Annotated in this window: 90 protein-coding genes, 2 tRNA genes, 1 other RNA gene and 16 pseudogenes (2 of these 109 cut by a window edge); 41 read left to right on the top strand and 68 right to left on the bottom strand. The window is 34.3% G+C overall.

Features of this window, described 5'->3' with window-relative positions; genetic code table 11:
* From JKF54_RS06080 to secA, 4 genes and pseudogenes are all read right to left on the bottom strand, one after another.
* Positions 1 to 844: the 5' portion of a WD_0033/WD_0034 family tandem repeat-containing protein gene (locus JKF54_RS06080; RefSeq protein ID WP_211908053.1), read on the bottom strand. 59 nt of this gene lie to the left of the window's left edge; 844 of the gene's 903 nt are visible here — the first part of the coding sequence; its start codon is at positions 842 to 844; its stop codon lies beyond the left edge, outside the window.
* Between the two features lie 34 nt (positions 845 to 878).
* Positions 879 to 1960, bottom strand: a pseudogene (locus JKF54_RS06075) (IS481 family transposase).
* Between the two features lie 223 nt (positions 1961 to 2183).
* Positions 2184 to 2711 (bottom strand): IS4/Tn5 family transposase DNA-binding protein, encoded by a 528-nt coding sequence (locus JKF54_RS06070; protein ID WP_211908052.1) that lies wholly within the window; start codon positions 2709 to 2711, stop codon positions 2184 to 2186.
* Positions 2712 to 2931: 220 nt separating this feature from the next.
* Positions 2932 to 5505: a preprotein translocase subunit SecA gene (secA, locus tag JKF54_RS06065; protein WP_211908771.1), complete on the bottom strand. Its 2574-nt coding sequence runs from the start codon at positions 5503 to 5505 to the stop codon at positions 2932 to 2934.
* Positions 5506 to 5961: 456 nt separating this feature from the next.
* Here secA and JKF54_RS06060 point away from each other — a divergent pair.
* A pseudogene (locus tag JKF54_RS06060) lies at positions 5962 to 7067 on the top strand (IS481 family transposase).
* Here the strand turns inward: JKF54_RS06060 and ltrA (JKF54_RS06055) are convergent.
* The 3 genes and pseudogenes from ltrA (JKF54_RS06055) to JKF54_RS06045 form a co-directional block, all read right to left on the bottom strand.
* Positions 7028 to 7978, bottom strand: a pseudogene (gene ltrA / locus JKF54_RS06055) (group II intron reverse transcriptase/maturase). The pseudogenes JKF54_RS06060 and ltrA (JKF54_RS06055) overlap by 40 nt on opposite strands.
* Before the next feature lie 232 nt (positions 7979 to 8210).
* On the bottom strand, positions 8211 to 8597 hold the full coding sequence (locus JKF54_RS06635) for a hypothetical protein (RefSeq protein WP_246433168.1): 387 nt from the start codon (positions 8595 to 8597) through the stop codon (positions 8211 to 8213).
* A gap of 296 nt (positions 8598 to 8893) precedes the next feature.
* Complete coding sequence (locus tag JKF54_RS06045; protein ID WP_063630452.1) at positions 8894 to 9670, bottom strand: enoyl-ACP reductase FabI; 777 nt, start codon at positions 9668 to 9670, stop codon at positions 8894 to 8896.
* Between the two features lie 623 nt (positions 9671 to 10293).
* Here JKF54_RS06045 and JKF54_RS06040 point away from each other — a divergent pair.
* A pseudogene (locus JKF54_RS06040) lies at positions 10294 to 11324 on the top strand (IS481 family transposase); the annotation flags it as partial.
* A 54-nt stretch (positions 11325 to 11378) separates the two neighbouring features.
* Here JKF54_RS06040 and JKF54_RS06035 read toward each other — a convergent pair.
* The 5 genes from JKF54_RS06035 to gap all read right to left on the bottom strand — a co-directional run bounded on the left by JKF54_RS06035 (position 11379) and on the right by gap (position 15809).
* The gene (locus tag JKF54_RS06035; RefSeq protein WP_246433167.1) at positions 11379 to 11873 is read right to left on the bottom strand and encodes a hypothetical protein; all 495 of its coding nucleotides are present in this window, start codon (positions 11871 to 11873) and stop codon (positions 11379 to 11381) included.
* Between the two features lie 166 nt (positions 11874 to 12039).
* Positions 12040 to 13353: a group II intron reverse transcriptase/maturase gene (gene ltrA, locus JKF54_RS06030; RefSeq protein ID WP_211907771.1), complete on the bottom strand. Its 1314-nt coding sequence runs from the start codon at positions 13351 to 13353 to the stop codon at positions 12040 to 12042.
* A 459-nt stretch (positions 13354 to 13812) separates the two neighbouring features.
* On the bottom strand, positions 13813 to 13941 hold the full coding sequence (locus tag JKF54_RS06810) for a nucleotide-binding protein (RefSeq protein ID WP_211908051.1): 129 nt from the start codon (positions 13939 to 13941) through the stop codon (positions 13813 to 13815).
* 134 nt (positions 13942 to 14075) lie between these two features.
* On the bottom strand, positions 14076 to 14834 hold the full coding sequence (tatC, locus tag JKF54_RS06020) for a twin-arginine translocase subunit TatC (protein WP_211908050.1): 759 nt from the start codon (positions 14832 to 14834) through the stop codon (positions 14076 to 14078).
* A 3-nt stretch (positions 14835 to 14837) separates the two neighbouring features.
* Positions 14838 to 15809: a type I glyceraldehyde-3-phosphate dehydrogenase gene (gene gap, locus JKF54_RS06015; protein WP_211908049.1), complete on the bottom strand. Its 972-nt coding sequence runs from the start codon at positions 15807 to 15809 to the stop codon at positions 14838 to 14840.
* A 159-nt stretch (positions 15810 to 15968) separates the two neighbouring features.
* On the opposite strand from gap, the gene JKF54_RS06010 reads away from it, so the two are divergent.
* From JKF54_RS06010 to JKF54_RS06625, 7 genes and pseudogenes are all read left to right on the top strand, one after another.
* Complete coding sequence (locus tag JKF54_RS06010; RefSeq protein WP_211908048.1) at positions 15969 to 16328, top strand: hypothetical protein; 360 nt, start codon at positions 15969 to 15971, stop codon at positions 16326 to 16328.
* Positions 16329 to 16569: 241 nt separating this feature from the next.
* A complete protein-coding gene (locus JKF54_RS06005) occupies positions 16570 to 17418 on the top strand; it encodes a hypothetical protein (protein ID WP_211908046.1) in 849 nt (282 codons plus the stop codon).
* A 264-nt stretch (positions 17419 to 17682) separates the two neighbouring features.
* Entirely contained in the window at positions 17683 to 17811 is a 129-nt protein-coding gene (locus JKF54_RS06695) for a hypothetical protein (protein WP_256438227.1), read from the top strand.
* A 43-nt stretch (positions 17812 to 17854) separates the two neighbouring features.
* A complete protein-coding gene (locus JKF54_RS06000; RefSeq protein WP_246433166.1) occupies positions 17855 to 18004 on the top strand; it encodes a hypothetical protein in 150 nt (49 codons plus the stop codon).
* A gap of 175 nt (positions 18005 to 18179) precedes the next feature.
* Positions 18180 to 18712: pseudogene (locus JKF54_RS06805) on the top strand (HK97 family phage prohead protease).
* A gap of 101 nt (positions 18713 to 18813) precedes the next feature.
* Positions 18814 to 20211 (top strand): coiled-coil domain-containing protein, encoded by a 1398-nt coding sequence (locus JKF54_RS06630; RefSeq protein ID WP_246433165.1) that lies wholly within the window; start codon positions 18814 to 18816, stop codon positions 20209 to 20211.
* Positions 20208 to 21095, top strand: a complete 888-nt coding sequence (locus JKF54_RS06625; protein ID WP_246433164.1) for a hypothetical protein — start codon at positions 20208 to 20210, stop codon at positions 21093 to 21095. The genes JKF54_RS06630 and JKF54_RS06625 overlap by 4 nt, the downstream gene beginning before the upstream one ends.
* On the opposite strand, the gene JKF54_RS05985 is transcribed toward JKF54_RS06625, so the two are convergent.
* Positions 21088 to 22314: a CCA tRNA nucleotidyltransferase gene (locus JKF54_RS05985; protein ID WP_211908042.1), complete on the bottom strand. Its 1227-nt coding sequence runs from the start codon at positions 22312 to 22314 to the stop codon at positions 21088 to 21090. The two genes, JKF54_RS06625 and JKF54_RS05985, sit on opposite strands and share 8 nt — an antisense overlap.
* Positions 22315 to 22654: 340 nt before the next feature.
* A complete protein-coding gene (gene typA, locus JKF54_RS05980) occupies positions 22655 to 24484 on the bottom strand; it encodes a translational GTPase TypA (protein ID WP_211908041.1) in 1830 nt (609 codons plus the stop codon).
* A gap of 220 nt (positions 24485 to 24704) precedes the next feature.
* On the opposite strand from typA, the gene gltX reads away from it, so the two are divergent.
* Positions 24705 to 26054, top strand: a complete 1350-nt coding sequence (gltX, locus tag JKF54_RS05975) for a glutamate--tRNA ligase (protein ID WP_211908040.1) — start codon at positions 24705 to 24707, stop codon at positions 26052 to 26054.
* 207 nt (positions 26055 to 26261) lie between these two features.
* Here the strand turns inward: gltX and holA are convergent, their stop codons facing one another.
* The 5 genes from holA to JKF54_RS05950 form a co-directional block, all read right to left on the bottom strand.
* Entirely contained in the window at positions 26262 to 27281 is a 1020-nt protein-coding gene (gene holA, locus JKF54_RS05970) for a DNA polymerase III subunit delta (RefSeq protein ID WP_211908039.1), read from the bottom strand.
* Positions 27282 to 27286: 5 nt separating this feature from the next.
* On the bottom strand, positions 27287 to 27469 hold the full coding sequence (locus JKF54_RS05965; RefSeq protein ID WP_015588477.1) for a hypothetical protein: 183 nt from the start codon (positions 27467 to 27469) through the stop codon (positions 27287 to 27289).
* A 114-nt stretch (positions 27470 to 27583) separates the two neighbouring features.
* Positions 27584 to 28393, bottom strand: a complete 810-nt coding sequence (locus JKF54_RS05960; RefSeq protein ID WP_211908038.1) for a metal ABC transporter permease — start codon at positions 28391 to 28393, stop codon at positions 27584 to 27586.
* Positions 28387 to 28734, bottom strand: a complete 348-nt coding sequence (locus JKF54_RS05955) for an Mth938-like domain-containing protein (protein ID WP_211908037.1) — start codon at positions 28732 to 28734, stop codon at positions 28387 to 28389. Before JKF54_RS05955 ends, JKF54_RS05960 begins: the two co-directional genes overlap by 7 nt.
* 3 nt (positions 28735 to 28737) lie before the next feature.
* Positions 28738 to 29604, bottom strand: coding sequence for a 4-(cytidine 5'-diphospho)-2-C-methyl-D-erythritol kinase (locus tag JKF54_RS05950; protein WP_211908036.1), 867 nt, complete (start codon positions 29602 to 29604; stop codon positions 28738 to 28740).
* 74 nt (positions 29605 to 29678) lie between these two features.
* On the opposite strand from JKF54_RS05950, the gene JKF54_RS05945 reads away from it, so the two are divergent.
* Positions 29679 to 32948, top strand: coding sequence for a UvrD-helicase domain-containing protein (locus JKF54_RS05945; RefSeq protein ID WP_211908034.1), 3270 nt, complete (start codon positions 29679 to 29681; stop codon positions 32946 to 32948).
* Between the two features lie 59 nt (positions 32949 to 33007).
* Here JKF54_RS05945 and JKF54_RS05940 read toward each other — a convergent pair whose 3' ends face one another.
* The 5 genes from JKF54_RS05940 to dnaG form a co-directional block, all read right to left on the bottom strand.
* The gene (locus JKF54_RS05940) at positions 33008 to 33409 is read right to left on the bottom strand and encodes a cytochrome c-type biogenesis protein (protein WP_010401557.1); all 402 of its coding nucleotides are present in this window, start codon (positions 33407 to 33409) and stop codon (positions 33008 to 33010) included.
* Positions 33393 to 34406 (bottom strand): hypothetical protein, encoded by a 1014-nt coding sequence (locus JKF54_RS05935; RefSeq protein ID WP_007302682.1) that lies wholly within the window; start codon positions 34404 to 34406, stop codon positions 33393 to 33395. Before JKF54_RS05935 ends, JKF54_RS05940 begins: the two co-directional genes overlap by 17 nt.
* A 7-nt stretch (positions 34407 to 34413) precedes the next feature.
* Positions 34414 to 34761, bottom strand: coding sequence for a ferredoxin family 2Fe-2S iron-sulfur cluster binding protein (locus JKF54_RS05930; RefSeq protein ID WP_211908032.1), 348 nt, complete (start codon positions 34759 to 34761; stop codon positions 34414 to 34416).
* A gap of 362 nt (positions 34762 to 35123) precedes the next feature.
* Complete coding sequence (locus tag JKF54_RS05925; protein WP_211908031.1) at positions 35124 to 36422, bottom strand: Na+/H+ antiporter NhaC family protein; 1299 nt, start codon at positions 36420 to 36422, stop codon at positions 35124 to 35126.
* 98 nt (positions 36423 to 36520) lie between these two features.
* The gene (gene dnaG, locus JKF54_RS05920) at positions 36521 to 38254 is read right to left on the bottom strand and encodes a DNA primase (protein ID WP_211908030.1); all 1734 of its coding nucleotides are present in this window, start codon (positions 38252 to 38254) and stop codon (positions 36521 to 36523) included.
* Between the two features lie 145 nt (positions 38255 to 38399).
* Between dnaG and ubiG the strand changes: the two genes are divergently transcribed.
* From ubiG to tsaB, 3 genes are all read left to right on the top strand, one after another.
* Entirely contained in the window at positions 38400 to 39566 is a 1167-nt protein-coding gene (ubiG, locus tag JKF54_RS05915) for a bifunctional 2-polyprenyl-6-hydroxyphenol methylase/3-demethylubiquinol 3-O-methyltransferase UbiG (protein WP_211908029.1), read from the top strand.
* Between the two features lie 107 nt (positions 39567 to 39673).
* Positions 39674 to 40804 carry a cation:dicarboxylate symporter family transporter gene (locus JKF54_RS05910; protein ID WP_211908028.1) on the top strand — a complete coding sequence of 377 codons (1131 nt, stop codon included), beginning with the start codon at positions 39674 to 39676 and terminating at the stop codon, positions 40802 to 40804.
* Positions 40804 to 41409 (top strand): tRNA (adenosine(37)-N6)-threonylcarbamoyltransferase complex dimerization subunit type 1 TsaB, encoded by a 606-nt coding sequence (tsaB, locus tag JKF54_RS05905; RefSeq protein WP_211908027.1) that lies wholly within the window; start codon positions 40804 to 40806, stop codon positions 41407 to 41409. The genes JKF54_RS05910 and tsaB overlap by 1 nt, the downstream gene beginning before the upstream one ends.
* Here the strand turns inward: tsaB and JKF54_RS05900 are convergent.
* Positions 41379 to 41963 (bottom strand): annotated as a pseudogene (locus tag JKF54_RS05900) (adenylate kinase family protein). The gene tsaB and the pseudogene JKF54_RS05900 sit on opposite strands and share 31 nt — an antisense overlap.
* A gap of 222 nt (positions 41964 to 42185) precedes the next feature.
* Between JKF54_RS05900 and JKF54_RS05895 the strand changes: the two are divergent.
* A complete protein-coding gene (locus tag JKF54_RS05895; protein WP_211908026.1) occupies positions 42186 to 42896 on the top strand; it encodes a class II aldolase/adducin family protein in 711 nt (236 codons plus the stop codon).
* Positions 42897 to 43072: 176 nt separating this feature from the next.
* On the opposite strand, the gene JKF54_RS05890 is transcribed toward JKF54_RS05895, so the two are convergent.
* A complete protein-coding gene (locus JKF54_RS05890) occupies positions 43073 to 43720 on the bottom strand; it encodes a heme exporter protein CcmB (RefSeq protein ID WP_211908024.1) in 648 nt (215 codons plus the stop codon).
* Positions 43721 to 43828: 108 nt separating this feature from the next.
* Here JKF54_RS05890 and JKF54_RS05885 point away from each other — a divergent pair, with 108 nt between their 5' ends.
* Positions 43829 to 44206 (top strand): TraR/DksA family transcriptional regulator, encoded by a 378-nt coding sequence (locus JKF54_RS05885; protein WP_007302671.1) that lies wholly within the window; start codon positions 43829 to 43831, stop codon positions 44204 to 44206.
* A 6-nt stretch (positions 44207 to 44212) separates the two neighbouring features.
* Here JKF54_RS05885 and JKF54_RS05880 read toward each other — a convergent pair.
* The 18 genes and pseudogenes from JKF54_RS05880 to JKF54_RS05795 form a co-directional block, all read right to left on the bottom strand.
* Positions 44213 to 44539 (bottom strand): annotated as a pseudogene (locus tag JKF54_RS05880) (IS5-like element ISWpi1 family transposase); the annotation flags it as partial.
* 269 nt (positions 44540 to 44808) lie between these two features.
* Positions 44809 to 45759 carry an ankyrin repeat domain-containing protein gene (locus tag JKF54_RS05875; protein ID WP_369800744.1) on the bottom strand — a complete coding sequence of 317 codons (951 nt, stop codon included), beginning with the start codon at positions 45757 to 45759 and terminating at the stop codon, positions 44809 to 44811.
* A gap of 349 nt (positions 45760 to 46108) precedes the next feature.
* Complete coding sequence (ispG, locus tag JKF54_RS05870; protein WP_211908022.1) at positions 46109 to 47389, bottom strand: flavodoxin-dependent (E)-4-hydroxy-3-methylbut-2-enyl-diphosphate synthase; 1281 nt, start codon at positions 47387 to 47389, stop codon at positions 46109 to 46111.
* A gap of 16 nt (positions 47390 to 47405) precedes the next feature.
* On the bottom strand, positions 47406 to 48032 hold the full coding sequence (locus JKF54_RS05865) for a TRP75-related protein (RefSeq protein WP_211908020.1): 627 nt from the start codon (positions 48030 to 48032) through the stop codon (positions 47406 to 47408).
* A 176-nt stretch (positions 48033 to 48208) separates the two neighbouring features.
* A complete protein-coding gene (locus JKF54_RS05860) occupies positions 48209 to 48694 on the bottom strand; it encodes a hypothetical protein (RefSeq protein WP_211908018.1) in 486 nt (161 codons plus the stop codon).
* Between the two features lie 119 nt (positions 48695 to 48813).
* Positions 48814 to 50922 (bottom strand): FtsK/SpoIIIE family DNA translocase, encoded by a 2109-nt coding sequence (locus JKF54_RS05855; protein WP_211908016.1) that lies wholly within the window; start codon positions 50920 to 50922, stop codon positions 48814 to 48816.
* Complete coding sequence (locus JKF54_RS05850; protein WP_211908014.1) at positions 50923 to 51201, bottom strand: YggT family protein; 279 nt, start codon at positions 51199 to 51201, stop codon at positions 50923 to 50925.
* Positions 51202 to 51249: 48 nt separating this feature from the next.
* Positions 51250 to 52449, bottom strand: coding sequence for a hypothetical protein (locus JKF54_RS05845; protein WP_211908012.1), 1200 nt, complete (start codon positions 52447 to 52449; stop codon positions 51250 to 51252).
* Positions 52450 to 52941: 492 nt separating this feature from the next.
* Positions 52942 to 53370 (bottom strand): ClpXP protease specificity-enhancing factor SspB, encoded by a 429-nt coding sequence (locus JKF54_RS05840; RefSeq protein WP_211908010.1) that lies wholly within the window; start codon positions 53368 to 53370, stop codon positions 52942 to 52944.
* Positions 53371 to 53386: 16 nt separating this feature from the next.
* Positions 53387 to 53722, bottom strand: a transfer-messenger RNA (tmRNA) gene (gene ssrA / locus JKF54_RS05835).
* 448 nt (positions 53723 to 54170) lie between these two features.
* Positions 54171 to 55184: an Obg family GTPase CgtA gene (cgtA, locus tag JKF54_RS05830; RefSeq protein WP_211908008.1), complete on the bottom strand. Its 1014-nt coding sequence runs from the start codon at positions 55182 to 55184 to the stop codon at positions 54171 to 54173.
* Entirely contained in the window at positions 55172 to 56446 is a 1275-nt protein-coding gene (gene eno / locus JKF54_RS05825) for a phosphopyruvate hydratase (protein WP_211908007.1), read from the bottom strand. The genes cgtA and eno overlap by 13 nt, the downstream gene beginning before the upstream one ends.
* Before the next feature lie 66 nt (positions 56447 to 56512).
* Positions 56513 to 56664 (bottom strand): annotated as a pseudogene (locus JKF54_RS06915) (WPE palindromic element domain-containing protein); the annotation flags it as partial.
* Between the two features lie 117 nt (positions 56665 to 56781).
* Positions 56782 to 57780 carry a glutamate ligase domain-containing protein gene (locus JKF54_RS05815; protein WP_211908005.1) on the bottom strand — a complete coding sequence of 333 codons (999 nt, stop codon included), beginning with the start codon at positions 57778 to 57780 and terminating at the stop codon, positions 56782 to 56784.
* A gap of 9 nt (positions 57781 to 57789) precedes the next feature.
* Positions 57790 to 58401 (bottom strand): SURF1 family protein, encoded by a 612-nt coding sequence (locus JKF54_RS05810; RefSeq protein WP_052264983.1) that lies wholly within the window; start codon positions 58399 to 58401, stop codon positions 57790 to 57792.
* 1 nt (position 58402) lies between these two features.
* Positions 58403 to 58879, bottom strand: coding sequence for a bacterioferritin (gene bfr / locus JKF54_RS05805; RefSeq protein WP_010406741.1), 477 nt, complete (start codon positions 58877 to 58879; stop codon positions 58403 to 58405).
* Between the two features lie 53 nt (positions 58880 to 58932).
* Positions 58933 to 59406, bottom strand: a complete 474-nt coding sequence (locus JKF54_RS05800) for an RDD family protein (protein WP_064085312.1) — start codon at positions 59404 to 59406, stop codon at positions 58933 to 58935.
* Entirely contained in the window at positions 59406 to 60047 is a 642-nt protein-coding gene (locus JKF54_RS05795) for an HAD family hydrolase (protein WP_211908004.1), read from the bottom strand. Before JKF54_RS05795 ends, JKF54_RS05800 begins: the two co-directional genes overlap by 1 nt.
* 234 nt (positions 60048 to 60281) lie before the next feature.
* Here JKF54_RS05795 and JKF54_RS05790 point away from each other — a divergent pair, with 234 nt between their 5' ends.
* The 3 genes from JKF54_RS05790 (at position 60282) to JKF54_RS06615 (ending at position 63068) form a co-directional block, all read left to right on the top strand.
* Positions 60282 to 61373, top strand: a complete 1092-nt coding sequence (locus tag JKF54_RS05790; protein ID WP_246433162.1) for a hypothetical protein — start codon at positions 60282 to 60284, stop codon at positions 61371 to 61373.
* A 454-nt stretch (positions 61374 to 61827) separates the two neighbouring features.
* Positions 61828 to 62406, top strand: a complete 579-nt coding sequence (locus JKF54_RS06620) for a hypothetical protein (protein ID WP_246433161.1) — start codon at positions 61828 to 61830, stop codon at positions 62404 to 62406.
* A 32-nt stretch (positions 62407 to 62438) separates the two neighbouring features.
* A complete protein-coding gene (locus tag JKF54_RS06615) occupies positions 62439 to 63068 on the top strand; it encodes a hypothetical protein (RefSeq protein ID WP_246433160.1) in 630 nt (209 codons plus the stop codon).
* Between the two features lie 20 nt (positions 63069 to 63088).
* Here JKF54_RS06615 and fumC read toward each other — a convergent pair whose 3' ends face one another.
* The 3 genes from fumC to JKF54_RS05770 all read right to left on the bottom strand — a co-directional run bounded on the left by fumC (position 63089) and on the right by JKF54_RS05770 (position 69211).
* A complete protein-coding gene (gene fumC / locus JKF54_RS05780) occupies positions 63089 to 64477 on the bottom strand; it encodes a class II fumarate hydratase (RefSeq protein ID WP_211908003.1) in 1389 nt (462 codons plus the stop codon).
* Positions 64478 to 64668: 191 nt separating this feature from the next.
* Positions 64669 to 66078 (bottom strand): ankyrin repeat domain-containing protein, encoded by a 1410-nt coding sequence (locus tag JKF54_RS05775; RefSeq protein ID WP_211908002.1) that lies wholly within the window; start codon positions 66076 to 66078, stop codon positions 64669 to 64671.
* Positions 66079 to 66292: 214 nt separating this feature from the next.
* Positions 66293 to 69211: a PD-(D/E)XK nuclease family protein gene (locus JKF54_RS05770; RefSeq protein WP_211908000.1), complete on the bottom strand. Its 2919-nt coding sequence runs from the start codon at positions 69209 to 69211 to the stop codon at positions 66293 to 66295.
* 108 nt (positions 69212 to 69319) lie between these two features.
* Between JKF54_RS05770 and JKF54_RS05765 the strand changes: the two genes are divergently transcribed.
* The 6 genes from JKF54_RS05765 to JKF54_RS05740 all read left to right on the top strand — a co-directional run bounded on the left by JKF54_RS05765 (position 69320) and on the right by JKF54_RS05740 (position 78044).
* Positions 69320 to 72406, top strand: a complete 3087-nt coding sequence (locus JKF54_RS05765) for a phosphoribosylformylglycinamidine synthase subunit PurL (RefSeq protein ID WP_211907998.1) — start codon at positions 69320 to 69322, stop codon at positions 72404 to 72406.
* A 77-nt stretch (positions 72407 to 72483) separates the two neighbouring features.
* Complete coding sequence (locus JKF54_RS05760; protein ID WP_211907997.1) at positions 72484 to 72996, top strand: hypothetical protein; 513 nt, start codon at positions 72484 to 72486, stop codon at positions 72994 to 72996.
* Positions 72997 to 73258: 262 nt separating this feature from the next.
* Positions 73259 to 73336, top strand: a tRNA-Arg gene (locus JKF54_RS05755).
* A gap of 82 nt (positions 73337 to 73418) precedes the next feature.
* Entirely contained in the window at positions 73419 to 74537 is a 1119-nt protein-coding gene (gene dnaJ, locus JKF54_RS05750; RefSeq protein WP_211907996.1) for a molecular chaperone DnaJ, read from the top strand.
* Positions 74538 to 74706: 169 nt separating this feature from the next.
* Positions 74707 to 76341: a ribonuclease J gene (locus tag JKF54_RS05745; protein WP_211907995.1), complete on the top strand. Its 1635-nt coding sequence runs from the start codon at positions 74707 to 74709 to the stop codon at positions 76339 to 76341.
* Positions 76342 to 76787: 446 nt separating this feature from the next.
* Positions 76788 to 78044 (top strand): Tol-Pal system protein TolB, encoded by a 1257-nt coding sequence (locus tag JKF54_RS05740; protein ID WP_211908769.1) that lies wholly within the window; start codon positions 76788 to 76790, stop codon positions 78042 to 78044.
* A gap of 38 nt (positions 78045 to 78082) precedes the next feature.
* On the opposite strand, the gene gatC is transcribed toward JKF54_RS05740, so the two are convergent.
* Both gatC and JKF54_RS05730 read right to left on the bottom strand, forming a co-directional pair.
* Positions 78083 to 78436, bottom strand: coding sequence for an Asp-tRNA(Asn)/Glu-tRNA(Gln) amidotransferase subunit GatC (gene gatC / locus JKF54_RS05735; protein ID WP_211907994.1), 354 nt, complete (start codon positions 78434 to 78436; stop codon positions 78083 to 78085).
* Positions 78426 to 79346 carry a ribose-phosphate diphosphokinase gene (locus tag JKF54_RS05730; RefSeq protein ID WP_211907993.1) on the bottom strand — a complete coding sequence of 307 codons (921 nt, stop codon included), beginning with the start codon at positions 79344 to 79346 and terminating at the stop codon, positions 78426 to 78428. The genes gatC and JKF54_RS05730 overlap by 11 nt, the downstream gene beginning before the upstream one ends.
* Before the next feature lie 286 nt (positions 79347 to 79632).
* Between JKF54_RS05730 and JKF54_RS06610 the strand changes: the two genes are divergently transcribed.
* The 4 genes and pseudogenes from JKF54_RS06610 to JKF54_RS05715 form a co-directional block, all read left to right on the top strand.
* Entirely contained in the window at positions 79633 to 79827 is a 195-nt protein-coding gene (locus tag JKF54_RS06610) for a leucine-rich repeat domain-containing protein (protein WP_246433159.1), read from the top strand.
* A gap of 2 nt (positions 79828 to 79829) precedes the next feature.
* Positions 79830 to 80675 carry an ATP-binding protein gene (locus JKF54_RS05725; protein WP_246433158.1) on the top strand — a complete coding sequence of 282 codons (846 nt, stop codon included), beginning with the start codon at positions 79830 to 79832 and terminating at the stop codon, positions 80673 to 80675.
* Positions 80676 to 80873: 198 nt separating this feature from the next.
* Positions 80874 to 81822: pseudogene (locus JKF54_RS05720) on the top strand (IS110 family RNA-guided transposase).
* A 200-nt stretch (positions 81823 to 82022) separates the two neighbouring features.
* Positions 82023 to 82868: pseudogene (locus JKF54_RS05715) on the top strand (TomO hydrophobic C-terminal domain-containing protein); the annotation flags it as partial.
* A gap of 354 nt (positions 82869 to 83222) precedes the next feature.
* On the opposite strand, the gene tkt reads toward JKF54_RS05715, so the two are convergent.
* Complete coding sequence (gene tkt / locus JKF54_RS05710) at positions 83223 to 85187, bottom strand: transketolase (RefSeq protein ID WP_211907992.1); 1965 nt, start codon at positions 85185 to 85187, stop codon at positions 83223 to 83225.
* Between the two features lie 113 nt (positions 85188 to 85300).
* Between tkt and rpsD the strand changes: the two genes are divergently transcribed.
* From rpsD to lipA, 6 genes are all read left to right on the top strand, one after another.
* Positions 85301 to 85915 carry a 30S ribosomal protein S4 gene (gene rpsD / locus JKF54_RS05705; protein WP_006012690.1) on the top strand — a complete coding sequence of 205 codons (615 nt, stop codon included), beginning with the start codon at positions 85301 to 85303 and terminating at the stop codon, positions 85913 to 85915.
* Positions 85916 to 85920: 5 nt separating this feature from the next.
* Positions 85921 to 86007 (top strand) — tRNA-Leu (locus JKF54_RS05700).
* Between the two features lie 20 nt (positions 86008 to 86027).
* Complete coding sequence (gene iscX / locus JKF54_RS05695; protein ID WP_211907990.1) at positions 86028 to 86222, top strand: Fe-S cluster assembly protein IscX; 195 nt, start codon at positions 86028 to 86030, stop codon at positions 86220 to 86222.
* 267 nt (positions 86223 to 86489) lie between these two features.
* The gene (locus JKF54_RS05690; RefSeq protein WP_211907988.1) at positions 86490 to 86813 is read left to right on the top strand and encodes a DUF721 domain-containing protein; all 324 of its coding nucleotides are present in this window, start codon (positions 86490 to 86492) and stop codon (positions 86811 to 86813) included.
* A gap of 54 nt (positions 86814 to 86867) precedes the next feature.
* On the top strand, positions 86868 to 87182 hold the full coding sequence (gene rpmB / locus JKF54_RS05685) for a 50S ribosomal protein L28 (protein WP_015588578.1): 315 nt from the start codon (positions 86868 to 86870) through the stop codon (positions 87180 to 87182).
* Positions 87175 to 88047: a lipoyl synthase gene (lipA, locus tag JKF54_RS05680; RefSeq protein WP_211907987.1), complete on the top strand. Its 873-nt coding sequence runs from the start codon at positions 87175 to 87177 to the stop codon at positions 88045 to 88047. Before rpmB ends, lipA begins: the two co-directional genes overlap by 8 nt.
* A 258-nt stretch (positions 88048 to 88305) precedes the next feature.
* Here lipA and JKF54_RS05675 read toward each other — a convergent pair whose 3' ends face one another.
* The 4 genes and pseudogenes from JKF54_RS05675 to JKF54_RS06790 all read right to left on the bottom strand — a co-directional run.
* A complete protein-coding gene (locus JKF54_RS05675) occupies positions 88306 to 89124 on the bottom strand; it encodes a hypothetical protein (protein ID WP_211907986.1) in 819 nt (272 codons plus the stop codon).
* Between the two features lie 120 nt (positions 89125 to 89244).
* A pseudogene (locus tag JKF54_RS06800) lies at positions 89245 to 90041 on the bottom strand (hypothetical protein).
* 119 nt (positions 90042 to 90160) lie between these two features.
* Positions 90161 to 91303 (bottom strand): annotated as a pseudogene (locus JKF54_RS06795) (hypothetical protein).
* A 76-nt stretch (positions 91304 to 91379) separates the two neighbouring features.
* Positions 91380 to 94081, bottom strand: a pseudogene (locus tag JKF54_RS06790) (glycoside hydrolase/phage tail family protein); the annotation flags it as partial.
* 97 nt (positions 94082 to 94178) lie between these two features.
* Here JKF54_RS06790 and JKF54_RS05655 point away from each other — a divergent pair.
* Positions 94179 to 95050: pseudogene (locus JKF54_RS05655) on the top strand (IS982 family transposase).
* Between the two features lie 264 nt (positions 95051 to 95314).
* On the opposite strand, the gene JKF54_RS06565 reads toward JKF54_RS05655, so the two are convergent.
* The 5 genes and pseudogenes from JKF54_RS06565 to JKF54_RS05625 form a co-directional block, all read right to left on the bottom strand.
* Positions 95315 to 95572 (bottom strand): hypothetical protein, encoded by a 258-nt coding sequence (locus JKF54_RS06565; protein ID WP_246433150.1) that lies wholly within the window; start codon positions 95570 to 95572, stop codon positions 95315 to 95317.
* A 285-nt stretch (positions 95573 to 95857) separates the two neighbouring features.
* Positions 95858 to 96001 carry a hypothetical protein gene (locus JKF54_RS05645; protein ID WP_211907985.1) on the bottom strand — a complete coding sequence of 48 codons (144 nt, stop codon included), beginning with the start codon at positions 95999 to 96001 and terminating at the stop codon, positions 95858 to 95860.
* Positions 95998 to 96946: pseudogene (locus JKF54_RS06910) on the bottom strand (IS5 family transposase). Before JKF54_RS06910 ends, JKF54_RS05645 begins: the two are co-directional and overlap by 4 nt.
* A gap of 170 nt (positions 96947 to 97116) precedes the next feature.
* Positions 97117 to 98424 carry an AAA family ATPase gene (locus tag JKF54_RS05630; protein ID WP_211907984.1) on the bottom strand — a complete coding sequence of 436 codons (1308 nt, stop codon included), beginning with the start codon at positions 98422 to 98424 and terminating at the stop codon, positions 97117 to 97119.
* A gap of 317 nt (positions 98425 to 98741) precedes the next feature.
* A complete protein-coding gene (locus JKF54_RS05625) occupies positions 98742 to 99800 on the bottom strand; it encodes an ankyrin repeat domain-containing protein (RefSeq protein ID WP_211907983.1) in 1059 nt (352 codons plus the stop codon).
* A gap of 483 nt (positions 99801 to 100283) precedes the next feature.
* Between JKF54_RS05625 and JKF54_RS06560 the strand changes: the two are divergent.
* Positions 100284 to 100515, top strand: a pseudogene (locus JKF54_RS06560) (transposase); the annotation flags it as partial.
* 165 nt (positions 100516 to 100680) lie between these two features.
* Here JKF54_RS06560 and JKF54_RS05620 read toward each other — a convergent pair.
* Both JKF54_RS05620 and uvrA read right to left on the bottom strand, forming a co-directional pair.
* Positions 100681 to 101385: a ComF family protein gene (locus tag JKF54_RS05620; protein WP_211907982.1), complete on the bottom strand. Its 705-nt coding sequence runs from the start codon at positions 101383 to 101385 to the stop codon at positions 100681 to 100683.
* A 51-nt stretch (positions 101386 to 101436) separates the two neighbouring features.
* Positions 101437 to 104250 carry an excinuclease ABC subunit UvrA gene (uvrA, locus tag JKF54_RS05615; protein WP_211907979.1) on the bottom strand — a complete coding sequence of 938 codons (2814 nt, stop codon included), beginning with the start codon at positions 104248 to 104250 and terminating at the stop codon, positions 101437 to 101439.
* Positions 104251 to 104575: 325 nt separating this feature from the next.
* On the opposite strand from uvrA, the gene JKF54_RS05610 reads away from it, so the two are divergent.
* The gene (locus tag JKF54_RS05610; RefSeq protein ID WP_211907977.1) at positions 104576 to 105913 is read left to right on the top strand and encodes an ankyrin repeat domain-containing protein; all 1338 of its coding nucleotides are present in this window, start codon (positions 104576 to 104578) and stop codon (positions 105911 to 105913) included.
* A 60-nt stretch (positions 105914 to 105973) separates the two neighbouring features.
* Positions 105974 to 106972, top strand: coding sequence for a pyruvate dehydrogenase complex E1 component subunit beta (locus JKF54_RS05605; RefSeq protein WP_211907975.1), 999 nt, complete (start codon positions 105974 to 105976; stop codon positions 106970 to 106972).
* A gap of 2 nt (positions 106973 to 106974) precedes the next feature.
* On the opposite strand, the gene JKF54_RS05600 is transcribed toward JKF54_RS05605, so the two are convergent.
* Entirely contained in the window at positions 106975 to 107331 is a 357-nt protein-coding gene (locus tag JKF54_RS05600; RefSeq protein WP_007302624.1) for a TrbC/VirB2 family protein, read from the bottom strand.
* A gap of 198 nt (positions 107332 to 107529) precedes the next feature.
* Here JKF54_RS05600 and lepB point away from each other — a divergent pair, with 198 nt between their 5' ends.
* Positions 107530 to 108315 carry a signal peptidase I gene (lepB, locus tag JKF54_RS05595; RefSeq protein WP_211907973.1) on the top strand — a complete coding sequence of 262 codons (786 nt, stop codon included), beginning with the start codon at positions 107530 to 107532 and terminating at the stop codon, positions 108313 to 108315.
* Positions 108316 to 108318: 3 nt separating this feature from the next.
* Here lepB and JKF54_RS05590 read toward each other — a convergent pair whose 3' ends face one another.
* From JKF54_RS05590 to iscU, 4 genes are read right to left on the bottom strand one after another with little or no spacing between them, the layout of a single operon-like run.
* On the bottom strand, positions 108319 to 110220 hold the full coding sequence (locus JKF54_RS05590) for an Hsp70 family protein (protein ID WP_211907971.1): 1902 nt from the start codon (positions 110218 to 110220) through the stop codon (positions 108319 to 108321).
* The gene (locus tag JKF54_RS05585; protein ID WP_211907969.1) at positions 110198 to 110656 is read right to left on the bottom strand and encodes an iron-sulfur cluster co-chaperone HscB C-terminal domain-containing protein; all 459 of its coding nucleotides are present in this window, start codon (positions 110654 to 110656) and stop codon (positions 110198 to 110200) included. Before JKF54_RS05585 ends, JKF54_RS05590 begins: the two co-directional genes overlap by 23 nt.
* Positions 110649 to 111035: a HesB/IscA family protein gene (locus JKF54_RS05580; protein ID WP_006012614.1), complete on the bottom strand. Its 387-nt coding sequence runs from the start codon at positions 111033 to 111035 to the stop codon at positions 110649 to 110651. The genes JKF54_RS05585 and JKF54_RS05580 overlap by 8 nt, the downstream gene beginning before the upstream one ends.
* 5 nt (positions 111036 to 111040) lie before the next feature.
* Positions 111041 to 111424: a Fe-S cluster assembly scaffold IscU gene (iscU, locus tag JKF54_RS05575; protein ID WP_007302620.1), complete on the bottom strand. Its 384-nt coding sequence runs from the start codon at positions 111422 to 111424 to the stop codon at positions 111041 to 111043.
* 176 nt (positions 111425 to 111600) lie between these two features.
* Between iscU and ftsY the strand changes: the two genes are divergently transcribed.
* Entirely contained in the window at positions 111601 to 112512 is a 912-nt protein-coding gene (gene ftsY / locus JKF54_RS05570) for a signal recognition particle-docking protein FtsY (protein WP_211907967.1), read from the top strand.
* A gap of 1079 nt (positions 112513 to 113591) precedes the next feature.
* Here the strand turns inward: ftsY and radA are convergent.
* Complete coding sequence (gene radA / locus JKF54_RS05565; protein ID WP_211907965.1) at positions 113592 to 114935, bottom strand: DNA repair protein RadA; 1344 nt, start codon at positions 114933 to 114935, stop codon at positions 113592 to 113594.
* A gap of 66 nt (positions 114936 to 115001) precedes the next feature.
* On the bottom strand, positions 115002 to 115343 hold the 3' portion of the coding sequence (locus tag JKF54_RS05560) for an MFS transporter (RefSeq protein ID WP_211907963.1). It continues 930 nt past the right edge of the window; the window shows 342 of its 1272 coding nt (coding positions 931-1272); its start codon lies off the right edge, out of view — the gene reads right to left on this strand; it ends in the stop codon at positions 115002 to 115004.

Below are 115343 nucleotides of genomic sequence, written 5' to 3'. Positions count from 1 at the left end.
TTTCAAGCCTGGTATTAGGCTCTAAATTACTACACAATCCAAAACTTACGCAAGCTAACCCAGCAATTCCAATAACTATCCCTAGTATATGTATTTCCATAATATAAAACACAATACCACTTACTAATAACACTGCACCAATAACTCCAGCTAAAATTGGTTGATTTGATGATTTTCCATCTTTAGTAATGCCATATCCAATATTAAAATATGGTTCAGCTTGAAATGACCTATTTGGTTCTTGCATATTAGTTTGCGTAAAAGTATTTTGGTCTTTCTTATTGATTTTACAGATGGGTTGATTTGTATGACGATTTTCTCTGTGCCACTCAGTGTTATTTTCTGCATCTTTCTCAAATATATTAACGATTTCTTCTTGCTCATCAGTAATAAAATTTAAAGAATTTTCTTCGTCTTTGTTTTCCTCTTTTACACTGGTTTCACATGTGGGCTTAATATCTTTGCTTCCTGTTGAAATATTTTGGGTTTTTTCACTATTTGCAAACATAGTTTCGTGTATTTCAAGATCTCTACAGTCTTTATTGATACCCTCACATCTAGTTTCAACATTACTACTTGCAGCTTCAACTTCTATATTCAGAACTTCCTCAAACTCCTTCAGAATAAATGCAATTTCTTTACAATTTTGTTTATTAGTATAATCAATCAGTGTATAGCTTATCTCTTGACCTTCTGCTTTCTTTACTTTCACTTTTTGGTTGAGAATTTCTTTCAAAATACCATTCTTTTTAGAAGCTTCTAGAACTCCTCTAACAGCTTTACTATTTTTCTCTAATATACAGGATACCAGTGCCGTGTAAGTTATTGTTAGACCATTTGGCAATGTAATAGTTTAGACTTGATCTGACAGGCATGAATTATCTGACAGAAGAATTGACAAAGTCAAAACCGATATCAGCATCCTGTTTAATGCTATCAATATTTTTCTGATAAGCAATATGCATACTATCAAAAAAGGTTTGCATAGGCATAGCAATATTTACCTGAATGTGGTCTAGATCTATTGTAAGAATGCACCCAATGGTCTACGTCTAACTGAAGTTCTGCCAAAGAGGTGTAAATTTTCTTTCTAAAGATAATATTGTAACATTCATCTTGCATAGTTCTATGGAACCTTTCACATATGCCATTAGTCTGTGGAGAACGAGCTTTGGTTCGAGAATGATCAATATTTTCTACCCCTAAATATAGCTGGTAAACGTGATTTTCAGGTCTGCCACAATACTCTGTACCACGATCCGTCAAAACACGTAGCAATGATACTTTCTGTTCATCAAAGAACGGTACTACCCTATCATTAAGAAGATCTGCAGCTGTGATAGCAGTCCTTTCTGTGTAAAGCTTAGCAAAAGCAACTCTGGAATAGGTATCAACAAAGGTTTGCTGGTAAATTCGTCCAATACCTTTGATATTACCAACATAATAACTGTCTTGGCTACCTAAGTATCCTGGATGCTCTGTTTCAATTTCTCCATGGGCCTCTTTATTCTTCCTTAGCCTTTTCTAGAGCTGTTATCTGTTCTTCTGTTAAAATGATACCATCCTGAGCTACTTTTGCTTCTAATGCCTTTAACCTCTTTTTAAAATTTTCAAGATCGTTTCTTTGCCACACTGATCTTATTCCACTTGCAGAGATGAGAATTCCTCTCTTTTTCAGTTCGTTTGCTGCTCTTTCTTGTCCGTATGCTGGAAACTCTATTGCTATTTCAACTACTGCTTTTTCTATATCCTCCGACACTCTATTTGCATACAATGGCTTGCTTTTGCTTATCTCGTGTAAAGCCTCTTCTCCTCCTGTTTCATACAGTTCTTTGAAGCGGTAAAATGTATCCCTTGAATATCCCATTACTTTACACGCCTGTGATACATTTCCTAATTGCTTTGCAAGTTCTAGCAATCCCAACTTTGGTTTTAGTATTTTTTCTTGTGTTGTATTCATATCTGACACTCCTTTAAAACTTGTTTATATTTTTATCTTACTTTGTTTGCTTGTCAGATCAAGTCTAAACTATTACACAAAAAACTACCTAATGTCTCAGTGATCCATAAAAATTTGAAGATATCTGCCTCTCTATCACCAAGGGTAACAAGTTGTACATTTGCAGGAAGGTTGTTTATGCTTTCTTTGAGAGCTGTTATCCACTTATAACTTTCTTTTTCTTCTATGGAGGTACGGTATTTCCTGTTTGCTTTTTCTTGTGCCGTTTCTTTTTCCCTAATAGAACGTGCCCAACATTGTTGAGAGATAGACCTAAAGGTAATCCGTCTTTGCTGACTATTAAGGCACTGTGCAACAGTAAACCCATTTTATGCTTCGTATAAGCTTTAGAAATACTACCTAGCCTCTTGGTTTTTATATGAGAGTCAAAATCCAAATAACTTGTATCTTGAACTGAAAAAACAAACTGATTTCCTTTCATTCTCTCCATAGTTTCTTTGTAATGGGAAGAATAAATTTCCTTATCCTTAAGCTTTTCATTGCTAAATAATCTGTATGCACCCTTAGCTTCTTTCCATCCACTACAGCTTTGATTAATTGATCCAGACGCCTTACCCTCTATACAATAGCCTGTTTTAATAAGTCTCTTATTAAGTCTTGTATCTCCTAAATTAACGTGTTTTAACTCTCTTTCCAGCCATTTATCCCCTAAGCCATCAGTATATTGCACATTTGTACTTACTTCACTCATTTTAATCCCAAATTTATTTGGTATCCATTTTACTCACTTTTTTATTTGTGGGTAAAAGTGAGATTTAAATCCGATTGAGAAGTTCTGATCAAGCACGCCATAAGAAAGCCTCTACAAACCTTTTGGCCCAATATTAATTCGGCTATTGATTTTGTCTTTCAGAGTGCTCGAGCAGATCTTACTTCGGTTAGCTATAGCAGCTATAATGTGCTTGCAACAACTAATTCACTACGGCAACTGAACCGTGACAGTGTTTGTATTTTTTTCCAGAGTTACAAGGGCACTTGTCATTTCTTGAAACTTTTGGAAGTCTGCTATTTTTAGTAGAGCGTGACCTATTGCCTATTTCTTGATTGTCTAGCAACTTAAAGTGCGCTAGGCGGTGAATGGTAAGCTCCCTCCACTTTTCAAGCATCGACTCAAACATTAAGAAAGCTTCGCATTTAAATTCATTCAGTGGGTCTTTTTGCCCCATGGCACGCAAATTTATGCTTTGTCTTAGGCTCTCTAAGACCGAAAGGTTCTCCCTCCATAAATGATCAAGTGTCATGATCATCACTTGTTTCACTATCGTATTCCACAAATCTGTAGTTTGTTGACTATTGAAATATTTTTCTTTCTCAGTAAAAAATTCTTGTATCTTGTCATTTATATAATCCAAGGCTTCTTGTTTATTCAAAAACTCTGCTAGATTAAGCGTTATCCCGTATCTTATGTGGAATTCTTTTGCAATATCTTCAACATAATCTTCGTAATAACCACTTTGTACTATACCTTCTATTATATCCTCATTTACTTCACTATATACTTCAACTAAATCATTGATTTCATTGTTTAAAATATGATTTCTCTGCTTAAAAATAACTTTACGTTGATTGTTGATTACATCATCAAACTTTAGCAAAGACTTCCGCACATCATAATTTCTAACTTCAACTTTCTTCTGTGCTTTTTCAAGTGCTTTATTAATCCATGGATGATGAATAGCCTCGTTGTTCTTTAGTCCCACTTTTTGCAAAAAATTCCTCATTCTATCAGAACCAAATATCCTCATTAAATCATCTTCAAGTGATAGAAAGAACTTAGAAAGTCCAGGGTCACCTTGGCGGCCAGAACGTCCACGTAATTGATCATCTATTCTCCTGCTTTCATGCCTTTCGGTTCCAATAACACATAAGCCACCAGCTTTTATAGCAATTTCCTTATCTTTTTTTACTCTTTCGACTATTTCTTGATATTTTTTTTCTCTTTCATCAGCATTTTTTATTTTCTCGAGCTCTATTTTTGCAATCATTTCAACATTTCCACCAAGCTGAATATCAGTTCCACGTCCTGCCATGTTTGTTGCTATAGTAATGCTGCCTGGTATTCCAGCTTGCGCTATTATATACGCTTCTTGTTCATGATAACGAGCATTCAATACTGAATGCTTAAGGGAATGGCTTTTCAAAAGATCGGAAAGTTTTTCAGAATTTTCAATACTCACAGTGCCAACAAGCACTGGTTGAAGACGTTTGTGACATTCCGCTATAAACTTCAATACAGCACTAAATTTTTCTTTTTCTGTGCCATAAATTTCATCATCAACATCTATTCTTTTAACAGGCACATTAGTTGGAATTTTTACTACATTTAATCTATATATATCACGAAATTCTTCTGCCTCTGTTGCTGCTGTTCCTGTCATACCAGAAAGTTTGTTGTACATACGAAAGTAGTTCTGAAATGTGACTGATGCTAAAGTTTGACTTTCATGCTGAATTTCAAGATTCTCCTTTGCCTCCAGTGCCTGGTGAAGACCATCAGAATATCTCCTACCTTCCATCATGCGCCCAGTAAACTCATCAATAATTACCACCTTACCGTTTTTCACTATATAATCTTTATCAGCAGTAAACAGCTTATGTGCACGAAGTGCTTGATCTATATAATGAGTCAGTATAATATTGCTAGTATCATAGAGCGAGGAATTTCCAGGAATGAGGTTATACGATTTTAGTAATTCCTCCACTCGTGAAATGCCATTTTCAGTGAGGAACACTGCTCTACTCTTTTCATCGACTTCATAGTCAGAATCAACTAATTTGATTACTATTTTATTGATATGCTTATATATCTGATTATTTTCCTCAAGTGGGCCAGAAATAATGAGCGGAGTACGCGCTTCATCAATCAGTATGGAGTCTACTTCGTCTACTATTGCATAATTGAATCCTCTCTGAACCATATCTTCTTGAGAAAATTTCATATTATCTCGTAGATAATCAAAGGCAAGTTCATTATTTGTTGAGTATACTATATCTGCGCTATAAGCCTTTTTTCTCTCGTCGTCTTTCAAATTATTTGTAATAAATGCAACAGAAACTCCAAGAGAATTATATAATTTACTCATCCACTCTGTATCTCGTTTTGCAAGATAATCGTTAACAGTTACGACGTGCACACCTTTTCCTTCTAAAGAATTTAGGTATGCAGCTAAAGTTGCGACTAGTGTCTTTCCTTCTCCTGTTTTCATTTCTGATATCATGCCATTATGGAGAACCATGCCACCAATTAGCTGAACGTCGAAATGCCTCATGTTAAGGAATCTTCGTGATGCTTCTCGTACAACCGCAAATGCAGGTACGAGAAGGTCATTTAGTGTTTTTCCATTTTTCAGTTCTTGTTTTAATTCCGCAGTTTTACTAGCAAGATCCTCATCAGATAAGCTCTGCATTTCTTGCTCTAGCGCATTAATCTGCTGAGCAATTTTTCTGAAAGATTTTATTATCTTCTTGTTCGTTGATCCAAATATCCTTTTTTATAAAAAAGTGACAACGTAAAGATGAAGAATGTAAGAATAGTTGTTAAAACTAACGTAGAGTCTGGCATAAACTTAGGTAAAGTTTTATTTAATATGAGATTATATTACTAAACGTAACCTGCGGCAATTAGATTCAGAAAATCTTTATTTACAAACTAAGGAAAAGATTCTTGCAGATGAAATGTAAAAGAGTCTATTTATTTTATTAAATATTATAATTAATAATTAAACTTTCTTAATAAGTTATTAAAATAGTGTTAAGCTACATGTATAAAACGGTTAGTGGAGTTACAATGTTAAGCAATATTATAAAAGTAAAATTAGAGAAAAATAGTTGTCCTTTTGAAGAATTAGAAGAATTTTTTGCTTCTGTAATAGTTTAGACTTGATCTGACAAGCAAACAAAGTAAGATAAAAATATAAACAAGTTTTAAAGGAGTGTCAGATATGAATACAACACAAGAAAAAATACTAAAACCAAAGTTGGGATTGCTAGAACTTGCAAAGCAATTAGGAAATGTATCACAGGCGTGTAAAGTAATGGGATATTCAAGGGATACATTTTACCGCTTCAAAGAACTGTATGAAACAGGAGGAGAAGAGGCTTTACACGAGATAAGCAAAAGCAAGCCATTGTATGCAAATAGAGTGTCGGAGGATATAGAAAAAGCAGTAGTTGAAATAGCAATAGAGTTTCCAGCATACGGACAAGAAAGAGCAGCAAACGAACTGAAAAAGAGAGGAATTCTCATCTCTGCAAGTGGAATAAGATCAGTGTGGCAAAGAAACGATCTTGAAAATTTTAAAAAGAGGTTAAAGGCATTAGAAGCAAAAGTAGCTCAGGATGGTATCATTTTAACAGAAGAACAGATAACAGCTCTAGAAAAGGCTAAGGAAGAATAAAGAGGCCCATGGAGAAATTGAAACAGAGCATCCAGGATACTTAGGTAGCCAAGACAGTTATTATGTTGGTAATATCAAAGGTATTGGACGAATTTACCAGCAAACCTTTGTTGATACCTATTCCAGAGTTGCTTTTGCTAAGCTTTACACAGAAAGGACTGCTATCACAGCTGCAGATCTTCTTAATGATAGGGTAGTACCGTTCTTTGATGAACAGAAAGTATCATTGCTACGTGTTTTGACGGATCGTGGTACAGAGTATTGTGGCAGACCTGAAAATCACGTTTACCAGCTATATTTAGGGGTAGAAAATATTGATCATTCTCGAACCAAAGCTCGTTCTCCACAGACTAATGGCATATGTGAAAGGTTCCATAGAACTATGCAAGATGAATGTTACAATATTATCTTTAGAAAGAAAATTTACACCTCTTTGGCAGAACTTCAGTTAGACGTAGACCATTGGGTGCATTCTTACAATAGATCTAGACCACATTCAGGTAAATATTGCTATGCCTATGCAAACCTTTTTTGATAGTATGCATATTGCTTATCAGAAAAATATTAGTAACATTAAACAAAAGACTGATATTAGTTTTCAATTCTTCTGTCAGATCAAGTCTAAACTATTACAGCTAATACCAAAGTAGTTGTAGTGTCCTGTTAATTTAGCCTTCAGTACTTGCCACCAATCTTTAAGTCGAATACTTCCGCGGACTATTTTCAACCACTCCTTGATTTCTTTTAGTTTTCTGGCTAGATTTAACTTTGAGGTTTTATGTCCCATTATTAATCTACCACGACGACTTTTTGCACCATAGTGCGTAAACCCCAGAAAATTGAAACTTTCCGTCCTTCGTTTCTCTCTTATCGCTTGTTGCCACTCCCTCTTGCAAAACTTTACTACTCTGGTCTTGTTTTCAGATACTTCCAACCCAAATTTATTTAGCCTTTGTTTCAGTAATTCCAGAAATTCTTCCGCGTCTACCTTACTTTCGCAACAAACCACAAAATCGTCGCAAAACCTTATTAGTTGTATATATCCTCTGGATCTTGGTTAAAATTTCTTTTCTCTCCATAAATCCAACACATAATGTAAGTATATATTTGCTAATACAGGACTTACTATACCACCTTGGGGTCTATCTTGTTTTGTTGCTTCATAATTTCCAGCTTCGACTATCCCTGCCTTGAGAAACCGCTTTACTAACCACCGCAAATTTGGGTCAGTTATTCGTTCCCTTAGACATCTCATTAGCCATTTATGCTGTATATTATCGTAGAACTTCTTGATATCCACTTCTACAATGTAGTTTATTGGCTTGTACATAACTGCTTTATCTAGTGCATTTACCGCTTGATGACAGTTTCTTCCAGGTCGAAATCCATATGAGCTGTCCAGAAAGTTTGCCTCGTAAATATTTTCTAGTATCTTCTTCAGCATAATCTGTACTAATTTATCCTCGGTCGATGGTATTCCGAGTCCGCGTTTCTCTTTACTGCCAGCTTTCGGTATATATACCCTCTTTACTGGTTGTGGTTGATATTGCTTCCTCTTCATACTTTCTACTAGCACTTCAAGTTTCTCATTCAGATTTTCTCCGTATGATTCCACTGTTATCTGGTCTACTCCACAAGCCTTGTTACGCTTCAGTTCTTTATAACATCTCGCAAGATTCTCTGTATTTATCAGATGGACTAACGATGTGAATTTAGTCGCTTATCTTGCTTTGCTCTTACTGCTATCTGGTTTAGTTTATTTTGCATGTTATTCCAACCTCCGTTGTATTGGCCTAGCAATCCCTATTCCAGTTACTATATTGCTGATCGCTTCCCCTTGTACGTGGCTTTCCCACATTCTGAGTACTATCAATCAGTCCGACTTCCCCTGCATCTTCCGCTAGTTCTTGCCTTTGTTGACTTGTTCCAGCGTACCTTTGTAGGAATGCATAGGATCTCCCAAGTTCACTTGAAGTCCATTTCAATACATGGCACGGTCTCAGATCCCGATAGAGTGAGTGATAACTTGCCTTTACGTTATCCTTCATGCTGTCTTCCATGGCCATGAAAATGTCGACCTCTATGTCTTCAGGTATTTCGGAACTCAATCCCTTCACTTTCGTTGTACCCTGCATTGTCCATCCCACTAGCTCTATTACACTCGTTACCTCATGCAACATAGTGGTCTGTTCCAAACTGTTGGCTAGACTTTGTTTGTGTTGGATTTTTACCAACTGTTCTCCAAGCACTTCTTGGCGCACCAAGAGCAACCCTCACGCACAATCTCTTAACCCAAATGGAAGAAGTAAAAATAGAAGATCAGCGGCAATAAATACTTTTAAAATAATAACTCTATGGTTAATATGCGAAGATTTAAGTAAAAAATGTTGTCATTCTAGTAGCTGATACTGGGCTCCAATGTCAATTACTCGGATAACAAAAAAACACAGGCTTCACATGCATCTGCAGTACTGTATTAGTCTACTATCTTCATTCCCACAACATTATACCCTGAATCAACATGTAAAATTTCTCCAGTTGTACCACTACTCAGGTCGCTTAATAAGTATAGTGCTGCCTTGCCAACATCTTCTATTGTAACATTGCGTCTAAGTGGAGAATTACTTCTATTCCATTCCGATATGGAGTGAAAGTCACTTATTCCAGAAGATGCCAAAGTTCTGATTGGACCAGCAGAAATTGCATTTACTCTGATGTTCTGTGGTCCGAGATCACATGCTATATATTTTACACTTGCTTCAAGTGCTGCTTTACATAAACCCATCACATTATAATTTGGCATAACTTTTTCAGCACCATAGTAAGATAAAGTAAGTAAACTACCGCCATTTAACATCATTTTTTCCGCTCTTTGCGCTAAAGCAGTAAAAGAATAGCACGATATATGCATTGCATTAATAAAGTTGTTTAGTGAAGTATTGACATATTTACCATTTAGCTCATTTTTATCGGAGAATGCTATTGCATGTACCAAAAAATCAATAGCACCCCACTTCTCCTTTATTTCCTTAAAAGCATTATCTATAGTTTCCTCATTTGAAACATTACAGTGCAATATTAACTCTACATTTAATTCACTTGCTATTGGTAATAATTTCTCTTTTATTGTTTCATTTTGATAAGTGATTGCAAGCTCAGCTCCATGTTCTGAGAGGGTCTTTGCTATACCATATGCTATTGACCTCTTATTTATTATTCCGGTTATTAACCCTTTTTTGCCCTGCAATATCATAGAAATTATTTGCCTTTTTTATAATTTGAAATATTAACTAGGCAAAGTCAATTATGTTTTAACTGTAGCTAACGTATAAAAATTACTTCCGCATATTTCCAACCTCATTATAATTACAATTAGAGATATTTTAAGAGCTCAAAATCTATCTTTAGTCTGCAGATTTTTTAATCAAACTTATTAAAAAATATATTCTTCAGTGTATATCTGTCGTATATGCACCGCATTTTTTTCTAACTTTTTTTACACAGGAGGATTTTATGTCCAGAATTCCAGATACTTGACCTTTACTTTAAAACCAACTGGCGCCTATGGTTTTTATAAAAAGATTACAGGAAATAAAAACACTCTAGAGAACATGAAATAAGGATACTGAAATATAAGCTGCCTACATTTGCAAGCAGCTCATAAAGTCTTCTTATTTACTTACTCCTTGAGCAGAAGAAAGTTGTTTTGATATAGTCACACTTTCCATACTTGTTGAAGGATTCTGTGAAACTTTTACTATTTCAGAACCTTCTTTACGTAAGTAGGATAGTACATCTATGTAATAGTTTAGACTTGATCTGACAAGCAAACAAAGTAAGATAAAAATATAAACAAGTTTTAAAGGAGTGTCAGATATGAATACAACACAAGAAAAAATACTAAAACCAAAGTTGGGATTGCTAGAACTTGCAAAGCAATTAGGAAATGTATCACAGGCGTGTAAAGTAATGGGATATTCAAGGGATACATTTTACCGCTTCAAAGAACTGTATGAAACAGGAGGAGAAGAGGCTTTACACGAGATAAGCAAAAGCAAGCCATTGTATGCAAATAGAGTGTCGGAGGATATAGAAAAAGCAGTAGTTGAAATAGCAATAGAGTTTCCAGCATACGGACAAGAAAGAGCAGCAAACGAACTGAAAAAGAGAGGAATTCTCATCTCTGCAAGTGGAATAAGATCAGTGTGGCAAAGAAACGATCTTGAAAATTTTAAAAAGAGGTTAAAGGCATTAGAAGCAAAAGTAGCTCAGGATGGTATCATTTTAACAGAAGAACAGATAACAGCTCTAGAAAAGGCTAAGGAAGAATAAAGAGGCCCATGGAGAAATTGAAACAGAGCATCCAGGATACTTAGGTAGCCAAGACAGTTATTATGTTGGTAATATCAAAGGTATTGGACGAATTTACCAGCAAACCTTTGTTGATACCTATTCCAGAGTTGCTTTTGCTAAGCTTTACACAGAAAGGACTGCTATCACAGCTGCAGATCTTCTTAATGATAGGGTAGTACCGTTCTTTGATGAACAGAAAGTATCATTGCTACGTGTTTTGACGGATCGTGGTACAGAGTATTGTGGCAGACCTGAAAATCACGTTTACCAGCTATATTTAGGGGTAGAAAATATTGATCATTCTCGAACCAAAGCTCGTTCTCCACAGACTAATGGCATATGTGAAAGGTTCCATAGAACTATGCAAGATGAATGTTACAATATTATCTTTAGAAAGAAAATTTACACCTCTTTGGCAGAACTTCAGTTAGACGTAGACCATTGGGTGCATTCTTACAATAGATCTAGACCACATTCAGGTAAATATTGCTATGCCTATGCAAACCTTTTTTGATAGTATGCATATTGCTTATCAGAAAAATATTAGTAACATTAAACAAAAGACTGATATTAGTTTTCAATTCTTCTGTCAGATCAAGTCTAAACTATTACAAGCCATTAGCTACTTCATAAATTCTTACTCCATGCTCATCAACTCGTCCACGCATTCCTCTTTTTTCATCTCCAGGTAGCAACAATGTAACCGCCGTTATCCTATTGCTTTCAAAAAAATCATTAGTTAAAATATTACTAATGTTTATTTTTCCTTTATTATCATTCAGCACAATTCTTGCAGTCAACATAGTTCTAATTGGACTTCTCACTCTAAGCTGTACAGATTCTACATCACTGTTTTCTATGTGTTGAGCAATTTCTTGCTTAGTTTCATCAATAATCTTGCCTTTTAGATATTTACCGTGATTTTCATTTTCTGAATTATAAGAAGAGCTATCAGCAAGAATTCGCCTTTTTGACTCTTCATCATCACAATCTAAATATTCAATTTTGCGGTCATGCTTGGTACCTAAAAATGGATGATCATCTGCTCTCACCCTATTATTCGGAGGAAAATTGAAAGTCCTATTCCATTTATCACTTGACACTGGTCCAGGTATTCCTTGAACAACCTCAGAGTTTTTTTCTTTAGAAGAATTACTTAGTCTGGTAGAGACTTATGACCTTGAAATCAGCGATTTGGTCTCATAACCATAGTCTCCCCAAAAGAACCGTGCTTGCGGATTTCCCGCACACGGCTCCACAATACAGCGTTCACACTAGTGCTCCTGTGTATAAAGAAACATATACCTTTGGTTTTGGTAATGGATTTACTTTTAAATAGTGTATAAATTGTTCCCAATCGATACTTTTCTTTTGACTACGTCGGTTTATCCACTTAAATGCTAACTTTGTTGCCAGTCGATTGAATTGAATCAAACACCGATAATTTCCGCTAACTCCGAAGTAGCTATAGTGTCCTGTTAGTTTGGCTTTAAGTTTCTGCCACCAATCTTTGAGGCAGATACGACTTCGTACCATCTTCAACCACTCTTTGATTTCTTTAATCTTTCTAGCTAGGCTTATTTTTGAAGTTTTCTGCTTCATCATAAGTTTACCATTACGACTTTTTCCACAATAATGTGTAAATCCTAGAAAGTTGAAGCTAGCCGTCCTACGTTTCTCTCTTTCTGCTTGATACCATTCTTTCTTACCAAACTTTACTATTTTTGTTTTATTTTCAGCTATTTCCAATCCAAATTTACTTAGTCTTTGTTTCAGTAATTCTAGAAATTCTTTTGCGTCTTCTTCCCTCTCGCAGCCAACTACAAAATCGTCGCAAAACCTTATTAGCTGTATATATCCTCTGGCTTTTGGCTTAAATTTCTTTTCAAACCATAAGTCCAGCACATAGTGTAAGTATATATTAGCTAATACAGGGCTTACTATACCACCTTGTGGTGTGCCTTGATCGGTTGCTTTATAACATCCAACTTCGACTATTCCTGCCTTTAGAAATCGTTTTATTAACCACAATAAATTTGGGTCAGCTATTCGTTCCCTTAGACAATTCATTAGCCATTTATGTTGAACATTATCAAAGAACTTCTTGATATCCACTTCTACAATATAGTTAATTGGTTTGTGCATAACTGCTTTATCTAGAACGTTTATCGCCTGATGACAATTTCTTCCTGGTCGAAATCCATACGAGCTGTCCATAAAGTTTGCTTCATAAATATTTTCTAATATCTTCTTTAGCATTACCTGTACCAACTTTTCTTCTGTTGATGGTATTCCGAGACCGCGTTTTTCCTTGCTTCCAATTTTGGGTATGTATACCCTTTTCACTGGTTGCGGTCGGTATTGCTTTCTCTTCATACTATCCACTAGCATTCTAAGTTTCTCTTCTAGATTTTCTCCATAAGCTTCCACTGTCACACGATCTATACCGCAAGCCTTGTTGCGTTTTAGTTCCTTGTAACACTCTGCAAGATTCTCTTCATTAATCAAATGAACTAGCGATGTAAATTTTACTCGCTTATCTTGCTTAGCCCTTACTGCTATCTGGTTTAGTTTTCCTTGCATACTCCTCCAATCTCTGTTGTATTGGTATAGCAATCCCTATACCAGTCACTATATTGCTAACCGCTTCCCCTTGTATGTGGCTTTCCCACACTCCGAGTACTATCAGTTAGTCCGACTTCCTTTGCATCTTCCTCCAGTCCTTGCCTTTATTGACTTGTTCCAGAGTACCCTTACAGGAATACAAAGGATCTCCCAAGTTCACGTAAGGTCCATCTCAACACATGACGCGGCCTTCGATCCCGATGGGGTGAGTAATATCTTTCCTTAGCGTTATTACCCATGTTGCCTTCCACCAAATGTAAAGTGTCGGCCCCCATGACGCGTGAATTACGGGACTCAATACCTTCACTTTCGTTGCACCCTATGTTGTCCATTCCATTAGCTTTACTACGCTCGTTACCTTACGCAGCATAATGGTTTGTTCCAGGTTGCTGGCTAAGCTTTACCCGTGTTGGATTTTCACCAACTGTTCCTTACGCACTTCTTGGCGCACACATTTCTACCTTCCCTAGCACGCATCACCGCTATATTTGTGGCTATGGTCGTTTTACCAGTACCACCTTTTTGACCACCAACAACTATTATCATAACACACCTCGTAATATTTTAATTCACTTGGCGTCTACTAAAAAATCAATAAGGGCAGTTTACATAATCCCACTTCAATGTTCAAGAAAAAGTGCTCCGGTGCTCATTCTTTGTTTATAAATAATATTCTTGATTCAATCCTTTGCTTTCTTCTCAATATATCTACATATCAGGATAGAGAGCTCATATAATACCAACATTGGAATTGCAAGCCCTACTTGGCTTAGTACATCAGGTGGAGTTAAGATTGCAGCAATAATGAAAATTACCACTATCGCAATTCTCCGTTTATTTGACAAACTTTGTGCAGTGATTAGCCCTACTCTTACCATTAAGGTGAGTATAACTGGAATTTGAAATGCAGTGCCAAATGCAAACATAAATTGAAGAACAAGGTCTAAATATTCACTAACTGATGGCATAAACTCTATTGGTATACCGAAAGATTTACCGCTATGTTCAAAAGCAATAAAAAATTTCCAGGCTAAGGGAAATATGTAGTAGTAAACTACAGCGGCTCCCGTTACAAACAAAACCGGTGTTGCAATTAAGTATGGCAATAACACTGCCCTTTCTCTTTTATATAAGCCAGGTGCTAGAAATATGTAGAATTGCCATGCAAACACAGGAAAAGAAAACAACAGTGCACTCATTATTGCAACCCTGAGATATACAAAAAACGCTTCTGTTAAGTCTGTATAGATTAGAGAAAAATCATTGCTATCTTTTGTAACTTCTATTAAAGGTGCAAGTAAAAAGCGGTATATATTTTCTTTAAAGTAGTAACAAAACCCGAAGGTAACACAAAAAAATAGAAAGCAAAAAATAACCCTTTTTCTAAGTTCCGCAAAGTGCTCATAAAATGAAGCATATTTTTGTGAGTTTTCGTTCATACTTTACAATAACGCTATGTCTAACATTCTCAGTGAAAAAGCCCATTCATTATCGTACCACGCTGCAACTCTACAGATATCACCTGTGACATATGTACCAGCTAAATCCACAATTGCACTATAAGGGTTATGGACAAAGTCTATTGAAACTAAAGGCTCGTTACATACGGAAAGCACATGATTTGCTGAATTCTTAAATATTTCGTTTATTTCCTTAGTTGTTGCTCTCTTATCAGCTAAAAATTTAAAATCAACCATAGAAACGTTGCTAACCGGAACTCTAATAGCAGTACCATCTAGCTTACCCTTTAACTGAGGAATGACAGAACCAATTGTTTTTGCTGCTCCAGTTGTAGTTGGCACCATAGAAAGGCCACAAGCTCTTGCCCTACGTAAGTCTCTATGGTTGCCATCAAGAATATTTTGATCATTCGTATAGGCATGTATAGTGGTCATAAAACCGCTTTTTATGCCTAAATTGGAGTGTAAAACGTGTACAATCGGAGCCAGACAGTTTGTAGTACAAGAACCTGCTGAGATCACTTTATGCTCCTTTTTTAGCATATCATTATTTACGCCGTAAACTACAGTTACATCAGCATCTGAAACTGGAGCAGAGACAATTACTCTCTCTGCATTATGCTTTGCTGCTTCCGCACGCTTGTTGAATGCACCAGTGCATTCAAGCACTACATCAACATTCCAAGGAATATTTTCAGGGCTACGTTCTCTATATAAAGAAAATTTCCTGCCATTTATAGATAGCCAATTTTCAGACTCGTTAAAATCAATATCGCCGTTAAATTTGCCATGAACAGAGTCATATTTAATCAAATGTGCATGCTGCTCAGCACTGAGCGACCCATTTACCGCCACAACTTCTATTTGCTCGCTATAGTTTTCTACTTCAAAAATAGCACGCAATACACTTCTGCCTATTCTACCAAGACCATTAATTCCTACACGAATTGTCATTTTTCCATCTTAAAAGTTTAATTATAGAGGATATTGCCTGATATTTCATTCTATTCTTTTGGTTGTTAATCCTAATGTTATAATATATTGATGCTTATCTTGACTAAAGAAACTGTATCACTTAATTAATAATATCTAAATTTTAACTTGAAGTAGGTTATGCATGGATTACCAATGACAAATTCAGATAATCAGTATCAGCAAAGAAAAATAGAAGCATTGCAAAAAGAAAATAAAGGACTGTCAGAAAAAGTGAAAACACTACAGAAAATGTCAGTGCTGCACAATGAAATGCTAGTAATGCTACAGTGGAAATCAATAACAGAGAAACTGCGCACAGAAATATTAAAAAAACTGCTAGAAACACCTCAAGAAGCAGCAGCATTTCAATTAGAAGAAAAAGATGAAGATCAGCAAGTAATAGAAGACATACTGGATATGCAAGAAGAATTTGAATCTTTACAAAATTTGGAAAGTACTACTATTGAACAAACAAATATTCAAGGACAGAGCATATAGCTCTTTCCTACTCTTCAGAGTTAGCTAAATAGCTGACTCTGAAAAGTAGATAACATTCTTTTACCTTTTTTATTTAGTAAATTCCTTAATATTTCTAATTATAAAGAACCCGTCAGTTATTTTTGTATTTTACGGCTAAGGATATTACTCTTTGGTATCTTATGCTTTAATATCTTAATAATTAAATTGATTAAGTAACTATAGTACCATATTATTTAACTCAATATTAATGATAATTATTATGGATTTAAAAAACTTACAACAAGAGTTGCTTGGAATAATTTTTCTCATACTTGCACCAATTAATGCAGAAGAAGAAAAAGATATGAAAGAGCGAGCATTAAAGATTATCGATGAATTAAAAGATCATATTAATGATGATATAGAAATGAGTGATCTGAGAATGACAATTTTAGACTACATTATCCTTTGTGATAGTCAAGATAACGTAAGGTTAAATAACAGATCATTGTTAGACTTAGAAGATGCCGTCAAAAGTATTGGAGGGAAAACTTCACAAGAGTTAGGGCGAGTAAATCAGATTCCACAGCAACCAAATAGTATTGGGTTAGCGTTAGCAGAAGCTACAATACAATATGAGGCGCATGTGAGAGAAATGGAAGAGAGAAATCTAAGGATTATCACCTCAATTGGAGTATTAGGTATAACAGCCTTAGGAGTTAATCTTGGAAAATCAAAAGTGAGTGAAATTATTGGTACAACACTTGGAGGACTATTATCCATTCCAATAATGGTCATATTACCAATATCAATAGCAGTAGCGTTAAAAAACAGGAATTCAGGGCTTAGAGAAGTAGTACAATATTCTCTTGATGCAACAAGTAAACCGTCAAGGATTCGGTTAGTAGCAGCCTTAGGAGCAGGCGCGATAATGTTAACTAACAATATAACTAGCAGCAGCACTGAAACAAATATGGAATTATTAGGCCCTGGTTTTATAGCTGCAATTGGAGCTGGAATTGGTGCTACATTGTCAACGGCTTTAGCGAGAAGGATGTTTGCTCCTATCTCTACAAATTTGGAAGATGCTACCACTGAACAACAAAATATTCAAGGACAGAGCATATAAACTTGTAATAGTTTTAAACTATTACATATAACTTTCTCTACTTCCTTCTTTATCGTTACCCCGGGTGTTGTGAAACTGGGGTAACACCTTCCGCTACGCAAATCACCTACAAAACACAATCTTTTTATTCCCCTAAACAATTAGTTGTGAATTTAAGCAATCATATTAATATAGTAAATATTTACTTAATATACTAGTATTTACCTTGACTAAACAATTATAGTGCTGTATGATTTGTACTTAAGCTTTAATAGTGAGGTGTTGATGGACGCACAAGAATTAGAAAACTTACAGAAAAGTTCATCAACAAAATCCCAAGATGCTGGGGAGAAAACATCAGAAGAGTTGGAAAGAAATTTAAACCCGAGTGAAGCTAATAATGATATATTCTAAAATCTATCAAGAATACGAGGGAGAAACATGGACAGAGTCATTAATGAATGGTTTTATAGCCGCTGTTTCTTTGGGATTTGGCTTCCTTCTAGGAAAAATAATTACTCCTACAAACGAAGCTGTTTCTACAAATCTAGAAAACGCTGCTGTTGAACAACCCAATGTGCAACAAACCCTACCCTTATGTATATAAAATGACAAATTTTATAACTAAAAAAGTACTTCCCCATTTTCAAAGCACTGCATACAATAGAATTATATTGTAGTGCCTTATACTCATCCTGAGATATAGGAAAACAATCTATACAACATTTTAAGCTGGCTCAGAGCGCTGGCAAACCCAATACCATAATTTACAAGGAGGACTTATGAATAAGAAATTTCTCTATTCACCATTGTCAATAAAAAGCATAGAAGAAAACGGAGTATTTTCTGGCTATGCGAGCGTTTTTAATATAGTTGATAAGCAAAATGATCTGATATTACCAGGAGCATTGAAGAACAACTTAAATAAAAGTCAGATAAAACTTCTTTGGCAGCACAACCCAAGTGAGCCTATAGGTAATATTCAGATATTTGCGAAAATGATATTGGCCTATATATAACTGCACATTTGCTTTTTGGTATTCAAAAAGCAGAGGAAGCATATTTAATGCTAAAAACTGGAACTATTAACGGGCTTTCGATTGGCTATATACCAATAGAGTATGATGTTGATCATGAAAGCGGAGCTCGAGTGTTAAAACAAGTGGAACTATGGGAAGTTAGTTTAGTCACTTTTCCTGCAAATTTGTCAGCTCAGGTAATCAATGTGAAGAATCATTACAATGAACAAGAAATGTTAGCAAGAGCAATAGAAAAAGCAAATTCTGTGCTTACGCACATGTGTATTTCTACTTAAAATCTATAAAAATTTTCATACAATTTAACATTTATATTATTATTTATTTAATAATTATATTAATATATATAACTTCAATACTTTGAAAATTAGGTAATTTTATGCTGAATGCTAACAATAAGGTTAATTACGAACCTAGTATTAAACAAAAGGAAAAAAAATACAGCTTATCCACTGTGCTTGCTTGGCTATATCTAAAAACAATTGGACGAATGTTGCCAGAAAAGTGGAATCAATGGGCAAAGAGTATCCTACATTACAATATTGCAGATAATGTGGTTCAGACTGATGATCTTTTAAATTCTAACAGAGAAAAGGAATTGAAGGATGAAAATGAGAGATTAAAAGAAAAGTTGAAAGAAGGTAGTAAGAAGGAGGAAAATCAGTCAAATTTAAATCAGGAATTAACTAAAAAAGAGAAAGAAATTACTAAACTTAAAGAACAAGTAAAATCATTAGGAGAGGAAAAAGAAATATTTGCTAAATTTTTTGCAGCACAAGCACAGCAGATTGAAGACTTAGAATTAGAAAATGAAGAGTTAAAGTCTAAACTTGCAGGACTTAAAAAGAACTATAGTGAATTGGTAGAAATTGCACAAAAAAGAGGAGAAGAATTTTTAGCACAGTTCAAGGAAAAGTCTGAGGAGATATTACATTTGAATAAAGAATTAATTAACCTCAGCACAAAATTTGCGAATGAAAAAGAAAGGCTTTTATTAGACGTAGAAGAAAAAGACTCAAAAATTAATAACTTAATGCAGTTAAATGAAATATTAGATCAATCTAAGAAAGCAATGGAGATTGAAAAGAACGAACAACAGCAAACTATATTTACAAAAGACCAAAAAATAAAAGAACAAGAGGATTTAATAAAGTCATTTCATGAAAATAAAGATATAAATAAAACTGTGAGGAAAGAGAATGAAAACCTACGAGTGCAAAAAACAGAACTTGAGAATGAAGTTAGTAAGTTAAAAAACGAATCTGATACTCAAATAAAGCAATTAGAAAATCAACTTAAGCAACAACAAGCAGAATTAAAACAAGCTGAGGAAAAAAATGCTGAATTTAGAAAAAAATTGGAAAGTACTCAGCAACAATTAGAGCAAGAAAAGACTAATCTAAATACCATTGAAAAAAAGAAACAAGATTTAGAAAGTGAAATTAATGAATTGAAAGAACAAGCTAGGGGAAAAGATGCTGAAGTAGAGAATCTTAAACAACAATTAGAGAAAGAAAAGACTAATCTAAATACCATTGAAAAAGAGAAAAAAGAATTAGAAAGTGAAATTAACGAATTGAAAGAAAAAGTACAGAAATTAAAAGAAAGTAACGTTGAAATAAAGAAACAAAAGGCAGATTTGGAGGGAAAATTAAAATCTTCACAAGGGGAAAATAAAAAGCTACAAAAACAAGTTGAACATCCAAGTGCAAAAAAACAGAAAATATTACAACATTTTCTACTAGAAATAATAAAGAAATACCTAATCAAAGTTTGACATCAAAAGATAAACAAACTGAAGTTTCAAGACCTGAAAGTGGACAACAAAAGTTAAAAAATGAGCAAAAAGATGCTGGTAAAAAGTCAGAAGGTATGAATAAAAAAACTAAAGCACAAGTAAAAACTAAAGAGTTAGATGCAATTAGTATAGTATCTACTGCAAAATCAACCACTTCAAAATTTTTGAAGCATTCCAAGAATCTTTTTGTGAATAAGAATAAGAGTCTCAAAGATTTTTTATCTGATCAAAATGCAAAGTTGAAAGAAGGTTTTCCTGAACTTGAAGGAAAACACTTTTGCCATAAAGTGCTTGAGGAAACTATAAAATCTCTATCACATCAAAATGGTTATAAATTTAAAAGTGATCAGTTACTTGAGTTGTTGGAAAGTAATTTGACAAGATCCGCAAGGGATATCATAGAAGCTGAAGTTAAAGGAGTTGTCAAAAAATATTGTAATATTGGAAATATAGATAAGGAGTTACGTGATGGTGTGTTAAAAGACAAGCTGTTACTTTCTATTAAAAAATGCATGAAAAATTTAAGTTGGGATGAGGAAGCTGCTAATGCAATTACAGATTCTGTCTTGAACAACTTTCATAGCAAAGATAATAGCAATCTCCAAGAAATTGTTTCGGAGGAGTTAATAAAAGGTAGAATGAAATGTTTTTCAGATAAGATTCAAGAATTACAACTAGCATCAAGTATAAGAGATAAATTTTTATCCCCAGATCAGGGAATGTGTAATCAGACTCAAGGAGGAGTAAACGAGTATCAATTAACAGAAAAAGCTAAAAAAGAATACAAATTAACACCTAATTCTTCCATGAGTCACACTAATAGCACTCCGGTAAGTGTGAAGCAAGAAGCAACGTCTAGATAAAACTTTTAGCATAAAGTATCAGCTCCTCCTTTGTTAAAGTGTAGGAGCTGTCTTCCCAATGTTGTCGTAGCAATTCCAAGTTTCTACCTAAATTTGTTCCTGGTTGATGACCTATAATTATTAAATCATTCCCAGATAAAGGAAATTTTGGAATGTTAAACATCTTAGCAAATGAAATATACTCATCAACATTTATTCCAGACTCAATACCACAAATCTTCATTAAGTCACAATATAATTCCTTACCAAATAAAGATATGTATTTCTTTTGCTCTTTTTCTGAAAGCTCTGTTTTGATATTGTTTGATAATAAAAATAATATTTTTTTCTTTTGCTTATTTGAAAGACGTAAAAACTTGCTCACTTCTTCCCCAAGACTAACTCTATCTTCAGCAGTCCTAATAAGCAACGCTAATTTTGTTAGTGCATCGATTGTGGGATCTAGGAAAGGCGTATGGACATACGCTGAGGATTTTGTCAGAGGTTTAGTGTTGATAAGAAGTGGTGAAGATAAAATTTCACATTTTACTTCTTTTGGAATGATTTTTTGTAAAACATCAGATTTTTGCATGCTCTTAAATGTCGGAGCAGGATTATCACATTCCAGCAATTTAAATATTTCTTCTCTTATTCTCTCTCCAGAGAGGTTTTGAATCATGTGCGAATGCTTTTTGCACACATCCAATATTTCATCACTTAAATCTCCTATGCATATTTTAGCGTGAAAACGAAACGCTCTTAAAATACGTAGATAGTCTTCCTTAATCCTATCTTCAGCGTTACCTATAAAGTTTAACTTTCGTGCTTTTAAGTCCTGAATGCCACCAAAGTAGTCGTATATATGGCCATGCTTGTCTGCATAAAGAGCATTAAACGTAAAGTCGCGCCTTGAAGCATCAGCTTGCCAATCATTAGTAAACTCTACCTTCGCATGTCTACCGTCACACTTTACATCATGCCTTAGCGTTGTAATCTCAAAGGACCTCTTGTGTAAAATTGCAGTGATAGTTCCATGTTTCAGGCCAGTTGGAATACTCTTTATATTGCAAAGCTTGAGCGCTTTAATTGTTTGATTAGGCAGAAGATTAGTAGCAAGATCAATATCGTGAATTTCACGCTGCAAAATTGAATCTCTAACACACCCACCAACAAGCCTTGCCTCACCACCAAATTTCTCTATTGCCTCAATAATTACACTAGTTTCGTGATCAATTTGCATTTAGGTTACACATACTGAAAATCATGTTACAAAAAATGCGAAACTTTTGCAAAAAGCCTCATATAAAAATATATAGGCAGGAGAGTGGTAAAATAAGAGGGTAAAGTGATAGAGTAAATAGTAAGTCTACAACAAATCCAGTGCCTAGAAACTTATAAGTATAAAAGTAATGTTAAAATACAATGTTTTCGATGATTATAAAAAATCTGGATGAGCTACTTGCATGACACCTTTGTAGCCTTCTCTTGTCATCCCAGTACCTGCTCAAGTAACTGACACTGGTTCCCTTTATGATGGTGTTATCCGAGTAGCTCATCCAGATTTTTATCAGGAACGTTGATTACTCTTTATTCTTCGCCCTTCCTGCACGTTTACGTTCATTTGGATCGAGGAACTTCTTACGCAAACGTATAGATTTTGGAGTTACTTCTACCAATTCATCATCGTCTATATATGCTATCATATCCTCCAGTGTCATTATTTTTGGTGGAGTAAGCTTTATAGCTTCATCGCTACCTGAAGCTCTTACGTTTGTTAATTGCTTACCTTTAAGTACATTTATTTCTAAATCATTGTCACGACTATGCTGACCGACGATCATGCCACAATATACTTTATCCTGTGGCTTAATAAACATAATTCCCCTATCTTGCAGATTGAAAATTGCATACGCTACCGCTTCACCTTTGTCTGTTGAAATTAAAACCCCATTACGCCTTCCGGAAATTGAACCTTTATGTGGAGCATAACTGTGAAATAAACGGTTGATTATACCAGTGCCGCGAGAATCAGTTAAAAATTCTCCTTGATAGCCAATTAATCCCCTTGATGGCACTAAAAATGTCAACCTAGTTCTGCCACTACCAGAAGGTCTCATGTCAGTTACTTCACCTTTTCGAAAGCTAAGTTTTTCCATGATGATTCCACTATACTCATCATCTACATCAATTACTACTTCCTCTATAGGTTCAAGTTTTTTGCCATCTTCTTCTTTAAACAGCACTCGAGGCCGTGAAACTGAAAGTTCAAAACCTTCCCTTCTCATATTTTCAATCAGTACCCCAAGCTGCAACTCACCACGTCCACCTACTTCAAATGCTTCACCACTTGGAGCCAAAGTTACAGTAATTGCAACGTTTGTTTCTGCTTCTGCATATAAACGATCTTTTATAACAGTTGAGGTAAGTTTTGTTCCCTCTTGACCAGCAAAAGGTGAGTCATTAACGCTTATAGTAATCGCCATTGTTGGCGGGTCAACTGGAGTTGAGCTGATCGCAGTTGTAACTTCTGGTGCTGCTATAGTGTCTGAAACTGAAGCTTTCTCAAGTCCTGCAATGGCAATGATATCACCAGCTACAGCTTGCTCTACTGGAACGCGTTTTAAGCCAGAAAATGAGAGTAACTTAGTTAATCTCCCTCGCTCAACCACTTGACCATCAAGATCAATTACCTTAAGATCTGAGTTAACTTGCGCGATTCCTTGGTAGATCTTTCCTGTCAATATTCTGCCAAGAAATTTATCAGATTCAAGTAAAGTAACTAGCATAGCAAAAGGTGCATTTTGATCATAAACGGAAGGTTTTATGTAATCTATCACCGTTGAAAATAATGGGCTTAAATCTTTTCTCTCATCAGATAGCTCCTTAGCACACCAACCATTTCTACCTGAAGCATAGAGTACTGGAAAATCTAGTTGCTCGTTGGTTGCATCAAGGTTAAAAAATAACTCATATATTTCATTTAGTACTTCATCAATTCTGCTGTCTGGTCGATCAACCTTATTGATTATCACAATCGGTTTTAAATTTGCCTTTAGTGCTTTTGACAACACAAACTTAGTCTGTGGCATTGGACCTTCTGCAGCATCAACCAGTAGTAATACACCATCTGCCATGCAGAGCACCCTTTCCACTTCTCCACCAAAATCCGCATGTCCTGGTGTATCAATGATATTGATTTTCTCATCACCCCACATTATTGACGTACATTTTGCAAGTATTGTAATCCCACGTTCACGTTCTTGATCACCACTATCCATCACTCGTTCTTGAACTTCTTGATTCTCACGAAACGTGCCACTTTGTTTTAACATGTTATCAAGTAAAGTAGTTTTTCCGTGGTCAACGTGTGCAATTATTGCAATATTGCGGATTGATTTAAATTCACTCATTTCTTATCATTTCAAATTTAATTTAATAACAAGTATACGTATAATATATTTAGAGTAAATAACTAAAGCCGTGCTTTCAGAGTATTTTAGGCAGATCATGGAACTCTAACAAAAAGGTTTCATGTTCGCTGTACTTTGTAGCAACCAACACCAAGACAAAGAAGAATCTTGCTTTAGCAGTACATTTATATAAAATTAAAAAACTAAAGTAATCATTTAAATGCTAACAAGATTCGCTCCAAGCCCAACTGGCTACCTACATGTAGGAAACATACGCACTGCACTCATTTGTTGGATGTACACACGTAATCAAAATGGAAAATTTTTACTACGTTTTGATGATACTGATCTTGAGCGTTCAGATATCAAATATGTAGATAATATCATAGAAGACCTAAAATGGATTGGCATAAATTGGAATTCAAGTTTTAAGCAATCAGAGCGTTTTGAGCGCTATAACGAGGTGTTCTTACAGTTAATGAAAGAAGGTCATATTTATGCATGTTATGAAACAAGAGAAGAATTAGACACTAAACGAAAATTGCAATTAAAACAAGGTCTTCCCCCTATTTACAATAAAGGTGCGTTGCTTTTAACTGAGCAAGAGAAAATTCGTTATGAGCAAGAAGGGCGAAAACCACATTTCAGATTTAAATTGGATAGAAATAAAACTGTAAAATGGAATGATGAAGTTAAAGGCGAAATAAATATTGCAACAATTCATATCAGCGATCCTGTAGTAAAAAGAGAAGATGGAATTTATACGTACATGCTACCTTCTGTTATTGATGACATTGACTTTAATGTAACCCATGTTGTACGTGGGGAAGATCATGTAACTAATACCGCAGTTCAGATTCAAATGATTCAAGCATTAAAAGCGAAAATTCCTATCTTTGCCCACCTTCCCCTACTACACTTTGATGATAGCAAAATATCGAAACGGAAAGGCGGGCTGGATGTCAAGTCCATAAGAGAAGATGAGATTGAACCAATGGCGCTAATTAGCTATTTAGCAAAACTTGGAACATCTGATCCAATAGAAGCTCATGTTGATATGCAGCCTTTAATTGACTCATTTGATATCAAAAAATTTAGCTCAGCATCTTTACAATTCAGCTTGAGTGAAATGTATAAGCTAAATAGCAAAGTGCTGCAACAAATGCCATTTGAAATGGTGCAAGATCGTTTAAGTCAAATTGGTTCAGAGTTTTGGTATTTTATAAGAAACAACATAAACAGGTTTTCTGAGGTGGCCAAATGGTGGCAAGTATGTAAATCCAATATAGAGCCTGTGGTTATTAATAAAGAATTTATAAAAATAGCGCTAAGTACATTACCTCAAGGTGATTGTAATGAAAACACATTATCAGAGTGGGTTAAAAATATTCGACAGACAGTTGATATAAAGGCAAAAGATCTATTTATGCAGTTGCGCCTCGCTTTAACAGGAACAGAAACAGGTCCAAAACTCGCTAAATTATTAATTTTTATCGGTAGAGAGAGCATCGTTGCAAGGTTAGAAGAAAATCATACAAAAGGTTTAAATGCACCGAATGTATTTGAATGACACCAATAAGTATTGTTCAGGAAACGTGCAAATATTAGATTTCTTGTCATTCCAGTTTCTGCTCCTGTCATTCCAGTGCTTGACACTGGAATCCATAATCTCGCCAAAACGTTGTATTTTAAAATAACTTCTATACATATCCCATATTTCTGGATCCCAGTGTCAGCTACTTTCATGACAACATTTAGTTGTTTTTTCTCGTCTACCTTATTTTACTACTCTGCTGAACGAATAACACCAATAGTTAATCTCATGCTGAAAGATCATTTTATGGTCCAAGTCAGTTCTTTTACAGGTCACTTCCAAGCTCATCAAATTTTCTAAGATCTTCTTAAGTTCTGAAAGTTGCAAACTTTTCAAATGAGATTTAAAACTCTGCAATTGTTTGAAGAACAATGGAGGACTCAGCTGGTCAATTGCAGCTTGTTCATTCATTCCATTTTGTATTAACAGCAAAACGCTTTCTAGCCGTAGAAAATAATTTGATATAATACGGATTAATGCTATCGGTGAAAAATTCTCTTGTAATATCAATACATCGGAAATTTTGATGAATTGTCCCATGTCTTTACTCACTATTGCAGAGCACAGATTATCAAGTGTAACATAATCATTGCCGGAGGTTGAAAAGCATAGATCTATATCAGCAAGTTTAAGATCTTTTCTTTTTCCTAGATATAAAACTAATTTTTCAAGCTCTGAATATATAGGCAGTTTGCTATGATTAAAATAAGACTGCAAGTGGTAGATTATCTCACTTGTGCACTCTATATCATTTTGTTTCAAGTAACTTGATATAATATCACAAAGATTACTACCGCTGTCCTTATAGCAGGTAATGACACCGAAAATTTTTGAGCTTTCCATATAACTTTTAGTTGTAGAACTATATGGAAGATCATTTGCTATCATTACTATATAATGATCGCCTATATTATTATCCAATATGTTTCTTAACTCTTTAGATATACTTCCACTGACATTTATCAGCTTAACTAACCTTTTTTTAGTAAACATCGAAATGTTTGCCAACTCGGAAAATAACAAGCCAGGCGACTTATTCACTACTGCAAAATCCATCACCTGAACTGAATACTCATTCAAGTTGGCAATTATTTCCTGTACAAAAATATCGACCTTACTATTGTCACTCCCATGAATTAATACACCACTTAAAGTATCGGGTTTCTCAAGGAATTTTTTAACTTTAGATGGCGTGATTCTCATGCCATCTATATTATATTATCACTACTTGGTGGTACATCATTTGATTGCACATCAGTTTCCAACAATTCTGAGCTTTCTTGATTTGCTGTATTCTGCATATCATCAGACACTTCTTTCTTTCCCGTAACATAATTATAAAAATTTTTTATAGGCTGTCCTATATATCTAGAAAAAAATCCTTCGGCCATATCTTTCACTCCACAAATTAACAATTAGCACATAAAAACAACGTAGCAAAAACTACTTTACGCTCAGATAGTTACACTCATTTGTTAATGAATTATGAACTTCCGAGACCAAAATTAAGTCGATCTACTTAACACCAATCTTATAAAATAAGCAATGATTAAATACACAGCTGCGATAAGTATAATTGCAGGTCCAGTTAATAAGTCAAAACTTGCAGATAATATCAAACCTGATACTCCAGAAATCACAGAAAAAACTGTTGCAACAATAATCATTTGCATTGGAGTTTTTGAAATGAGTCTTGCTGATGCAGCAGGTATTAACAAAAATGCAGCAATGAGTAATATTCCTATTAATTGAGCAGAAATTGCAATAAAGATAGCGAGTATAATCAAAAATTCTAGCCTAACAAAATTAACATTTACTTTCTCAACTGTTGCCAAATCTTGATTAATCGAAATCATCAGCCAATAGCGCCATCTAAATATTAATATCAAAGTAACTATTACGGAGGTTAGAAAAATTGATATTATATTACTTTGGTCAATCATTAATATGTCACCAAAAAGTGAGCTAATAATACTATTATTACCTGATGGAAGAAAAGACATAAGTATTAAACTCGATGATAAAACTACATTGGTAACTATGTTCAATATCGTATCAGCAGAGTATAATTTATTAAAATTAAGAGAAAGTAGTATAGCAAACATAATTGCAATGAGCATTATACTTACTGATGGGCTGATATTAAAGATCAAAGCAAGTGCAATACCAAGCAATGAAGAATGGGACAAACTATCACCCAAATACGATAACCTTTGCCATATCATAAATGACCCTAGAGCTCCTGTGACTAGGCTAATCATAATTACCACAATTAGACTGTTTATAAAAAAACTCTGTGTAAATATCTCTAACATGCTATCAGATAACTGACAACAAATCTATCTTCAGATATTAAAACGTTATGGGTTCTGCATGCAGAACCCGTCGTCATAAATTCAAAATTTAAATTCTTTTGCTCCATAAGATAAGACTTCATTGAACAATCGCGTATCTTACCAGTACCTATTATCAAAATCTCTATTTCCTCTGTCAAAAAAGATTTAAAATACTCCTTGTTATTTATATCACTTTCTTTCAATTCAATCACCTTTTCAGGAAAAATTATAATTGAGCTATGATATTCTTGATTATTTACCCAAAATCTTTCTTCCCTGTAACCATCTATAAGATTTTTCTTCTTGGAAATTAAGGGCATAAATCAAACTATTAATTCCGTGTCGCACACCCACCATTCTGGATATTCCTTTTTGATATTTGCCGCTGCAGCTTTTGCACTTTCTTCACTATCAAACATTCCAAAACACGCTACACCACTACCTGACATACGAGAAAGTATAGAGCCTTCTTGTGACTCTAGTGTTGATATTACATTCTGAATTTCAGGTACAAGACTTATTGCTGCTTCTTGCAGGTCATTTTTTGTCTCTTTAAGAAGCTCTAACAAATTCTCCTCAGTGTTATCACTCCACTTAATTGGCTGAGAGAAATCCTCTTTATACTTGGAAAATACTTCTGATGTATTCAAAAACTTTTTTTTCGGTTTCACAAGTACCAGACTTGTGGGTAAAGAGCATTGTTTAATGGGGCATAATTCCTCACCAACACCTCTGACAAAAACTGGCTTACTATCTATACTTGCAGGCACATCAGCACCAACGCTTAAAGCTATATCATTTAAAATTTGCCTATCAATGTTCCAAAGCTCTCCTAGCATGCGTATCACAGCTCCAGCATCTGAGGAACCACTACCAAATCCCGCAGCAATTGGTACATTTTTTACAACCTTCACAGTGACTTTAGTGCGTACAGGAGCATGCCTAAGCAGTAGAATCACTGCTTTCGTTATAGTATTATATCGATAATTTATTCTAAACTCAGAATTTACAAATTCAACTGTAGAGTTATCATATCTAAAGTTTTTTTCTCCTACTTTTATCTCTAAAAAATTAGAAAGTTTAGCAAAGACAACCAAACTTTCAATTAAATGATACCCTCTTTCTTCTCTATTTATAATATGTAAAAAAAGATTGATCTTTGCAGGAGCCTTTACACAAAAACTTTCCATCTGTATATCTTCAATAACACTATCTTATTTACTATACTTGAAATGCCACTTCAGTCAAACCTTATACACTCCTAATGAGATCAAATGCCATAAATCCTAACTTCTCTGTATGGGTAAGTGCATCAGCTGGTACAGGTAAAACAAAGATCTTAATAGACAGAGTATTAAGACTTCTATTAGAGAATAAGAGAAATATTCTCTGCTTAACATTTACCAATGCTGCAGCAAATGAAATGGAGGATCGCATTTACAGTACACTTAGTAAGTGGGCAATATGTCCAGAGGGTATATTGGTCGCAGATTTAGAACAATTAGCCCAGTGTGTGACCAGAGAAAATAAAGATTATTTAACAAGAGCAAGAAGGCTTTTTTCTGAACTGGAAAATCTTGGTCTTAATATTCAAACTATACACGCCTTTTGTTACAAATTAATCTCCAGCTTTCCTACAGAAGCTGGTATCGCTCCAAATTGTACGTTGAGCGAATGTAAAGAATTGCATTCCATCGTATTTGAAAAAACGCTTCATAATGAAACTGTGCAGGACGATATAAATATCATTGCAGCTGAAATTGATGAAAACAAGCTGAGTGATTTGCTCTATACCTTATGTATAAAGAGATCAGCTCTAGAAAATAATTTAGGGTATATCAAAGATAAACTAAGTGCCCCAGATAAGATTCACGATTTACAGAGTGAAACGATTGAGCAGATAAAAAGATTAGCTAAAATATTAAGTGAGGGCAGCAAAAGAGATCAGAGTTACAGTGCGATACTTTATGATTGGTGTAATAGCACAAAATCGTCCGTACCAAATGTTGTCATCCCAGTGCTTGACACTGGGATCCAGAAAAAAAGAAATATGGATCCCAGTGTCAAGCACTGGGATGACAACAAGATAGAGAACTTAGCTAAAGTATTTCTCAAATCAGAATCGTACGAAAAAAAGAGCATATCATCCATTATAACAAAGGGTGCTTTGGAAAAATTTGAAGACGTAGAGCAAATGATAGAAAGCATTCAAAATGCATTGTTTACCCATGTAAAGGATATAAATTCTTATCAAATATTCGCAAGAACCAGTAGTTTACTTAGTATATTTAAAGTATATGTTGATCTATATAATAGTGAAAAATCAAAGAATGCACTGCTTGATTATGATGATATCATCAATTTAGCAACAAATCTCCTTAGCAATCCAGGCTATAAAGATTGGATATTGTTTAATCTAGATCAAAAAATAGACCACATTCTTGTTGACGAGGCACAAGACAATAGTATCAGTCAATGGAAAATTATAACAAATCTCTGCAATGAATTTTTTACCGGTGGTGACGAAAAGAGAACTTTATTCGTTGTTGGCGATGTAAAACAATCAATTTACAGATTTCAAGGAGCAAATCCCCATCTATTTAATTACATGCAGCAATATTTTCACACGAAAACCGGTGGCAGAGATTGGGTATCATGTCAACTTGAAAAGTCATTTCGCTCAACTCCAGAAGTTTTGATGCTTGTAGACAGAATATTTAACAATTTTCGTGAAGAAATATCTTTCAATGATAACAAGATAAAACATATTCCATATAGAGAAAACGATCAAGGATACATTGAAATTTGGCCGTTATTGCCAGGATATGAAGAGGAAGAGCAGCAAGCCTTACAAATTCATTTAACACAGAGGAAAGATTATGTAGTAAAGGATCGATTACTTGCTCAGGCAATAGCCCAAAGAATTCACAATTGGTTAAACGAAGGGCGGATTTTAGTCGCCAAAGATCGCCATATAGAACCAAGGGACATTATGATTTTGGTACGGCAACGAAATGCGCTAGTTGACTACATAATAAGTGAACTAAAAAAAGTAAATGTACCAGTTATAGGCCGAGATTATTTTAGAATTATGGATTACATAGCTGTGCAAGACTTAATAGCTTTAGCTGAATTTTTGCTCCTCCAGGCAAATGATCTTGCTCTTGCAAATGTTTTAAAATCACCGCTATTTAACTTCACTGAGGATGATTTATTCAATATTGCATACGATCGTAAAGAACAGTCGTTGTGGGAAAAACTTCAAGATTATCAGGAGATTATCTCTAATGAATTAAACTATCTAATTAATTTATCTCAGACAGAATCCCCCCTTACACTATTCACGCATATATTGCGCACAGGCAAGAAGAAATTTGCTGCAAGGCTAGGTCTTGAGTGCTTCGAGATTCTAGACGAATTTATGAACCTCATATTGCAATTTGAGCACCCATCTCTTCAAGCATTTGTTCAGTGGATCAAAGAAAATAATCCTGAGATTAAAAACGATATGCAATCAGAACTCAATGCTGTACGAATAATGACAATTCATAAATCAAAAGGTCTACAAGCTCCAATAGTGTTTTTAGTTGACACAAATACAGTACCAAGAAACAGCGAAAATATTTTGTTTGATGCAACGGAAGCACCTTTTTGGTGTGGCAAAAATAGTAATGCTTATTGTAATCAAGTAAAAAGAGAGAAAAAACTAGAGGATTATAACGAATATTTGCGTTTGCTGTACGTGGCACTTACGCGTGCTGAAGATGAGTTATACATTTTAGGCAAAGAGCCAGTGCAAAAGGGCTCTTGGTATGATCTAGTTATTCAATATGGAGCATTATATGAGAGGAAAAAACTATACTTACAGCCGATATTTAAAGAAAAAGTTGAAGTGCTATGCATGAATGCAAACTACCCTTCTATTTATAAAAAACGTGATTATTTTGATGTTCCAGTGATTTCACCTCCATCAAACCTATCAATTTCATTGCAGCACGTGACTCTGGAACCTGGAGAAAAAAAGCCATTGTCAAGCACTGGGATGACAGATGAGAATGCTGGAATGACAAAAAGGAGCATTGGGATGACAGACAGCTATGCAAGAGGCTTAATAATTCACAGTATATTGCAATATATGCCCCAGATAGAGAAAGACAGGAGAAAAAATTGGGTCAGGAAATATCTTGATAGCATAAACACTAGTGAAGATAAGGATGAAATTTACAGCAAAATATTAACCTTTAATGAAAAATATGATTACCTGTTCGACTTGGAGGGCAAATCAGAAATTCTACTTAGTGGAACAATTGACGGAAAACCAGTATTAGTGCGGCTAGACAGACTGTGCATAACAGAAGACAAAGCAATCATAATTGACTATAAATCACACCATAATGTTTCTATTTCCTCATCAAATGAAATAAAAAAGCAAATGTTGATCTATAAAACCTTAGTGCAAGAAGTCTACCCAGATAAGCAGGTAGAGTGTGTGGTTATTTTGATGGAAGATTTAACCTTACAATCTTTGATCTAAACTCAAATGTTCGTATAGTAGCTACTTGCATTTGTTGTAAACTCACTTTTACTCTATAGTTATCTTTTTACTACCTTATCTATTTTCTGAACTGATTTTCGTATTAGAAAACATCCAATAAGAAGAATTATAAAAGGAATAAACCATAAAATGTAGGTACTAGATTTTACAGGTGGTACAATGATAATTGAATCTCCATAAGAATTTTTTAACTCTGAAACTATTTGCTCGTTAGTATATCCATCACTGATCTTCTTGCGAATTGTCTTACGCATACCATATGCAACTTGAGACTCAGATTCGGATAATAATTCACCAGAGCATACTGGACACTTTATTACTGCAAATAAGCTACTTGCTCGCTCTTCCATGCTTTCGTCTCTTAGTTTATCATCCAAAGTAAAAGCATTTATGCTTAAATGGAATATCAATGTAAAAAGTAAGCTAATTACTATTCTCATTCTTGGTGAATTGAGTGATAAAATCAGTAGTGGATAATTTTCCAATAAAGCCTGAACCTACATTATTGTCGTACTTTATTGAAAATTGAATGTCGTTATTAGTGATTTTTTCTGATAAGGAAGATATTGATTTTTCCAATTTATCTGCAGTCTTTGAATCATTAGTCACAAACGAAATTAATTCTTTATAATTTGATATGGCTACATTGATTTTATCTTCAAATGAAGATGTAACTAAATTGTAATTACTTACCCCACCATTTGCAGCAATAGAAAAGTTATTACTCTCAATCAAAAATTTTTCTATGTTGAAATTAATCTTAGAAGCTGAAATATGGTTTACAAATTCATAATCTAATTTAGCGTCGACACTAAGGTAATTTTCAGGACTTGCAGTATGTTTATAACGGTAAGTATAAAAATCAAATTCTAGTTTAGTATTTTCATTCAGTTCTTTATCAAAGTGAAATTGAATGTAATTACTTTTATCATTCACTTCAGTTATAACACTTTGCTGATTTTCTAAAACATCACATTTTAATCCATAATCTTCGTAACGAAATGTATCTATATAGTCTATTACAGTGCTATTTCTGTTGAATTTTAATGAAGATAGTAAATCATTTAGTTTAACAACAAAGTGGCTACTCACGTGTGTGTGACACTTTATATTCTTTTTCTCATCACTACGGACAGCAATGTTTACTTTATTGCTTGGTATATAGATATATACTGACTTATCAAATAATCTGTTTTTTATCATTAAAGCTTCAGATGAAACAGTTAATTGCTCATTAGAAAATTTTGGATTCGTTACACGAAAAACTAGGTTAAAAGGAAACCCCTTAAAATCATGGGAAATATCAACTTTTTCGTCATTAATGTAATCAGTTAAAAGACTTTTTACCTTAAATGCAGAAAAATACCAAAAACCACTATACGCTAGAGGAATAAACAAAGGTAAGGAGATGAGAATATAGATAAAAATTTTACGCATTATCCTCTTATTTATCTAATGATATATTTCTTGTACCCCTGGGCACGGTTATGCACAAACCGTCAATATCTTTTGTGATTTTTATTTGGCATCCAAGCCTCGATGTCTCTGTTAAACCGAAAGCTAGATCCAGCATGTCATTCTCCTCATCAGATATAGGATTATGTGTTTCTACAACATCATAAAATTTTGGATCAACAATCACATGGCATGTAGAGCAAGCAAGAGAACCTTCACATGCACCTTCAAGCAGATCTGGATCACTTCTATGGGCTAAATTAAGAAGAGTTTCTCCCTCTGTAGCTTCATAACTTTTCTTACTTCCATCAGGTAAAATAAAAGTAATGGATGGCATACTATTAAAATCTCTACTAATTTCTCTATATTCTACAAATAATAACTAATATTTGCAAACTCTTTGTAATTCCATTGCCTATCTCTTGTAATCTGTATTCCTATTAGGACCTATATTTACTATCATATCTCATATAGTATTTCCTATTGCATTTATAATAAATAACAAGTTCGTAAAGATCATTTGGTAGAGCAAAAAAACTCAAAACCCTTTATGAATTTATATGTTCCCAGTATTCCTGAATTATTAATACCAAATCCCTATAATGATACTCTCAAACCATATGTCTGTTAGTACTATGCAAGAAAGCCATCCATGGTTAGCATAACTTACACAAAGCTACAGAAAGAGTTGTGGTATATTTATGATAGTTGAGAAGCTAAAACCGCATGACGTCTGCCGTTAATAACTATTTCACTTATTGCAACTGCTGCAAAAACAAAACAATAATATACTTTTGTCAGTACAGCAATAGGTGAAAGAGAGGCAATGCTGCTTGCTAGCAATATTTGAGAACCATAAGGTAAGATACTTTTTGTGATCGCAGTAAATATTTCTAATAAATACGCACTACGGTGTGGTGCAATGTTATATCTTTGTGCAAGTCTTTTCGCAATATTACTAGTTAATAAAATAGCAACAACATTGCTGGAAACTAAAATAGTAAACATACATGATATTCCTGCAATCATAAGTTCAGCTTGACTTCTTGTGAGATTCACCTCATCGGTGAATTTATCTATCTTTTTCTGACTGTATTCGTACATTAAGTGGCTTAATCCACTACTGAAAAGAATAAATATCATTACCTCATTCATCTTATTAAAACCCCTACATATATCATGAGAATAATCAATAATAGAATAATCAAAAAAAGCTATTCCTAATATTCCAGCAACAACCATATTAACAGCTAATGTTACCAGTGTGTTTATTTCAAATAAACCCATAATTATTAAAGATATATAAGGGATAATTTTGACTATGGATAAATAATTCAGACTTGAGATAGAAACAACTTCTGTACTATTTGAAATTATTACTAGATAAATAAGTATTATAAGACCTGTAACAGATCCTGTCTTGAAAGTGAGTTTTATTTTATCCTTTACTGAAGCTCCTTGTGAAGAAGTAGCAGCAATAGTGGTGTCAGATATCATTGAAAGGTTGCTGCCAAACATAGACCCACCTATCACAGCTCCAACGCCCACCGCACAATCAAAAGCTCCATTTTGTGCTAGATTCACAGCTATTGGTGTTATAAGTGCAATAACTCCGATTGATGTGCCTATTGCACTTGCAATAAACGCAGAAATTAAAAACGTTCCAGGAAGTAATAATTGTGCTGGAAGAAAGCAAATAGTTAAGCTAGCAATAACATTTATACTACCAAGCGATTGAGTAACAGTAGAAAATGCCCCAGCAAGGAGAAAAATCAAACACACGGTAAGAGTAGTTTTATTCCCCATACCTTTTATAAGAGTATCAACGCTATGCTGAATTTTGTTTTTATTGAATAGAATAGCAAAAAATAATGCTGGTAATAAGCAAACTAACGGTGAAATTTGATGAAGAGGATTGTCAAGTCCTATAAAGGAAAAATAAGTACCACTACCAAGATATAAGGTTAAAAAAATAATGAGAGGGAGAAATGCAAACACTTGTCGTAATTAAATAAATTGAAAATATACTAGAATAAGCTATTTTAAGCAACTACTAATACAGTGTTTTTCTAATAATTTTGAACATCTTAAGCCATCTACTTTTGAATAAATTCCATTTGCATTTCTTGTATACTATCCTCTATTTGCTTTATTTGTTCTATTAGCCTTTCCTCTAAGTCAAAATTACCGCCCAGCCTTGCTTTAATTTTTTCTTCTTGTAATACATTTAATTCTTTCCGTAATACTATGTTATTCCAGACAGTTTCTGCCGATCTCTTCTCACTTAATTGACTATTTAGTACGCTAGTTTTTTCAAATATAAACTTTATAACACTAGACTCCTGTAGCAGAATTTCTTTATTAAAGTTGCTCTCATTAGTTACCATATTAATTACGCACTGTTGTAATTTTTTCATCTCATTAGTAAATTCGAAATGAGAAAATTGCTCAAAAAATATAGGACGGTTCAAGATTTCAGGAAATTCTACGGCTATACGCAAAATTATGGCCTGATTTTGCTCTGCTTCAATTAGCTCTGGAGATTTATTGTAAAGATACTCACCTTTTGTTGCTTTGCTATTAAAAATCAGCTTTTTAAAGTTTCTTCTTAATTCACTGACCTTATTGTAAAAATAATCTCTATAATACCTTCTAATACTGCTGTTACCGATAGCATTGACATATTTCATGAATTTGTGCTCAAGAATTGAATATTTTTCCGGAGCAAATTTTTCATAATTTTGCAAATTGCTACCAATTATGTGATGCCATAAATATTCAGAGTGCAGTTCTGTTGAGCGGTTAAAAGCGGATAGTACATCTTCCGTCTTATATTCTAGTTCATTGCATATATCGTATGGGTCCTTGTTGCTTGGCAAAGTCACGAACTTCAATGTGTATCCAGGCTCCAGTATCGGTAGAACAAGTTCTGCAATTCGAATAGCAGCATGACATCCAGGACTATCGCCATCCATACAGATAGAAATTTCTTTAGCAAATCTCCATAGATTTTTTATCTGCTCTGCAGAAATTGCGGTACCAAGCGGAGCAACTGTATTGCTAATTCCCGCTTGATGTAGTGCTATTACATCCATATATCCTTCAACAACAAATAGATGCTGTTTTTTGCGTATTTCACTCAAAGCAAAGTTTAATCCATATAAATTTTCTCTTTTCTTAAAGAGCTGACTCTCTGGGCTATTTAAATATTTTGGTTGTTGATCAGAACTCAACGCACGTCCACCAAAGCCAATAACTTTTCCTGCAATGTTCTTTATAGGAAACATGAGTCGATCATAGAAATAATCACGAGAATTTCTATTTATCAACCCAACATTAGCCAAAATTTTGTCTTCAATACCTGAAGAGTTCAAATATTCTCTCAAACCAGAGCTTGGTGCATAACCTATTCTAAATTTATCTATGATTTTGAGTGAAATCTTGCGTTGCTTTAAATAACCTACAACTCCCTGATTTTTTTGTGTAAACCAATTTGCAGCTAAATTCAGTGCTGAAAACAGTTTGTCATTTTCTTTAGCAAAGCTGAGGTTTGTGGGTAACTCAACACCTGCAACAGATGCCAATTTTTCCAACGCTTCCTTAAAACTTAAGCCCTCAGTTTGTGAAATAAATTCAAACGCATCACCATGAGCTGAGCAACCGAAACAGTAATATAAGCCCTTAACATTGCTGACCGAAAAAGATGGAGTTTTTTCGTTATGAAATGGGCAGAGTCCAACAAAACTATCTCCTCTTTTTATTAACCTAACTTTTTTTCCTACTATGTCGGACAACAATAATTTTGACTTTATAATATCTATATGATCCATTTTACCGAATTAGTAGTGGTAGGATAAAAATTATATAGAATTTATGCATATCTGACTCGAAATTTATTCAGAAAGATCAGGAGAGCTTGACAAAAAGCTCAAAATAAATTACCCATATAAATACCCTTAAGTTGCAATTTCTTATATGTCAGATGTGATATCAGTTGCTTCAGACCACGCAGGTTATGAACTAAAATCAGAAATAAAGGCTTACTTGGAAACTTTAGATTATACAGTGATAGACCGTGGATGCACTGCTGAACAAAAGAGTGTAGACTACCCTGACTATGCTGCTGAAGTTGTAGAAGATATAACAAACAAAAAAGCAAATTATGGAATATTAATTTGCGGTACAGGTTTGGGCATGAGTACTGTGGCAAATCGTTTTGAAGGAATCTATGCTGCTTTATGTAATAGTGTTGAGATCGCAAAATTAGCTCGCGAGCATGGCAACGCGAATATACTTTGTCTTGGTGCAGGGTTTACTGCGAGTGGATTAGCAAAAGACATAGTCAAACAATTCCTCGAAACAGAATTTTCAAAAGAAAGTAGACATAAAGAACGCCTTGATAAACTTAGCAATATTAGCAAGAAAAAAAACACAAAAACTTATAACGAAGATGAAATATCAAAATTCGCTAAAATAGCAGGTGAATGGTGGAATGAGAATGGCAAATTCAAGCCATTGCACATGATGAATCCTGTGAGAGTATCATACATCGTTGAGAAAATAAAAGAATTAAAAAAATGCGATTTAAAAGAACTATCATTGCTCGATGTTGGTTGTGGTGGTGGCATTTTGTCAGAGTCAATGGCGCGTATTGGTATTAGCGTTGCGGGAATAGATGTATGTGAGGAAAACATAAAAGTGGCACAGTCGCATGCGAAGAAAGTAGGGTTAAATATAGAATACACACACACTAGCATTGAAGAGCTAAGCAATGACAAGAAGTATGACGTGGTTTTGTTGATGGAAGTGGTTGAACATGTCGATAATTTAGAGTTTTTCATGAAAAAAGCAATAGAGCTGTTGAAGCCAGAAGGGCTAATTTTTATATCGACGATAAATAGAACTATTAAATCCTTCTGTCTTGCAATAGTCGGCGCAGAGTACATATTAAACTGGCTGCCAAAAGGCACACATAATTGGAATAAATTTCTCAAGCCATCAGAAATTGCAAATCATCTAAGGGAAAACAATGTAACACTACAAGATATGACTGGTATGGAATATAATGTAATAAAGCGTGAATGGAACTTGACCAAAGGTGTGGATGTTAATTATATACTTTGTGGAAACGTTGTAATTTGAAATCTCATTCAAGTACTAGAAGGTAATGCAAATATTTTAGGCAGTTTTACTTTACTTAGCAGCTAATTTATCATATGTATTTCCATAGGATATCGCTATATTAGAATATGTTACAATTACTAACCTTACTTGCTGTTATCACTTCGATTGTATTTTTTGGTCATCTAGTTCCAATGGAAGTGAAAGCCTTCTTGTATTCAATAAGCCTTAGTATAAAAGAGATCTTACTATTTATAATGCCTTTTATTGTTTTTGCATTAATCTTTAGTAGTGTTAACAATCTTAAGCAGTCGGCTATAAAGTTTATATTGTTACTTATTATAACGATTTTCTTGTCGAATCTAGCTTCAAGTTTAATAGCTTATTCTGTTGGGCATTTCATCACACAAAACACTTATTCAATACAAGATATAACATATGAAGAAACAATTGTTCCTTTATGGTCATTTAGGATACCTGCATTGCTTTCTAATTTTTATGCCCTTGCTTGTGGATTTGTGTTAAGCATATTAGTATCCACAATATTACCAAAAAAAAGCAAAGAGCTCTCGAACAAAATGTCAGATTTAACTCTCTTTATTTTGAAGACATTTTTGATGCCAATTATTCCAATGTTTGTACTTGGTCTTGCTTTAAAAATGGAACATGATCAGGTTTTACCCATAATATTTAAGGATTACTCAATAATTTTTATTATTATATCATCTGCAACCTACCTTTATGTTTTTCTCTTATATGGAGCAGCAAATTCATTTAAGATCACAAGTTGGATAGCTAGTATAGGCAATATGATACCTTCATTTATTACTTCAATGAGCACAATGTCTAGTAATATAGCTATGCCGCTTACTCTTGAAGGAAGCAAAAAAAATGTAAAGCAGCATGATATAGCATCGTCTGTTGTGCCAATAACTGCTAGCTTTCATTTAGTAGGTGATTGCTTTTTTATTATAATACTATCAATGATAATGACTTTTGGTGGTGCATTGTCTGCAACAGACTATGTGACTTTCCTTCTCTACTTTCTGTTATTTAAATTTGCTATTGTTGCAGTTCCAGCGGGAGGGATTATGGTAATGTTGCCTGTTCTTGAGAAGTATCTTAAATTCTCCCCAGAGATGCTTTCATTAATTACAGCATTGTATATAGTGTTTGACCCAGTAATAACTTCAGCAAATGTTATGGGTAACGGTGCGTTCACTATGATGTTTACAAAGCTCTATGATAAGCTTAAGTGATGTCCATTCTAGCAATTAATACTGTAGGTGCTGGTAGTTCAATAGCAGTAATTGATTACGATGGTAATTGTTTTGTAGAACGCAATTCTGCAAACAACAGTCATGCAGAATCATTTTTTCAAATACTCAATACTTTGTTTGATAAGCATAATTACAGCTACGATAAAATAGACCATTTAGCAGTGATAGTTGGACCAGGAAGTTTTACTGGAATCAGAGTTGGTATATCAACTGCACAAGGTATAAATCTTGCTACAAATAAGCCGTTATATGGGGTTAGTGCGCTGGAAGCTCAAGCATATGCAATATCGCTACTTTGTACAAATAGCAAAAAAAATATTAAAGCTATAATCGAAGATGATCAAAAGTTTTATACGCAGTTATTTGATTTCAATTTGTTACCGCTATCAAATCCTGCTTTAGTAAGTGAACTCCAGCCTGAAACGCACTGCATTACATATATGGATTGCAGTTTACCAAAGTTGGATGCTAGCCATGCAGGGCTATTAGTCCGTTATAGACTAAAAAATAAACAAAAATTAAATGGAGTTGAGGCTCTATATTTAAATGAGCCTCAGTATATGAAATCGTTGCCTATTGCGTAAACACTATTAATTTGGCCAAGTTTGTACATCTGACTTACTATTTCTTCTGCTACTTCTTTTATACTCATATTTGAATTTTCTACCTCTATAGCATTTTGTGGTACAAATAAATCTTCCTCCCTAAATTTAATACTATTTATATTAGTAACCTTCCTATTTTTTCTTTGCTTTTTTGATATAGTACGCTCTTGTAATATCAATGGATTGCACCTAAGTACTATAGGGAGGATTTTTGTGCTCATTTTTTTACTAAGTTCTACTACTGAGTTATATATTCTTATGTTGTAATCATTATTTTTAATTAATTCATCAACAAATATATAATTTTTTGAGTCAATAGGATAGGCTTCTATTGCCTAAAACATAACATGTGTAGTGTTATATATTCTATCTCGAGCTTCTTTGGAAGTTTGATTATATTCAAGTCCACTTACAATTACTGCATTTATCATACTAGATAATACTATTGCTGTAGAAAGTTTACCACTTCCTGGAAGACCAGTGATATATATGAAAAATTTTGTTAGCTGTTTTTTTATGTCAACGTTTATCATATTATTTTTAATATTAAAACCTACAATTATAATAACATAAAAACAAGGCTTTAAAACATATGAAATATTACATAAAAAGTCGTTTTTATAGTTAAAATACTATGTAATCTAGAAATGTAAACTCTAATCACCTAAGGCAAGTTATTTTAACGTAGGTTCACCTTTTAGTTTGTAATAAACTTTTTTTACGTATAAATCTTTAGAAAATTTTAGTCAAGAGCTATGTTATTAACAAATAGTGAGTTGAAAAGAGACCTAGTTAACGCCTATCAAATTTTATCTTATCTTAAATTAGATGATCATACGTATACTCATCTCTCTGTACGTTCTGAAGATAAAAAATCATTTTATGTTTATCCTTTTGGTATACGTTTTTATGAAGTAGATGAAAGTTCATTGATGAAAGTATCGTTTGATGGGAATATAATTGAAGGCAAAGAATATCAATATAATAAAACTGGCTATGTAATCCATGGCTTCATTTATCAAGCAAGGAAAGATATTCAAGCAATTTTTCATCTACATACACCTTCTATTGTAGCAGTTTCTTCTCTCAAGGATGGATTACTCCCAATAAGTCAGTGGGCGCTGCACTTTTATAATAAGTTATCTTACCATGATTATAATTCCCTGGCACTTGATGATACAGAAGGAAAAAGATTAATAGCTGATTTGAAAGAAAATTTTGTGATGTTAATGCACAATCATGGATCTATAACATGTGGTCAGACTATACAAGAAGCAATGTTTTATATGTATCACTTAGAACAAGCTTGTAAAACTCAATGCCTGACGCTAGCAATGAATAGGGAGTTGTCAATTCCAAGTGAAGAAATTTGCTCAAAAGCCGTAAAGGATCTTCTGTCTTTCGAAAGCAATCTTGGTGAGAGAGATTGGCACGCATGGGTTAGGTTGATTAAAGGTAAGTTATAAAAGTTTCTGACTCTTCGATAGATATTAGATTTCTTGCATAACCAGCCAGTCTGAAATCCAATAATGGTTTCACACGCTGTAACTCTTCAATTCATGTAAGAAGTTTAATGTCTCCATCTCTACTTAAGTTAACACCCTTAACTAAGCAGATACAAGTAAATAACTAGTAAGTTTTTTCAATCCTGCTCCACAGCAAATTTTAATGCTATGTGAGTAGTTATAGTGCTGTTAACAATTAAAATGACAAAAATTAAGATGGTGATTAGTAGTGTATAAATATTCAAGGATAAATTTTCAAATTGAGTTAGCAATTTGAAATATACAAAAGTTGGCATTATCATTGGCAAAACAAGAATTTGCGACACTCCTGATGCTAAGTTATTTCGACCAATCATCAATGCATTTCCAGTAGCTGAAATATTAATGATTATCAGCGTATTAAATAATAAAGACACTCCAACTGCTATTGAATGTTCAATATTATTGCCTAGAATTGCAAAGCTGAACATGAAAGAAATCACTGAAATCGGTAACCCAAATAACAACCAGTGAGCGAAGATTTTATAAGCAACTATCAGCCTAGAAGAGAGTGGCTGTAAAAAGATTTGCTCTAATATTCCATCATGATAATCAGATGTAAATAAATTATTTGTAGAGATCTGCAAAACAAATGTAGCACATATCCATGTTAATGTTAATATGATTTCTTGTTTACTGTTGTTTTCAAGTGTATATGAAGATAAACTTAACATTATAATAAAAATACATACTATATAAGTAAGATTATTATCATTTATTACTAATTTTTTTACCAAACTAATCATACCAGAATTTTAAATGTTTATTATAAATTATAGTGTTTACTTTGAGGGTAGTATAATTTTTTGTGTTTACAAGTTATATAAGTTTTAATATATTTTATTGATAATGCTATGGAAAAATTAATAAAAATAAAGTTACCGGAAGATTACGTTCCTTCAGAAAATGAAGAATATATGAACGTAAAACAACTGGAATACTTTAGCTTAAAGTTACAATCAATACTCTCTGAACTGGAGAAACAAGATCTAGAAGATAGTAGTATTTATTCTGATAGTGAAAATGGAGAATTAATTAAGCGCCGAAAAGATAGAAAAGAAAAAATTAAGGAGGCGTTGGAAAAAATAAAATTAGGCATTTATGGTTACTGCGATGGAACGGGAGAAGAAATAGGAGTCGAAAGACTTAAAGCTAATCCGCTTGCTATGTATTGTATTGAAGAACAAGAGAGAATAGAAAAAGAAAAGAACGTGTATAACATTAATGATTAGAACTTGTCAGGGAATTGATAAACTCAAGCATATTTCTCTCCTTAACATAACTCTACTCATAGCCAGATATATGAAATTTTCAGTGAGTAAATCTTATTCTTTCGATAGTCTTCTATTCCTAAAGCAAAAGTCCTTTCTACAACCCACCTTCTTGGCTGTACTTTAAATCCCTCATTGGTAGTAGCTAAGGCGGTGTGTCTTTGTTGACTTAGAACCTACATGAAGGCCTTTTGACAATCTCAATATCCATACCATATTCTTCCTTTATATGATTTTTTAAATCTTCTCCTTGGTATCCCATCACATTTTTTTAACTATAGTATATTTTTTTCTTACTTTCCTGTATGATACTCTGGAATAGCTTTCTATTCTTGTCCATTCCCTTTGACTTAGGTCTGCTGGATGCTTTTTTCTCATCTTTACCCAGTACTAAAACTTTAGGTATTATAGCCTTTTACTAATCCCTGGACAAGCCTCTAGCTTCGGTAAACTCAGTAGAAGGTTCTTTTGCAAAAAATGCAGCATGTACAGCATTTTTAATAAAAAAACATGCAGCAAGTGCAAATATTGCTGTCGGTACATAGCGCAAAGGAGAAGCTATACTAAAAAGTAGCAGAAGCGACGATTAAGCAACAACAAGTCAGTATTGCTTGATCACGTAGATAACGTCTATCAACTCCACCGTATTCAGCCATCAACCCTTTAACTTTATCATTGCTACCGTATGGCAGAGTAAGCGTTTTAATCAAATTCATTACACCATTATTAGTGAAATATGGAGCACACTCTATAACTCTGGAGCCATTAACCTTCTGATTAGGATCTGCACCATACTTTAAAAGCAACTCTAAATATTTTTCGCGTTTATCGTTGTCACAATTGATTGCTTGATATAATGGACCTCGACCATTTTCATCTAACATATTAGGATTAGCACCATATTTCAAAAGTATTTCCATAGTATGATCATCATCACACAAAAACGCTTCAAACAACGGATTTTTACCATTTCTATCTACCATATTAGGGTCAGCACCATATTGTAACAATAACTCTACAATTCTGCTGTCGTTGAGAACCATATAATAGCATAACGAAGCTTCATTATTATTGAGTAGCCTTATGTTAGGGTCAGCAACATTTTCTAAAAGAAGTCTCAAAATACTATAATCTCTTGAATTTTTGGCTTGCATTAAATCAATAGATAATGGAAAGTAAATACAAATAAGTTCTTCATTGATGTAATCACCAAATCTTCCATCTTTACTGCTTTTGAATTTGGAAAAAAGCTTTTCAAGAAATTTTATATCCTGATTATATAGAGCTCTATATAAGTAAAACCTCAAATCTCCAGGTGAATTAATTTCATTTAAATTTTCGTCAGTTAGATTTTTAACCCCTTCTATATTTTCCTTAGTGAGAAATTCATATGCAGTACCTAGCTTTTTAAATTTCTCCTCATTTTGTTTCTTTACAGCTTCTGAATGTTTATCAGGATGATATTTCAAGGCTAATTTTCTATACGCTGATTTAATTTCTTGTTCACTGGGCACATCGCTTGATTCAAAACCTAATATTTTTAAAGCTTCCTTTCTACTTACAATAAATTCCCCACTGAAATATGTTAAATTAAACGTAACCCAAAATTTCAAAAAGTAAAGCCTTTATGTCAAATTGCATCTATTTCATAACTGTACAAATATTGTAGATCAGGAAACTTCAGTCCTTGATACTGGAATAACATCTCTATACTACTCCGGGCCAATCTAAATATTAAGAAATTTACCATATAAAAAAAAGGCAGAAGAAACCCTATTATCTATTTTTTAAATTTACGTTCTTTATTGTCTCATTTGACGTTCACTAAACAGAATGTAGTCTAAGTACAAACTTGTGAAAGGCTTATGTGTAATGCTTCTCCACATAATCACTAATAATTTCCTTAAATTCTTCAAAAATATTATCACCTTGTAAAGTTTTGAAATATTTGCCGTCTTTGTAGACTGCTGAAACAGGTTTTTCTCCATACCCAGGCAGGCTGATCCCCAGATTTGCATGTTTGCTCTCTCCAGGACCATTTACTATGCATCCCATAACAGCAACTTTCATATACTCTACACCAGGATTATTTTTCTTCCATACCGGCATATGAGTTTTTATGTAGCCATTTACTTCCTTAGTTAATATACGAAAACGATCGCTACTTGTGCGTCCACAACCAGGACATGAACTCACCTGAGGGTTAAAGTAGCGCAAACCTATAGACTGCAGTATTTCCTGACATACTACCACCTCATTAGTGCGTGATTCACCAGGGCGCTGAGTTAAAGAAGCCCGGATAGTGTCTCCAATACCATTTTGCAATAAATAAGTAAGCCCTGCTGTGGTATTTACTACGCCTTTGTTACCCATACCAGCTTCGGTTAAACCCAAATGCAGCGCATAATTGGAAGATTTTGCAAGTGCCGTATAAACTAAAATTAAATCCTGCACTCTACTGACTTTACATGAAATGATTATTTTCTCTGCATTAAGGCCAATCTTTTCAGCTTTTTTTGCACTACCAAGAGCAGACATTACAAGCGTCTTACGTAATATAACATCAGAAGTTTTTGGATTACTAGACAAGGAGTTTTCATCCATTAATTTTTGTGAAAGGTACTTATCAAGACTACCCCAATTTACTCCAATTCTGACAGGAAGATCATGCGTTATTGCATACTCTATAATTTTTTCAAATTTTTCATCACGTTTATCACCAAAGCCTATATTACCTGGATTTATCCTAATTTTACCCAGAATTTTAATGTTGTCTGGATAATCCTGAATCAGCCTGTAGAGCTCATATTGTCCACAGCCTACTAATATCTTACCATCAAAGCCTTCTTTATTTATTTCCTCTACTATATAAGGTATTGTTTTTGCTACTTCCTCTGAGTTCAAAGCAATTCGCACCAACTCTGAACCTGCATGCGCTAGTTCTATTACTTCTTTTGCATATTTCTGAGCACTGCTTTTTATGTTGTCAGAATCTATATGTGTACCAAGTGCCATGGATTGAACAACTATAGGATTATTTCCACCTATCTTCACTTGTCCAACTTTTACAGCATGAGTTTTATGCCTGGAAACCGGCGATGACTCATATGCATCATCACTCAATGTCAGGTCTCTATCTAGCATATTATTAATCGTGACACTATTTTACTGTGTCAACTACACTGCCAAATGAACTTGAACCATTTAAACTATGCTGTGGTGTTCTATTTAGGTCAGTAATAGAATCATGAGAGCACGTTCTTCTTGATGGACTTTCTTTTATAGTAACATTTATAGGGGAAACTTTTTTTTCTCGTGTTGAAGTAACATTTTTCCCTTTTTGTTGTTCACTTTTATGCTGCTTACTTTCATACTGAGAAACTGGCTCTTGATCTATAAATACAGCACCCTTTAAACGTGCAAGATTAATACCATGCTGATTGATCATAGCATCCTCTTCATCTTCAACTATGCAAGCTCCCACGTTGTTTGGCTCATTATCAAGGCTAGCAATTTTTTTTTCTTTTAATTTTTTGATTAGATCTTCTTTATTTATGTTAGCATTAATTTGACCTTGTAACTTTTTTTTCTTAAGGAGCGCCCTACGCTTTTCGTATAATTTATACGACTCAGCAAAATCCTCATCTACATGAAAATTTGCACCACCAGGGTTACCAGGAGGTATGTACCTTTTACTGAGCTTCACTTTAGACTTAGCTTCAGCGTTATGTATAGCAAAGAACCCAAAAATTAATATAAATAAAATCTTAGAAAAGAACTTGAACATACTATAATGAATATCGTACCTTAGAAGATAACAATTAACGAGCTTTAAGTAAATCAGAATCTCTACCAACTTTATAATACAAACATCTTTCTAAAAAATTTACTACCAAAACCTACATAATCTAAAGGAAATTTAAGGTGTTACAAATTTTACGTAACACCCTTTCAAAAAGAGCATTACACTCTTCCTTGCTGTAAGTTATTCTTCAGTTTTTCGGTATCATTCACATTATTAAACTTTCCGCTTGGCATATCTTGAGACAAGTCGTTTTTCTTCTCTTTATCAAGCTTAACTCCCTGATAGATACAGAATGCAACAAAACTAGTTACAGCTATTGCAGCAACAGCACTGACTATGGCACAAGTTAATATTGCTTGTTCTTGTCCCCCTACCATGTCTGCAAATGTTTCTACTTTTTCTTCTAAGCCTGTAAATTTTTCTTGCAAGCCGCTTAAGTGCTCTTGCATAGCTTGAAACTGCTCAGTACCAATCTTGTCTTCTAATGCACCAAAAACTTTTTCAAACTGCTCAACATCTATCTTTTGAGCTTCTTGCCATTTTTTTAATTCACCAAAAACTTTTTCAAACTTCTCAGCATCTATCTTTTGACTTTCTTGCAATTCTGTTATACCTAACCAATTGCGGAAAATTCCTTTTACCATTTTAACCCCCTAGCTAATTAATATATTATAATTTTACATTCCCAATGTTTAAATTATTATTAAATTAACTATCATTATACATTGATCTTAAAATAACTTTCCTTGGTTTAAGTTAGCAATTATTCTACCAATATCTCTCTCTTTCCTGAGTAACTCGGAGCACTGACAATACCTTCTTTCTCCATTCTTTCAACAATATTTGCAGCTCTGTTATAGCCTATTCTAAGTTGCCTTTGAATGTAACTAGTTGAAACCTTTTGATCTCTCTGAATGATGGCCACTGCTTGCTTGTATAGATCGTTCTCTTCATCTTCTGTTTCACCTTCTGATTCCGCGAAAGAATTTTCATCTTCTTGAGTGATTTCCTCCATGTAGTTTGGCTCACCTTGCGTTTTTAGATGATCAGCTATATTTTGCACCTCATCATCACTTACAAATGGACCGTGAACTCGAATAATCTTACCACCAGAGGCCATATAAAGCATATCACCCATACCGAGCAATTGTTCAGCCCCTTGTTCACCAAGTATTGTACGGCTATCTATCTTAGAAGTAACAGCAAAACTAATTCTCGTTGGAAAGTTTGCTTTTATCACACCTGTTATCACATCTACAGATGGGCGTTGTGTTGCCATTATGATGTGTATCCCTGCAGCACGAGCCATCTGAGCTAAACGTTGAATAGAGCATTCTATATCTTTGCCAGCAACAAGCATTAAATCTGCCATTTCATCTACAATCACCACAATATACGGAAATGTCTCCATTTTAATCGGTATTTTTTCAAACAAAGGTTTACCAGTTGTTGAGTTAAAGCCAATCTGTACAACACGTTCCAATTCTATTCCGCTATTCATCGCTTCTGTAATTTTTTGATTATAGTTTATTACATTCCGCACATTTAAATATGACATCATACGATAGCGATTTTCCATCTCTTTCACGCTCCACTTAAGAGCAATAACAGCTTTTTTTGGCTCTGTTACCACTGGTGTTATTAGATGCGGTATTGCATCATATATTGAAAGCTCAAGCATTTTTGGATCGATCATTATCATCTTGCATTCATCAGGACTTAGTCGATAAACAAGCGACAGAATCATCGTGTTAATTGCAACCGACTTACCTGACCCTGTAGTTCCGGCAACAAGCAAGTGGGGCATTTTAGTCAGATCTGCAATAACTGGTTTTCCGCTTATTTCCTTGCCAAGCGCAATTGGAAGATTTAAGTTTGCATTTTGGTATTCTGGCGATTCAAGTAAATCACGCAGCATCACAATCTCTCGCTCCTTGTTTGGCAATTCTATTCCCATGGCATTTTGTCCACGAATTATTGAAATACGTGCAGAAAGTGCACTCATTGAACGTGCAATATCATCTGCAAGACCAATCACTCTTGCAGATTTTGTACCTGCTTGTGGTTCAAGTTTGTATAAAGTCACAACCGGTCCATAACATACACTTATAATTTTTCCTTGCACGCCAAAATCACTCAGCACCTGTTCGAGCAGAGATAAATTCTTATTGCTCTCTAATGCATTCAACTGTTTTCTCTGCATAGATTCTTCCACTTTAGAAAGTAAGTGAATGCTTGGAAACTCAAACTCGCTAGAAGGTGGTTTAAAAATCTCTTCGGTAGCTTTCTTCTGTCTTTCTTTTGGTTGTTGTCTAATGATTCTATATTTTCCCTCTATTACTAATGGTGCTATTGAATAATCAGTAGTTTTACGTAACCTGAAAAACAGAACCTTTGTAAAAAGGGAAAATATTTTTTTACATAGGAAAAGCAAAGAATAAACCGTTCTCTTCCAACCAATCAATCCTACAATACCTATTGATACTACTACTGTGAATATGTAAAACGGGCAGTGGCTAATTAGAGTATTGCCGACTATTCCACTGTGCATGTACCTAGTAGTGATACCGAGCGAAAGTTGCTCTAATGTAGCACATATTCCTAAATTGATTAATATTAAATAGAGAATTTTCAGCAGCCTTTTTGATATCAAAAAGTAAACTATGGTTGTAGCTATTGTAATACTAGCGAGTCCAAAAAATTGAACTAATATATCAGCTAAATATGAACCTACTATTCCACCTAAATTTGTTACTTCTTCATTTGTAGATGTATTTAAGGATGGATCTTTATAATTATAGCTAAAAACCGATATATATATATACATTAAGAATAACAGGTATATCGCTGATTTTAGCTGTTTTTTTAACATCTACTTAAAGTAATAAGTAATTGTATATTTTACAAAGTGAATTGCTATTATCAATATCATCACGGATAAATCTAATCCATTGAATGGTTGTATATACCTTCTGATAACCTTTAGTGGAGGATAAGTGAGTCTGTTTAAAGTTTGCATTATGCTGCTTACAATCTCATTATACATGTTAACCACATTCAATTTAACCAACAAATCGAAAACAACTGAGCATATTAGAATGAAGCTGTAAAGATCTAGTAGCAGGTTAAGTAAGTATATGATTGGATGCATATTACTAATTTATACTAAAACCTATTATGTGTAGTGATAGATATAAAATCAAGCCCCACAATAATAAATAGGTGCAAACAATAACTGATTAGTCTGTTTATCAACAGAGATGTCCACTATTTGCTGCCTTGGATTCCCTCTACTGTAAAATTCTTCAACTTCCTGCAGCGCCAATGTTACATCTCGAAGCAAAATTAATGTGTCACAGCTATGTGGAACTTGCTCTCTAAAATATCCACTGGCTGAATAATACCAGATGGCAAGGTTTATCAAATCAAGCACATCATTTAGTTCTAATTGCGCAATGCCTGTTTTAGAACAAAAACCAACCACTCCAATATTAGCGTCAAAAAATATGTACCTACTATTTTCTCCCTTATATATTAGCATAGCATGCCCATCTTTACTGAGCTTTTCATCTTTATAATAATAACTGCGGCGGCAGCTAAACATTATATAATGCTCTGATTTTGTGTTATCTAATGCATGCTCAAGTTGCTCTTGAGAAATGGAAGCTTGTTTTTTTGTTTTAGGATCAAAGAAAAATTTTTGTTTATTTAGCAAGATGTTGTCAGAGAAAACAAATTTTTTACTCTTTTTAGCATCATAAAAACACAAAATAGGTAAGCACTCCGATAGAACTAGTATCAAATGTAACTGCCGTTCTTTTTCTTCCTTGCCATTAAGGTAATCTATAATATCTTGCTCGGTTATTTCGTTATTTAGTCTATTAAAAAAGCTTAAAAAGTCTTCTCTACTTTCTAGCTTCATAGAAACAATTAAGTTACTTAATGGGTTACATAATCCGTTTCTAGGATTAAAGCCTAGAATTTTTTTATACCATCCACTCAATGTTGGCATATTCCCTATGGCTGTGGAAATATGTCGATTTAATTTGAACATGATACCATCTTCTCTCTTAAATTTTTGTGTATACTCTTCATAAGCCAACTTTACCTGAGTATATGATATTATTTCTGTGTAGTGATATTTCCCTTTGCTGTCTTTATAAATTCCTTTTATATTACAAGCAATGCTATTCTCTATATCTTGCGTGATAACAAAGTCTTCAGTTTCAATAGTTTGGTTTAAAAATTCTGCAATATCTCTTTTTGAGAAAGTTCGATCAAAAGTTTTTCCATTATCATTTTTGAAAAAGACTCTGACCTTGTCTTCCTTAAGAAGATGAATTTTTGATATTTGCGATCCACAAATATCGTTGACGTACTCTTTTATATATGTTGACATTACTGCTACCTAATATTTTAATAATATACTAAGTATGACATAAAATATTAAAATTTAACAAGATATTGTAATCTTTGATTCCACGTGGATAAAAAACTTATTGATAAGTTAACGGAGAGATGTATACAATATAAGTATCTGTTCAGCAGAGTGGCAAAATAAGATAGATAAGACAATCACAGAAATAGACGTTATCATGCCAGTGCTTGATACCTTTGTGTTTGAGGCAAAACCTGCTATAATATTTAACACACTGCTTTCACAAACGAATGTTCATACAATTCTGTGTCTGAGCACTGAGATAACGCCATTACAAAGGAACCAGCATCAGCTACTTGCATAACAAGAAAGAAAGCACTGGTTTAAATATTTGCACATTAGCCATACACCTGAATGGATATCTATATGACAAGATAAGTATTCAGAACCATTTTCCTTATTTTAATTACCCATTACTTAATGAGATCACTTCTTTTAATTGATATTATAAAACTACTTATCGTAAAGTTGATCTATAGATATAATACTACCATTTGATGACTTTTCAGCACATTTCTCACTTTCATATTCTTTATCAGAATCAACGCTAAATACTAAAGTATCTCCTGAAATTTTATCATGAAACTCACTAATAGCAAAAAACGGTACAGTGACTTGTTCTTGTTTTCCAAGAAAGCTCAAACTGACACTAAACTTATCCTCAAAAACTTTTAGACTATAAAATTGGTGCTGTAATATAATAAGCATTTGAGTAGGATATGATTCTTTCAAGTAGTCTGGTATGGCAACACCATTAAATCGAGTAAAAAACAGTATCTCTAAGTGAGGAGTAAAAACATTATCTAATATAGTATCTAGAGCCTTTTTGATAACTTGAAATTTAGCATGACTAAGCGACTTCTGATAATCTGTTTTATCCATATAACCCTTACATGTTTGGGGAAACTTCTGTTACCCGGCGTTCCCTAAACCGTGCTTATAGCAATGAAGTTATAGTGCCTAAATTAAGCAGCTAATGCAACATTGTCTTCAGCAGCAAAGTTATCGTTTGCATCTAAATTGTGAACTCTTAGCGGTGGTATCTAACCGAGCAAAGCTACCATCTTTACTATGCATGTCGATCCTTACTCGCCCCCGTATCAATCAAAAAATATGGTGGAGGCGCCGAGTACTGCCCTCGGGTCCAATACACCTATTACAAGGTAATTTTATTGCCATAGTACAAAAAATGCACATCTTTATTATACAGTAGTATTGAATAAATGTCAAGTTGTTGAACGTAAAATCGGTTGTAAGCTAAAAAATTAATATAAAAATTACTTCGCCTATTTATCTAATCTTAGTATAATCAAAGTAGAGGTATTTTTAGAGCTCAAAATCTATCTTCGTCTGCAGACTTTTTTATCAAATAATCAAACTCAGTAAAGAATGTAGCGTATCTTCTTCAGCGCAAATGGGTGCACACATATGCTTAATCTCTGTCGTATGTGCGTTACATTTTTTCTGTTCTTTATTAATAAATATGGGGGATTCTATGCCTAATTCTTAACAAAAAACTACTCAAATGCTTTTGTAGCTATTGAATTTCTGAATTCAAGAAAGCAAGAGACAGTGTGAGAAATGGCACAAGCCGAAAAAAAGATAAGTTGTGGAACAAAAAATGCAGACAACTGTGGAAAATTACCCACTGGAACCCAGACTTTGATTGTCAAATAAAAAATTCACATCTTAAAAGGATCATATACATCAATTTCCTTAGTTTTCACTTTCTCGTTTAATAATCTCAAGATGGGCTGTAAATCATCGTCGATTGATAAGCACAGTACTTCTCTATCAAGAAAACCGGCTAGGTGATTCCTTTTCTCAAGGATTTCTGTTTCTTCCAATAAGTCACATTTATTTAACACTACAATTTCCTCTTTTTCAATAAGATCGCTATTGTAAAGCTTCAGTTCATTATGTGTACAATTATAAGCTGAAATAATGTCATCGCGCGTTACATCAATTAAATGCAGTAAAATTTTGCACCTTTCTATGTGCCTTAAAAATTTGTGTCCGAGCCCAACTCCAAGATGAGCATCAGCGATTATTCCAGGAATATCTGCTATCACAATTTCGCTATAATCCACTTTTGCTACACCTAAATGTGGTCTTATAGTAGTAAATTCATAATCGCCTACTTTCGTATCAGAATTCGAGCAGCGGGTTAAAAATTTAGATTTACCTACATTTGGCATACCAATAATGCCAACATCAGATAAAACTTTTAGCTTCAATATTATATTTCTTTCTTCGCCGGGCTGACCATGGGTAAAATGTCTTGGTGCCCTATTAGTAGCAGATTTAAAGTTAGTATTTCCAAGCCCACCTTTTCCACCTTTCACTACTTGAAATTCCATGTCAGGTTTATCAAGATCTACTATTATTTCCTCACTTTCTTCATCGATTATTTGTGTACCAACTGGAACTTTAAGTATAATATCTTTTCCTGCTGTGCCAGATTTATCTCTACTCGTACCACTTTTTCCACTACTCGCTTTAATATGTCTTCGACAACGAAAATTAAGCAAAGTGTTGAGATTTGCATCACTGATGAAAATTATGTCTCCTCCCCTGCCCCCATTACCACCGTTTGGGCCACCAAATTCAACGAATTTTTCTCGACGAAAACTAGCACAGCCATCGCCACCATCACCTGCTTTTAAATATAATTTAACTTCATCTATGAAATCCATGCCAACCCGCGATAATATTTAGCATTTTCTCCTAATGAACTTTCTATTCTCATTAATTCATTATACTTTGCAAGCCTATCAGAACGCGACAGCGAGCCAGTCTTTATCTGCCCACAATTCGACGCAACTGATATGTGGGATATCGTTGTATCTTCTGTTTCACCTGAGCGGTGAGAAATAATAGCCCTGTAGCCATTTAATTTTGCCATTTCAATAGCAGCAAAAGTTTCCGTAAGTGTTCCTATCTGGTTTGGCTTGATTAGTACAGCATTTGCCATTTTCTCCTCTATTCCTTTACTTATTAGTTCACAATTTGTAACAAATAAATCATCTCCAACCAATTGAACTTTATTCCCAAGTTTTACAGTAAGTAATTTCCAACCTTCATAGTCGTCTTCATTCATTGCATCTTCTATAGAAATTATTGGATATTTGCCTACAAGGTCAAAATAATACTGAACCAATTCCTCTGAAGTGAGTTCTCTGTTTTCAAATTTATAAACTCCATCTTCATAAAAAGTAGATGCAGCAACATCAAGACCCAGTGCAAAGTGATTTTTCATCGAATAACCGGCAGATTCAACAGCCTGAATTATCAAATTAAGAGCTTCTTCAGTGCTTCCAATGTTTGGTGCAAAACCACCTTCATCTCCTACGTTTGTGCTATAACCTTTTTTCTTAAGAATGCTGCGCAAGTTATGAAATACCTCTGCAGATATTCTGATTGCTTCACTGAAAGTTTCAGCACCAACCGGAAGAATCATAAATTCTTGAAAATCGAGTTTATTATCTGCATGTACTCCACCATTAATGACGTTAATTAGCGGAACTGGCATCTGCTCTTCCCCTACTCCCAAATACTTATATAACGGCATTTTAAAGCTGTTTGCTGCTGCTTTTGCAACAGCAAGAGACACACCCAAAGTTGTATTTGCTCCAAGTTTAGATTTATTTTTTGTTCCATCTAGTTCAATTAAAACTTTATCAATTGCACTCTGGTTTGCTGCATCCATGCCAATGATTTTATTTGCTATCACTCCACTTACAGATTGAACAGCTTTCAGCACTCCTTTACCACAATACCTTTTTTCATCTTGATCTCTCAGCTCCAATGCTTCTAGTTTACCGGTCGAAGCCCCAGAAGGGACAGCGGCTCTACCTGTTGCTCCATCACATAGTTCTATTTCTACCTCAATTGTTGGGTAACCCCTGCTATCTAAAATTTCTCTTGCAAATACACTGCTGATCGTCTTTTTCATCATGCTAAACCTCCACTAGATTCACAATTGTGTTCACGTTCGGGAAATGTCACCCCAGCACTGTAACATTTCAGTGTACGAACATTGTAACCTACAGATAAACAGATAATTTGAGTAACAGATGGTGTCATTCCAGTGCTTGACACTGGAATCCAGTTTTTATTATACAGCCACTTATTTAAAGTTAAGTCTTCTGGATCCCAGTGTCTGGGCACTGGGATGACACCATTCTTAATGGAAGCTATCCCCATATCGCAATGTCTGTACAGTTGTTTGCCTAGACACTGGAATCCAGTTTTACTACACAATTTTATCATATAAATCACCAATGCTTAAGTTTATTTTACTAGCAGCAGCTTTGCAGTTTCTTTCGCTAGTTTAGCTATATTACTACCAGCACCAATAAATAATACTACATCTCCTGAACTTGTCGAATTACTAATAAAATGTGAAATGAGTAAAGCATCATTCATCATCTTCACATCATTAAACCCATTACTGATCAAGGCTTTTTGTATATCATCAATTCCACAGCCAGGAATAGGCTTATCTTCTGGAGGATGGACAGGAGTGAGAATTACATAATCAAACATCATGAAAATTCGTACGAACTCATCAAAAAAATTACGAATACGAGCAAAACGAAGCGGCTCGATAATTCCTGTTACCTTTCCTTTAGTGGTCAAACGTGCTGCTGCCAGGGTTGCTTGTATTTCATTTGGATGATGAGCATAGTCCTCAATTAACTTAACACCTTTAATATCGGCAATTAAAGAAAATCTCCTTGCTACTCCTTTAAATTCCAAAAGACCTTTTTTAATCTCTTCATCACTAATTCCAAGTTTCACTGCAACTGATATTGCAGCCAGGGCATTGCTAACTTTATGCATTCCTATTGCATTTGATAGCACTACATTCTTTATAATTCTGGTACAAGGTTGAATATCTTCTTTTTGTCTTTCGAGAGCGAGTTCTTTTAATCGAAACACCATATGTACATTATCATCATCAATTTCAATACGCTGAACTAACTTTCTAATTATATTAAATTTAGTCTCCCAATCTACCTCTGATAAATCACACTTTTCCTTCGTTATATGCCCTCTTAACATCTTCACTTCTTCCCATACTACCCCTTCTAGTATATCTGCGAGTATTGATTTGCTGTTACATTCACCAAAACGTTTTCCAGGACAACGATAGTAACTTCTTCCTCCCTTAGCATTACTCATTCCATAATAAACGGATTTGCAACACTGACATATCACTAACCCTTGTAATAAGTATTTTCTTCCACTTTGTTGCATTTTTTCTATTTGTAGCTTTTCTTTTTCCACACTGTATCTCTACGACTTATATATATTTTGCCTATAGTAAAATACGCACATAATGAGCCAAATCAAGGAAAGTGCAAACCAAGTAATTGCGTATTCAAGATGCTTTATTGGCTGTATAGTCAATTTGCCACCAAAATTATCTTGCCACAATATACATTTCTCTAGCTTAATACCTAGATCATTGGAGATTTCTTCTGTACTTAGGGTAAACCATGTATTTGAAGCAATATCATTTTTGATAAACCAATTTTTGCTACCATCACAATACAAAACGCCATCAGCAGCTACTTTTTCAATTTTTGCTTTTTCTTCTTTTTTTTCTCTGACTATTCCTTTATTTATTAACATGTAATGTCCATTGATAAGCAACATAGGAGACAGCACATGATAGCCACGTTGACCTGCGAAAACATATAGTTCTATATCACTTAAAATTCCGTCGATTTTAACGTTTCTGTAGTTAAACTTTGAAAGATTATCACTAGGCAGTAGATGAATAACTGGAAGATCCATATTTTTGATAATATTATTCTTCCAGCTCAATCTAAATAACTGCCATAACCCGAGTGAAAAAAGAAGTAAAAAAGGTATAATGAAAATAAATACTGTTTTTCTTAACACTCTATATTTGTGTTCTCAAGTAATTTTCAATACCCATAAGCTCAATAAGGTCAATCTGTTCTTTGATCCAATGTAAGTGCTCTTCCTCATTTTTCAGTAGTCCTTCTAATAACATTACACTCACGAAATCCTTTTCTTTTTCAGCAACGGAAATTGCCTCTTTGATTCCCTTGATACCTTCTTCTTCTAAGTTAGAATTATCTTCTAAGATTTTCTGCATTGTATCTTTTGTGAACTTTCCTTCATACTTTGAGATTTTATTTGTATCTTGAAAATTTGGCATGCCCTTAAGCAGTAAAATTCTTTCTGCCAGCCTATTTGCATGCTCAAGTTCTTCATTAAGCTCCTTTCTCATCTTTTCTGCAAGTTTATTGATTCCGCTATTTTTAAGAATCGCAGAATGCAAAAGATACTGGCGTACAGAAGTCAGCTCATTTGTAAGTAATTTATTTAAATGTTCTACTATTTCTTTATTCATAACCTTTCTTTAGCTAATATACCAATGTAATCTACATAACAATCAAGGCAACATCAATTCATTTTTCTCACAACAATCGTATCAAATAGCACATCATGAAATGCCTGTTTCCTCTGAGAGAAGCAAGCAACTAAATACCAACTGAAGGTAAGCATCACTATAATCACTTCTAGTGTACTTAAAGCATTTACTGATGTTTGAAAAAGTTTGATAAAGGTGATAATTGAATTATTTAGCATAGGAAGGAAAAACTGAGAGATAGTGCGATCAAATGCTAAGCTCAAACCTATTTTAGAACTATCTAAAGTGATAGTATATATATTCATTAACTGTTGACCAGGAGTTGCTTGAGCTGTTGAAGATATAAAATATGTAAAGTAGCCACAATTTATACACATGTATGACAGGTGCAAAATTAATGGAAAATCCCCTAATGACAACACAATTAGTAAGGTTGGAATTAATAAAATTGCTACATCTATTAAATATGCGCAAAAGCGCCTGTGTACACTAGCGATCTCTGTCATTACCACCTATCTTTCAAATACTTTACTATGAATTCTGTAAGTTTATTAAAATGTTGAAAATATAACAAATCTTCATAACCTCTTATTGATTGTCCGTATACAATAGGTAAGCAATTTGCATTTTGTGCACATAGAATGTCTGTGATGCTGTCACCAACAAAAAACACATTTTCTCTATTTACAGGTAGCGTACTCTCCTCCAGTGCAAACAGCAGTGGAGTTGCAGATGGTTTATCTTCTGCAGTATCACATGAGCCAACTACTCTTTCAAAGTAAGAATCTAGTTTAAAATAGGCAACTTCTTGACGTAAATTAGTATTTTTCTTATTGCTAACTATCGCTAGGTAAATATTGTGGCTTTTCAGTGTCTGCAGCATTTTCTCTACTCCTTCATTCAGAGTAATATTTTGTAACAATGCATTATCTAGGTATTTTTGATATATCTGGTTCGCTTTTTTCCACTGATCACCAAACAAATTGACCATGTAGCTCTTTCTTGATTCATGAGAATTTCTATCAACAACTTTACTGCCAGATCCCATCAAATCTAAAGTATGCTTAATGGCATTAGAAATATTATCTTGAGTATCAACTAAGGTATTATCCCAATCGAATACTACCGCTAATGGGCTATTTTTCATTTTTATATTGTTACGTATTTTAAGCTAATAAGTAAATGATATTTTGATGAAAAAAGCATAAATGAGGTGCTCCTTGTGTCTTAACCATTTTTACATAATTAACTAATATACTGATTTTAGTATAAGCTTTTATTTAGTAGGTATGACACAGCTTAAAGATACACCAGATATTGAGAAGAAATTCAAGGATGTCTTTGCTGGTGCTTTTCCAGAAGGTCGTCGCTGGAAGATAAAGTGAAGATTATCAATGAGTTCCGCCAGGAACTTAAAGCTCACAAAAGGCAAGTAACCAAAGAAAATCTCGAGAAAAGGTTAAAAGATATTTCTGCAGCAGATAATTTTTCACTAGAAGATAAAATCAAGACTATTGCAAAATTAAATCGTAGTCTTAGAGATCGAATGAACCGTGCAGCTAAAAAAGTAGCTAAAGATTTTGAAAAGATCGTCGAATTGAATCGGGAACTTAAAGATGTTTTTCCAGAAAATTCTTCATTGGAAGATAAAGTAAAAATTATTTTTGAATTGCACCGAGAGCTTAAAGCTCAAAAAGGGCGTAAAGATGAAGTGAAGATTATTAAAAAATTGATTCATAATCTTGAAGGTCGAATGGATCGTGCAGCAAAAAAAATAGCTGAAGATTTTAAAAAGATTGCTGGATTTAAACAGAAATTCGAAGGAAAAGACGTTTTTACAAGTAAAAAAGTTGCAGAGTTTGAAAGTAATAAAAAATCTCAAACTACATTAGAAGGCAAAATTTCTGATCAAAATAAACAAGAAAAGACCTCTGTACAAAAAGACAAAATTCGTGACTCAGTTAGTGAGGCAGATACTTCTGAAAAAGTTGCTTCAGAAAATAAAAACTTTGAACAAAAAAAGATTTCTTTTCAAACAGATACAGTAACTAAGTTACAACCTTCAGTAAGCAAAGATCCTATAAAAGATAAACCTAGCGACAAAAAGCCTGAAATTTCGTTAAAACAAGTCTCAGTGGATAGGAATGCTACAGAAAAAAAATCTAATAATAAAAAATCTCAGTTGAGTGAAAAGAAAAATATATCTCAACCGAAAGAAAATCAAAAAGAAGAAGGCTTTTTGGTACGTTTTCTGCAGAAAATATTCAAAAAACTTTTTGGTGAAGATAAAAAGAGTGTAGAGGATATAAAAGGAACTACTCAAAAAAGTACGCCAAATGATGAAGGGCAACAACAAAATAAGCTCCTTTCAAATCAAGACCAAAGCGCAAGTGAAAGTTTAAAGCAAATTGATAATCCATTGTTAACTCCTGTCACGAAAGTAGAAAAAACAAATACAGACCATAAAAGATAATTCGCCTTAGATTTCTTGCATAGTCTGGGGTCCAATTTGTCATCCTATGGCTTGACCATAGCTAAAAATCTAGATTCCAACGTCACACGCTAACTTAAATTATTCATAAAATTTGTTTCGGTAAACCTAATTTGGGTTAGCTATAGAAGGCAAAACAGACACAAATCAGGAAAATAAAAAAAATTATAGATTTTCTATTTTTATTATAAAAATAATTAATTTTTAAATACTTTATATTGATTTTGTCATCAAAGTTCATATAATATTAATATATTAACTTTGATGGTGGTAAAGAAATGCATGGTAGTATAAGCGACGAAGTGGTGAAAAATTTAGACAAGTTCACTTCTTATAGATAAGTAAATAAATTTAAAAAGATATTCAATAATCTTACCACTAACCATAAAATGAATATATAGAGTATGTTAAAGCAAAGCCTCAAGGCTCTAAAGCTATGTACGGCATACTAAATGCACTAGACAAGGAAGAAGCACTTTTAATCTTTAATCAGTTGCTTCAAGAGAATGAAAAGTTTGCTTTCAATACACTCGATTGTATTCATCCCAAATATACTTTATTTAAAATTCTATTTAATCAACTGAATCCCCAGCAAAAAGAAGATTATAAAGTAAATTTAGAGACAAAATCAACTGTCAAAGCTAAGCTTGTCCTAAAGAATTTTTACTTAAGCAATAAAGAGAGTTCAAGCAACTTAAGCACTGAAAACTCCAATGAACCGTTAGTACAAAACAGAGATGATTTGCCAGCAGCACATTTCTCTCTTATATCTCTTCCATCAGAGGAAACAGTTGTTGAACATCCATTTGATACTAGACTAGAACTTTCTTCTGACAAAAAGGATCAATCATGTAGCCAAACAGTAATTCCATTTCTGGGTTTTGCTGAATTCGATAATCAATTCTGCAATACTGTAACAGAAAATTCGACAGTTAGTAGTAGTTTAACGTCGAATTATAATATATCAGATAGCCTAGAAGGTGAGCAATTATCCCCAGAGTATTTAACTATTTGATAAATGGAGTAACTAGTCTGCAATCCTCAATTGTGGATGATTTGCCAGAGTTAAATTTATCTCCTATAACTCCTGAATTCGAGGAAACAGTTGTTGAACATACATTTGATAGTAGACCAGACTTTTCTTATGAAAATGAACCGTTAGTAAACAAAAGAAAAAGAGCTGAAGAGAATCAATTATATAGCCAAATAATTCGTTCAATAACTGGAAAACAGCGATCACAAGACTTGTGTTTTACAGCGTATAATAGTCTTACAGAATGTGAATTAGAAGAAATATGCACAGTGGAGCCACCAGCAAAGCGCCAATGCATATCAGTACCTTCATTTGAGGGTTTTGCTGAATTCGATAATCAATTCTGCAATATAGTACCAGAAGATTCAATAGTTAATGATAGTGCAGTGCCAGAAGAACATACTAGCCTGGAAGGTAAGCTAACTTTCCTAGACTCTCAAATAAATGGCGGAGAGCCATTAACTAGTCTGCAATCCTCAAATGTGAATCCATTGCCAGAGTTCAGTTTCTCTCTAAGCTCTGTTACACTAGATGAAATGGTTAAGAGATATGGCTTTAATCACAATGACCACGCTCTAAGTGATTTAGAAGAGGTATATGTAAAGCAACCAGCAAAGTTCCATACATATTACCACAATAACTAGGGACAAAAAAAGGTGGTAGTTTAACCTACCATCTCCTCTGGTTTCACTATCCTTTCAAACTCCTCCTCAGTGAGCAGTTGAAGTTTTGCTGCTGCTTCTTTTAGAGTGATATTTTCTTTATAAGCAAGCTTCGCTATTTTTGCTGCATTGTCATATCCTATATGCGTATTTAATATAGTAACTAGCATTAACGACTGATTTAGTAAATCCTTTATTCTTTCTTCGTTTGCTCTAATATCAACTACGCATTTCTCTGCAAAATTTAAACTTGCATCAGCTAAAAGTCTTATAGACTGCAAAACATTGTAAATTATCACCGGCTTAAACACGTTCAATTCAAAGTGACCATTTGAGCCACCAATTGTCACGGCAACATGATTTCCCATAACTTGAGCACATACCATAGTCACCGCTTCGCATTGAGTTGGATTCACCTTACCCGGCATGATTGAAGAGCCAGGCTCATTTTCTGGTAACATTATTTCTCCAATTCCGCATCTTGGACCAGAACCAAGTAGCCTTATATCATTTGCAATTTTCATCAAGCTTACTGCTACTGTATTGAGTGCTCCACTGAGCTCAACTAAAGCATCATTTGCTGCTAGTGCTTCAAACTTATTTTTTGCTGAAATAAATGGAAAATTAGTGATTTTTGCCACTTCTTTAGCAAAATCCTCAGCAAAACCCTTTTTAGTATTGATTCCCGTGCCAACCGCGGTGCCACCTTGTGCAAGTTCATATACATTGATCAGAGTTGACTTTACTCTCTCTATTCCCTTTTTAATCTGAACTGCATAGCCAGAAAATTCCTGCCCAAGTGTTAGAGGAGTTGCATCTTGCAGATGAGTACGCCCTACTTTTATTATATCTTTAAATTCATGAACCTTATTATTTAGCGCTTTATATAATTCTTCAAGATTGGGAATAAGCAAGCGGTTTATTTGCTCTGTTACTGCTATATGCATTGCTGTTGGAAAAGTGTCATTTGATGACTGACCACAGTTTACATGATCATTTGGATGCACTGGAGACTTACTACCTAAATCACCGCCCAAAATTTCTATTGCACGATTGCTGATCACTTCATTCATATTCATGTTAGTCTGAGTTCCAGACCCGGTTTGCCAAACAACAAGTGGAAATTGATTATTAAATTTACCGTCTATTATTTCCTTTGCAGCTGAGCAGATTGCATCCCCTACTCTATTATCTATGCTACCCTGCTTCATGTTAACACGTGCTGCTGCAAGTTTTACTATTGCTAGCGCTTTAATCAGAAACTCTGGCATTTTCTCTGTACCAATTTTGAAATTTTCCAAAGAACGCTGAGTCTGCGCTCCCCAGTAATGTTCACTTGGTACTTTTACTTCTCCTAAGCTATCTGATTCTATTCTAACTTTTTTATCCATATTTCCTCATTCTAGTGTTTGACATTACCTACATATATGATTAGTTAAATCAAATTGTATTTCAGTGTCAAGTTGAGACATTTTTAGTGAAGACCTTAGAAAACTTTCAAGCCATATCTTTTGCTTCTATTATTTTTTTATTGTTATTAAGGCAATCATGCAACCTTAATCAATAAACCTACTTTCACTCTCTATAAGGCTATTCTACTTAGAGCTTGAATAGTGAAAACATCTTTAAGCGCAGAAGCTATACCTTTGTTTGCTTTCTCTTTTTTTACTTCTACAATCATATAATCCAACATTGCACCTAACGCTAGACTAACGGTCGCTGATGCTGCACAAACTGTAATCACTGCTCCCGCAGAATATGATATTGTCATACCGGCAACATAACCTATTGCACCACTCACGCCAATGCAGACGTATTTCTTCCGCAGTTCTTTTTGTATGTAACCTTTCAGATATTCTTTTACATCTAAATGCCCGTTTCTAGTAGCATAATTCAGAGCAGTGTTTTCATAGCCATCTTTCACATTAACATTTGCTTTTGCTGTTTCTATCAGGTACTTTACTACCTCTAAATAGCCACTTCCAGCAGCCCACATTAGAGCAGTTCTTCCATAGTGATCTGTTGAATTAATATCTTCTTTCTGTTTTTCTATCAGGTATCTTACTGTTTCTAATTGACCATTTTTGGCAGCTGAAAATAATCCTGCATGATTGTTAATCATTTGTGCAAATGATAATGTTTTTAGTTTAGGGGATTGTAACTCTTGAGTATTAAAGTTTAATTGTGCTGGAACAATTTCTACTTCAAGCTCTACATGTTCTCTTGTGAAACGATCAAGTAGGCTTTTTACCTGATCAATTGTTTGAATTCTTACCTTATAATACCGCAATAAAGAATTGATTATTTCCCTGTTGTTAAGAAAAAATATCACTAATTCTATTTTACCTGTTAAATCTTTAGCATAAATTGAGTATTCTATATTTAATCTATCTTGTGAAATATTTTGTATTGTCTCACTCCCTGTCCAAATTCTTACCTGGTCATCAATGCCCTTACTTACAAGAAAATTATATAATTCACTATCTTCTTCCTTCATTTTATTGAGCTCATCCTTACAGTTATACCAATAAGATGATAACTCTGGTATACAAGTAGGAAGAGGCAAGCGAGGTATTGACATATCAAGATTAGCTATTAAATGATATCTAGTTAGAAGCTTTGCTACCTCCTTATGGCCATTTACAATAGCATATGTTAGGGCAGAGAATTGACCTTTACGTTTTTTCACATTTAAATCAGCTCCATTTGCTATTAGAAGTTGTACTACCTCAAGATGACCATGGGCAGCAGCATGAATTAGAGCAGTTATGTTTCCCGGAGATTCTGCATTAACATTTGCTCCCTCTTCTATCAAGTATTGTAATATCTCTAGTTGACCATTTTCAGCAGCCCATATTAAAGCAGTTCTCCCATAATCATCATCTATTGTATTAATAATTGCTCCACCCTGTATAGCTTGCTGAACAAAATCTAGCTGTCCTTTTTTAGCAGCATCAATTAGCTGCGCATTTAGCTGTTTTTGTGATGGCATATACCCCTCCTAAAAAAATATACAATTTAAAGCTATTTTAGCCACTATTCAAGTTTTAATGGCTAAAATTGATTGAATCACTTTTTAGTGTTTTTTTATGGTTGTTTGAATCTAGCAAAGATGAGTCTATATCACAATCTAGTAATTCTCCTACTGCACTTAGTAAACCAGCTGTACAACCAGCTATTTTGATCTGGATGAGAGGAGATATAATTTATAACCACTCCCCTATCCTTTCTAGTTGTTTGTAGCTGTTAAATCTCAGGAATTTATCAAAATAAGGAGAGGCAATGAAGGGAGTAGTATCTCTTAAATAATTAGATAAGAAATCTGGTAGAATATTCTGAAATTCATGCATTTTTTGTCTATAATCTTTCAAAGCAATAACCTTTATTTTATCATAATCAAGTTTCCAATAAGCAAGCTCCGAGACTTCTTTTTTTGTTGTGTATTCCACTGCTAAAGCTTGTAAAATTAATTGCGGGAAAAATCCTGACATAACTTCCTCATTGGAAGGTGGTGAACCAAGTTTATAGTCTATAATTGCTACTTGCCCACCTGGTAGATACTCAACTCTATCACATCTTGCTGTCAGTGAAATTTCTTCTGTCATTCGAGTATCTGACCAGCTCTTATTACACAATTGTCTGGTGTGTTCATTTGCAATCAAATTTTCTGGATCCAAGTAGTCAAGCACTGGGATGACACCCTTCTTCTTAGTGGAAGTTGTACAGCATCCGCGCAGTTGTGTGTCACGCGCTGGAATATGAAATATCGGATAGGAAAAGCTCTTCTCCAACTCAACTTGATTGTTTCCAGTCCTATCAAACTCAACAAAAGATTGAATTATCCTCTGCAACCTTACCCACCACATATTTGAAAAGTGGAATCGATTAGACGAGAATATTTCTCGTGTAATACTCATCAGCGACTTTTCGTTGCGTAAATATCTTGCAAAAATATTGTGTACCATAGTGCCAAACTCCAATATCGATGGCTTAAAATTTAAGTCTTTCAACTGTCTAAGGTTCAGTATGTATTCAACATAAAATGAATAAGGGTTACGAATCAGTTTTTCTACCGCACTGCAAGACATCACTTGCATTTTTTCTTCTCTGACTTTGGCTTGAGGTTTTGGCATAGGCTGAGTACATGGAACAATGCACTCAGGTGTATTTAATATTCTTAGCCAATTGCGATAAGGATATTTTGGTTCTTGTAACAGAACCTCCAAACGGCGCAATAGAATTGATTTTCTATCACTCACTAGCCTCGTAATATAAACCTTGCCGGCACCAAATAAATTGCGCAAAGTATACAAAAAGTACCCTTGCTCTTCTTGCACAGAAGGAAGGTTAAATTTTTCTCTATTCAGTGCACTCAAAAACGGATTCTGAAAATTTGGTATATCATTAAATCCAGCAAGTATTACAACTTTATTTTGATATAAGCTAAATTTATCAAAGTTATTTTCTGGAGAAAAAAACTTCCTTTTTAAAAATAATATCAGGATTTGACTATATAACTCTAAGGAACACTCAATTGCTATACCGTCACATGCATTTAAGAAATCACGAGTAAAATTACCTATTTCACCATTTAGCTCTAGAAAATTCACATTAGAAAGCACATTAACACACTGTAAATGAGCTGCTGCTATATCAGAAATAGGATAATTTATAAGATTAAGTAAAAGATTAAATATAGTTTCTAATCTACTGATAATAATTAATATATCTTCTTTATATCTTAGCTTTTTACAAGTACTAATAGCGTTGATAATATCCTTAAGACCACTTATATCAAAGCTACGCAATACTTCTATCTCAAACTCAGATAAAATACGAGTGTACTTTTCTTGAGCGTAACCAAAAGTCACTAGCCTATGTTTAAGAAGAGAAAGCAATGCTACACCGTTCCATTTTGAGTTCAAAATCTCAATACTATAAAGCAGAAGCGTCACATAAGAATAGTTTTTCGATATGGAGCACACCATACGAACTGCAAGTAATTTATCAAAAACAAACAAAGAAACGTTTTCATAACCTTCATTCTCCATAATTAGTGACGTCACCTGTGCTTCTTCCTCTCTGGAATCACAAGTGATGACTTCAATATTGCCAATATATCCATTACTAACTTTACTTAGATCGGCAGTTGTATCAAAGACATAATCTAGTTCAGGACTGCCTGTCATCCCAGCCCTCTGATTTTTAGTGTACGAACATTGTAATTTGCAGGTAATTTGAGTAGTAGATGATGTCATTCCAGTGCTTGACACTGGAATCCAGTTTCTATTGTACAGCCACCTGGTGCACTCATTTAAAGTTAAGTTTTCTGGATCCGAGTGTCTGGGTACTGGAATGACATCAGAACACGCTTCTGGCAGAAAACTTACATCCTCTCTGCCTATACTTAAATAATCGAGCAGATCTTTCAGGCAATATTGATAATGTTTTTTATCAAGTGATTGCCAATCTTTCTCTTTAATTTTCAAATTCAGATTAGGTAAAATTATCTTTCCAAATGGCAGGTCGTATACAGCTTTAATCAACAACTTATAAATCTCCTCCTTTCCAATTCCAATAAAGATCATATGCTGATCTTTCTTCAGGGAGGCTATCATATTGTTTATGTAGTCACTCTTATGCTTTAGTATATCTACTACTCCTAAATTTTTTAAAGTATTACTCCAAGTTTTGATAAGTAAGTTTATGAAATTCTCCATTTTCTTCGAATGCTCATCAAGCTGATAACAATCCGCTATTTGGGTATATTGAAGTAATGACGGCAAACTGTAAACTAGATCGATTGGAAAACTATCATTGTGTTTTTTATTCCACTCCAATATAAATTGAATGAGTAGCAGCGTTCTCTTTGTCGGGTTAATAACTTTAACTCTATCAAGATTTAATATTAAATCTTCTTCATCAATGTTTTCTAGTGAAACTATCTCTGGCAAAATTATAGTTCTGTAATTCTTGAATGCACTCAGCAATGCTATCACATCCCTCTTGCAGGGAAGTATGATCTTTATCTCGGGAATTTTTTCTCTTTCATATTCAGAAAATATGTGCTGAACCAGAACATCAAAAAGGGACTCATTCACATTAACAGTAAAAACTCTTCCCACTAACAGTAACAATTAATACAACACTTTTATTGTATAGAAATTATTTAAAATATAAATGTGCTCGCAGTTTCTTATGCTATGATATATTAAAGTCTTTTACAATATTACATGGCAAACATCAGAATAGAAGTTTTTAATAAATGTGAACAAGTTGGCCGCAGAAGGGTAGTTAATGTTTACTTGATTTACATAAGCAAAGAATTACCATCAAAATTACATGAAGAAATTTGTGGGCTATTTTATAATAAAGTCATACAAGACTGCCGTTATTATTCCTACAATGAAAACCTTGAAAAAGTTCAATATAACTTCATAGAATCACAAGCAAAATGGGGCTTGGAGATAAGCTTTTTACCTGGCATGACCGATAACGTAGGAAACACGGCAAAACAAATTGTTAGAGAATATCTAATGAGCAAAGGCCACATTGATGAAAGTGTTTCTATCAAGGCAAGAAGTTCAAAATTGATTCTAAGTCAAGGAGGTTTTCCAACCGAAGATGACATAAAACAGGAATTCAATCCTATTACTGAATATTGCACACTTGTCTATAAAGAAAACGGCAATTGCCATTGGAAGTATTACAGTAAACCAAATACCCCACCTGGTGTCATTACAGCGCGTGACCAGGAAAAAAAAGAATGGATTCCAGTGTCAAGCACTGGGATGACACCAGGTAATAATGGAGCAAAATCTGTCAAACTCAATGTAAGTGACCAAGAGCTTGAAAAAATCAGCAGAGATGGAATCGATGGTAATGGCACGTTAGGACTCTCGCTGGCAGCAATGAAAGCTATAAAGGATTACTTTGAAAAACTCGGTAGAAATCCATATGATATTGAACTTGAGTCTCTGGCACAGACTTGGTCTGAACATTGTAAACACAATATTTTTTGCTCCCCTATTGATGAAATAAAAGATGGTCTATATGCTCATTATATTAAGCGTGCAACGCGTGAGATAAATTCTAACATATGCGTGTCAGTTTTCTCCGACAACGCAGGAGGAATAATTTTTGATGACGATTACTTGATTGTAGATAAAGTTGAAACTCACAATAGTCCTTCAGCTCTCGATCCGTTCGGTGGAGCAATGACTGGAGTGCTTGGAGTTAATCGAGATATAGTCGGTTTTGGCAAAGGTGCAGAACCTATAATGAATACTTATTACTTTTGCTTTGCCAAAGAATCAAAAGGCAAACTTTATAGAGATAAAGAGCGTACTGATAAAATCTTACCACCAAAATATATAATGAAAGAAGTGATTCACGGTGTTAATGTTGCTGGTAATTGCTCCGGTATTCCAACGCAACTTGGATCGGTATACTTTGACGATAGATTCTGTGGAAAGCCATTAGTTTTTGTTGGAAGCATCGGAATTATTCCACGGAATATAAATAATGCACCTTCACACATAAAAGAACCCAAAAACGGTGATAAAATCGTAATTATTGGTGGAAGAGTTGGAAGGGACGGAATTCACGGTGCAACTTTTTCTTCAGAGGCATTGTCGGGAAATAGCCCTTCAACAATTGTGCAAATTGGTGATCCTATAACACAAAAAAAATTATCCAACGCCGTCGTAAAAGCAAGAGATCTTGGTCTTTATAATGCAATAACGGATAATGGAGCAGGCGGTCTATCATCGTCCATTGGTGAAATGGGAAAAGACGGATTTGAAGTTGATTTGAGCAAGGTTCTCCTTAAAAACGATGGTATGGCTCCTTGGGAAATATGGATATCAGAATCACAAGAGAGAATGACCTTAGCAGTGCCAGAAGAAAATCTTCCTGCGTTTAAGCAAATCATGAAAACACATGATGTGGAGGTCTGTGTAATTGGAGAATTCAACAAAAGTGGCAAAGCCGTTGTTAAATGTCCCCCAGGGGCAGTAATAATGGACATCGAAACTGAATTTCTGCATGATGGTAATCCTAAAATGCATTTACAGACAAATCCATGGTCTGGAAAATCTAACCCATACGCTGTCATTCCAGAATTCTCTCCTGTTATCCCAGTGCTTGACACTGGAACCCAGCAGGCTTTTTCTGCAAATAAATCTAAAACTTTATGTAAAAATACGTGCGATGGCAGAGTTGAGCTTGAGATAGATTCCAGTGTCAAGCACTGGAATGACACCTTTGCACTAAAAGAAATGCTAAGCAGACCAAACATACGCAGCAAAGAGTTTATAGTGGTGCAATATGACCATGAGGTTCAAGGATCGTCAATACTGAAACCACTGCAAGGTAAGGGAAGAGTGTGCAGTGAAGCTGTTGTCTCGAGGCCAGTCCTTTCTTCAAACAAAGGTGTTGTAAAATCGCAGGGATTTGGCTCAAGTTATGGAGAAATTGACACTTATCACATGGCAGCATGTGCGATTGACACTGCAATACGTAACTACGTAGCTGCAGGAGGAAATATAAATCATCTAGCGTTGCTCGACAATTTTTGCTGGTGTGATGCTTATAATCCAGAAAGGCTGTGGCAACTAAAGAGAGCTGCAGAGGCTTGTTACAACTTTGCAACTGCATTTAAAACGCCATTTATATCCGGAAAAGATAGTATGTTTAACGACTTTAAGGGATATGATGAAAATGGCGAGAAAGTGATGATATCTGCACCACCTTCACTACTCATTTCAGCAATTGGAGTTATAGACAATATTGAAAATGCGGTATCGCTTGATGTGAAAATGCCAGGGGACTTGATATATGTGCTTGGTACAACCCACGATGAGCTTGGTAAATCTGAATATCAGTTATATAGTGGAATAGATAATAACAACGTGCCAAAAGTTAATGCAAAGAGCGCTAGGAAGTTGTATGAACGTTACAACCAGGCAATAAAAGATGGCATAATTGTCTCTGCAATTGCACCAAACTTAGGCGGCTTAATTATTGCTCTGGCAAAATCGCTAATTGCAGGAGACCTTGGTGCTGAAATTGATCTTTCACTAGTACCAATAGGAAAAACACAAAATACAGACATAATAAACAAGATAATAATGTTTTCTGAATCGCAAAGTAGAATATTAGTAACCATTGCCCCGCAAAATCAGCGGAAGTTTGAAGAATTGTTTAAAGGTATAGTTTTTTCATGTATTGGAAAAGTGACAAAGGAGAAAGCTCTCAATATAAAGGATATTATAAGAATAGATTTGAAAGACTTAGGTACTAGTTTAAATAACTTTTGATTACGCTAGACAAATTTTTCATTATGTGTAATGTCTGATTAAAGTAAATGCATGTTATTAAATTTGGGTAGGTGATTATGTCCATTTTATCAATACTCTTGCTTATCAGTCTTTCTTTACTTAACACTTCAAATAAATTAATGATATGTGCTACCTTATTTGTGGGAGCTACTTTAGTTGTAAACTCAATGGTTGAGTTTCATGGTAGAAGCAAAGCTACTTACAGCTTAATAGTGTGTACAGTGATATGCTGTCTTTTTAAATTGCAAAATTTTAGTTTTATGATACTGGTTCTATATACTGCAATTTTAATCTCTCTTCTCTCAAGCATAGTTGTTTTTGAAGAACTAAAGTCGAAATTGAATTTTCATATGGCAAATTTCATCACTTTAATTATAGCATCGGTCATTGATAGTACGATTATTTGTGTTGGACTACTATACAAAATTTCTGCAGGTAAATGCTTATCAATATATATTAAAGATTTAATTTTCAAGTTTTCCTATGCATCGATATTGAGTATCTGCTTGTTTATAGGAATGTATTTATTCTCCTTGGCAAGCAAGAAGTATTTTAAGGTTTCTGCATAACCCGTTTTCTGATATAGCCAAAATAGTTTAGATTTAACTATAACCGTCATTCCGCTATTTGTTAGCAGTTTGGCAGTATAATGTGAAAAGCTCTTATTCGGATAGCGGTTCTAAAATCAAAGTAATTGGAAACTGTTAACTTAAGTTATCCTTTAAGAGAGCTAGTACAATTTCTTACAGGTTTCATACATGATAAGAGTTTTATTTTTAGCTAAACCAATTGAAATAAGCTATAAAATCTGTTAAAGTCAACTTTGTGCAAGCACCCTTAGCTCAGTTGGATTAGAGCATTTGACTACGGATCAAAAGGTCGGGCGTTCAAGTCGCTCAGGGTGCACCATATTTTATAGGAAATAGAGGTCATGCTTGAAATTCATATGTGTAATACCTATCTTTAAAGGTAAAATACTGAGCTATTATATATGAACAAAAAAAACTATTATGATCTGCTAGAAGTGAGCAGAAATGCTAGTACTGACGAGATAAAAAAAGCATATAAAAAACTAGCATTAAAATATCATCCTGACAGAAATCCTGGTAATAAGGAAGCAGAGGAAAAATTTAAAGAAGTAACAGCTGCATATGAAGTTCTATCTGACTCTGAAAAAAGAGCAGGTTATGATCGTTATGGTCACGATGGTGCTTCTGGTGGATTTGATTTCAGCCAAGCTGGAGGGGATTTTAGCGATATATTTAACGATTTTTTTGGTGGAGGATTTGGCGGCAGTACAAGTAGGTCAAGAACAAAAAGAAGTACAACAGGAGTATCTGGATCAGATCTGCGCTACGATCTTAAAATTACCTTAGAAGATGCATTTAAAGGAATACAAGCACCTATACATTATGTGACAAATATAAAATGTAATACATGCCAAGGCACAGGTAGCGAAGGAGCAATCAAACCAGTTCAGTGCAACACATGCCAGGGAAGCGGTAGAATTAGAACTCAACAGGGCTTTTTTACCATTGAAAGAACGTGTACTACATGCTATGGGGAAGGAGAAATAATACAAAATAAATGTAAGAAATGCGGTGGAAGTGGGCGTAAAAGAGATGAAGTAAATATCTCCGTTTCAATTCCAAAAGGCATAGAAGAAGGAGCTAAGGTAAGGGTCAGTGGTAAAGGAGAAGCTGGAGCAAGAGGTGGAAAAAGCGGAGATTTATACGTATGTGTGAAAATAGCTACTCATCAGATCTTCACTCGCAATAGAGCAGATTTACACTGTAAAGTGCCTATAAGAATGACACTAGCAGTACTTGGTGGTGAAATCGATATTCAATCAATTGATGGAGCTAAAATAAAAGTAAAGGTCCCTGAAGGCACTCAAACTGGTACCAAACTACGTTGTAGGGAAAAGGGTATGCCATATATGAACTCACATGCTCGTGGTGATTTATACGTACAGGTAATAGTTGAGACTTTAAATCCAAAGAATTTAACCCAAAAGCAGATTGAGCTATTAAAAGCGCTTGAGGAAGAGGAACATGAAAGTGTAGAGCAGAAATCTGAAGGATTCTTTGGAAAAGTAAAAAAAAAATGAGAAATTTGCTAAATGATATAAAGAGGTAGCTGTCTACACTTAATTCTTTTTACCAATTTGAAAGCCTTCTCTTTTAGTGAAAAGATTTTTTAAAGTTATGCAAAAGTGATAAATTCCTTTATTTAAGGTCGAAGTTTTGTTATCCTCGCATTTTAATAATTTAAAATTAATGAACATAAACAAAAATGAGTTTTTATTTCTTCCTCTTGGAGGAGTAGGAAGAATTGGGATGAACGTTAGCCTATATCATTATCAAGGCAAGTGGATTATGATCGACCTTGGTATCGGTTTTGCAGATGAAACTATGCCAGGTGTTGAGCTACTCATTGCTGATGTAGATTTTATTGCTCAAAGAAAAAAAGATTTGCTTGGAATAATAATTACACATGCACATGAAGATCACTGTGGTGCAGTGCCTCATCTGTGGGAAGATTTGCAATGTCCCATATATACAACAAAGTTTACAGTTAATTTTCTCAAGGAGAAACTAAAGGAGTTTCGATTGGAAGGTGTGGTACCTGTGAAAGAGGTAGACATAAATGGCAGCATAAATTTGGGTCCTTTTACCGTTGAGTTTATAAATGTAACTCACTCAATTCCTGAGGCAAATTCAATATTAATTAGCACTGAAGCAGGTAGTGCACTTCATACTGGGGACTGGAAATTTGATCCAAAACCTGTTGTTGGATTAATTTCTAATATAGAGCGTTTAAAAGAAATTGGCGATAAAGGTGATCTACTTGCAGCAATTTGTGATTCAACAAACATACTGAGCAAACACGACCCTGAATCAGAAAGTGAAATTTATGATAATATTTACAATATAATAAAGCGGTCTAAAAAATTGATTGCTGTATCGCTATTTGCCTCAAATGTGGCGCGAATTGAGACTATCGCTAAAGCTGCACAAGCACTAAATAGAAAAGTGGTTTTACTTGGCAGATCTTTATGGAGAATAGTGAAAGTTGCTCAGGATAGTGGTTATTTAACTGATTCTCCTGAGTTTCTAGAAGCAAAGGAGGCAGTAAATTTTCCAAGGGAAAAGCTGGTGCTACTTTGCACAGGTTGTCAAGGTGAGCCACTGGCAGCAACCTCAAGGCTTGCTAATAAGAGTCATCAAGCATTTAAAATGCAGCAAGGTGATACCATAATCTTTTCATCAAAAATCATTCCTGGCAATGAAACTCGTGCACATAACATGCTCAATGCCTTTATTGAGATGGGAGTGGAAGTTATTACTGAAAAAACAGAGAATGTTCATGCTTCCGGACATCCAGTAAAAGCAGAGCTAAGGGAAATGTATTCTTTGATAAAACCTAAGATAGCTATTCCAGTTCATGGTGAGTATATTCATACGGATGCACATGTAAAGTTCGCTAAAGAGTGCGGTGTGAAAAAAGCAATAATGATTGCACCAGGTGATATTGTTAATTTGGAGAATGGAGAAAAAGTTAGTTCAATTGATGTTGACTACTTTGGTATTGATGGTACGTTGCTACGCCATCCAGAATGCAGCGTTATAAAGATGCGTGAGAGAATGAGAGATGCTGGGGTTATTGTAGTAACAGCAATTGTGAATAAGAAAAACAAATTGCTCGCTAAGCCAAAAATATTTGCACCTGGTGTTTTCGAAGCGCAAGAAGATGCAGCCATTATGCAAAAGATCATAGAGAAGGTTGAGTCAGCATTTAGTCCACAACCGATAAAAAAAATAAGAAATAAGATTGAAAGTTCAATATTTAGTATCTTAAAGGAATATTTACTAAAAAGACCTATAGTTGAAGTCCAAATAGAACAGGTATAGAAATATACCTCTTTTTATTAACCATTATTTGAGTAAGAAGTTAACAATGTATTCTTTGATGTTATTTCAGCATGCAATACTGGAATCCGTAAAAAAAAATCAGTGTCAGATCACACAACTATACAAACATTGTGATTTGAATCTACCAGAAGGGTGCCATCTCAACGCCCAGGCAAACATTGTAGTTTTAGAGCAATCTCCACCAGTAGAGTGTCATCCCAGTGCTCTGACACTGGAATCCATTTTTTCATGCAACCTTGTCAAAGACGTTTATTTTAGAATAAAACAGCTACTTTTATGCTTGCCACCTCAGTGCACTTACTTGCAGTCAAATTTCTGGATTCCAGTGTCAAGTACTGCAGAAATTGATTTACTCTACTGTCATGCAGTTTAACTTCAAAAGTAAGCTATTTGCTGAGATGACAGGAGGTAATGCAAGAAATCTAATGAAGCTATTCGTTCAACTGGTGTTATTTATTTCGTTATTTATTCCTTATTCCACAAAAGCTGTTTTATATGTTGATATAAAAAAAAGCAATATTGGTAATATTGATCTTGTTGTATCTAAATGTGCATGCAAGACAGAAGTGGAAAGTGAGCTAAGTGAAAGCATCACAAAAGTAATTGAAACAAATCTATCTAATTGTGGCTTATTTAATGTGAAACGTAACACGAAAGTTGAGTCTTGGAAAAGCGATACTGTAGTCACAGTAAGTTTAAGTGAAGTATCAAACAGAAATTTAGAGCTATCTTTTCGTTTATCTGACAGCTTTACAAACAGAGAATTACTTACTCAGTCGGTTGTTTTTCTAGTAAAAGACTGGAGGAAAATTAGTCATCTTGTTTCAGATGTGATACACGATAGATTAATTGGTGAGAAAGGGCATTTCAATACAAAAATTACATATATCGCTGAAGAAAAAGATAGCAATTACAAATCCGTCCGTAAAATTGCTGTGATGAATCAAGATGGCAGTAATATAAAGTACTTAACAAATGGTGAGGAATTTGTGTCAACACCAAGATTTTCACCAAATGGAAAGGGTATTGTTTATATCTCATACACAAATGGTAAAAGTTATATAATATTAAAAAATTTAAAAGATAACACTGAATCAATAATCAGCGCATTTGAAGGAGTTATTTCTGCACCAAGATTTTCTCCTGATGGTAAATCTCTTTTTATTTCCCACTCATTGAGTGGTGAAACAAATATATTATCTCTAGACTTAAGCAGTAAACGAACAAAAAAAATTACTAAAGGTTCAGCTATAAGTACTTCTCCCTCTTTGTCTCCAGATCAAAAGTACATGGTTTTTAGTTCTGATATAAGTGGAAGTCAGCAACTATATATCATAGATTTCACTAAAAAAAGCAAAAAACCCAAGAGAATTAGTTTTGGAAATGGAAGATATGCTACACCTGTTTGGTCGCCAAAAGGAGATCTGATAGCTTTTACAAAAATTCAGTCAGGAAAATTTTACATAGGAGTTATGAAGCCAGATGGCAAAGAAGAGCGCTTGCTTTCAGAGGGACATAAAATTGAATCTCCGGCATGGCTACCAAATGGCAGAGAAATTATCTTTACTAACGCAGAATCACCAAGCAACTCTAAATTATATTTAGTAGATTTAGTAAAGAAAAATCAAAAAATGGTTTTTACTCCAACGAATGCTTCTTTACCAGATTGGTCTTATTTTTGAAAGTAGATCTATAAAATCGGTATAAATCTTGCTTTATCTTAATCGTTTATAACCTTCGGTACTACGAAATACCCATGCTCCGATTTTGTATTGGATAATATTTCTTCTTTAATGTTTTGAGAATTTATAATACCATCGCGTACATGGACATCCTTATCTATAGTTCCATAACGCATAGGAGAAACACCTTCAGTATTAACTTTCAACAAAGTATCATGTATCCAATCCAGCATTGTCAGTTCTTTTGAGTAGTATTGAATCTCATCATCGGATAACTTAATCCTCACAAGCTGTGCAGTTTTAAGCATTTCTTCCTTAGTAATTGTTATTTTTCTCTTATTTGCAAATTCTATTAACGAAGTGATAACATCTTCTGTTGATCTAGCTGGCACTTTTACCTCCTTGCATAAAGCAAATTAAAATATTTGCAATTGAAACAACCTCTATCTTATCATTTTTTTCAAATTTGTGAAATACGGTGTCCGTAATTACTAATTTATCCAGAGAAGAGGAAGAGATTTTCTCAACTGCATTTCCTGAAAGTATTCCATGTGTAATGCACGAAACTACAGACTTTGCTCCTCGGTTTTTTAAAGCAAGAGCTGCATTACATAATGTTCCGCCAGAGTCAACTATATCATCAACAATGACGCAATTTTTGTTTGCAACTTCTCCGATTACATTCATTACCTCAGATGTACCTGCTTTTTCTCTATATTTATCTACTACAACAATATCATTATCCAACTTGTGTTTTTCCTCTAAAATCTTTGCAAAAGCACGAGCTCTGCCAATTGCTCCAACATCAGGCGCAACTATTGCCAAGTTTTCCTTGTATATAGAGTTAACAAATACTTCAAAACAGCTTAGATTAGTAACTGGTATATCAAAAAAACCTTCAATTTGACTTGAATGCAAATCAATAGCAGCAACACTGTTTGCACCAGCTGTTTGAATAAGATTTGCAGTTAATTTAGCACTTAAAGCAGATTGCATATTATTGTTTTTAATAACCCTATCCTGCCTACTGTATCCGTAATAAGGAATAATAGCTGTTATTCTCTTGGCTCCAGATCTCTTTGCTGCATCAATTGTAAGCAGAAGCTCCATAAGGTTATCATTTACAGGGGAAGAAATAGATTGTACTACGTATACTTCTTGATCACGTAGATCATTTGCTACTTCTACATTTACCTCACCATCGGCAAATCTTGACACCTGATTGGGGAATAGCTGAGCATTTAGCCCACTTGCTATTGAATCTCCTAATCGTTTACTAGCGCTACCTATTATTACCTTCATATATACCAATTAAGTTTTGAAAATTATACAGAAACCATGGAACGATTAAAACTTTATTCTTGCCGCCAAGTGGATCATAGAAACGAAAAAGTTACTCGAAACATTTCACCAGCTTTCTTATCATGCAACTCGTTTTCACAAAGGTACGTACTATTTTTCTACTTAAAAATAAAGTAAATTTTTTGTGATGCTAAGCATTTTCTATAATTTTTCATTGGATTTATTAAAAATTTGACAATTATTAAAATATAGGCTAAAATATCTATATATTTAATGGAGAAATGAAATGGATTTTAGTCAATTTGTTCAAGACGACTTTCTTGATTTGTACTCGAAAACAATAAACATAAGTGAATTAGTAAGCTTTTTACAGAGCAATCTTAGTATTACAAAGCTTAGTTTAAAAAGCTGTTATATTGGTGATGAAGGAGCAAAAGCTTTAGCTAATGGTAATCTTACAACCTTACTTCACTTTATGTAACTTTGAACAACATTGGTGATAAAGGAGCAAAAGCTTTAGCTGATCTTAAAAAAATTAATGTTAAAGGTATAGAAAATTTTAGAATAATAGATAGTTTTATAAATAGATTCACACAAAGTAACTCTTCAATAGAAATTTTTGATCCAGCTAAATCGGAAAGTAAAACAACACTTGATGATATTATAATTCCAGAAAGCTTTAAAAAGGAGCTAAACAAGATTCTTGGTATTATTCCAGAAAGAAATAAAGCATTACTTCAAAAGACAGGTTACAAACCAGAAAAAGGCTATCTTTTTTATGGTCCACCCGGAAATGGTAAAACCAAAATTGCTCGTGCAATTGCATGTCAAGCTAATGCAAAGTTTATTAGTGTTTCTGCATCTGAATTTCTGAAATCGTATGTTGGTGAAGGTGAAAAGTACGTAAGAGAAATTTTTAAAAAGGCAAGAGCAAATGCTCCTTGTATAATTTTTATAGATGAAATTGATTGTATTGCTACAAAACGTGGTAGCGGTGGTAGTTCTGGTCATGCTCAATCATGCGACAGCCTTGTGAATCAGTTTTTAACCGAGCTCGATGGTTTCAACCCACTAAAAGGTGTAACAGTAATTGCTGCAACTAATCGTAGAGATGTTTTAGACAAAGCGTTTATTAGGCCAGGCCGTCTCTATAATCATATTGAAATTCCTTTACCAGATAAGGCCCAGCGTAAGGATATATTGGACTTATATATAAAAACATTTAAAGATATTGAAGAGTTGGAAGTTAAAGTAAATACTGAAAAACTTGCAGATAAAACTGATGGTTTCTCGGGAGCTGAGTTAGAATATTGTAAGTTGAAAATGTGATATAAAAGAGGATAAGATAGCCCTACTCACTATAGGAATAGGACTATCATGGGCGTGTGCGACCGGAAGAATATTGGTACTACAACCGTTTAAATCAAGGTACACTAGCCCATCTCTCGATACGTTTGAATAGTTGCTTGGGACATATATATGCACCCGTTTACAATCTTAAATTAACTAAAACTATCGAGGTTTGTTATGGTTACATCTTATCAAAATTTTATTGGCATTGATATCGGAAAATTTAAAAATGTCGTTGCAATTCACAAACAGAAGAACGCTGTCAAATTTGACAATGATTCTGATGTTTGGCAACAATTATTTCAAAAGTTTTCAGATATTCTACCTAATTCTTTAGTAACTTTGGAAAACACAGGAAAATATGAGCTTGGTTTGTCACATTTTCTTATTGACAAGAATATTGCAGTACATCGAGCTAATACTCGTAAAGTAAAAAGCTTTATCTTGTCTCACGGAACTGTAGCAAAGTCTGATAAATCAGATGCGAGGGCTCTTGCTCAATATGGATTTGAACGCCATAGAACTCTCTCTCTATTTGTACCTACAATCAAAAGAACAATCAACCCTGGTTGCACTTTGTCAACGTCGTGATGACATTACGCAAATGAGAGCTCAGGAAAAGTGTAGACTGGAAGCTCCTGAAAATGACCATATAAAGGAAAGTTGCCAGAAGACCATTGAATTTTTCAATAATCAAATAAACGAACTCAATGACACTATACAAAAAATTATTGATGAAAGCCATGAGCTACAACAACGTCAAAAAATCCTTAAAACAGTTCCTGGAATAGGCAAAAAGTTATCACAAGATTTTTTGTGTTTAATGCCAGAGCTTGGCTACTTAAGTAGAAAAGAAGTAGCAAGTCTTGCCGGAGTAGCACCTCATCCTAGGGAAAGTGGTAAAACTGTTGGTTACCGAAGGATTATAGGAGGTAGAAGTAATGTTCGTTCAAAGCTCTTTACATCTGCCATGTCTGCTGCAAGGTCCAAATCTGCACTTGGCACCTTTTATTCTAAGCTTGTTGAAAGTGGTAAGAAGAAGATGGTAGCTATAACAGCTCTAATGCGTAAAATTATAGTAATTGCTAATGCAAGGCTTAAAGAGGCAATTAATTTGAATGTTTAAAATTTACATAGCAGTAATTGAAATGAATATTGTGCGTCCACACAAACTTAAAGTGCTTGTTCACATATTCATTGGCTTAAGCAGGCAATAGCTGTTTGATATAGAATTCTGTTTCTATGACAAACGGGTTTTTATTATCTATATGGTTGGGTAAAGTTGCAAAATTATACAAATGAAAAATTAAAAAAAACATAGTTGATTTAATAAATAACACAGCATGGGATATTATATATTCTTCTAAAATTGAAGGAAAAATCACTATTAACACGAATCACTTCATTAAGGCAATTAAGAAGAAGAAATCTCAAGGGCCTGAAAGTGAGCAAGTTAATGGTGGTCTAGAATTACTTAATAGTCCTAAACCCAATTGTAGCAGTGATGTTAATATTGATAATGCAGATAATGTAGAAAGTCATAGCTCTGCAAATAGTAGTTCAGATGTTGTAGTTACTCAACAGTTGGCTAAAGTGACTAAATTACTTAATGGTATACAAACTAAAATTAATGCGCTACAGAAAGAACGTGAGGAAAGATTTGAAGAACTTGACTCTAGGAACAGTGACTTAGAACAGGGCCTAGATTCTGTAAGGAAAGACTTAATTAAAGTAACTCAATGTACTAAAGAATACACTCAATTAAAGGATAATCTAAAGACTATCAATGAAAAAAGTACTCAACTACAGAGTGAATTAGAGAGTATGGTAACAACCGAACTCAAGAAATATGAAAGCACATTAGAGAATCGTGTTAAAGATCTACAAAAACAATTTGAAGGTAAAAATAAAGAGCTAAATAGTAAATATGAAAAATTCTTAGGAGCAAGCAACAATAGTAAAAGGCAAGGTAGTTACGCCTCTATTTCTTTTGTATTGTCTGGAGCATCTGCTGTTGGTGCAAGTTTGACAATGTTTCATTTAGCAATGTGTCTTTCATTCACTGTAGCCGCATTAATTTTTCTTGCAGCAGGATGTTACTGTTTGTATAAGGCAAATACAACACTTAGTAATGTTGAAATTGATCAAACTCAAACTATACTGAGTTTTTAACTGCTTAAATGTTTTTTAAGGTTTTAAATCTGTACCTGTTTGGCAAGTTAAAAAGTCCTTGCTGGTGCTGTAGCTTAAATTGAAGAAAATGGCGGAAGTGTAGAGTGAGGTAGTTTTTGATCAAAAATTTAAGATATTTTTAAAAAAACCACCTTTCTTGACGCGTATGAACACTCCCAAAATTTTTATAGGTTTGACTTCACCTGATTTACAAATAGAAATTGGTTGAGTGTTTGCCATTTATTCTTATAAACAGCATTTTGCTTTTTTTAGCACGTAGTAATTCTTGAATTCTATGATATTATTTTTGTAACATTGTTATATATATCATAATAACGGCACTGGCTGAGTGCATTAAGTAACTTTATGCGCAGTGGAATGATAAAAAGCGTTTTCACAAACACATTTTACTACATAATCAGCGCTAATATTAAAATGCTTATAAAGAGCTTCATAAGGTGCTGATTCTCCAAAATTTTTCATGCCAATAAATATACCGTTTGAACCTATATATTTATGCCAACCCACTTCACTTCCAGCTTCAATTGCAACTTTAATACTGTCATTATTTAATACTACCCCTTTATATTCATCACTTTGCTCGTCAAAAAGCCTCCAACACGGCATAGAAATGACCCTTGTACCTACACCTTTTTCCTGTAATTTTTCTCTTGCCCCAACTGCAATTTCAACTTCAGATCCGGTAGCAAATATCGTCACTTCTAGCTTCCCTGAATATTCGCATAGTATATATGCACCAAATTTTGATAGGTTGGCCAATTGGTCAGTATAAGAGTGCATGTAATTAATATTTTGCCTTGAAAGCGCAAATAGTGCAGGTGACTCTTTTTTTTCAAGTGCAATGCTAATGCACTCTAAAGTTTCAATTGCATCAGCTGGCCTAAAAACATATAGATTTGGTATAACTCGCAAAGAGGCTAAATGCTCTACTGGCTGGTGAGTTGGACCATCTTCTCCTACTCCAATTGAGTCATGAGTCATTACATATATAACCTGCTGTTTCATCAAGGCTGAAAGACGTATAGCAGGGCGGCAGTAGTCGGAAAATACTAAAAAAGTTCCACCATAAGGAATAATCCCACCATGAAGAGCCATACCATTCATACAAGCTGCCATAGCGTGCTCTCTCACTCCATAGTGTACATAAGAGCCACTATAATTATTACTATCTATTGCCTGCATGTGCTTATATTTAGTACAATTTGAACCGGTAAGATCAGCAGAGCCACCAATTAGTTCTGGCATAGACTTAGTTAATAGTTCCATTACTCTGCCGAAAGAAGATCGAGTAGTTTCGTTTGGCATGAGCTCACATATTTGTTTCCTCAGGTTAGCCAAATCACTCTCGATGTTATTCGGCAAACGTTTCTCAAGTCTTCTTTGTAGTTCTTCATTGATCAAGGATGTATAGTTTTGTTTTGCCCTCTTAACTGTTTCCATCCAAGCGTTTTTCACATCTTCTGGTACATAAAATGGTTCATAGTTCCAATTCAATTTTTCTCTCATCTGTTTTACATCTTCCTCTGTAAAGGCACCACTATGAGCAGAAGATGTGCCAGCACGGCTTGAAAATTTTCCGATAATAGTTTTGCAACAGATTAGTGTAGGTTTATCAGACTTTTGCGCCTGCTCTATTGCAAGGGATATAGCATCAAAGTCATGCCCATCGATTTTGTCAACATTCCATCCATACGCTGAAAAACGCTTTTCTACATCATCAGAGCAAGAGAGGCTAGTAGAGCCGTCTATAGAGATGTCATTGTCGTCAAAAAGTGCTATCAGCTTATTTAATTTAAGATGCCCAGCAAGGGACGCTGCTTCATGGCTTATACCTTCCATAAGACAACCATCTCCTAGCATTACGTAAGTGTAGTGACTGATTTCAAACTGCTTTGCAAGAATCGATTCAGCAAGTACCATGCCAACAGCAGTGGCAAATCCCTGACCAAGCGGGCCTGTTGTTGCTTCTATACCAAAAGTTAAGCCAAATTCTGGGTGACCTGGAGTTTTTGATGTAAGTTGCCTGAAGTTTTTTAGTTCATCTATACTAATGTAGCCTGTCAGATATAATATAGAGTATTGCAACATTGAACCGTGACCATTTGATAGGACGAAACGATCTCTACTGATCCATTGAGAATCATCAGGGTTATGGTTTAGATATTTAGCAAATAATACAGTGGCAACATCTGCCATGCCAAGTGGCATACCTGGATGTCCAGAATTTGCTTTTTGTACTGCATCAATTGATAAAAAGCGGACAGCATTTGCCATGGATTTTAATAGTAGATGATTCATGTATTAATAGGAAAACTTAAAAGTGAAGTATACTATATCATAGTGGCAAAAACAAGTTGACACTTAATGTTAAAATCATTAATAATTTATAGTTAGATTATGAGAATTTTTGTATGACAACTGTTATCAATAGAAAGTATAGAATCAGTCGCAGGCTTGGTGTAAACTTATGGGGTAGAGCAAAAGATTCGGTCAATAAAAGAAAATACCCTCCAGGTCAGCATGGTATTCTTGGATTTAAGAAGTTATCTGACTTTGGTAAGCAGTTTGCTGCACATAAAAAATTTAAGTTCTACTATGCAATTTCAAGCAAACAGCTTAGACGTACATTTTTAGATGCTTACAAAAGAAAAGGTTATACGGCTGATAATTTTATTGGTGCCTTAGAATCAAGGTTAAGTTCTGTTTTATATCACTCTGGTTTTGTGCCAACAATTTACTCGGCAAAACAGCTTATATCTCATAAGCATGTTACAGTTAATGATAAGGTGGTTAACATATCAAGTTATAGAGTGAAGCCTGGTGATATAGTAAAAATAAGGGAAAGAGCAGCAAAAATTCCTATATTAATAGAGGCTGAACAAAAACAAGAACGTAAGGCTCCAGATTATTTAGAGGCAGATAGCAAAGCACTTTCAGTGAAGTATTTGAGAGCGCCTCAATATTCCGAAGTCCCATATTCAGCAGACATGGAAGTCAATTTAGTAGTAGAATTTTACTCTAGATAAATAAAGCCCGTGTGGCGGAATCGGTAGACGCAGCGGACTTAAAATCCGTGGGTTTTGCGACCTTGGGAGTTCAAGTCTCCCCATGGGCACCAGTTTAATTTATTAAAAAAGTATGAAATGGCTTGATATAGAAGATATTGCAGAAGCTCTAGAAGAGAAATTTCCAAATGAAGATATAATTAGTATTAGATTCACTGAACTTAAAAGAAAAGTCTTGGATTTAGAAGAGTTTGATGATGATGAAAAGTATTGTAATGAAAAAATATTAGAGGCCATTCAAGCAGCTTCGATTGCAGAAAGATCTTAAAAAACAGATAGCTATAAGAAAATTACGGCATACAGTAAAAAGATAATCTTCTTGGAAATACTATACTTTACTCGAATTTTACTTAGCTTCATAATAATTTAACAAATTAAAATTAAAAATGATTACAAGGTAGGAAACACAAAATTCTGGCAAATGCTAGATATACAAATACTGCTTTTTATGTGTGAGGCCGAGGGTCATGAAAACAATAAGTTAGTTTTTTGTATAAGAAAGTTGTAACATAATTTAATTTTAAGCACTGGAAAGATGTTTAAATATAGCGGGCCAAAGAAATTAAAATCTATAATAGAAAACTATGCATTAAAATGCATGAAAAATAAGATCAGCAAAAATGAAATACGTCTTATTTTAAACTGGAAAAGTATAGTTGGAGAGGAATTAGCAGAATGTACAAAACCACAAAAGATCTCATACGCACAAAACGTAAACTCTGGTGTGCTGTATCTGTTAGTAACAAATAGCAGTAAAGCATTAGAAATGCAGCATATGGTTTCTCTTGTAATAGAAAAAATTACAGTGTTTTTTGGCTATAAGGCAGTATATGGTATAAAAATCAAGCAAGGGAGTTGACTATTTAACTATATCAGGTTAACCTAGTTACATAGGATAAATTGGTATATTGAAGTGAGTAGAATTTGTGAGTTAACAAATAGAAAAAAGTCTTTTGGTAATAAGGTATCGCATTCAAATCGTAAAACAAAGCGTACCTTTCTCTTAAATTTACATAAAGTTACATTGACGAGTAATATATTAGACAAAAAGTTTAGCTTTCGTATAGCAACAAGAACTTTAAGAACTATAGACTATAAAGGTGATCTTGATGCTTTCTTGCTCAATACAAAAACAATTAAACTAAGTAAAGAAGCACAAAAGATAAAAAGAAGATTAAAGAAAGTTTTAGCAAAACAAGAGGTAGAATTAGCTGTTTCAGATGCATAGTAAGCCTATATGGCTCAGAGCAAAAGCTCCAGCTGGTAAAATATTCAATGAAACCTTAAACACTGTTAAGCTACATAACTTACATACAGTATGCGAGGAAGCTGCGTGTCCAAATATTGGTGAATGTTGGAATAAACGTCATGCTACTGTGATGATTCTCGGTTCTGTTTGTACTCGTGCTTGTGCGTTTTGCAACGTTGCAACTGGCATTCCTGATAAGCTCGATCCTCATGAACCAGAAAATTTAGCAAAAGCAATAAAAAAGTTAAATTTAAAGCACGTTGTCATTACCTCTGTTGACCGTGACGATTTACCAGATGGTGGTGCAAATCAGTTTATAAGGTGTATAGAAGAAATTAGAAAGATAACTTCGGAAACAACAATAGAGATCCTCACTCCTGATTTTTTAAATAAGAAAGGAGCGTTTGAAGCAATAGCTATTGCATCACCTGATGTTTATAACCACAACATCGAAACAGTACCAAGGCTGTATGCAAAAATAAGACCAAGAGCTCGTTATTTTCATTCACTATATTTGCTAAAGATGGTGAAACAGATTAATCCTAAACTTTTTACGAAGTCAGGGCTTATGGTTGGTCTTGGAGAAACAAAAGAAGAAATCTTTCAGGTTATGGATGATTTACGTAGAGCCGAAGTTGACTTCATTACAATTGGTCAATATTTGCAACCAACTCCAAAGCATGTAAAGGTTGATAGATATGTTACCCCAGAAGAGTTTGAGCATTATAAATATATTGCTTATTCCAAAGGCTTTTTGGTAGTTGCATCAAGCCCATTAACGCGGTCATCGTACCACGCTGAAGAAGATTTTAACAGACTTGCTGCTGCTAAAACTTCAACCTAATTTAACCTATCTGTTCAAGGAAATGTGCAAGCCATTGCTCCCTTTCTTTTCATTCAAGTAGCCTCTTATCCTTCCAGTAGCCCATCGGTGTTATTTCAGTAACACCTGTTATTCGAGTAGCCTAACACTGAAATCAAGAGGACTGACCAGGCAATCAGAACTGGTCACGCGCTGGAATGACATCATTGTTTTTTGCATGAAAAGACTGAATGATAGCTACTTTCATGATACCCACTTATTAGTTTCGTCTAATTTATTTTACCACTCTGCTGAACGGATACATTCTAACTGAGAGCAAAGCACACTTACATCATTTAATACCTTCAGTGGCTCCCCTAGACTATGTTCCACTTTTATCTCAAATTTAAATCCCAAATTTCCAAAAAATTCTTGAAAATACTCAATAGTAATGTCACACAAACTTCTACCACTTGCTTTATGATTTTTCAGCTCTTTCGGAATATTAATAAGCACTTTACCATCTTCATATGTTACATTTCTACCCTTACAGTTCAGTTTAAATTCTACTGAACTGTAAAAACTTGGTGTTTTGATATCATTAGCAAGATCACTGCTAAGTACCCTTATACATTCCATGCTAAAACTGAGTTTTAGACAATTGGAACTATGACAATCCATACTATAAGTTATTATTATATCAGAATCTAACACAAGCAAGCCAAGTGGAAAAAGAGCCTTTAATAAATGCAGAAACAAAAAATGATTATATCCTTCTTGATGATAACTAGTTATCAATTCTTCTATAATAGGGTCATTTGGAACTGTTGCACCAACACGTATAAACATTTCCATAAAGACTACTTTAAGAAACAAACAATAGTTTCTTTTTCCTTTTTCATTCCCTAAAATGAGATCTTTATGTTTTGAATATAGCTCCTCGATAAGCTCATTAGGCACTTCTTTCTCATTAATAGTAAGGTTGTGTGATCTACCAAGGTCAATATATGTTTTGTAACTAAAGTTCCAATTATCTGATTTTATTGACATAGACTTTAAATCAGCATATTTGAGCTTTTTTACTTCAGATTTTAATGCATTAACTATTTTTTTTGACATATCACAATCTTATATTATATACGTATTACGTACTTTTCATCATAAGTAAAGGTTTTCTGTAAAACTTGATTTACTTTTTATTATACTCACCTTATTAAAAAAAGCAGAGATTTCAATATCTTATTTTAAATTCTTCAAGTTTAGATTCTTATCTTGGAATGTATTTATATCACTTAATGCTCCAAGTGGCTTATCCAGACTATGCTCAAATTTTTCCTCACAAAAGTGAAATCCAAATTTTTCGCAAAATTTCTGAAAATACTCAATAATAACATCAAACAAATTCTTATCATTTGCTTTGTAGTTTTTCAGCTCCTTAGGAATATAGTAAGAGACACCTTACCTTCTTCATACTTCACATTTTAGTTTAAACTCCACTGAGTTTTGTAAATCACATACTAAAATTTTATTATCGTTATATATGCCATCATTTACGCTAAAACTGAACTTCAGACAATTTCGATCTTCACAACTTATATAGGTCCTTTCTCTGTAAGAAGGAACTAAATAGTGGAATGAATACATGCACAATCCAAAAGAATGAAGTGCTTGACTTTGAGAAGAAAAGAATTGCTTGTACCCAGACCTGTTATAATAAGTTATCACTTCTTCCATAATAGAGTCATTTGGAACTGCTGCACCGGCGTGTTCCGTGAAGATTTGCTTAAGAAACAGACGATAACTCCCTTTTTTGTCCTTTGTAATGAGATTTTCATGTTTTAAATATAAATTTTAATGAAATCATTAGTTATTGCCTTCCCATTAATAACAAGGTCACAAACAAATTCATATTCACTATTGAAGTCCATATCCAAATCCTTATATGTTCTATAATCAGAACTTTCTGTAGACTTCAAATCAGCATATCTCCTCTCCCTCTCCTTATCTTTCAGTGCATTAACTATTTTTTTTGACATATTATTCCCTCTATCACATAGATTAATACTAGTATTATATTTTATTGACTGTCAATTATTTAGAACCTTTGCTTTAAAGGACTTTCTATTTTCAATATAGAAAAGTCCTTTAATAACTGTTATGTAAGCGATAGCTTTTCCATTGCTACCCTGTCTACTTCTGCTCCTTCCAGCTTGTTATCTACTCGTTCACGGTATAGATCTTTTCCTTTCATCCAGGATAAATCACTTTCTGCTAGAGTCATTCTATAGTTACCATTGTTCTCTCCAAAAGCAAATGACTTCCATTTGCTTTCTTCTTGACCAATTAATTTATCATGCACTATCCTCACAACATTTCGTTGACCTAAATTTGCTCCAAATTGGGTAAGGAAGGGAAAAAAAGCTTGTTCATATAACGTCGCTATTCTACCATTGCTTAAATCTTCTACACACCTTTCTGAATACTCTTTCTGATTCTTCACTTCTTTGATAATCCTTTTTATTTCATCTTTCTCTTCTTCCTTTTTCATCTCTTCCTCTTTTTCAAGCATACTGATGCAATCACCTAGTTTAATTATAGCTGAAGGTAAATACTCTACTAATTTACCGCACATTTCTTTTTGACTTAGTATTTCACTTTTATACTTAGATAAGATATCAACTGCTATGCTTAAATCATTTATCGCAATTAAGTCATTATTTAACTGTGTATAAACGATTTTTCCACTATCGTTAATACCTACAACAATCGGTCCCAACAATATCCCCTCAGAAATTGTTATATCCTTCCCTATATGAGTGGGAATGGGTTTTAAAGAATCAAAGTCTATATATTGCACCTTTCTCTCCTGTCATTTTTTCTGAAAGAGCAAGAGCAATTAATCTAAAAGTATCTATTTCAATAGCAAAATACATCCTTTGCTCCTCCGACATATTATACATATTTTTGAAGAAATCCTTTATGCTAATGTCTTTACCATCTATTTTCCATCCTGTATCTATTTCGCTCCAGTCCATTGATGCAAGTCTATAACATGTACTCCTTCAATTCCTTTCAGCTCATGTTTTAAACTATCTATTTGATTTTCTTCAAATCCAGGACCATTTATAACCAGATATATGTCTCTCTCCTCTTTATTTGTTAATTTATGATTTTTAATTATTTCTAAATAATTCAGGGTACTATTTTTACCATTCGGTAAAGATGCACCATGCACTCTTGGCACCCATGTTAGTATTATTGGTGCTTTATTTGATAATTTTTTTACATTACCGATCATTATTTTACCTTACTATATTGCTATATTAATATTATAGTGGATTTTTTAATAAAGTGTAAATCAATATACCTGTTGGTTAGCTGAAGTTCTTGATCAATAGTTTCGCTTTCGTATTATCCAATGAGTCACCGTAGGTGACTGCTTTGAGATAAAACTTTTTACCCCTTTGTACTTTGAAAGAAATTATTGAATGATCAAGCAGAACGAATTTTTCACCTGCAGTGTGTTCATATTTCTTAGTGCCTTTTTGACCTCTAATTAGGTCTCTCAATTTGTATTTATTCTTATCTATAAGCTTTGCACTTTGTAATTTTATTACCTCTTTGCCAATCAGTGCTAACGCAGTTGCATCTAGCTCACCAAAACGCAGCACTACTGTAATCTCCTCATTGCTAGATTCCATAACATATCCGTAAGTAGATTGTGTATTTGCGCTTGCGATAGGCTTATAATCTTTATCATCATACGAAATAAAGAGCGTTGCTCCTTTCCAACTTTCCTCTTCACTAATTAAAGTAAAGATTGAGATATTATCTTTAATATACGGTAAATCTATCATTTCTACGATAGATTTACTGATGTGAGAAGGAGGGTATTCTTTAAGCATAAGTGATCTTGTTGAAGGAAAGGAGAGCTTGTATATAGAGGGATCATAACTAACTCCCATTACTTGAATGGACATGCTTTCAAACTTTGTTTTTATAATTCTCATCGTATGTCTTTTCTCGCCATCTGAAATTGCTATGACATCACTTGGTAAAAGCCATGCATATTTTATCGGGAGCTTAAAGTTGTATACATTTCTCTCTTACCACGAAGAATAAAGTAAAACTTCAGCTATATTTTGCGCCTCCCCTTCCTCCATAATGAGAGGTATTTCAACTGTTGCAGCATTGCCCTGCTTTGGCAGTTCAGCATATTTCACATCAATTGGATAGCCAAAATTGCGGTTAAAATAGACAACATTGACTTTACTATTTAAATCTAGCTGACTAATATTAACAAGTTTTGCAACGTTATTGGTAACCATCTCGCCAATTGGTATTTCAGTTGTCACTCCCCTGCCCTTTTGAATAAATTTCAGTTTTGAGTTCTGTTCAACCACATCAAAAAAATAGCACCTTCGCAGCATTTTAATAATTGAGCGTACGGGTTGCTGATCATTTATTACATACCCAGATAGTAATCCTTTAACATCACTTGTATCAAACTGATCGTCTTTGAGACCTACCTTTTGCAACAGATCAGACAAAACATCGGAAACATTAAGTTGTGAAATTTTTCCCTGAATCCAGTGCCCGGTCTGCCAGTTATGGCAGTCAGCCCACATATCACACAAGTTGGGAAAATAAGGAAATGGCCTTGCATCCCACGCCCAGAGGAACATTTTCTCCACCATTTCTGAGCTTTGCCACTTTTTTAATGTTCCTTCGATTGCAGTTTTCTGCGAAAGAAAGCTCACCTCTCCGTTTGAGTATCGTGGATATTTACTCTCTATACTACCTTTATCAACAAACACATTGGGCTCATTAGTGCAGCCGTTCATACTGGGAAATCCATATTCGGTAAACTATATTTTCTTCATTTTTGGTTGCCATTTTGTTTTACTACCACCTGGATTTACATGAACTTCACTCCACCATTTCTCGATATTTTTCCACGCATATTTGCTGTTATTATACTTTATTTTCTCAGGATCACTTTTTGAGTAATCGTAAAAATAATCATACCCTACCCCACTGCTCCAACCACCCGTTACATCTTTCGCAGAATAGCCAAAAGGAGGTTCTTCGCCATCGGTGAGTGGAAAATAAGCATCTATGCCAATAACATCGATGAACTGTGAAGACCATAGTTCATCCATATTATACCAACCATCATATGAATGATACTCACTCCAATCGGCAGCGTAAGTTACGTTTACTTCTTTTCCAAGCTGAAATTTTACTTGCTTTGCAACTTTAACTAGCTCTGCTACTGCAGGATAGTGACCCTCTACATCTTTCACTCTGGTGAGCTGCGCAAATTCAGACCCGATTATAAACCCTTCCACTTTAGTTTGTTTGGCAATGCTCGTGTAATGCTCTATGAATTTGCTATACTGATTCTCAAAAAAATCACTTATATCCTGAGGAGTACCGCTCAATTTTCCTCGCCACTCTTTGTTTTTTGTGTCAAGCAAGAGCATTGGATAGAGCATCACCTTATAACCTCTGCTATGCAGCTCTTCTATATATCTTATTAGTGCTGCATCGCTAACTGTACCACCATATCTTGGATTGCCATGATTATCTTTTGAAATGAGCTGGGCATTATCCTGGTTATATTTCCTACTTGCCAATCATCAGGCACTATAGCAGAATCGTCTTGAAATTCAACTGCAGGATATATTTTACAATCTTTGATATTCAAACTGCTTGCAAACCAATTAACCACTACCGATGCCCATTCAACATTTGGTAAACTTTCCTTCAATTGGTCCAAAGAAAGCATAGCATCGCTCTTTTTTGTGTGATTATTGTGATTTACTCTTTGTGCCGGTCCATAGGGAATATATTGACTACTGCTTATTTTTTCTCGTGCAATTTTCTTCTGTATTTTCGTATCATACACAAACTCCCCTGAACCTGGTATGATATTGATATTTTTAATGTTTTCTGCTACTGAGAATCCACTGAGCTTCAGTGCAGTTTGCACTTCAAATGTAAACACCGGAACACGATTACTATAGTCTGCCAAAGGAAAATTTTTGATGACTATGTAAGATATTCCTCTATAACCCCAGTTATGGATTAGAAAACAGATAAAAGTAGAATTAATAAAGAGGGAAATAGGGTAAACTCAAGTATTTTAGCAATAATTTAAGAGGTTACCCATGAAGAAAGATATTACAGAACTTTACTGCTGCGTCGAGGATTTTTGTCGTGTAGTAGATGAAAATTTTGCAAATAAGTTCTTATCAAATGGCAAAAAACCAACCAGAGTACCAGAAATAGCGCACTCAGAAATGCTAACCATAATCCTGTTATACCACCAATCGCCATGTAAAAACTTCAAGGCTTTTTATCTTTGTTACCTTAAGTTACTCTATAGATCAGAATTTTCAAAGATGCCTTCATATCACAGATTTATTGCCTTAAAGCCGAGAGTTTTACGGTATTTAGCATTACTTCTTCAATGGTTCTGCGAACAAGCGAAAATGACAGGTACTTCCTACATTGACACTTCTACGATTGCCATTTGCCACAAGAAAAGGATCTCTAGGAACAAAGTTTTTGATGGTTTAGCAGAAATTGGTAAGAGCACGTATGGTTGGTTTTTTGGCTTTAAATTGCACTTGGTGATTAACGAAATTGGAGAAATTCAATCACTTACTCTAACCAAAGGTAACGTTGATGACAGAAAACCTGTGCCAACTATAACTAAAAGACTGACAGGACTTTTGTTCGGAGATAAAGGCTATATCAAGAAGGAGCTCTTTGAGGAACTCTTCGATAGAGGTTTAAAGCTTGTCACTAAAGTGAAAAAAGGCATGAAAAACGCACTAATCTCACTAAAAGAGAAGGCTTTATTGAGAAAAAGGTCGAGTATTGAGACAGTCTTTGGTTGTTTAAAAAATAAATTTGAGCTTGAAAATACACGGCACAGATCGCCAATAAATTTTCTGGTACATATTTTTCTACATTAATTTCATATTCCATGCAGTCAAAAAAGCCTTCTATTTCTAAGCCTTACTGTGTTGGTTAATCCATAACTGGGGTTATAAGCTGTACATTCTTCTCACCTTCAATTGATAACATAAACGGATCAGGGTTTTGGTCTTCTCTGCCGTGGTAAAAAGTATAATCTATTTGGTCAAAGCTAAGCGATTTTGTACCCGCCCAGATTCTATTTAATTTTTTCTACTTTCCCCTTGCAAATTGCAATTGCGAGTGTTGCATAGTAGTTATATGTAATATTTATACCTCTTCCTGTTTTATTTTGAGTGGTTATCGCCTCCTCTTTTATTGGCTATGACCAAATAATGTTTCCAGCAACGCGAGCAGTGCCATAGATAATTGGAATTGCTTTGCCATAAGTTGAGGTTTGAACTTGCAGATTTTTCAGCCTCGCCTCATGCGTTATCTTTTGCTCGGCATCAAGACCAAATATTGCATTATCAAGCTGTGCACCAAGCAGAGCACCGAGTTCTGAGCCGACAATCTGGCCAATTGGACCAAAAATACTGACCGCTTTACTTAAAATTGATGATAAAATTATTGTAGACATAATATTCTCCTTTTTGATAGATTATTTTGAATTTTTGAAAGAAGATCCCAGACTGGGATGAAATTGGGACCTACTATATAGTAGTGTCATGCGACTGGTATCCAGGAAAAAAAGGATGTCATCCGAGTAGCTGACACTGGGATCAATTGTTCTTTATTTCTGGATTCCAGAGTCACGCGCTGGAATGACATTAAATGATTTTTCTTTGAATTTGAGTTATGCAAGCAGCCCCTTTGTTGTCATGCAAGTAGCCCCTTCGATGTCACCCGAGTAGCCCTCTTTCTGTCATCCCAGTGCTTGTGACACTGGGATCCAGCCTTTCTTACCAACAAAAAACTTGGCATAACTTGCGTGCTCAAAAAATTCCTGGATTCCAGCAGGCTTTGTTGCATCACTCTTCGGATAATAGGTAACGTGGAATAAATTCATGAAGCTATCTCAAATTTAGCCATGCCTATATCAGTAAATTTGTTAAGCAAATAATACTTGAGTAGCAGTTCTCTCTCACGATTAACCTCAGATTTGTTTCTAAAACTAAACCCAAATGTTTGCTTCAGTCGCGAGAAAAAACTTTCTATATAAGATCTCTTCCCATAATTTATCTCTTTTTTCCACCTCTTCATACCATCTTCATCATATGACTTTATGAGCTTGATTGTAGAATTTCTCTCATCCATATAATCCAACTTTGGATGCTCTATTGCATTATTTTGCGGAGGAATCCTTGTCTTTATGTCAAGCTCATCGCACAGTTTGTATAACTTCTTTCGATTATATGCCCTGTCTGCATATAGTGTGCTTATATTATATTTAACATCAATCCTTGCAATAAGATCACATGCTCCATAGTGGTCAGAATAAACTCCGCCACTGTATTTTGCTGCTATAACTTTTTTGCTACCTATCTCTAGCATTACATGCAGTTTTCTTGTTTGCTCATAGCAGCGATACTTTCTATCTGTACCATTTGCCTTGCTATGACCTGGAATATTATTGTAGATCAGTACTATCTATGGCAATCTCAATATCTTCTGTATTATTTTTATCATGTCTTCGATCATTAATTTTGATGTTAAGTTTTTTAAGCCTTCTTGAGGCCTGGGAATAGCTAATAACTTGCAAGTTTTTCCTTACTTGCTCAAGGTACCCTGCTATAAATCCCGCTGTTTGTCTCAGACCTATTCTAAATAAATAAGTTATTATGTGAACCAGAATCACGACCTTATCGCTATAAATATAGTTGCCACCAGCCATTTTTGGACCTTTTTCGTACCAATTTTCTATGGCATCATTGACGTAATAAAAAATATTTCCCCTCTCTTGGAGAAATTTGTTATATTCATGGCAGTTACTGACTCTCATTTTTTGTGGCATATTTTTCTTTAGTAGGTTAAATGCTTGTCTTATAGTGAATTTTGTCAGTAACTGCCAGTTCTTTTTATTTGACCTATGCAACAAAGCCATTCCAGTGTCACGCACTGGAATGACATGATTCGAATTGTGTCACTTGCATGGCGTCATCCCAGACTGTGTAGTAATTCTCTTTATTCCTCGATTTGCCGCTTACTTCCTCGAGAAGATACATCACTCAATAAAGAGCTTACTGATGAACTTCTAGATAAGCTTCCAGATGATAGCCTTATATCCTTGTTTTTAGTTTTTCCGTTACTATGTTTCTTATCTAGCTCATCTTTTATGTTATGCTCCTTTTTGAAATTTTTACAGAAAGTGCGAAGATATTTTATTTCGCCTTCCTTTTCTGTAGTTTCGTTTATTTTATTGATTAAGCAAATCAGATTTGCCATTGCGAATCCCTTACTAGCCTGTACAAGAATTTTCATATCGCTATCTTTTAATTTTTCGAGCCGTTCTTGTAATATTTTTTGACGTGTATCGTCTTTATCCAGCCCAGGAACCTCAATACACTCCAAACGACCACCCCTAATAAGCGCAGGATCTAAATGATTCTTATGATTAGTTGCAGCAACTACCGTTATATTTTTTGAGGATAAAAACTCTCCATCCAATTTAGTGAGTAAATGAGTTAAAGGTCCTGCATTTTCAATGGAAGTGCGCTTTTTGCCAATGCCGTCAATCTCATCTATAAAAATTATACACGGACTGTTTGCCTCTGCTTTCTCAAAAACCTGATCTATATTTGATTGATTAGACAAGCAAGATGCAGAAACAGACATAAACGCAAACAGAGATTTAGTTTGATTTGCAATTGCCTTACTAATACTAGTCTTACCAGTTCCTGGTGGACCGTACAAGAGATATCCTCTGCCTTGTAACTTACAAATCCCTTTCAATTTTTCTTTTATGTTATTTGGTAATATAATATCACTAAATGTTGTATTCCACCCTCTTTCTTCACCTTTTGCATAAAATTCCATACTCAACTTTTCTTCTACTTCATCTATTGCAGTACTATTAATCAACTGTGCAGAAAGGTCACCAACCACTTTTTCTAACCCCTCCACTTTATCTTTCGTTACAAAACTATCTGAAATTCTCTCGACTTTTTTTTCTAGATCACTAAGCTTCTTTTTATTTTCTTTAGCCTCTTCATTCTCTAATTCTTCTTTACTTGACTCTTTATTTAGCTCTTTGACTTCAGCTTTCGAGTTTTCTTGAGATTTTTTACTTTGCTCAATCATTTTATATGAAAACACAATTACTACTGCAGAAAGCGCAAACAAAATAAAAATAACAGGGGGAGCTATATTTAAAGCTGCAACTGAAGATAAAAATGCAACGTAAGGAGCTACAGCAAAAACTCCAGATGTAATTAATGTAAGAGAAGCAATAGCACCAGCTATAAAAAAAGGTATATTAGCTCTACTAGACATATTTTAGCTTATAAACAGTGAATTTATAAATAATACATTTAAAGAGTACAAGCTTTTCATAGTAAAGCAAGACTAACTAAAGAGATAACTCAAGGTGTCCTTAATCAATCTATAATCGAGGTATTATGCAGTATTAAGATATAAGATGGTATGTTGTATTTTTAATTCAGTGTTCTTTTTCTTTCATTCCAGGGTACTGGAATGATAGATGCTATGATAAGAAATTCAATAACTTAAAGTAGGTAATTAAAGCCTCTAATTAAGATCTAAATCTATAGTTATTATAAGCAACACTAAAGAAGTGCGGAAGTAAAAAGTTACGAAAGAGCATTATGTATACGTATGCTTTGTAGATCTACACTTTGCCACCCTTCTGTTAAGCTTTGCCTCCCTTCCATTACGTTTTGTCGCTCTTTTATTTCTTTTATTTCGTTATCGAATTTTGACATTAGATATTTAGCATAACCAGATGTTAATGCTGTTGATGCAGATACAGCTATTGCTGCCGTAACAGATGTTAATGTAATTTCCATTGTCTCGGTTATAAAAAGCGTCGATGTTACAAAATTCCCTAACATGGCAACTAAGCCACCAACAACTACACTACCTTGAACTACTTTATTTTTTAAAAACCCTTTTATACTCTCTACCGTATCTTCTTGGTGATTTATAATGGCATAATACAAAGGAGTTTTCTGCAAACTATCTTTTTCATAAACATCTGCACCTCTGTCTAGTAGAGCATCTACTATCTCTAAATAGCCATTTTTAGCAGCATAATGCAAAGGAGTACTACCATTTCTATCTTTTACATGAACACTTGCGCCTTCAGCTAACAGAGCATCTACTACCTCTACATGGTTACTTAAAGTAGCATAATGCAAAGGAGTACTACCATTTTCATCTTTTACATTAATATCTGCACCTGTTTTTAGTAGAACATTTACTACATCTATGAGTTCATATATAGTAGCATAATGCAAAGGAGCACTACCACCTCTGTCTTTTACATTAACATCAGCACCTTTTTTTAGTAGAGCATTTACTACACCTACACATCGACTATAAACGGCATGATGCAAAGCAGTCTCTCTATTTTCACCTTCTACATGAACATCCGCATGCCTATCTAATAAAACATTCACTAAATCCTTACAGCCAGCTGCTGCAGCTGCAATTAATAATGTAAATTCGGCATCAGGATCACTTTGGATGAATCTATGATTTATACTAAAATTTTTATTTTCCCACTCTTGATACGCTATTGTATCTTCCCTTCGCAATACTTCTTTTATTTTATTAATTACGTTATCTTTATTTACACTTGCATCTTTATCAATTGCACTTAATATCTTTTTCAGATTTTCAAAATCCATCTTTACCTCCTATAACTTTACGTTGCAGTTACTACACAATTACAAACAAAAGTAAACACATTTTTGGAAATTATTTAGAAAAAGAATCCATTAAAAAAGTCAGTGATTTGCAATAAATAACTGATCCATTTAATTGAAAGAAATATGTGATGTAACTATAGTCATTATAAACAACAATAGAAAAAACACGGAAGTAAAAAATTTATATTGATCTTATCATGTTTATTATTAGCATAATTATAAACATGGGAAAGCAAATACAAGTCAACTTATCTAAAAAAAATAGTGAGAGGGTCTTATCTGGCGCAAAATGAATGGCCAACCTTAGTGAAAATTATTTTGCATCATTGAATAATAACAGCATTAAACCAGCCAGCTCTATAAGAAAACTAATAGAGGCTTTTTTACTTGTTCCAATTATTATATCCACTGCTATTACACTAGCATGTACCTATTTTTTTCTGAATGCAGTGAGTATTCAAAAATATGATTGCAGCTTTGAATAAGGGAAAAATTATGGCGCCTATGATTTTTGAAGGCTATTGCGATACAGACGTTTTTAATAGCTAGTTCAAGCTTTATTGCTGGGTGATTTTGGATAATGCAACTTTTTATAGAAAATAAGTGAATTTGTTAAAAGTATCGGTGCTGAAGTTATATATCTGCCTCCATATTCTCCTGATTTTAATCAAACCATTGGTTTGCTATAAAAAATTGAGCCAGAAAGAATATCCAGCTATTCGAACTATTAGAAAAAGGGCTATAATTATAGGCTCAGTATACACTATAACTAGAATTTTTTTAAGAGAAATGATACAGAAGTTAGTACTAAGAAACTAAACAGTTTTCAAAAATGAAAATTATACCTTAAAGCTGATTTTCATACAGTTCTTGCAAGCGATAGCACTCTCACTTCTCTTGCACCAGAGTTTAAAATTTCCTGAGAGCAAGACCTTGCAGTTGCACCAGTTGTTACTACATCATCAACCAATATCACGATTTTGTTTTTGATAATTTCGCTGTTGCTTATTTTAAAAGCCTTTCTCAAATTTTTTTCACGCCTTTTAAGTGAAAGACCAGCTTGAGGTACAGTGTGACGAATACGTTTTATTGCAAATGGTGTATAAGATAAGTAAGATAACTTACTTAATTCCTTCGCGAGCAATGCTGCTTGATTATATTTACGTTTAAATAAGCGTATTTTATGTAGCGGTATGGGAATTATGACCTCTGCATTTTGAAACATGTCTTTGTTAGCTTTGTACATCCACTTTGCGTAGACTTTCATGTAGTTTAAGTTATCAAAAAATTTAAAATTTATAATCATATTTTTGCTATGTTCATCGTAGGCAAAAACTGATCTTAATACTTTAAATGGTGAAGGGTTACTGATGCATCTACCACATGTATCAATGTTATCTGGAATTACTACACCACAAACATTACAGTAATGCTTAGTTAAAAAATTGATTTTTTTATTGCATTCACTACATAAATCATAACTTTTATCAATTATACGTTCACAACTTACGCATACGTTTGGAAATATGAGATCTGTAGCTTTTTTTAATAAGAGAAGATTCATGAATTAAATATGTTAGGTATACCTTTTAAAATGCTCCTCATAACCTAATTATTAAGAAATAGTCGATACTTGATCCAATAAATATGTTTTAAGATACTTGCCTGTAACGCTTTTTGGAGTCTGTGCAACTTTTTCTGGAGTTCCTACAGCAACCACTTCGCCACCTTTTACTCCACCCTCTGGACCAATATCTATTATGTAATCAGCAGTTTTTATAACATGTAAATTGTGCTCAATAACTATAACAGTATTTCCTAAATCAACTAGCCTATGGAGTATTTTCAGTAAATTATTTACATCTTCAAAATGTAACCCAGTTGTTGGCTCATCGAGAATATACAATGTTTTCCCGGTAAATCGCTTTGATAGTTCCTTAGACAGCTTTATTCGTTGTGCTTCACCCCCGGACAACGTTGTTGACGACTGTCCAAGCGTTATATAACCAAGCCCTACTTCCTGTAAAGAAATCAACTTTTCCTTTATCATTGGAAGATTTTCAAAAAAGTCACATGCTTGATCTATTGTCATATCAAGCACATCAGAAATTGATTTTCCCTTGTAAGTAACTTCCAATGTTTCTCGGTTATACCTCTGTCCTCTACATTGCTCACATTTCACATAAACGTCCGGTAGGAAATGCATCTCGATCTTTAAATGCCCATCACCTTTACAAGCTTCACATCTTCCTCCCTTGGTATTAAATGAAAATCGGCCTATATTGTAACCTCGTGCCTTCGACTCTGGGAGACCTGCAAACCAATTTCTGATGTGAGTAAACATACCAACATATGTTGCTGGATTTGATGCTGGGGTCCTACCAATTGGTGACTGATCAACTTCTATAATTTTATCTATATACTCAAGGCCTTCTATTTTATCGCATTTACCATGCTTTGCAGATGAATGATTTATCTTCTGTGCTGAGTATTTATATAGTGTTTCTATTACTAAACTTGATTTTCCTCCTCCTGATATTCCAGTAACACAAATAAGATTCCCTATAGGAAATTCAACATTTATATTTTTTAAGTTATTCTCACATGCGTTAACTACCTTTATGAACTGAGTTGTTTGCTTTCTTCTTTTTGAAATTGAAATTTCCTTCTTTCCACTTAAATACTGTCCTGTTATGCTCTCTGAATTTTTTTGTACCTGATGTGGTGTTCCTTCTGCAACGATTTTTCCTCCATTCACGCCAGCTCCAGGACCAATATCAATCACATAATCAGCAGCCATTATTGTGTCTTCATCATGTTCAACAACAATCACAGTATTACCCATGTCTCTCAGATTTTTAAGTGTGGCAATTAATCGATCATTATCACATTGATGAAGGCCAATTGAGGGTTCGTCAAGCACGTATAGCACTCCTGTTAAACCAGAACCAATTTGCGAAGCAAGCCTGATCCTCTGGCTTTCACCACCAGAGAGAGTGCTAGATTCACGGTCAAGTGTAAGGTAATTTAGCCCTACATTCTTTAAAAATGTCAGCCTTTTGATTATTTCGTTTAATATTTTATTTGAAATTTGCCTTTGTTGTTCTGTAAGTTTATCTGATAAATTTCCAAACCACTTAAGGGATTCATCGATGCTGAGCCTTGATATTTCACCTATATGTTTTTCATCAATTTTCACTGTAAGTGCTTCTTTTCTCAATCTATAGCCAGCACATTCTTTGCAGTCAGTAACAGAACAATACCTATCAATAAGTGATGCATCGTAATCCATCTGGCGTTCTAGGATACTGACCAAACCTTGAAATTTCATTTCTCTAGAGCCAAAAAGTATTAAATCCTTCACTTTTTGGTCTATATTCTTCCACGGAACATCAAGGCTAAATTTGCAATTTTCAGCCAGTGATAGAATTGCATTTTTTAGCAATCCATAGTTTGTATGCACTTGACGGAATATTGATCCAATTGGCTTTAAAGCACCTTCAGATATCGAGAGCGTTTCATCTGGCACTATTAGCTTTGCATCAACACTTAGTTTTTTACCGAGCCCATTGCATGAACTGCATGCACCGTAGGGGCTGTTAAAAGAAAACAATCTTGGCTCTATTTCTTCAAGAGTAAAGCCAGACTCAGGACATGCAAAATTCTCTGAGAAAGTTAAAGTTTGACCATTTTTATACTCGGAATTGTGGTTATCAGGTAAGTTCACTATTTCTGCATACATTAAGCCATGGCCCAGACTCAATGCTGATTCTACACTGCTTGGTAGTCGATTTCCTATATCATCTGATATGGAGATTCTATCTGCAATAACAAAAATATCATGTTTCTTGTTTTTATCAAGTTTAGGCAAGTCATCTATATTGTATGTTTCACCATCTATTTTTAGTCTCACGTAACCCTGCTTTTTAATTTCCAATATCTCTTTGAAGTGCTCTCCTTTTCTGCCACGCACAATAGGAGCAAGTATATATATTTTAGTTTCTAAAGGTAATGCTATAATAGTATCTACAATTTGAGATACAGCCTGTTTCGTTATTGGCAACCCAGTTACAGGCGAATAAGGTATTCCTACTCGTGCATATATCAAACGTACATAATCGTAAATTTCAGTAACGGTTCCAACAGTTGATCTTGGATTTTTTGAGATCGACTTTTGATTAATTGATATTGCAGGAGAGAGGCCTGTGATTGACTCAACATCTGGTTTATCTTGAATATTAAGAAATTGACGTGCATAAGCCGATAGACTTTCGACGTATCGGCGTTGGCCTTCTGCATAAATCGTATCGAATGCGAGGCTAGACTTACCAGAACCACTTAGTCCAGTTATAACAACTAACTTATTTTTTGGTATATTGACATCAATACCCTGCAAATTATGCTCTCTTGCACCTTTAACTCTGATCATACTTCATGTACCTTTGACCATTACAGCCTCAAAATACATAAACTTACAACAACTTTCTACTAATTTTTTCAACTATTACGGAAAACGAGATAGCACAACTAGTGCAAAACATTTTGCCACACAACTATATAAACATCTGTTTTCGCCAAGTTAGTTCGTACAATAAATGGTGTCATAAAAGTATGTTTTCTACAATCTCATCAAAAACATGCTTACCAATTTTTGGAAACAGGAAATTTTATTTTATATAAAATATAGAATTTTGATAAATTTAACTTTTTTGTGAGATTATGCAGAGATAAAAATAAATTTAGAGGGAAAGGTTATGGCAATAGAGAAGGAGAAGTTTTTTGAAATAATAAATGAGGTAAGTGAAAGTAGCGATTTGGATGAAGATAATTTACTTGAAAAAATAAAGAATGAGTTAAAAGGAAAAGATGCAGGAGAGTACAACAAGTTTAGTAAAAATTTTAGTAAAGAACATCAATTTAGTATAAAAATTTCAGAAGAAGCTGCAGAAGATTGGACGTTGTTACATCTTGCTACAGCATGCAACAATCTTTTGATAGCGGAATTTCTAATGAAAAAGAAAGCAAGTGTTAGCGCTCGAGTAAAAGATGGATCTAGAAATGATGGAATAACTGCTTTGCATATTGCTGCTTCTTGTGGACATGAAAGCATGGTAAAACAACTACTAAGTGATGATCGAGTGAATCCTTCATTAAAAAGTAAAAATAAGACTCCAAGGGAGGTGGTAGGTAATACAGAAAATAAGGAAGCGATAGTACAAATGTTAGAGGAGGCAGAAGAAAATCATTCGCGAAAGAAGATAAAAGGCTTTCACATCCAAGTTGGAGAAGGAAGTTGTGACCACTCATCTCAGAATGATAATATAACTCGAGTCAGTTCATTTGTGAATGGAATTACTAAATTAGGAAATGATAGAGAAAAATCAATAGCAGTGGAAATACAAATGTGGAATGAAAGAAGGAAAGGGAATAATGATAATATTCAGAGTGAGCAAATCGCTTCTCATTCTATTACTGGTGAAAGTGTTAGTAGTGACGACAGCGGTCTAGAGTCTGAGGCTACATTTGATACTTCTTTCTGCTCTGAAATAAATAACGATGGAGCAGCTAATGAAGTTAATGACCAAATTTTAGAAAGTCTGCAACCTCAAATTCAGTTGCAAGATAGACAAATTCGGAAGTTAGAAAAGCCAGGTAAAGAATTAAAACATGTTGAGAAAGAACTAGAAAAATTAAAGAGTGACTTAGCTGGACATGAGAATAGGTTAGAAGTACTTGATAAACTCAGTGAAGAGAATCAATCACTAAAACAACAAATACAAGATCTAAAAAGTAAAAATACAACACTTAATAGTGAATTAAGCAAAACCAAAGCAAATAAAGTATTACTAGAAAAAACAGAAAAAGCACAACTGTCTTTCTTAAAAATTGCTTCTGTAAACTTTGCAATCATGTTGACAGTAGGTGTTGCCTTTAGTGTAGCCTTCCAATTACCAATTCTATTGATGATTGCAACTTCTGTGATGTCTTCATTGATAGTCGGTGGAGTTACATACGCACTATCACCGCAACCTACTGAATTAAAAGAAGTAAGTATTCAATGCTCAATGCAACATGATGCTTGTAAAACTTAACTTGTGCGCTTCCTGGTAATTTTGATATAGTTATTTCAGTTGAAATTTACAGATTTACAAATGGCAAGCTTAAGTGTAAGAGAAGCGTTATGCACGGCAATCAGAGAAGAAATGCAAAATGACCCTGATGTATTTATCATGGGTGAAGAAGTTGCAGAGTATGATGGTGCTTATAAAGTAACAAAAGGATTACTGAAAGAGTTCGGAGAAAATAGGGTAGTTGATACACCTATTACCGAACATGGATTTGCTGGTCTTGCTGTTGGAGCAGCGTTTGCTGGGCTCAAACCTATTGTTGAGTTTATGACTTTTAATTTTTCTATGCAAGCTATTGACCAAATTGTGAATTCCGCAACAAAAACAAATTATATGTCAGGTGGACAACTTGGATGCCCTATAGTGTTTCGTGGACCAAATGGAGCTGCAGCAAGAGTTGCCGCACAACATTCTCAGTGCTTTGCATCTTGGTATTCGCATGTTCCAGGTTTGAAAGTAATAGCACCTTACTTTGCCTCTGATTGCAGAGGTCTGCTTAAAGCTGCAATTCGTGATCCTAATCCAGTAATATTTCTAGAAAACGAGATCGCTTATGGGCATGAACATGAGATTCCTGATTCTGAGCTATCAAATAAAGATTATCTACTTGAGATAGGCAAAGCTGCTGTTATACGGGAAGGAAAGGATGTAACTATCACTGCTTTTTCATTGAAACTAATGGATGCGTTAAATGCAGCAGATTTACTCTCTAGTGAAGGAATAGAAGCTGAAGTTATCGACCTCAGAACCTTAAGACCACTTGACACTGAAACAGTTATTAACTCTATTAAGAAGACCAATAGATTAGTAAGCATAGAAGAGGGTTGGCCATTTGCAGGAATAGGAGCAGAACTCTCAGCCATGGTTATGGAACAAGGATTTGACTACCTTGACGCTCCGGTTGTACGGGTAACCGGCAAGGATGTCCCCTTACCTTATGCTGCAAACCTAGAAAAGAAAGCATTACCACAAGTGGAAAATATAGTTGAAGCTGTGCACCAAGTCTGCTTTAGAAAGAAATAGTCCTATTGACTCTTTTTTTTATCTCCCGTTCCACATTCTTCCATAAAAGAGGCATTTGTAGAGTTTATACCACCCATTACTTTTATGACAATAGTTTTAGCGCCAAAAAACACAGCGCAAAATACACCGAGGGCGAAAAGAGCAGGCCACGGCATTCTACCAAATATTGCAAGTAAAGCTGCTCCTATTATCACTACGGTCATAAGCGGTCCACCTATTCCCCAAACGTAGCCAATAATATTACATATTACTTGAGCAGTTGTATCGTCATTAGAGTTAGCAGCACTTCCAACATGAGAAAAAGAAATAAATAATACTATAAGTAGAATACAAAAAACCTTTCTAATTGTAGGGTTCATCCCTATACCTTAAGTTTAAATATTATAATTATATCTAAAATAGTATAATTTTCAGTAAAACTAGCATTGTGATTTATACAATATTGCATAGCAAATGATGTCTATTGGTTATCAATCACTGTCAATTACTTAAGGGCTTATTTCGACTTTCGAAAAGAGCAATAACACCCATGAGTAAAATTTCACATTACCACTTTTATGTGTTATGATAAGCTTAAATTTATAAAGAAAATAAAATTGAAAGAATTGAGAGAGAACCGGATAGCAAGAACGAGAAAGTTTTTATCTTCACTGTTTTTTTTGCTACTAATTGCGCTATCAATACGTAGTTTTTTATTTGAGCCATTTCATATTCCTTCTGGTTCAATGAAAAGCACTCTACTTGAGGGAGATTATATTTTTACTAGTAAATATTCATATGGTTATAGTAAACACTCTTTTCCATTTTCTCCAAACATCTTTAGCGGTAGAATCTTTTATACCCCTCCGGAGCGTGGTGATATAATAGTTTTCAAGCCTACAAGAAATGACAGCATTAGATTTGTTAAGCGGGTAGTAGGAATACCGGGCGATAAAGTGCAAATGATAGAGGGGGAGTTATATTTAAATGATCAGAAAGTAAAGCGAAGACAAATTGAAAATTTTTTTGATTATGAGTCAAAGCGTAATATAGCAAGATACATCGAAACACTCCCGAGCGGCAAGGAGCATGAAATTCTAATAGATAATCTTTCTAACAAGTTATCATACAATACTCCAGTTTATTATGTGCCTGATGATCAATTTTTTGTTATGGGAGACAATAGAAATAATTCTTTTGATAGCAGGTTTTCTGAAATTGGGTTAATACCAACTGAAAATATAGTTGGGCGCGTAAGCATGGTTGGTTTATCGTTTAAATTAGGCAAAGTTGATTGGTTACCGTTTGATTTTAGGTTACCTATTGCTCTGAGATTTGACAGGGTACTTCACAAAGTTTTATGAACTCTATCTGTCTTCTGATTCGCATAACTCTAAAGCAGAGTTTTCTAACTCAGAGATAGCATTATTAATGTTGTCTAAGTCATTTTCCTGTAAAGCGTCTTTTGCGTTCTGTAGTAAAATTTTTAACTTTTGCTCAATGGAAACATTTTCAACTAGATGTATGAGCTTGTTACCGTTAATTTTAGCCTCTGCAAGGGAACGAGCCTTCATGTCTTCATCAAAGTTACTTACTGACTGATTGACCATATCTTGAATATCTTCTTCACTTAAGCCAGAGCTTGAATTTATTTCAACTGTCTGTTCGACTCCAGTAGTTTTTTCTCTTGCAGTGACAGTCAATATTCCATCAATGCTAACTGTAAATCCTATTTCAACTTTTGCAGAACCTGCAGGCAATTGTGGTATACCTTTGAGTTCAAATCGTGCTAGAGATTTATTATCTTTTATCATTTCACGTTCTCCTTGACAAACGTGAATTTTCATTGCTGTTTGCCCGTTAGCGTAAGTTGTAAACTCTTTTATTTCTGAAACTGGTAGTGGTGTATTTCTTGGTATAATTTTTTCAACTATTCCCCCCATAGTTTCTATGCCAAGTGATAAAGGCAGCACATCAAGGAGAATATTCCTATCTTTTGAGTTTGAAGTTAAATAATGAGCCTGCAAAGCTGCCCCATTGGCAACTGCTTTGTCCGGATCCACATCATTCAGCACTTTATTGCCAAAGAGCTTGATTAGTGAATTTTGCACTAATGGCACTCTAGTTGCGCCACCAACTAAAATTACCCCTTTTATATCATCGATTTTAAGATCTATGTTGCTTATAGTACGAGTAACTATATTTATAGTCTTATTAACCAAAGGACTGATTGCTTGCTCGAATTCTTCTTTGGTAATTTTGCACTTAAATAATTCACCATTGATGCTGAATTCAAAAGTGCCAGAGGTATCTTCACTTAGGTACTCTTTTATAGCACGTATATTGCAGATACCAGTTTTAGTGTATGAATGTTGTAATTTGTAGGTAGTTGTATCAGATGGTGTCATTCCAGTGCTTGACACTGGAATCCAGTTCTTATTATATAACTTTCTGGTGTGTTCACTTGCAATCAAACTTTCTGGATCCCAGTGTCGGAGCACTGGGATGACACTAGAGCATTTTTTATTTAAACCTACCTGTTCTCTATACTTTTCAAGCACGATTAAACTAAGTAGATGATCAAAATCATCACCACCAAGTTTAGTATCACCACCAACTGCAAGAACTTGAAACACTCCTTGATGTAATTTTAATATTGAAATGTCAAATGTTCCACCACCGAGGTCATAAACTGCATATATGCCACTGTTATTGTTCTTTTTAATGGAGTAAGAAAGTGCTGCAGCGGTTGGTTCATTAATGAGGCGAAGAACATCTATGCCAGCTAATTTTGCTGCATATTTGGTTGCGTTACGTGCTGAATCATCAAAATAAGCTGGTACAGTAATCACTGCTTTGTTAACTTTCATCCCTGTGAATTTTTTTACCCTCTTGCATAGAGTTTTTAGTATCTCAGCAGAGATCTCAATAGGAGTGAGATACTTTTCTTCTGAGCATTTTACCCTAATAACTTTTTCACTTTCGTTATCTATTTCACAATTGATACCTTCTTTATGCAAGTCTTTAACACTTTTACCCATTAAGCGTTTTATAGAGCAGATAGCGTTTTCGCCAACATCGTAGCCTACTTTTAGTACATCCTTTTCATATGAAATGACAGAAGGTAATAGTTCACGACCTTGCTCATCTTTAAATATTTCTACATTGCCAGCTTTATTTACCATGGCAATTAAAGAGTTAGTAGTTCCAAGATCTATACCAAAAACTACCTCATTTGAACTTGGTTCAGAAATTTGAACTGGCCGCATTTTCCTTTATCTCCTCAAATGACTTATATAAATATCTCAATCTAAAAACTTGCGTAGAAGCTTCATCAAAATTTTTTGTAGCAAAAGCATTAATTAGGTTTTTAGTACAATCTTTTACCTTTTCATCAATCATCCTACTTGCAAATTGTAAATCATCGCAGTCTAGAAAGTATTCTCTTATTTCCATTGATTCATTTAATATTTCAGGATCAAGATGCTCTTTTTTGCTTTGTACGTCAAAAAGATCCAACAAATGTTCGGCACGCTTTAGCGGTGACTTCAGTACCTGATAAGCTTTGTTGATATTTTCCATATTTTTGGACTCTCTTTCATTTATATCAGTTTTGCTTAGCTCAATATATCTTTTCTCCAGCTCATCAAAGCTGATGTTAAAAGCCGGTTCAATTCCAAATAATGTGAAATGGTTGCTAGACATGAAAACTCTCTCCACAACCACATTTTCCTTTCTCATTAGGATTTTTGAAAATAAAACCTGATGAGAATTTTTCCTCTACATAATCCATTTCAGAGCCAAGGATAAACATGATAGATTTTGGATCGATCAGCACCTTGACTTTTTGATCATCACTGCAGCTTTCTTCAATTACCGACTCCAAAGGACGAACATCATATGCATATTCAATATCATATTTTAAACCAGAGCATCCTTTTTGCTTAATTAGAACTCTTATTCCTATTGCTTCTTCAAGGTTAGCATGCTTCTTTTTGTCCAATAAAAACCTTACCCTCTCTACTGCATTTGCAGTTAGAGTGATAGGTTTTTTAACAGAATTTACTCCTTGAAATTCACTCATATTCCTCAATGTTTTTGTTTATTTTGATAATCATGAATAGCAGCTTTTATAGCATCCTCAGCAAGTACTGAACAGTGTATCTTTACTGGCGGCAAAGACAATTCTTCCACTATTTGAGTATTCTTTATCTTTGTTACATTCTCAATAGTTTTTCCTTTGATCATTTCTGTAAGCAAAGAACTTGAAGCTATAGCAGAACCACAACCAAAAGTTTTAAATTTTGCGTCTTCAATAACACCTTTATCGTTGACCTTTATTTGCAGTTTCATTACATCTCCGCATGATGGTGCACCAACTAAACCAGTACCAACATTTGGATCATTTTTATCCAGAGAACCAACATTCCTTGGATTTTCGTAATGATCTAAAATTTTCTCATTATAACTCATAGATTACCCGTAAACCATTACTTACATTATAACATATTTAGGTTAAAAACTAAAGTAAAATACACTAGCAAGCGGTACATTTTACTCATAAAATATATAGGTTACGAGTGTATTTACTTTACAAATACATATAGTGCATGTCATTCTTTATATGGTAATTTTAGAAGGAGTATTTCTTGAGTTTATTCAGTAATCTTTATCAAGGACTATTAAAAACCTCCTCCCGTTTTAGTGATGGAGTAAAAAATATTTTTTCTGGCAAAAAAAAATTAGATCAGTCGCTTTTAGATGATCTGGAAGAGCTGCTGATTAGCATGGATATAGGTCATAAAACTTCTAGATTGCTTATTGATAAGCTCGCAAGTATCAAATTTGAATCAGAAGTTGAACATAACATTATCACACAGCAGTTAATGAGCGAAATAAAAACAATATTAAACCCTGTTGTGCAGCCGCTCATTTTGAATAAAAAACCACACATAATAATGGTATGCGGAGTGAATGGTAATGGAAAAACTACAACTATAGGTAAACTTGCCCATAAATATAAGGAAAAAGGAAAATCCGTTATGCTTGTTGCGTGCGACACATTCAGAGCTGCTGCGAGTGAGCAATTAAATATTTGGGCAGAACGTTCTGATTGCTCTATTGTTACTGGAGAGCACGGTAGCGATTCTGCAAGTGTGGCATATAGAGCTGTAAATCAAGCGATAAAAGAGAGCGTTGATGTTGTTTTGATTGATACAGCAGGAAGGCTACAAAACAATGTAAATCTCATGCAAGAGCTGTCAAAAATACATAGAACGATAAAGAAATTGGATGATACTGCTCCTCATGATGTTATTTTAGTTCTTGATGCAACTACTGGCCAAAATGCTTATAGCCAATTAGAGGCGTTTAGTAAAATGGTTGGTGTTACCGGGTTAATTGTAACAAAGCTAGATGGTACTGCCAAAGGTGGAGTAGTGATTGGGCTTGCAGAAGCTTATAAGGTGAAATTACACGCTATAGGAATTGGTGAAAGTATAGAAGACCTGAGGGAATTTACTGGCAAAGAGTTTGCTGAAGCGCTGTTTAAATGTGATTGAAGATTTCCTTTAACTTTTTCATATGACCAAGCTTCAATTTTTAGATGGTGTCATTCCAGTACTTCCTATCCGAGTAGCCTTTTCTTGCCATCCCAGTCTGGGATCCAGATTGCAAGTGGGTTGGGTGAGCCGTTATAGATAGCTAACGTATAAAAATTACTTCCGCATATTTTCAATCTCATTATAATTACAAATAGAGATATTTTAAGAGCTCAAAATCTATCTTTAGTCTGCAGACTTTTTAATCAAACTTATTAAAAAATGTATTCTTCAGTGTATATCTGTCGTATGTGCACTGCATTTTTTTTCTAACTCTTTTTTATACAGGAGGATTTTATGTCCAGAATTCCAGATACTTGATCTTTACTTTAGCCAATAAAAATCAATGGGCGCCCATGGTTTTTATAAAGAAAGTATAAGAAAAAAAATATTTTAAAGAATATGAAATAAGGATCTAATATGTTTTGTGGGCAACCAAAAACCACTTCAGCTTGTCACTCATGCCTAAAAAGTAATTATATTAATGTAATGTTGATACTTGTATACTAACATAAATATATTTTAAAAATTTAAGGAGTATATTATGACAATGTCTACCACAAATTAGTGAGAAATTAGCAGCTAGCGCAAAAAGTCTCTTTGATGAGAGCGAAAAATTATTGCTTATAGCAGAGGAAATACACAATCAAGATTTAATGTATCTTTAATCATAAAAAAGAAGATATTCTACATCTTCTTTTTTTTATGCGATAATTAGCTACTTGTTTTCGTATTCGTCCAGACAAGGTAGTTATGAGTAAAAACAGCAAATGGTCAGTGCGTGAAACTGGAATCCAGCTAATTTGGTAAACACTTTACAATTTTTTTGATGACGAAAAGACTGGATGCCAGTGTCTGGGCACTGACATGACAGGAGTGTGAGATAAGGCTACATACATACTCCAACAGGTATGATGGTGTCATTCCAGTGCTTGACACTGGAATCCAGAAAAAAAGAAGCCTATGTCACCTACTCAGATGACATTATGGAAGCTGGGATGACATCCTTCTCACAAGCACAATGTTCATGCAGATAATATTTAACTTTGATTGAAGACCTCTTTTAACTCTTTTATATGACCAAGCTTAATTATCTCAATATCATGAGAAGAATAATTGCCATTTTTAGGCATAATCGCTTTTTTGAATCCTAATTTCTGTGCTTCTTTTAGTCTGAGATCAGCATGCGAAACGTTTCTAATTTCTCCTGAAAGTGCAACTTCACCGCAGATTATTGAAGAAGTTGGTAGCGGTAAATTTACTAAACTTGAAATAAGGGAAGCAGCAACAGCAAGGTCAGCTGATGGTTCCTGTATTTTGAGTCCTCCCGCAATGTTTAGGTATACTTCTTTATCATGCAAAAACATTTTACAACGAGCACTTAGAACCGCGATTATCATAGCTAATCTATTAATATCCCAACCAACTACTGCTCTTCTTGGAGTTGCCATATTAGTCCTTGCTATTAATGCTTGCACTTCCATTAAGATTGGTCTTGAGCCTTCAACTCCTGCAAATACGGCGCTGCCAATTACTTCTCTATCATGTACGGTCAAGAATAATGATGATGGATTATCAACAGGCATGAGTCCTGCTTTAGACATCTCAAAAACACCAATTTCATTTGCAGGGCCAAATCTATTTTTAATAGTACGTAAAATGCGATATTGATTACTATTTTCACCCTCAAAATATAGTACTGTATCTACCATATGCTCCAGGGTTTTAGGTCCCGCTATTTGTCCATCTTTCGTTATATGGCCAACTATTAAGAGAGAAACACCATATTGCTTTGCAAGAACAGTCAATTCATGAGCGCAGGTACGGACTTGAGTTACAGTTCCTGGTGCTGATGTGACTTTGCTATCATACATAGTTTGTATAGAATCAATTATCAAGAACTTAATACTTTTATTTTTCCTTATTGTTGCTACTACATCAGTTAAAGATACTGTAGATAAAAGCTTAATTTTAGGTTCATTTATCTTAAGACGCTTTGCTCTGAGGCTCACTTGCTCTAAAGATTCCTCGCCAGATACATAAAGACATTCAAAAGAGGAAAGTTGTACAACATTAGCTGCAATCCTAAGCAAAAGAGTAGATTTTCCAATTCCAGGTTCACCACCAATTAAAATGCTAGCACCTTGAACGATACCTCCACCAAAAACTCTATCTAACTCTTCTATTCCTGTTAAAAAACGATCGGGGGTAATAATTTCACTATCTGATAACGCTTTTATTGAAATTGGTGCAGATGTACTTCTCGTTTCTGTTTTTAGTACTATTTCTTCGACAACCGTATCCCAACTGTCACATGCAATACACCTTCCTACCCACCTTCCAGTGCTATGACCGCAGAATTGACATACGTATGCAGTTTTCATAAAAGCCAAAATTATAATTGTAATAAAAATTAGCTAAATAAGTGAAATAAATTTAAATAGAGAAAATTACCAATCACACTTTTTATCTTGTGGTTTTATTTGCAATATTGCTACTAAGCTGACTAATAAGCAAAAAATTACATAAAGCCCAGCAGCAAAGTCTATTTTAGGAAACATTATAGTAAACCAAGTGCATATCATAGGAGTAAATCCTCCATGCAAGGCAAAAGAGATGTTGCGTGATAAGCTAACACCACTAAATCTAACATTAGTAGGAAAAAGCTCAGCAGTAACTATCCCTATAGGATTAATACCCCTCTCGATTATAGAAAGAGCCATCACACTCAACATGATTATAAGATAGCTTTTATAGTAATATGCAATAGATAACATAGGACAACATAATAC

The sequence above is a fragment of the Wolbachia endosymbiont of Spodoptera picta genome (assembly GCF_018141665.1).
Lineage (GTDB): Bacteria > Pseudomonadota > Alphaproteobacteria > Rickettsiales > Anaplasmataceae > Wolbachia.
This window is presented reverse-complemented; position numbering and strand designations above follow the sequence as displayed.

Coding starts and splice junctions, on each gene's coding strand:
- JKF54_RS06070 (WP_211908052.1), bottom strand. CDS start 2,711: ATGAGTGAAGTAAGTACAAATGTGCAATATACTGATGGCTTAGGGGAT.
- JKF54_RS06635 (WP_246433168.1), bottom strand. CDS start 8,597: ATGTTGCATGAGGTAACGAGTGTAATAGAGCTAGTGGGATGGACAATG.
- JKF54_RS06045 (WP_063630452.1), bottom strand. CDS start 9,670: ATGATATTGCAGGGCAAAAAAGGGTTAATAACCGGAATAATAAATAAG.
- ltrA (WP_211907771.1), bottom strand. CDS start 13,353: ATGCAAGGAAAACTAAACCAGATAGCAGTAAGGGCTAAGCAAGATAAG.
- JKF54_RS06810 (WP_211908051.1), bottom strand. CDS start 13,941: ATGATAATAGTTGTTGGTGGTCAAAAAGGTGGTACTGGTAAAACGACC.
- tatC (WP_211908050.1), bottom strand. CDS start 14,834: ATGAACGAAAACTCACAAAAATATGCTTCATTTTATGAGCACTTTGCG.
- gap (WP_211908049.1), bottom strand. CDS start 15,809: ATGACAATTCGTGTAGGAATTAATGGTCTTGGTAGAATAGGCAGAAGT.
- JKF54_RS06010 (WP_211908048.1), top strand. CDS start 15,969: ATGCATGGATTACCAATGACAAATTCAGATAATCAGTATCAGCAAAGA.
- JKF54_RS06005 (WP_211908046.1), top strand. CDS start 16,570: ATGGATTTAAAAAACTTACAACAAGAGTTGCTTGGAATAATTTTTCTC.
- JKF54_RS06695 (WP_256438227.1), top strand. CDS start 17,683: ATGGACGCACAAGAATTAGAAAACTTACAGAAAAGTTCATCAACAAAA.
- JKF54_RS06000 (WP_246433166.1), top strand. CDS start 17,855: ATGAATGGTTTTATAGCCGCTGTTTCTTTGGGATTTGGCTTCCTTCTA.
- JKF54_RS06630 (WP_246433165.1), top strand. CDS start 18,814: ATGCTGAATGCTAACAATAAGGTTAATTACGAACCTAGTATTAAACAA.
- JKF54_RS05985 (WP_211908042.1), bottom strand. CDS start 22,314: ATGCAAATTGATCACGAAACTAGTGTAATTATTGAGGCAATAGAGAAA.
- typA (WP_211908041.1), bottom strand. CDS start 24,484: ATGAGTGAATTTAAATCAATCCGCAATATTGCAATAATTGCACACGTT.
- gltX (WP_211908040.1), top strand. CDS start 24,705: ATGCTAACAAGATTCGCTCCAAGCCCAACTGGCTACCTACATGTAGGA.
- holA (WP_211908039.1), bottom strand. CDS start 27,281: ATGAGAATCACGCCATCTAAAGTTAAAAAATTCCTTGAGAAACCCGAT.
- JKF54_RS05965 (WP_015588477.1), bottom strand. CDS start 27,469: ATGGCCGAAGGATTTTTTTCTAGATATATAGGACAGCCTATAAAAAAT.
- JKF54_RS05960 (WP_211908038.1), bottom strand. CDS start 28,393: ATGTTAGAGATATTTACACAGAGTTTTTTTATAAACAGTCTAATTGTG.
- JKF54_RS05955 (WP_211908037.1), bottom strand. CDS start 28,734: ATGCCCTTAATTTCCAAGAAGAAAAATCTTATAGATGGTTACAGGGAA.
- JKF54_RS05950 (WP_211908036.1), bottom strand. CDS start 29,604: ATGGAAAGTTTTTGTGTAAAGGCTCCTGCAAAGATCAATCTTTTTTTA.
- JKF54_RS05945 (WP_211908034.1), top strand. CDS start 29,679: ATGAGATCAAATGCCATAAATCCTAACTTCTCTGTATGGGTAAGTGCA.
- JKF54_RS05940 (WP_010401557.1), bottom strand. CDS start 33,409: ATGAGAATAGTAATTAGCTTACTTTTTACATTGATATTCCATTTAAGC.
- JKF54_RS05935 (WP_007302682.1), bottom strand. CDS start 34,406: ATGCGTAAAATTTTTATCTATATTCTCATCTCCTTACCTTTGTTTATT.
- JKF54_RS05930 (WP_211908032.1), bottom strand. CDS start 34,761: ATGCCATCCATTACTTTTATTTTACCTGATGGAAGTAAGAAAAGTTAT.
- dnaG (WP_211908030.1), bottom strand. CDS start 38,254: ATGGATCATATAGATATTATAAAGTCAAAATTATTGTTGTCCGACATA.
- ubiG (WP_211908029.1), top strand. CDS start 38,400: ATGTCAGATGTGATATCAGTTGCTTCAGACCACGCAGGTTATGAACTA.
- JKF54_RS05910 (WP_211908028.1), top strand. CDS start 39,674: ATGTTACAATTACTAACCTTACTTGCTGTTATCACTTCGATTGTATTT.
- tsaB (WP_211908027.1), top strand. CDS start 40,804: ATGTCCATTCTAGCAATTAATACTGTAGGTGCTGGTAGTTCAATAGCA.
- JKF54_RS05895 (WP_211908026.1), top strand. CDS start 42,186: ATGTTATTAACAAATAGTGAGTTGAAAAGAGACCTAGTTAACGCCTAT.
- JKF54_RS05890 (WP_211908024.1), bottom strand. CDS start 43,720: ATGATTAGTTTGGTAAAAAAATTAGTAATAAATGATAATAATCTTACT.
- JKF54_RS05885 (WP_007302671.1), top strand. CDS start 43,829: ATGGAAAAATTAATAAAAATAAAGTTACCGGAAGATTACGTTCCTTCA.
- ispG (WP_211908022.1), bottom strand. CDS start 47,389: ATGCTAGATAGAGACCTGACATTGAGTGATGATGCATATGAGTCATCG.
- JKF54_RS05865 (WP_211908020.1), bottom strand. CDS start 48,032: ATGTTCAAGTTCTTTTCTAAGATTTTATTTATATTAATTTTTGGGTTC.
- JKF54_RS05860 (WP_211908018.1), bottom strand. CDS start 48,694: ATGGTAAAAGGAATTTTCCGCAATTGGTTAGGTATAACAGAATTGCAA.
- JKF54_RS05855 (WP_211908016.1), bottom strand. CDS start 50,922: ATGTTAAAAAAACAGCTAAAATCAGCGATATACCTGTTATTCTTAATG.
- JKF54_RS05850 (WP_211908014.1), bottom strand. CDS start 51,201: ATGCATCCAATCATATACTTACTTAACCTGCTACTAGATCTTTACAGC.
- JKF54_RS05845 (WP_211908012.1), bottom strand. CDS start 52,449: ATGTCAACATATATAAAAGAGTACGTCAACGATATTTGTGGATCGCAA.
- JKF54_RS05840 (WP_211908010.1), bottom strand. CDS start 53,370: ATGGATAAAACAGATTATCAGAAGTCGCTTAGTCATGCTAAATTTCAA.
- cgtA (WP_211908008.1), bottom strand. CDS start 55,184: ATGGATTTCATAGATGAAGTTAAATTATATTTAAAAGCAGGTGATGGT.
- eno (WP_211908007.1), bottom strand. CDS start 56,446: ATGATGAAAAAGACGATCAGCAGTGTATTTGCAAGAGAAATTTTAGAT.
- bfr (WP_010406741.1), bottom strand. CDS start 58,879: ATGAATAAAGAAATAGTAGAACATTTAAATAAATTACTTACAAATGAG.
- JKF54_RS05800 (WP_064085312.1), bottom strand. CDS start 59,406: ATGACAGAGATCGCTAGTGTACACAGGCGCTTTTGCGCATATTTAATA.
- JKF54_RS05795 (WP_211908004.1), bottom strand. CDS start 60,047: ATGAAAAATAGCCCATTAGCGGTAGTATTCGATTGGGATAATACCTTA.
- JKF54_RS06620 (WP_246433161.1), top strand. CDS start 61,828: ATGTACGGCATACTAAATGCACTAGACAAGGAAGAAGCACTTTTAATC.
- fumC (WP_211908003.1), bottom strand. CDS start 64,477: ATGGATAAAAAAGTTAGAATAGAATCAGATAGCTTAGGAGAAGTAAAA.
- JKF54_RS05775 (WP_211908002.1), bottom strand. CDS start 66,078: ATGCCATCACAAAAACAGCTAAATGCGCAGCTAATTGATGCTGCTAAA.
- JKF54_RS05765 (WP_211907998.1), top strand. CDS start 69,320: ATGGCAAACATCAGAATAGAAGTTTTTAATAAATGTGAACAAGTTGGC.
- JKF54_RS05760 (WP_211907997.1), top strand. CDS start 72,484: ATGTCCATTTTATCAATACTCTTGCTTATCAGTCTTTCTTTACTTAAC.
- dnaJ (WP_211907996.1), top strand. CDS start 73,419: ATGAACAAAAAAAACTATTATGATCTGCTAGAAGTGAGCAGAAATGCT.
- JKF54_RS05745 (WP_211907995.1), top strand. CDS start 74,707: ATGAACATAAACAAAAATGAGTTTTTATTTCTTCCTCTTGGAGGAGTA.
- JKF54_RS05740 (WP_211908769.1), top strand. CDS start 76,788: ATGAAGCTATTCGTTCAACTGGTGTTATTTATTTCGTTATTTATTCCT.
- JKF54_RS05730 (WP_211907993.1), bottom strand. CDS start 79,346: ATGAAGGTAATAATAGGTAGCGCTAGTAAACGATTAGGAGATTCAATA.
- JKF54_RS06610 (WP_246433159.1), top strand. CDS start 79,633: ATGGATTTTAGTCAATTTGTTCAAGACGACTTTCTTGATTTGTACTCG.
- tkt (WP_211907992.1), bottom strand. CDS start 85,187: ATGAATCATCTACTATTAAAATCCATGGCAAATGCTGTCCGCTTTTTA.
- rpsD (WP_006012690.1), top strand. CDS start 85,301: ATGACAACTGTTATCAATAGAAAGTATAGAATCAGTCGCAGGCTTGGT.
- iscX (WP_211907990.1), top strand. CDS start 86,028: ATGAAATGGCTTGATATAGAAGATATTGCAGAAGCTCTAGAAGAGAAA.
- JKF54_RS05690 (WP_211907988.1), top strand. CDS start 86,490: ATGTTTAAATATAGCGGGCCAAAGAAATTAAAATCTATAATAGAAAAC.
- lipA (WP_211907987.1), top strand. CDS start 87,175: ATGCATAGTAAGCCTATATGGCTCAGAGCAAAAGCTCCAGCTGGTAAA.
- JKF54_RS05675 (WP_211907986.1), bottom strand. CDS start 89,124: ATGTCAAAAAAAATAGTTAATGCATTAAAATCTGAAGTAAAAAAGCTC.
- JKF54_RS06565 (WP_246433150.1), bottom strand. CDS start 95,572: ATGTCTACAATAATTTTATCATCAATTTTAAGTAAAGCGGTCAGTATT.
- JKF54_RS05645 (WP_211907985.1), bottom strand. CDS start 96,001: ATGAATTTATTCCACGTTACCTATTATCCGAAGAGTGATGCAACAAAG.
- JKF54_RS05630 (WP_211907984.1), bottom strand. CDS start 98,424: ATGTCTAGTAGAGCTAATATACCTTTTTTTATAGCTGGTGCTATTGCT.
- JKF54_RS05625 (WP_211907983.1), bottom strand. CDS start 99,800: ATGGATTTTGAAAATCTGAAAAAGATATTAAGTGCAATTGATAAAGAT.
- JKF54_RS05620 (WP_211907982.1), bottom strand. CDS start 101,385: ATGAATCTTCTCTTATTAAAAAAAGCTACAGATCTCATATTTCCAAAC.
- uvrA (WP_211907979.1), bottom strand. CDS start 104,250: ATGATCAGAGTTAAAGGTGCAAGAGAGCATAATTTGCAGGGTATTGAT.
- JKF54_RS05610 (WP_211907977.1), top strand. CDS start 104,576: ATGGCAATAGAGAAGGAGAAGTTTTTTGAAATAATAAATGAGGTAAGT.
- JKF54_RS05605 (WP_211907975.1), top strand. CDS start 105,974: ATGGCAAGCTTAAGTGTAAGAGAAGCGTTATGCACGGCAATCAGAGAA.
- JKF54_RS05600 (WP_007302624.1), bottom strand. CDS start 107,331: ATGAACCCTACAATTAGAAAGGTTTTTTGTATTCTACTTATAGTATTA.
- lepB (WP_211907973.1), top strand. CDS start 107,530: ATGTGTTATGATAAGCTTAAATTTATAAAGAAAATAAAATTGAAAGAA.
- JKF54_RS05590 (WP_211907971.1), bottom strand. CDS start 110,220: ATGCGGCCAGTTCAAATTTCTGAACCAAGTTCAAATGAGGTAGTTTTT.
- JKF54_RS05585 (WP_211907969.1), bottom strand. CDS start 110,656: ATGTCTAGCAACCATTTCACATTATTTGGAATTGAACCGGCTTTTAAC.
- JKF54_RS05580 (WP_006012614.1), bottom strand. CDS start 111,035: ATGAGTGAATTTCAAGGAGTAAATTCTGTTAAAAAACCTATCACTCTA.
- iscU (WP_007302620.1), bottom strand. CDS start 111,424: ATGAGTTATAATGAGAAAATTTTAGATCATTACGAAAATCCAAGGAAT.
- radA (WP_211907965.1), bottom strand. CDS start 114,935: ATGAAAACTGCATACGTATGTCAATTCTGCGGTCATAGCACTGGAAGG.